The sequence below is a fragment of the Pseudomonas sp. Tof1 genome, from assembly GCF_055390395.1.
This window is the reverse complement of sequence record NZ_AP024344.1, coordinates 4,144,480-4,259,822: the sequence shown is the minus strand read 5'-3', so window position 1 is coordinate 4,259,822 and position 115,343 is coordinate 4,144,480. Positions and strand designations below refer to the sequence as shown.

The following is a 115,343-nucleotide window of genomic DNA, read 5'->3' as shown; positions in this document are numbered from 1 at the left end:
CCGGCAAGCATTTCGCCAATCTGCAGGGCCGTCAGGCTGTCCTCGCGTCCCACCGCCAGGGAGACATTCATCAGCGTGCGGCAGGTGCGCACGTTGTCGACCAGGGTCGAGGCCAGTGCCTGCGGCTGCGGCACCACCTGGCGATTGTCGTTGAATGCCCTGATCAGGCGAAGCTTCTCTTCGAGCGCGGCCTGCAACTCGACCAGCTTGCCCAGGTATTCGCGGCGCTTGTCGCTGCGTTGCCGGTTGGTGAAGTGCTTCGCGTCGCGGCCTTCGCTCATGGCCTCCAGGCGCCTGTTGAGGGTTTCGGCCTCGTGGAGCAGGGTACTGACCCGGTTCGACGCCTGGGTCGCTTGCCCATGCAGCACGCTGGCCCTGTCGAGCAGCTTGCGTTGCAGGCGTGCCTGCACGGTTTCCCGGCCGCTGCCACCACGCAGGCGCAAGCGCAGATCCAGTTGCCAGCGTCCCTGTCCATCACGCTCCAGAAACGGCCCCGAGGTGCCAGAGGCGTCAACCAGGCGGGCGCCGTCTTCGCACCACGCGACCTGATAGAGGGTGGTGTCGAGCAGCACATGCCAGCCCTTGTTGTCCGCGTTGTCGAGATGCACCAGCCCCTGGCTCGGGCCGCTTTTCGAGACGCTGCCGAGGCTGTCGAGTCGTGGTGGCGTGTCGAACACCTTGACGGCGAATTTCTCCAGCACCTGGCCAGAGGCCGCCGACAAGGTCCCGCGCGGGCTCGACCAGGACCCGTCGAACGGCCATTGCGGCAGCTCATCGACCGCCGCTGGCAGGGTGATGCGATCCAGCGAGACCTCTCCCTCGATCGGTGGCGGCTCGCGCTTTTGCGACAGCGGCGGCGGCCCGAACGGCTGCGACGGGTCCGCTGTCACCTCGTGCAACAGCACCACCGCCAGGTTGCTCAACAGATCGGCCCAGGCCTGGGCCCGGGATTGCTCCTCGTCACCCTGCAGCGCGGCAAGATCCTGGCGAACGCCACGGTAAAGCAGGATCAGCCAGCCGGCCTGGGTCAACGGGCCGCTGGCGAACATCAGCCACGAACTGAACAGTTGCCAGCCGCTGTCCTTCAGGCGTGCCCAGCGCTTTTCCGCGTTCGACAGCAACTGCAGGTCGGCCTGTTGGATCACGGCACCGATACAGGCCTGAAACAGGTGATGGACATAGTCCCCGGTGACTTCCTCGCTGTCCAGGGTGGCCGGTGCCGGAGGCGATGGCAACGGTGCGGTCTCGTCACCGGGCAAGAGCGACTCGATGTGCGGTTCACGGAAACCGCCTTGTGCATACACCGCCACCCGGCTGGCAGGGAGCCAGGCCAGCACGCTGTCCTGCAGGGCGCCGGCTTGCAGGATCGCCTCGAACAGCGCCTGCCGGCTGGCATACTCGCTCAGGGGCGGGTCGAACAGCGGTCGGTAGAGCAGGTGCGGCCCCTGGGTGATATCCCGCGGTTCGATCAGAAACATGCCCCCGACCTGGTCCGCACTGGCTTCGGGAGCAGTCTTGAACGCCAGGGGGCGGAGCACGATGGGGCGACCGTCCAGTTGCCGTTCATGGGCGTCGAAGCCCAGCATGGCCCTGACCGTCCGGTATCCCTGTTCGGTCAGCCCCTGTTCGCCCCGCAGCTTGAGTTCCAGGGCCACCAGCGGCAGTTGCGCATGGATCTGGCGAAAGAAACGCTGCTGGCGCAGCGAGGCATAGCGTGTGTCGTCCAGCAACCGATGCCGCAGGTGGGCCGGGTAGCGGGCGCCGATATCCACGTCGGTGACCAGCTCCACCAGATAGTCGGCGGTCATCCAGTCCGGCAGGGCGGCATGGTCGGCGAGCTCGATACGCATCTGCGTCGCACCGAAACGAAAGTCGTCGAGGTTTTCCAGGGCCAGTTCGGGCAGCGTCAGCCGGACCTCCTCGAACTCGCCCAGCACGTCCGGTGGTACCGGTTTTCGTCGATACTTCTCCAGCGTGAGCTGGATGTCCTGCATGCGGATCTGCGGCATCCGCGGGTGCCGTCGCGCCATGGTCTGCGCGAGCATTTGCCGGCTGTAGTCGGAGAGGGACGAGACGTCATCGAACAGGTTGTGCGAGGCTGATTTTTTCAGTGCCGTGACCAGTGTCGACAGCAGTTCGGCGTAGTCGCGCCGCTCCGTCGCCGATGCGTTCAGCAGCCACAGGGGCGCCGCTTCGCGTACCCGTCGTTGCAGAGGGGAGAGCGGCTCGGGTGCGGGTGTGGCGAACCAGTTCCCGGGGTCGAGCACCCGCTCGACACGCTTCGGCCAGGATTCGCCAGCCTCGTCCGCCAGGCCCCTCGGCAAGCGCTCCAGTACCCGCAACTGGTTCTCCAGCAGCGCCCCGGCCAGGTTGTCGAAGACATTGAGCTGCGAGGCGATCAGTTCGAGCCTGCCGGAATCCGGCAGTTGCCCGCGCAACAGCGGCCAGAGCTCATTGAGGTTTTGCAGGCGCCGCACGTCGTGACCCGGACGCAGCAGCAGGTACACGAAGGTCTGCGCGGGCTGCTGGCGGGCGAACACCACCGCGACCGGCGTGATGCCGGCTCGCTCCCGTGGCTCGCTGACATGCAGCAGATAGGCCTTCAGGGCATTGTTTCCCAGCAGGCTGTCACGCATGGCCTGCTCTTCAGTGACCAGCGCCTTGGGCAGCAACTGGCTGGCCTGGAACGCCAGGCTGTCGGGCAGTTGGCCGGCACCGTACATCGACACGAACAGCAGGTTCGACAGGGCCGCGCAGCGGCTGGGGACCTGCGGCGAGTGGCGGTCCCAGCCCGGTACCCAGGCATCCGATCCCGGCACCTTGCCCGCCCAGTCGGGCACCGGTTCATTCCAGAAGGCGACCAGGCGTGTCTTGAACACTTCGAGCAGGGCATCGCCGTAACGGTCGAGGGTCGCGCCCAGGCGCTTCAGGTCGACCGTGGTGATGGACGTGTCGACCTGCGAGCCTGGCGTACGGCTCACCAGTTTCGTATCGGGATCGTCATAAGCTGGGCTGCGGCCCTCGCTGAAGCGGCGCAACAGCACATCGGCCAACGTTCGGTATCGATAGGTGGATGCCGGGCCCAGTTCGCCCAGCCACAGGCTGTCGCCGGGGACCTGTTGCCCGTGGACGTCGAGCCCGGGCGCATGCAGGTCCAGCGCCGCCTGGACCAGCGACTGGATGACCGAGGACAGGGTCGGTCGGGCGGCGAACAGCGTGCGTGCCGTGTTGCGGTACTGTTGAAGCGAAGTCTCCAGCGAGGTCATGGGGCCACGATCCTTGATCAGGGAAAGCGGCCAGTTGATGACAACCCGGCAAGCCCGGGGCGGTAGCGGGGTACCGCGTCAGGCGAAGCGTCCCGGCATCGCCCGTTCCATCGCCACCCCGCGCGGTGTCGAGCGCAGGCGGCGCTCGCCCATCAGCGTGCGCAGCTCGATCCACAGCGTCAGGGGGATCGGGTGGCAGTCCTGCTCCCACTCCTTGTAGAGGGCGGTCGGTACCCTGACCAGTTCGGCGCAGGCCTGCGGGGTCAGGTCGTGCCGGCGGCGGAAGGCCTTCAGTTCTGTGCCGGCCGGAGGCCGCGGAGCAAGGCCGAGCACTTCGGGGAACCAGGCGGCCAGCAGGGCGCGGGCCCTGTCCTCCAGGCCGAGCTGGGACACGCCGACACCACGCTGCTGCAGTTGCACCATCAGTTGAAAGACCAGCGCCATGTCGGCGGCAACGGCGGGCGAGACTTTCCAGGCGACCAGCGACAGGTCGATGCCGCCCACCTCGCCAGGGTAGAACCAGCCCAGCAGGAATACGGCACAACGGGACGCTTCGAGGGTCAGGCCGTGGCCCACCGTGAACAGGCGGTCCAGTGCCTCCAGCTGTTCCCCGAAGTGCCTGCCGGCGGCTATCGTACCGACGGTCACGGGTGTTCTGCCCAACTGTTCTGCGCTCACTTCAAGCATCGAAACCTCTGCGATATCCGGCATTCCACGCGGGGTGGCTCCCTGTTTCCCGTTCTTGTGCAAGCGCTCTGGACGCTGTGGCGGCACCCACTATCGGCGTTGTCTGCTGACACAACAAGTAACAGTTCCAGCCCTTTTATGGTTAACTGTTCCCCTGATAAGACCGAACAGTGGATGTTCCAGTGAAAGACTTCACGGTGAGCAAGGACGATGACCTTTCCCTGACGCAGCAACTGGTCAATGGCATCTGCCAGTGGGTCGAGGCCCAGCGGATGCGGCCGGGCACGCGCCTGCCGTCGATCCGTCAACTGGCCCGGGAGAAGCAGGTCAGCCATTCGCGGGTCATCGAGGCCTATGACCGGCTGGTATCGATGGGAATCCTCGAATCGCGCCAGGGCAAGGGCTTTTTCCTGACCGAACAGGCCGCCACCGAGAGTGCCGGCGCGCCCGACGAGCAGACGATCAGCGATGCGCATTGGCAGCCGCTGACCCAGTTCTGCAGCAACCGGCTGAACCTGTGCTGCGGCTGGATGCCCGAAGACTGGCGCGAGCCACAGGCCATCGGCTTTGCCATTCGCCAGGTGACCCGGACCGACCTCGACAGCCTGTTCAGCTACGGTACGCCGCTGGGGCTGCCGCTGCTGCGCCAGCAGATCCACAAGCGCCTCGAACGCATGGACGTTCGGGTCGGCCACGAGCAGATCCTCACCACCCAGGGGGTTAGCCACGCCATGGACCTGCTGGTCAGGAGCCTGCTCAAGCCGGGGGACTGCGTGGTGGTCGAATCCCCCGGCTACCCGAATCTGTTCCATCTGCTGCAAGCCAGCGGCATCCGCCTGCTGAGCGTGCCGCGCGAGCAGGACGGGCCGGATATCCGCCAGCTCGAAGCCCTGCTGCAATGCCATCGGCCGCGGTGCCTGTTCATCAACAGCATGTACCACAACCCCACGGGCACCTCGCTGCGTCCGGCGATCGCCCATCGGCTGTTGCAACTGGCGGAAATCCACGACTTCCAGATCGTCGAGGACGATACCTACGCCGACCTGCACAACGGTTCCGGAACACGTCTGGCCAGCCTGGACTCGCAGCACCGGGTGATCTATGTCGCCAGTTTTTCCAAGACCCTCAGCGGCTCGTTGCGGGTCGGTTACCTGGTGTCCAGTGCGCAGCGGGTGCGGCACCTGGCCCAGCTCAAGTCGGTGACGAGCATGGGCACCTCGCGGTTTGTCGAGAGTGTGGTGGCCACGCTGCTGGGCAATGGCGCCTATCGCAAACTGGTGCAACGGCTGCGCGAGCGCCTGGACAAGGCAATGGCCCAGACCCTCAAGCGCCTGGAGGACCATGGCTGGGAAACCTTCGCCGAGCCGGTGGGCGGGATGTTCGTCTGGGCGCGCTGCCCGCCGTTCAGCTTTGCCCGGCTCAATACCCTTGCCGCCGCCTGTGACGTGATGCTGTCCAGCGGCGATGCCTACTACCTGGACGGCCAGCACAGCGACTGGATCCGGATCAATGTCGCCTACGCCGGCGATCCGCGCGCCCTGGCGTTTTTCCAGCGCCTGGCCGCCGAGCGCGATCGGCATCCAGGCGAGGTGATCAGGGCCGCAGGGAGCGGTAGGCTTCCTCGATGAGGTGCAGGCCCTGGCGGATCTGCGCGGGTGACAGGTAGCTGAAGCACAGGCGCACATGGCGCTGCGACTGCGGACCATTGTGCACACCGTGGGACAGGCGCACGTTGCCCAGCGCCCGGGCCTTGTCGATCAGGGCTGCCGGCTCGACATCGTCGGCAATCCTGACCCAGAACGAGAAACCGCCGGTGGGTACCAGGTAGTCCTGCACGCAGAACGTGCAGGACTTCAGCAGGTCGGCCATCAGGTCGCGCCGGGTCCGGTAGTGTTCACGCAGGTCTTCGATGTGCGCCTCGAACGCCTCGTTGCGCAGCAGGCTCAACACCAGGTTGCTGACCAGCGGGCTGACCCCGCCATCGAGCTTGAGTTGCGCCAGGCTGCGGATGACCTCGGGATCTGCCAGCACCCAGCCGACCCGCAATCCCGCCCCGGCGATCTTCGAGCAACTGTGCACGTTGATCACCCCCTGGCCGGCCGGCAGGACCTCCGGGCGCAGGGGCTGATACGGCAGTTCGGCGTAGACCAGGTCCTGGACCAGCGGGACCTGGTGACGGCTGAGCAACCGGGCCACGGCCTGCATGCGTTCGATGGAGAAGCAGCAGCCCGTCGGGTTGTGGAAGACCGGCGAGGTGTAATACAGCGCCACCTTGCCGCTGGCGGTCGTCAAGGCGTGGGCCAGCTCATCGAGGTTGACCCCATCACGGTCCATACCCAACTGGATGATCTTCGCCCCGGCCACCGAAAAGATCCGCAGGGCCCCCAGATAGCTGGGGTCTTCGGTCAGGACGATATCGCCCGGATCGATCAGCAGGTCGGCCAGCAGGGTCAGGGCCTGGGAGGCCCCAGCCGTCACCTGGACCTGCTCCATGGCCACCCCATGGCGCCGGGCAACGGCCTGGCGCAGTTCGGGAAGCCCCAGGGAGTCGGTGTACTGCAGCAGGTCGCCGAGGCCGACGCCGGTCTCCGGCAGTGGCGAGGCCGGCAGTGGGACACCGGCGAAGGTCTGCGGATCGGGCATGCCGATGGCGAAGTTGATGACCTCTTTGGTCGCTGAGTAATCGAACGCGCCGAAGTGGCTGGCGCGTTGACTGCGTGACGAATGCATGGCTTTCTCCTCGGCCTCAGGCGGTGGCGGCGGCGCGGAAACGCTGCTGGTAGGCGCGGACGTAGTGGTCGGGGATCTGCGCCTCGATCATCGGGAACGCCGCTTGCGGCAGCGGTAGCGCCGGCAACGACAGCTTGCCGGTTGCCGGCGTCCAGTCCGGGCCGAAGTACAGCGTTGCGTAGCGCTGGCTCCAGTCCGGGATGAAGGGCGCGAGCATGCCCAGCAGGGCCGATACCTGGCCGGCCTGCCAGCGGGGTGAGGCGAGGGTGATGTCGGCGTTGGCGAGGAACTCGTCGATTGCCCGCAGTGCCTCCCAGAAGGCCAGCCCGTCCATCGCGGCGGTGTAGCGCCCGAGCTGTTCGGCCAGGGACGGCGGCAGGGGTTCGTCGACCACCTCCCGGGCGTCATCGGCATGAGCCCGCAGGGACGCTTCCCAGACGTGCAGCTTGCGCGCAGTGGCCATCAGGCCCTCGAGTTCGAACTCGTTGTCCTGGTTGCCGAAGGGTTTGGCGATGCTCGCCAGGTACAGGCGCAGAATGTTCGGGTCGATCACCCTGGCCACTTCATCGGCCCAGATCACGTGATCGCGGCTGGTGGAGAACTTCGCACCTTCGAGGGTCGAGAAATCCTGGATGCTCTGGTTGTAGGGCGCAGGGAAGCCCCGGCCCAGCAGGCTCGCGGTGACGCCGACGGTGTAGTAGAAGCGGTTGTCCTGGCCCATGAAGAACACCACCCGGGTGTCCGGGCTGGCCATGACCTGCCGGTAGTCGGTGCCTTCGCGTGCGCACAGCCGACGGATGCCGGTGTCGAAGCACCACAGGCCTTCGAACCAGGTCAGCAGGGTTTGTCCGGCCACCTCCTCGCCGTCGCCGAGAACCACGCCACGCTCGAAGTGACGGGACATCGGCAGGGTACGCAGGGCCTCGCGCAGCCAGGTCAGTTCGAGGTCCTTGATGGTTTGCGGCCATTGGCTGTCGGCGATCGCCCGTTGCAGGGTCGGCGCCAGTTTCTCGATATCCAGGTGCGCCTGGCGGATCGGCTTCAGCGTCAGCGGCCCCGAGCAGGGCGCGTGCCGCGGCTGCTGCAGGCGCGCATGGGGTACGGCCAGGCCGCAGTGTTCGCACAGGTTGCTGTCGGTCGGAGCCGAACAGTCCGGGCAGGTACCGCTGGCCAGCGAGTCGGCGGCGAACTCCGCGCAGTGCTCGCAGTACAGTTGCACGCCGTCCTTGATGGTGATGAAACCGTTGTCCTTGAGCGCCCGATAGATGCCCAGGCTGTTCTCGATGTGATCGGCGCTGCTGGTGCGCACGAACTCGTCGGGTTCGATGCCCAGCGCGTTCAGGCAGGCGAGGATCTCGTGGTTGTGCATCCGGGCCACTTCATCGACCGGTCGTTGCAGCTTCTGCGCCTTGACCAGGGTGTAGGTGCCGTGTTCGTCGGAGCCGGTGATGTGGAAGGCGCGATGTCCGGCCAGGCGCTGGAAGCGCACGTAGATATCGGTCAGCAGATAGACGCCGGCGATGTGCCCCAGGTGCAGCTTGCCGTTGGGGCAGGGCGGAGCGGGACAGACGAAATAGGTTTTTTGTGTGTCGGTCATGTTAATCCCACCAGACGGCCAGGAATTTCAGCGGCTGTTGTGAATGTGTATTGCGAATGGAGTGCGCGATATGCGGCTTCATGTAGAAGAGCATGGAACCGGCCACCGGCATCTGCCGTTCCTGCTCCTGGAAGATGCCTTCACCTTCCATCAGCACCCACACCTCATGTTCGTGATGCGAGTGCAGGTCGACCGCGCCACCGGGCTCGACCTCGACGATCGACATGCCGAACGCCGGGCTCAGGGTGGCGGGCAGGTGATCCAGCAGGCGGCAGACCAGTACGCCGTACTCCGGGCGCATCATCTGCGGCTCAATCGGCTTTACATGCATGGTGGCCTCATCCAGTCACTCAGTCGCGGTAGAAGATGCCGTTGGACGGCTTGAGGTTGTCGAGATCGGAAACACGGCCCTCCGGCGGGTTGTAGGCGCGTTTCATGGCGTTGTATTCGTCACGGGTCGGGCCGCCCGTCGAGGCGCGCTGATACACCAGGTACAGGGTGCGGCGGGAGCGATCGCTCTTGTTCGGCAGCGAGTAGTGCGGGGCATAGTCATCGAAGATGAAGATGTCGCCGGCGCGCCAGGGGGTTTCTTCCCAACTGAACTGCTTGGCGACTTCCGGCAGGATCACGCCGCCTTCGTCCATGGGAAACACACCCTGTTTATGCTGGCCGGGGCTGAAGAACAGGCCGCCGTTGCTGGCATCGGCGTCGTCGATGGCGACCGCGACCACGGCATGGACCATCCGCTCCTTGAGCTTGTGCGGGATGTGGTAGATGTCCTGGTGCGGGCGGAAACCCCCGCTGTCCGGGTACTTGAAGATCAGCAGTTCCTTGAGGCGGCGGGTCTTTTCATCGAGCAGGTGTTCGACGGTGCGGGTGATGCGCTCGTCCTGCAGCAGCACCTGCTGCAGGCCTGGGTGGAACTCGATGAAGTTCTCGACCTTGGAGGTGATGCGCTCGCCCTTGTCGGTCTTCTCGAACCACATCATCCAGCGATCGTCGCTGATGTCCCAGCGGCTGACTTCGTTGGTGAATTCGCAAAGCCGCGCCACGTCCTCGGGCGGGAAAAACCCTTCCAGCCTGATATAGCCTTCTTCGTGCCACTGGTTTTTTTGAGCTTCAGACAACATCAACGCTACTCCTTTACGTGTGATTGACCAGTTTTCAAACCGCCAGCATCTTGCTGGCGCGGGTGCTCGCCATCAGGACCAGGTTGGCCAGCGCGGCCACCAGCAGGCACGCCAGGACCCAATCGACACCCCAACGGCTCATGATCGCGCCGCCGATCGAAGGGAACCCGAACAGCCCGATGAAGTAACCCAGGGTGAAGACCTGCGAGGTGACCGCCGGCGACAGCCCGTTGGCTTCCGCCTCGTTGACCGCCAGGCTGTTGAGCGTGGAGTAGCTCAGGCCATAGCCGATGGCGAAGACCACCGTTGCCAGCAGGTAGATCAGCGTGCTGCCGTCGTTGAGCAGGAACAGCCCGAGCGACACGCTGGTGAACAGGAACAGGCCGATCGCCAGGCGTTGCAACGGCAGGCGGCCGATCGAGCGGGCCACCGAGAAGCGCAGCAGCACGCTGGTGAGGGTGAAGGTGATGAAGAAGTTGTCCGCCTTGAGCTGGCGGATCTGCGCGTAGCTGGCCTGGTAGGTGGACAGGCCGGAGAAGATGCAGGCGCCCAGCACGATCATCGCGATCGGCAGGGCGGCCCGGCTGCCGAGCAGGGCCTTGAGGTCGACGATGCGCAGCGAGACCTGCCGGGTCGCGGCTTTCGGCAGGTCGGTCATGGCCCGGCCCGCCAGCACGACGCACACGGCCGACACCAGGCAGGCGATACCCAGCAGCACGTAGAACAGGCTGTAGCTGGCACTGGCCTTGACCACCAGATGGCCCAGCGGCGTGGTCAGGCCGAGCCCGGCCATCTGGGCCCCGGACATGATCGTGAAGTACTGCAGGCGGGCGGCAGGGCGCAGGTGATGGATGATCTGCAAGGGCGCCAGGATGTAGAACACCGACCAGCCCACGCCCAGCAACAGCCCGCCCGGATACGCCGCGCCCGGCAGCAGCGGCACGCAGGCGAAGGCGAGCATCGCCAGGGCCATGGCGGCGCAGGCGACGGTGATGCTGCCCATCACCCCGATGCGCTGCGCCGTCCAGCCGGCCAGGCAGCAGCACAGGATGGTGGTGATCATCCCGGTGGAGATCACCCGGCCGATCGTGGCGTTGTCGAACCCCAGCGATTGCAGGTATTCCGGCAGCAGGAAGCTCGAACCGTAGGCCCCGGCGATGATCACGCCCGCGATCAGGAACGGCAGGAAGGCGGCTGACGGCAGCCGGTCGGGCAATGGCTCGGTGGATTCGGGCATGGCGCGGTGCTCTGGCGGTGTGGGCGGCAACTCAGTACTGCACGAGGCTGAGGGCGTGTCGGGGCTCCAGGTGACGGGCTGGCGCTTCGGGCAGTGCATCGAGATGGCTGAACATCGGCGTGTCCGGTTCGGCCTGGAAGTATTCGTAACCGAGCAGGTCGTTGAGGATGCGGCTGTTGCGGTAGGCCACCATCGACAGGTTCACCGACTGCAGGCCGTGCTGGACGAGGCTGCGATTCTGCAAATAAACAGCCCCGGCATCGGCGTGGCGAATTGCACGCAGTAGTTGGCGTCGATCAGCGGCAGCCCGCCATCGCGCCGGGCCTTGGCCAGCAGCGCATCGACATAGGGTTGCGGGCAGGGTTGGAAGCCGGTGGCGAGAATGACCCGGTCGACCACGAGGGTGCGCTGGCTCCCGCTGCTCAGTGACCTGAGCCGCGCGCGCCAGCGCCGGCCATCCGGTTCGAGCCCATCGAGCACGGCGGCTTGCAGGATATCGATGGGAGGGCGTGGCTCCTGGCCGACACGGCGTTCGTAGAGCTGCTCGTACAGCCGGTTGCACAGGTCTGCCGAGATGCCGTCGCTGGTCAGCCGTTCCTGCTGCACCGCGTGGCTGCGCTGGGCCATGGGCAGGTTCTGGAAACGCTGGTTGTAGGCGGGGCAGAAGGCCTCGTTGACGAACGCGTTGTCGTCCATGGCGAACAGGTTCGAGCGCGACGTGACCCAGGTGAAACCACCCAGCGCTGGTGTGCCCAGCAGTTGCTCGACGGTTTCGGCGCCGCTCTGACCGCCGCCGACCACCAGCACGTGCTCGCCGGGGCGCAAGGCTTCGCGATGAAGGAAGTCCGCCACGTGATAGATGGAGTCACCCAGCCAGGGGCGGGCGCATTCGGGCACGCGCGGGCTGATCCCGACACCGATGGCGACGGCCCTGGCGTGGTAGCTCTGCTCGGCAGTGACGACCGTGTAGCCGTCATTGCATTCGACGACATCCAGCACTTCCTGGGCGAACCTCAGGTTGGAGAGCTGCCGGGCGACCCAGCCGTAGTAGTCGGCAAATTCCTTGCGGGAAGTGCAGGCACCGCCCTTGTTGATGAAGCTGTAGAGCCGGCGATGCTCGGCGAGGTAGTTGAGGAAGGAATAGCGGCTGGTCGGCGCGGCCAGGGTGACGCAGTCCTTGAGCGGGGAAACCTGCAGCTGGCCATTGGATACGAGCATCCCGGGGTGCCACGCAAAGGCGTCCCGCTTGTCCAGGAACAGGGTGTCCAGGCCGGTCGGTTCCGCCAATGCGGCGAGACTGAGGTTGAAGGGACCGATGCCGATACCGATGAGGTCGTATGTTTTCATTAATTGCTCGCCGCCCTGCGAATCAATGGTGAATGCATCCGGCCGTCCTGTCCTGACGGGCCTGCCGATTGGCCTGACGCTCCTGTACGTTGCGGTTGGCCGTGGGGTATCAGCCAATGCGAATGTAGGATATATCCGACATTTTGGCGTTGCAAGCGGCGCCGTGCACTTTTCATTCTGGGTGGATGAGAGGGGGTTAGAGCAGCTCGGCCAGGGGATAGCCGACCGCGTTCGCCAGGCGGTCCATCATGTCGATGGTGACGTTGTGCTTGCCTTGCTCGATGTCCGAGAGGGTGCTGCGCTGCACGCCGGAGCGGTTCATCACGTCCGCCTGAGTCAAGCCGGCGGCCCGGCGAGCCTGCTTGAATTTCTGGGCGAAGCGCAGGCGGGCTGGTGACGCGCCTTCGACCGAGCGGCGCAGGGGTTCATCCGTCATGGGAGTCTCGCGGGCAGGTATGTGAGTCAGGTCTGCCGGCGCGGGGCTTCGACCTGAGGCCTAGGCCGATCATGGTATCAATACTGGTGCCCATGCGGGGCGCGGATCGCCCTGGCGGGGGAAATCCAGGGACAGCCCTCGACCGCGCCGGCTTCAGCCAGGTGAAACCACTCCCGTCAGTCGGAGTTCCCCGCACCCCTGGCCATGCTGGAGAACACTCCATCCCGGTAGATCCAGGCATGTACCAGGGCCGCCGAGAGATGCCCGATCACGACGAAGTACAGCAACCAGGCCAGCCAGCCGTGGGCATCGCGCAGCCAGGCATAGGAAACAGGGTTGGCCGGGATGATCGCGGGCAGGTTGAACCCTTCGATCAGCACGATCGGGTAGCCACCGGCGGACAGCAGCGCCCAGCCCAGCAGCGGCAGCCCGAGCATCAGCGCATACAGCAGGGCATGCGAGGCGAGCGCCGCCCGCTGTTGCCAACGGGGCAGGCTGGCCGGCAGGGGCGGTGGCGGATGACGCCAGCGGTTGGCCAGGCGAATGACGGCCAGGACCAGGATGGCGATGCCGAGCGGCCGGTGCAGGTCGATCAGCCAGATCCGATAGGTCAGGGACGTGGTCATGCCCACACCAATGAACAGCATGGCGAGGACCATGCAGGCCATCAGCCAGTGCAGCCATCGCGCAAGGCGGTTGAAAGCGTGATTGTGCCCGGTCATGTTCACTTTACCTCCTGTTTGCCGATGGCTTCGCTGGCCTGGCCATGACCGATCTCGCCCAGCCGCAGGTTGAACGAGTGCGAATAGGCGCCTGAGCGGGCACTGAGCACGGGGTCATTCGAGGGCTCGATGCCCGCCGGCACGATCGACGGGTCATAGTTGACGTCGCGGCAGGCGCCCGTGGCCTGGTCGGTGACCTGGGTGACTTCCAGGGTGCCGGCCACGACTTGCCTGCGCTGCGCCGGCCAGGGCTGCGAGGGATCGTCGACCGGGTCGCCAGGCTCTGCCAGTTGCAGCACCAGGTCCCAGTAGAGCGGCTGCTGCGCCAGCTTCTGGCGCAGGTCGTCGAACAGGAAGTCATGGGCTGCCGAGGGTTTCTGCTCGTTGGGCAGCGGCTGGAAGGGCAGGCGTGAACGCATCGACCAGCGAACCGCCTGCCGTTGCCCCTGGGCGTCGACCAGCTCGAAGGCATTGATGCCGAAGAATTCCACCCCGGCAAAACTGCCGGGCGCCGGGGCCTTTGCTCGCCAGGCGAGGAATTTCTCCGCCTCCGGGTACTGTTTCAGAAACGCCGCCAGGCGCTGCGGGTTTGGCTGGCCGGTCGCCGGGTCGGCGGCGGTCGCCTTGAGCAGGGCGCTGAACCCTTCGGCGTCGCGTGTGGCGAAGTACGGCTGGTTGTTCAGCGCCATGCGCCATTGCTGCTGGTCGTCGGTGGTCAGCAGCAGCGCCATGCTGACCGTGCCGGTCGAATTGTCGGCGGCGTGCGGGTTGCCCGCACCGATCGAGAAGCGGCCGATGACGGGCACTGGCGATTGGCTGAACGCCCGCGCTGTCGACAGGGTGTGCGCTTCCCGGCTGCTGCTGAACGTCCCGGCAAAGCACATGCCCTTGCCATGGGCGCGGCGAAATCCGGGAGGAAAGGAGGGCGGTGTTCCGACCAGGCCCTTGCTGGTCGGGCGTGTGCCGATCCAGCCGGCGGTCCAGGCGAACGCGGCGGTCAGCGTCGCGGCAATTCCGATGATCGCGACGGACGCCAGCCAGGTGCGTTTCGAGTTGATCTGCAGTTTTGACATCGCTCGTTCCATTGCTCTGGGGGCGGATGTACCGGAGCCGGCCTGGATAAAGGGTTCGATCCAGGGCCGGTTCCAGCGTTCCAGGGAACGATGATATAGAGCTGTTACGTGATCGGGGCCTCGCAAGAGTTAACATTTTCGTGAAGGTTTTCATGAACATGCCAGGGGGCTCCGCGGTTTCGGGAGCCCCCTGGATGGCATTCGGCAGTTGCGTGCGCCGTGCCTCAGTAACGAATCATCACCGACTTGAGCTCGGTGTAGTCCTCGATGAAGGCATCGCCGAATTCGCGCCCGATGCCGGAAGCCTTGCTGCCGCCAAACGGCACCGCCGGGTCGAGCAGGGTGTGCATGTTCACCCACACCGTGCCGGCGTTGATGGCCGGTATCATGCGCATGGCCTTGCCCAGGTCCTGGGTCCAGAGGCTGGCGCTGAGGCCGTAGGGCGTGTTGTTCATCAGCTCCAGCAGCTCTTGCTCGGTGTCATAGGGGAGGAAGGTGGCGATCGGGCCGAAGGTTTCCTCGTTGAGCAGGGTGTCGTTGACGCTGTTGGCGAGGATCACGGTCGGCTCGACATAGCAGCCGGGCCGCTCGATCAGCTTGCCGCCGTGGATGATGTGGTTGTTCTCGGCCCGGGCCCTGGCGAAGAACCCTTCGAGCTTGAGCAGGTGCTGGCGGTTGGTGACCGGGCCGAACTCGGTGCGCTCATCCAGGGGCGAGCCGATGTTCAGCCGGCTCAGGCGCTGGGACAGCTTGTCCATGATCGGCTCGATCTGCGAGCGGTGGACGAAGAAACGCTCGGCGGCGGCGCAGATCTGTCCGGAATGCAGGAAACCGGCCTCGATGATGCCGTCGACCGCCTTGTCCAGGTCGACGTCGCGCAGGAAACCGGCGGAGTTCTTGCCGCCCAGTTCCAGGGTGGCGCGGGTCAGGTTGGCGCCCATGGCAGTCTGGCCCACCGCGATGCCGGTCGGTACCGAGCCGGTGAACGACACCTTGTCGGTGCCGGGGTGTTCGATCAGGCCCTTGCCGACCGGCCCGCCACCGCTCAGCACGTTCAGCGCGCCCGCCGGCAGGCCGGCTTCGATCGCCAGTTCGGCGATGCGCAGGATGGTCAGCGGGGTGAACTCGCTGGGCTTGATGATGATGCTGCAACCGGTCACCAGTGCCGAGGCGAGTTTCCAGATGGCGATCATGGTCGAGAAATTCCACGGCACGATGCCCACCACCACGCCGACCGGCTCACGCAGGGTGAAGGCGCTGTAGCGCTCGCCGGCGAAGGAGGGCAGCGACGGGGTGATGGTCTGGCCGCTGATCTTGCTGGCCCAGCCCGCGTAGTAGCGCAGGAAGTGGGCCGCCTGGTCCACTTCGAAGGCGCGCGCCACCTGGATGATCTTGCCCGACTGCAGGGTTTCGATCTGGGCCAGTTCCTCGCGGTGGCGCTCCAGCAGGTCGGCCAGTTTCAGCAGCACGTGGCCGCGCACCGCGGGGGCGGTCTGCGACCACTGCCGGAAACCGCGGCGGGCCGAGTCCACGGCGGCATCGATGTCGGCCTGGCCGGCATCGGCCACCCGGGCAATCACCTGGTCGGTGGCCGGGTTGATCACCTCCAGCGTGCGGCTGGAGTGGCTCGGGACGGCAGCACCGTCGATGAACAGGGCAGGGCTTCGACGCAGAAAGGCTTCGACTTGGGGCAGCAGCGCGATATCGCTCATGGGTTTTCCTGAGGGAGGCAGCGGAAAAGCCCGAGGGTATTCAAGGAGCGCCGGGTTGGCTTGACTGTGGCTGCCCGGCCGCTTGACTGTGGCTGCCGGGCGCCTGGGCAGCGGTGCAGGCCGCTCCCGGAAGGGGGATCAGAACGGTACGGCGACAGTGACCTGGCTGTAGACGTTGGTGCCGTTGCCACCGACCTGGTTGCCGCCGTTGCTGGCGTCCTTGTCCGGCTTGTACAGGCCCAGCAGCGGGGTGACGATCAGGTGTTCATTCACCGCCCATTCGGCATACAGGTCCAGCTCGCGGCCGTCCAGGTTCAGGGCATCCTGCTTGTGCAGGGTCTTGTAATCGAAGAACAGCACGCCGACGGTCACCGGCTCCACCGGCTTGACCTTGAGCGCCACATGCTGGATCGCCGTGTTGCTGTTGAACGGTCCGGCATAGTTGCCGGTCACCTCGCCCTGGAACCAGGTGCCGTAGCCCCGGCTGAGGCCGTTGAACATCGAGTCCCAGTTCCTGGAGTAGCGGCTGTAGCGGTAGGTCAGGTCCGGCGACCAGGGCAGGTCGGCGAAGGTGTAGCCGGCTTCGGTGTACCAGGCTTTTTCCGTACGGACATCCTTGTCCTGCCAGGCGTATTCGAAGCCGAAGTGCGCGTGTTCGATGCCGGCGTTGCCGGCGCCGCGCAGGCTGTAGATGTCCATGCCTTCGCGTTCCTTCTGGAAGGCGCTGGCATAACGATCGTCGACACTGATGCCATGGAGGTAGGTCAACCCCAGGGTGCCGGGAGCGGCGGTGTATTCCAGGGTGCCGGCCGCCATCTCGGTGTTGGCCTGGGCGCGGTTGTCGGACTTGAACCACATCACGCTGCCATGCACACCGTCCTTGCCGCCCAGGCGCAGGACGGCCGTCTGGTCGAACGCATGGCGCGCCGCCAGGTAGTAGGCGCCGCCGCGGTTGAGTTTGCCGTCGGCCGGGCCCTTGCCGAAGTTCAGGCCGTCATCGTTGATGATGAAACCGTCACCGAGGGTGATGATCTGGCGCCCGAACGACACATCCACGCCGTCCTTGCCGAGCACCGGGAACAGGTCGCCCGAGCGCCAGCCGGCGAAGGCCTCGTCGAATTTCGTCGTGCGCTCGGTGCCATCGCTCAGGCCGGCCGCGTCGCCGTCGCCCCAGGTCGCGGAGCTGACCAGGTTGGCCGTGCCATAGGCGCTGCCCAGGTTGCCCAGGGTCTGGTCAATGCTCAGGCCGTACTTGATGAACCCTTCACGCCAGCTGGAACCGCCGGTGGTACCGTCGTAGTTCTTGCGGCTGTTGAACATCCCGTAGACTGCCAGGAAGTTGCCGGTGACCTTGGTGTCGCCATCGGCATACAGCTCGAAGGCCCCGGCCGACGAGTTGACGAACAGCAGCGTCATACCCAGGCCGATGGCCTTGGACAGCGCCCGCGTTTTCAGTGTTTGCTCCATTATTGTTTTCCCCGGTCGTGTTGGACAGCTCAGTAGAACGAGTGCGCATTAGGACGACCGGGAACGGCAAAGTCTTTCACCTGCGTGCCAGATAATTGATCCTGTCAGCCAGGCGTCGAGCCCTGGCAGGCAGCAACAAAACCGCCGGCAGACAGGGGCAAGACGGTCGCGGTGGGCGGGGCGCACAGTGCCTGGGTACACGGCGCCGTTTGCTCAGGGACAGGCAGGGAGGAGTAATCGCCGACTCCTCGAACGGTTCGCGAAATCCATAAAATAACAATCCGCTTCGAGGATCTGCACCATGTCGATCAACGACAGACTCACCGAGCACCTCAAACGTGGCACGGTCGGTTTTCCCACCGCGCTAGCCAGCACCATCGGCCTGATCATGGCCAGCCCGGTCATTCTCACCGCGACCATGGGCTTCGGCATTGGCGGCAGTACCTTCGCGGTGGCGATCCTGATCGCCGTGGTGATGATGCTGGCCCAGGCGACCACCTTCGCCGAGGCCGCCTCGGTGCTGCCGACCACCGGTTCGGTCTACGACTACATCAACTGCGGCATGGGCCGTTTCTTCGCCATCACCGGGACCCTGTCGGCCTACCTGATCGTCCATGTCTTCGCCGGCACCGCGGAAACCATCCTGTCCGGGGTCATGGCGCTGGTGAATTTCGAGCACCTCAACACCCTGGCCGAGTCGGCCGGCGGCTCCTGGTTGCTGGGGGTGGGCTTCGTCATCGTCTTCGGTGTTCTCAATGCCTTCGGCGTCAGCGTGTTCGGCAAGGCCGAGATCATCCTGACCTTCGGCATGTGGACCACCCTGATGGTGTTCGGTGTGCTGGGCCTGATCGCCGCACCGGCGGTACAGCTCGACGGCTGGTTCGGCGCATCGCTGGTGGGCACCGACCCGGTCACGGTGCTGTCGCTGGTGGGCATGGCGATGTTCATGTTCGTCGGCTGCGAATTCGTCACGCCGCTGGCACCGGACCTGCGCAATTCGGCCAGGGTCATGCCCCGGGCGATGATCCTCGGCTTGCTCGGCGTCGCCACCTGCATGTTCATCTATGGCGCGGCCATGAAGCGCCAGGTGGAAAACGTGCTGCTCGATGCCACCGCCGGGGTGCACCTGCTGGATACGCCGATGGCGATTCCACGTTTCGCCGAGCAGGTGATGGGGCATGTCGGCCCGCTGTGGCTGGGGCTGGGCTTCCTGTTCGCCGGCGCGGCGACGATCAATACGCTGATGGCCGGGGTGCCACGGATTCTCTACGGCATGGCGGTCGACGGTGCCTTGCCCAAGGTCTTCACCTACCTGCACCCGCGCTTCAAGACGCCACTGCTGTGCATCCTGGTGGCGATGCTGATTCCCTGCCTGCACGCGCTGTACCTGGGCGGCAATACCGACAACATCATGCACCTGGTGCTGGCCGCGGTGTGTGCCTGGAGCTTCGCCTACCTGCTGGTGACGCTGTCGGTGGTGATCCTGCGCATCCGCCGTCCCGACCTGCCGCGGGCCTATCGTTCGCCGCTGTTCCCGCTGCCGCAGATCGTCTCCAGCGCCGGGATCCTGCTGGGCATGTGGTTCATCACGCCACCGGGCATGAACCCGGCGGACATCTACATCCCGTTCGGCGTGATGCTCGCGGGTACCGCGGCCTATGCGCTGTTCTGGACGCTGGTGGTACAGCGCGTCAACCCATTCAAGCCGGCGTCGGTCGAAGACGTGCTGGCCAAGGAGTTCGCCCATGAACCGGGGCACCCGCACAACGGCTACGCCGACCATGCTGCAAAAGCTGTCTGAGCTGTTCGGCGCCAATCGTGCGCCGACCGGCTACCGGCCGGGAGTCACCCTGGAGCACCTGCGCCGCAATCTGGCGGTGGCCGGTTTCGCGCAGAGCGGGCCGAGCTCGGCGCAGATCACGCTGGATGATGGCTTGCAACTGGAAGTGGTCGAGCGCACCGAGTCGCAGTTGTTCATGCACCTGGTCATGACCGAGTTCGTGCTCAGGGTACCCGCCTTGAGTGAGGGCACGGCCCGTTTCGAACTGCACCATGGCGGGGCGATTCGGCGCACGGCTGTTCGCTGCCGGCAGCGCTCCGGCGAGCGTTCGCTGCTGGTCGCACTCGAGGCCGGGTTGCAGCCGGGCAGTGCCCTGTACCAGGCGCTGATGCCGCTGGACTTCAAGCGCCTGCGCATCGACCTGGCGCAGGGGCAGTGGTGCGTACGCCTGGAACACATGGGCGGCAGCGAGGTGGTCAACCGGATGCCGGCCTTTCGTCGGTACATCGCCCTGAGCCGCGAGCAGCGCGCCAGCCTGTTCGCGGCCCTGGCCGGGTTGCAACGGTTGTTGCGAACGCTGTGAGAAAAAGACCGACCTGGCACCTTTAGTGCTTGTACAGGGGGCACTCACGTACTTGTTGCGCCTATATAGATAACATGTTAACTATTGCGCAACAAAAACAAGAAGCCACTGTGGAGAGCCCCATGAGCATCCATCAATCCGTGCCAGACGGTCTGGAAACCTGGAACCGCGACCTGCGTGCCGCCTGTGGTCATTTCGACACGGAGCTGGCCTGCCACCGTGCGCTGTTCATCGGCGAGGTGTCCGAGTTTTCCCGAGGGGGTCTGCCGCTGGCGACCTTGCGCACCAATGCCGGGCTGATCAGGCGTGATCGGCCCAATGCCGATCATGACAACGAGCAGGATTGCTTCCTGGTCAGCCAGCGTGGCGGCTATTGCCAGATCACCCAGTACGGCCAGAGCATCCGCCTGGCGCCCGGTGACCTGCTGCTGATGGATTCGGCAGGGGCGATCGAGATCAGCCCGTTCGGCCTGATCGAACATGTTTCGCTGTCGTTGTCCCGCCACGAGGTGTGCCGACAGCTCGGCGGCCAGTCGCGGACCTTCGGCAAGATCTCCTCGAGCAAGGCCTGCGGGCGGATGCTGCACGTGCTGGTCGACCAGTTGTGCAAGGACACCTCGGTGGGCGCCGGCGTGGCCGCTGAGGGCGAGGCCCTGCAGTCGGCCTTCGTGTCGTTGCTCGGTTCGGCGTTCGAGGAAGACCAGGACCCGGGGGAGGAGGCCACGCCACTGCAGGGCAGCAGCCTGCGCAGCTATGTGCAGAAGGTCATCGACGAGTCCCTGAGCCAGCCCGGCCTGAGTCCCGCAGGCCTGGCCAACCGCCTGAACATTTCGGTACGGCACCTGTACCGCCTGTTCGAGGAACAGGACGACAGCGTCTGCCGCTACATCCAGCGGGCGCGGCTCAAGCGCAGTGCCGATGACCTGACCAACCCGTTGCTGCGCAGTGAGTCGATCACCTCGATCGCCTACAAGTGGGGGGTCACCGATTCGGCGCACTTCAGCCGTTCGTTCAAGAAGCAGTTCGAGCTGTCGCCCAAGGATTTTCGTTCCAGCCATCTGCAGCAGGCGTTGGGCGCGGCGTGACTGGGCGGGCGTAAAAAAGGGGCCAGTTGGCCCTTTCCTGTTTCTGCAAGCGCCTGATCACACCTCCGGCAAGGTCGCCCCGCCATCGACCACCAGCGTCTGCCCGGTGATGTAGCCCGCCAGGTCCGAGGCCAGGAACAGCATGGCCGCGGCAATGTCCGCCGCCTGGCCCAGCCGCCCCAGCGGCACCCGGCTGGCGATCGCCGCGCTCTGTTGTGCATCGCCCAGGTTGTCCATGGCCGGCGTGGCGATCATGCCCGGTTCGACCCCGTTGACCCGGACATTGTCGGCAGCCAGTTCCAGCGCCGCATTACGGATGAAACCATTGACGCCGGCCTTGGACGCCGCGTAGTGGCTCAGCCCCGGATAGGCCACCCGCGGGCCGGTGACCGAGGAGGTGACCAGTACGCAGCCACGGCCCTGGCGCCGGAACAGCGGCAGCGCCGCCTGGGTCAGCCAGAACAGCGCCGAGAGGTTGACCGCCAGGGTGCGTTCGAGCATCGCCGGCGTGATTTCGGCGAACGGCGTCAGCGGGAAGTACCCGGCGTTGTGCACCAGGATGTCCAACTGCTCCAGTTTTGCGACCAGCTCGAACACTGCGCTGGCATTCGCCAGGTCAACGTACAAGGCTTCGACCCGACAGCCCCTGGCCTGCCACTCGTCGGCCAGTTCCCGGGCCTGAGGCAGGCGCAGGTCGGCGATCACCACGTGGGCGCCACGCAGGGCGAAGGCTTCGACGATCGCCCGGCCGATGCCCTGGGCCCCGCCGGTGACCAGCACATGGCGGCCGCTGAAATCCAGGTCTTCAGGCATGGGCGGGCTCCTTGTGGGCAAAAGCCAGGGTCGGCACGTCGACGATGCTCGACCCGCCGTCGGCGACCAGCGTCGCCCCGGTGATGATCGAGGCGTCGTCGGACGCGAGGAAACGGCAGACCCTGGCGATTTCCTCGGCACTGGCCGGGCGGCGCAGCGGTACGTCGGCGCAGACCCGGGCATAGGCCTGCTGCAGGGTTTCGCCGTGCCGGTCCATCAGCGGCTGCATTTCCTCATCGGCCATGGGCGTACGCACCCAGCCCGGGCATACGGCGTTCACCCGCACGCCGTGGGGCCCATAGTCCCTGGCCAGCGAGCGGTTGAGGCCGAGCAGGGCATGTTTGGCCGTGGTGTAGCCACACACCTCCGGGCCCGCCGCCAGGGAGGCGATCGAGCCGATCAGGACGATGTTGCCAGCCGTTTCCTGTAGCAGGGGCAGGCAGGCCCGGGCGCTGTAGAAGGCGCTGTCGAGGTTGCTGCGCAGCGCCGCCTGCCAGCCTTCCGGGGTGGTCTCGGTGGCGCTGCCCAGGCCGTGGCCGCCGGCACAGGCCAGCAGCACATCGAGGCGGGCATAGCGCTGGCGGATGCGGGCGATGAAGTCGTCCCAGGCATCCGGGCAGGCGGCATCGCCGACCAGCACCAGGCCACCGGTTTGCCTGGCGACCTGTTCCAGCGGTTCGCGCCGCCTGCCGATCAGCACCAGGTTGTCGCCCTGCGCGGCGTACAGCCGGGCACAGGCCGCGCCGATGCCGGTTCCGGCACCGGTGATGACGAGGGTCCGTGGTTCAGGCATCGGGGTACTCCGTGCGGTTCAGGACCTGGCAGTAGGAACTGACCGGGAAGTTCGACAGCTCGTCGAAGGAGGCGCCGGCATAACCGAAGATCTTGCCGTCGCTGCGGTGCTGTTGCAGGTCGATCAAGACCAGGCCGAGGGTCGGGACGATCTTTTCGCGCCAGACGAACAGGTAGAGTTGATCGGCGATCTTGTAGTAATGGCAGCGATCGGTATCGCACAGGCCCTTTTCCACGCCTTCCAGGCACTGCCAGGTGTAGAACCGGTCGTTGAGATAGATGTGTTCGTAGACTTCGCTCGGGCTGTAGCGGTAATGGTTGCGCAGGCCGCTCAGTTCGTTGGTCGGGGCGTGGGGGCAGTGGCCCTCCCGCCAGGGGCGGTCGAGGCTGCCATGCAGGAACTCGGCCTCGACCGTGGTCAGGTCCTTGCCGGCCAGGGCGCGGCTGTAGAGTCCTTCGCGCGTCTGCTCGGCGCTCGGCATGCGGCCGATCACGGCGGTGAAGGCGGCGTTGTCGGTGTCGAGCACCAGGCTGATCGACCAGGCCTGGCCGCTTTCGTGCTTGATGAAATCCACCAGGTACAGGCCGGGGCGTACGGAGGTTGCCCGATAGTTCGCGGTGCCGCTGGAGTGACCGTCGGCGGCGTTCCAGGACAGGGTTTCGCGCTCGAAGCGGTGCTCGATCTGCCAGCCATTGGCGAAGTGCAGGGTGAAGGCCCTGCCTTGCAGGTCGGCCAGATTCGGCAGGATGAAGGCTTGCGGGGCGAAGCCGTCGGCCAGGGCGCCAACGGTGATCCAGTCTTTATTGTTTGCGGTCATGATGAAGCTCCGGTTGCTTGGATGGACCTGCCGGATCATGCCGCTGGCGGCTTTGCCCGCCTATCAACCGGATGGTTGAGGTGGGCTAGAAAAAGAGGTGGACCACCAGTTCGGTGCGGCTGCTGGCACCGGTCTTGCGAAACAGGTTGATCAGGTGGGTCTTGATGGTCGCCAGGCTGACCTCCAGCTCCTGGGCCAGTTGCTTGTTGCTGGCGCCCTGGCGCAGCAGGTGGGCGATCTGGCGCTCCCTGGGGGTCAGGTCGAGCAGCGGGTCCTCGCAGGGCTGCAGGTTGGCGACCGCCAGTTGCAGCAGTGATTGCAGGGCCTGGAGTCGAGCCAGTTGTTCGGTGTCGAAGGGCCCCAGGTCGGCCGTACGCAGCAGCGAGATCGCGGCCTGGGGGTGGCCGGCGCGATGGGCGAGGATCTCCACCACGTCGACGATACCGTGGCGCCGCAGAAAGTCGGCATAGCGCTGGTTGTCGCGTCTGGGTTGGCGCGTCATGGCCAGCCCGATAGGCACCACGGCCAGCCCGCTGGACAGGCAGTTGCGCGGTTGCAGGGGATCGAACTGACGGTAGTGGTCGAGGTAGTCGCGGTGCATCTCGCCTGTCATGCCCAGCAGGCGGAAATCACGGGCCTGCAGGTCGCGGTCGACGCGGTAGAAGGCGGCGCGACTGGCCGGGACCAGTTGCGTGAAGGCGCCCAGGCAATGCTGGGCGACTTCCTGGAGGGGAATGCTGTGCATGCGCGCCCGGCCTCGTCGGTGGGCTGCCGGTGGGGCCGGCAGCCGGGTTGGTCAGGCGACTGCGAAGTAGTGCTTGACGAAGCTTTCGCTGACCACTTCCCAGAGCACCGGGGTGCCCTTGGTCACGAACCAGCTGTCACCGGCCTTGTAGCGGGTGCTCTGGCCGCTGTTCTCGTCGGTCAGGATCACTTCGCCGGTCACCACGGTGGCCTGTTCGGCGAACGGATAGACCATGCGGAACTTGCCCTGGGTGGTACCGAAGTAGGCGCTGCTGACCGGGTCGGTCGGGGCGCCGAAGGTCATCTTGCCGAAGGCGCGCACTTCGCCTTCGAGGATCTGCGAGCCGAGGTCGGCGACGGTGCCCCAGGCATCGAGCTCGGACAGTTGGACATCTTTCTTCACGGTGGTAAGGGTCATGGCAGTTGCTCCTGATGAGTGGAAATGAAAGGGAAGGGCGCCTTGGCCATCAGCGGCGCCCGTTCCAGTAGCCCGAGAGTTGGTGCCAGGACTTGCCGCCGGTCAGCAGCAGTGGACGAATCACGTCCTTGCCGATGATGGTCGGGCGCGGGATCGAGCTGACCAGGTCGTAGCGCGCCGAGCCTTCGCTCATGCCCTCGGCCAGCACCTTGCAGATGATGTGGCTCGGGGTCACGCCGAAACCGGAGTAGCCCTGGACGTAGAAGGCGTTGCGCCGGCCCGGCAATGTGCCGATCTGCGGGAACAGGTTCGGGCTGCAGGCCATCGGGCCGCCCCAGGCCAGGTCGATCTTCACGTCCTTGAGGTAGGGGAAGATCTTCAGCATCAGGTTGCGGTTCCAGGCCTTGAGGTCGCGCGGGATGTGCTCGACCAGCGGGGTGGCTGCGCCGAACAGCAGGCGGTTCTCGTTGGTGACGCGGTAGTAGTCGATCACCGGGCGAATGTCGCTGTAGGCGCCGCGGATCGGGCTGATGCGGTTGATCAGTTCCTCCGACAGCGGCTCGGTCATCATCTGGAAGGCGTAGGTGTTGATGGTCGAGCGATGCAGTTCCGGTTCCAGCTTGTTGAGGAAGCTGTCGCAGGCCCACAGCAGCTTGCTGGCCTTGACCGAGCCGCGTCCGGTGCGCACGGTGATCTGCTCGCCGTAGCGCACTTCCAGGGCCGGGCTGTTCTCGAAAATCCGCGCGCCATGGCCGACCAGCGCCTTGGCCTCGCCGAGCAGCAGGTTCAGCGAGTGCACGTGACCGCCGCCCATGTGCAGCAGGGCGCTGCTGTAGGCATCGGAGCCGATGATCTGCTTGACCTCGGAGCCCGCCAGGAAGCGGATCTCGTGCTGGCTGTTGATCGACTTGAAGTCCTTCTCCCAGGCGCGCAGGGTCTTTTCCTGGCGGGCATTGAAACCCATGTAGCCGTAGCCGTGGCAGAAGTCGGCATCGATATCGTACTTGGCGATGCGGTTCTTGATGATGTCGGCGCCCAGGTCGCTGATCTCGAAGATCCGCCGCAGGCCGTCTTCGCCCACGTCTTTCTTGATCTTTTCCAGGTCGTGACCGATCCCGGCCATGATCTGCCCACCGTTGCGCCCGGTGCCGCCAAAGCCCAGGTAGCGCGCTTCCAGCACGACGATGTTGGTGATGCCTTTTTCGGCGAGCTCCAGGGCCGTGTTGATGCCGGAGAAACCGCCGCCGATAACGACAACGTCGGCTTCCACATCCTGTTCCAGGGTCGGGAAACTGAGGTTGTATTTCTTGGTGGCCGTGTAGTAGGTGGGCGTTTCGATAGTGATCATGGCGCAGCCTGAAAAAGTGAAGGAAAGCTCAAGGCAGGGAGTCCGGGAGACTCTGTCGTCGATGACGTCCATTAAGAGCCCTGGCGCGGCGGATGTCTTGATTCTCTGTGCCGGTTTTTTTGATTCAGCGCGCCAGGGCGGGCAAGGCCGTCCCGGGACCGCCCCACGCTCAGGTGGAAATGGAGGGTCAACTCAAGACATGATGGCTGAAGGAGGGCGTTGGGCAAGTGCTGTGGCCGGGGCGTGTTTCGAAACACAGGCGGGGAAGGGGTGGGACGGACAATGGCGCGCACCTGAGGCGCTTCTTTGCGGGGTCAGGGGTGACCGGTGTTTCAACCGGCCACCCGGCACAGGGGCGATACGACCTTAACCCCCTGAACCGCCGCCCGCGCCGCCACCGGCACCACCGCCAGCCGCGCCACCGGATGCTCCGCCAGAGGCGCCCCGGAACCAGAACCGGTCCCGCCGCTGCCGCCGTTGCCCGCACCGCCGTCGCCTTCGCCACCGCTGGTGTTGCCGGAGCCCGGGTTGGTGCTGCTGCCACTGGCATTACCGCCGTTGCCGCTTTGCGAACTGCCCGGATAGGAGCCTGGCGGCAGGGCTGAACCTGACCCGGTCGAGCCCGGCGTCGATGAGGAGGCACCGTTGCCGGTGTTGCCCATGGTGCCGTTCGTTCCCGTGCCGGTGGTACCGGCGGCGAGGACTGCCGTGCTGAAGGCGCAGACCAGGCCGGCTGCTGTCAGAAGTCTTGCGATGGATGATTTCATCGGATTTTCCTCGTGCAAGAATGGATCGTGTTTCCGGCGTCCCGTGCCGTCATTCCTCTCGCGCAGGCGGCCTGGCCGACGGGGGTGGGGGCAATCGTGTCGTCCCTGATGTTTGGAAGAAGGCGAGGAAGGCTAAGTTTGAATAATCTGGGAAAAGGACGACGAATGGCGTGGGTAGGGAGCTGATATGAAAGTGGGCGTGATTTCCGATACCCATGGGCTGCTGCGTCCCGAGGCCATTGCCGCCTTGCAGGGCTGTGAGCGGATCATTCACGCCGGTGACATCGGCAAACCCGAGGTGCTCGAACGACTGTCCGCCATCGCTCCGCTGTTCGTCGTGCGGGGCAACAACGACCAGAACCTGCCCTGGGCCGGGCATCTGCCTGACGTTCTGCGCCTGGACCTGGACGGCTGGCTGACCCTGCTGGTTCATGACCTTGCCGATGTGCCGGCCCTGTTGGATGAGACGATCAGGGTCGTGATCACCGGCCACTCGCACAAGCCGCTGAGCCAATGGCGCGGCGAATGCCTGTACCTGAACCCGGGCAGTGCCGGGCCGCGACGTTTCAAGCTGCCAGTGACGCTGGCGCTGCTGGACGTGCAGGGGGCGTCGATCGAGTCTCGGTTGGTGTTGTTGCTGGAGTGAAGTCCCTCACGCGGCGCGGGCGTTTGCGTACTCTTCAACCAGCTTGTCCAGAAAGATAAACAGCGTCTGGTTCATCTCTTCCCAGTCGTTCGCCCGCAGGGCCGCCGGCTGCTGGACGAAGCGGCGATCGAGGAGGGTGGCCAGTTCGCGCTCGGAAGCGGCGATCAGCAGCTCGACGACCTCACGGGTGAATTCCATGTGGCACTGGAAGCCATAGACGAGCTTGCTGTATTCGACAATCTGGCGGGGGCAGCCTTCGCTGGTCGCGATGATCGTCGCGTCGGCGGTCAGGCCGGGCATGTCGTTGTGCCAATGGCCCACCTGCAGGACGTCGCCGAAGTGGGCGAACTTGGCGTTGGCCTTGCCCGCGTCGGTCAGGCGGATCGGGAATTTGCCGATTTCCTTTTCCGGGCTGTGCTCGAACCGGGCGCCCAGCGCCTCACCGATGAGCTGGGAGCCCAGGCAGATGCCGACGACCGCTTTACCCGAGTCGATCGCCTGGCCGATCAGGCGGCATTCGGCGGCCGCATCGAAGTGCGGGCATTGTTCGAGGGTGGTGGCCGGGTCCTGGGGGCCGCCGAGGATCACCAGCAGGTCGATCGCGTCCGCATTGGCCGGCAGTGCCTGGTTGGCGTACACGCGGGAGTAGCTGGCGGCATGGCCTCGTTCCCTGACCCAGGTTTCATAGGCACCCGGTGCCTCGAACGCTTCGTGAACGATGAAGTGGACTTTCATGGGAGGTTCTCTTGAGTGGCAGGAGCGCAAGCTGCCCGGCGCCGGGCAGCTTGCCAGTGGGCTCAGCGGGCGACTGCCAGCTCGTCCAGCAGGCCCTTGAGGTAGGCGCTGCCCTGCGGGTCCAGCGGTTGCAATGGCAGGCGCGGCGCACCGACGTCCAGGCCGAGCATGTTCAAACCGGCCTTGATGGTGGTCGGCAGGCCACGACGGGTGATGTACTCCAGCAGCTCGTACTGGCGGTAGAACAGGTCGCGGGCCTGTTGCAGATCGTGATGCTGCACCGCGTCCCACAGGGCCAGGTTCAGTTGTGGAATCAGGTTCGGCGCCGCAGTGCACCAGCCGGCCGCACCGGCCACCAGGGCTTCGAGCGTCAGCGGGTTGCAGCCGTTGTAGAACGCCACCTGGCCGCCGGTGGCCTGGTACAGGCGGTGCATGCGCTGGATGTCACCGGTGCTCTCCTTGACCATGGTGACGTTCTTCACCTCCTTCAGGATGCGCAGGATCAGTTCCACCGACAGGTCGGTGCCGCTGGTGCCCGGGTTGTTGTAGAGCATGATCGGGATATCGATCGCCGCACCGACCGCCTTGTAGTGGTCGACGATTTCCGTCTCGGTCAGCTTCCAATAGGAGGCGGGCAGCACCATCACCGCCGTGGCGCCGCAGGCCTGGGCCAACTGTGCCCGCTGCACGGTGCGTGCGGTGGTCAGGTCGGAAACGCTGACCACGCTGGGCACGCGCCCGGCGATTTTTTCCTGGCTGTAGCGCACCACCGATTCCCATTCGCTGTCGGCGAGGTAGGCGCCTTCGCCGGTGCTGCCCAGCGGCGCGATGGCGTGCACGCCGGACTGGATCAGGCGGTCGATGGAGTGGCCCAGGACCGCCAGGTCGATCGAACCGTCTGCTGCGAAGGGAGTGATGGTGTAGCCGATAACGCCGCGAATCTGAGGAGTGGACATGCAAGGCACCTCTTGACTGTTTTCTGGGAGTGAGTACCGCTTCGATCAGCTCAGGCAATCGCCATGGGCACGCAGGGCACGGCGCGCGTAGTAGCTGAAGGCGGCGCCGTGGCGCTTGGGCGTGGAGATCCAGTCGTGGGCTTCCTTGCCGAGCGCTTCGGGGATGGGGCGGATTTCGCCGGCACTCATGGCCAGCAACTGCATTTTCGCGGCGCGTTCGAACAGCAGGGCGAGAACGCAGGCTTCCTCGATCGAGCCGCCGGCGATCAGCAGGCCGTGGTGCGAGAGCAGGATGGCGCGCTTGTCGCCAATGGCCTTCGAGATGATCTCGCCTTCCTCGTTGCCCACCGGCACGCCTGGCCAGTCCTTGAGGAATGCGCAGTCGTCGAACAGCGGGCAGATGTCCATGTGCGACACCTGCAGCGGCACTTCCAGCATCGACAGCGTGGCGCTGTGCAGCGGGTGGGTGTGGATGATGCAGTTCACGTCGGGGCGGGCCCGGTACAGCCAGCTGTGGAAACGGTTGGCGGGGTTGGCCATGCCGCGGCCGTTGAGCACGTTCAGGTCCTCGTCGACCACCAGCAGGTTGGACGCCGAGATCTCGTCGAAGCCCAGGCCCAGCTGTTGCGTATAATAGGTGCCCGGTTCATCCGCGCGGGCGGTGATCTGGCCGGCCAGGCCCGAGTCATGCCCGCCGTCGAACAGGATGCGGCAGGTCAGGGCGAGTTTCTGCCGCGGGGTGTAGGTATTATCGATCAGCGCCGTCAGCATCTGCTTCTCGGCGAGCTTGACGAGCTGGTCCTTCGGGGTCTGCAGGGTCGTGGTCACGGTCGGTACCTGAGCGGGAAGTGGACGATGTTTGCCTGGTGGCCGCTGCAACGACACCAGGACACACGGATGATCTTAATGACACTTTGTGTCATAAACAATACTTGTGTCATTATTTTTGAAGGAACGGCGTTGGATGTCGGTGCAGCTGAGAATTTTGCGTAAGAAGATGGGCATGACCCTGGAGCAGCTGGCCGGGCATACCGGGCTGACCAAGAGCTACCTGTCGAAGGTGGAAAGGGGCATGAGTTCGCCTTCCATCGCGGTGGCGCTCAAGCTTGCCAAGGCGCTCAATGCCCCGGCCGAGGAACTGTTCAGTTCCGAAGCGGTGCCCGAGGAGGGCTACAGTCTGGTTCGTCGGCAGCAGCGGGACACCGCCGGGGATCCGCCGGCGCCGACCCATGTGCCCCTGGCGCGACACATCGGCCAGCGGGCGCTGCTGCCGTTCCTGGTCTATCCGCCACGTTCATTCGGGCACTCGGCGTTCAAGGAGCACCTGGGCGAGGAGTTCGTCTACGTGCACCGTGGCAGCGTCGAGGTCGACTTCGGCAGCGAACGGTTGATCCTGGAGGAGGGGGACGCCCTGCATTTCAATGCGCAGAAGTCCCACCGCATCCGCACGGTTTCATCGGAGCAGGCGGAGCTGCTGGTGGTGGTGCACAGCTCCGAGTGAGGAAGGGGCCCGCTCGACGGGTCACTTGCCGCGCCAGCCCTCGAGGAAGTTCAGCAGCAGTTCATTGACCTTCTCCGGCTGCTCTTCCTGGGGCAGGTGCCCGCACGCTTCGATGGGGTAGGCCTGCAGGTTGTCGGCCATCTCCGCCCAGACGCTGGCCATGTCGAAGAGCTTGCCGACCGCGTGGAAGTCGTTGCCCCACAGCGACATCACCGGGCAGGCGATCTTCACTTCGGCATCCTCAAGGTCCTGGGCGATATCCTCGGCGTTGGCCCGGTAGTCGGCCATCGCCCCGCGTACCGCGCCTGGAGCCTGGTAAGCCCGGACGTAGGTGTCGAAGGCTTCGCCGCTGATGGTCGACGGGTCGTAGGTCCAGTCCGAGAAGAAATGCCGCAGCCAGATGTGTTCGCGGCCGGCGATCAGGGCCTCCGGCAGGTCCGGCACCAGGTGGAACAGGAAGAACCAGTAGGCCTTGGCGATCGAGGCATTCAGGTCCCGCGCGACGATCCGGGTCGGCACGTTGTCCATCACCACCAGGCGGTCCACCAGCTCCGGGTAGTCCTTGGCGAAGCGGGTGGCCACGCGGGCGCCACGGTCGTGGCCCACCAGCGCGACCTTCTCGATACCCAGCTCGCGCATCAGTTCGCGGATGTCCCGGGCCATGTTGCGCTTGTCGTAGCCGGCGGCCGGCTTGTCGGTTTCGCCGTAGCCGCGCAGGTCCGGCGCGATGACCCGGAAGTGTTTCGACAGCACCGGGATCTGGTAGCGCCAGGCGAAGTTCGTTTCCGGGAACCCATGCAGCAGGATGACCGGGGCGCCTGCGCCTTCCTCGACCACGAATTGACGGATGCCGTTGGCCGTCACTGTGTAGCTTTTCATGTTGAAGCTCCTTTGGGCAGGGGTTATTTCAGCAAGGGAACGTCGGCTGCACGGGTGTAGGGGCCATACAGGGCCGGCACCCAGGTGAAGTGTTTGCCCGCCTGGGTGACATGGCCGATGCCCGGGAACGGCAGATGGGCCGCCGCCAGCCATTCACCGTCCGCCGCCAATTGGAAGAACTCGTCCTGGCGTGCCTTGACGGCCTTTTTCGGGTCGACGTCGAAGCGGATGGCGACCTCGGGATGGTCGAACTGCACGGCCGCGTTGTGGATCAGGTCACCGATGAAGCTGATCGCCGAACCGTTCGAGGCGAAGCGATAGACCGTGCTGCCCGGGGTATGGCCGATGGCGTAGGCCGCTTGCACTTCCGGGATCGGCGAGGCGGGTGGGGTGAAGGTCTTGAGTCGGCCGCTGTCCTGGTAGGGCGCGAGGGCGTGTTGGGCGATATCGAAGTATTCCCTGGCGTTTTCCGGTGCGTTGGCCTTTCGCTGTGGGTTCAGCCAGAAGTCGGCTTCGGCCTGGGCGACATAGACCGTGGCGTTGGGGAACAGCGCCTTGCCCTGTGCGTCGACCAGACCGCAGACGTGGTCCAGGTGCAGGTGCGTCAGGAAGATCGTGTCGACCTGGGCCGGCTGGTAGCCGGAAGCCTGGAGGTTCGGCACCAGTTGCCCGGCGGTCTGCGGCACGCAGTGGCCAGCCCCGCTGTCGACCAGTACCAGGTGCTTGCCGGTGTTGATCAGGTAGGCGTTGAAGGTGGTGGGCATCCGGTCCGGCCCGATGGCCTGGCGTTTGAGCAGGCCACGGATTTTCTCGGGCGACAGGCCCTTGAGCAGGCCCGGTGACAGGTCGTTGTAGCCGTCGAAGAGGGCGGTGACTTCGTAGTTGCCGACGGCCTGGCGGAAATAGCCGGGGACTTGCTGGTGAACCGGCTCGGGGGCCTCTGCCAGCGCCTGGTCGATGAAGGCCAGACTGGCCAGTGCGAGGAGGCTTGCGAGATTTTTCATGGTTGGACTCTTAACGTTCATTTCGGTGAGTGGGATTGGGGGCTTGCCGCTTGGCTGATTCAGCAGAGGCTGTGGCGGCCGCGGATGGCCGTGAGTTGCACCAGGGTGGCGACGATCGCCAGTGCCGCGCCCAGCACCGAGATGCCGAGCCAGCCGCTGCTCTGCCAGACCTGTGTCGCGACCGCCGCGCCGGCGGCACCGCCGAGGAACATCGAACCCATGAAGAGGGTGTTCAGGCGGGCGCGGGCTTGCGGCTGGAGCGTGTAGACGATGTGCTGGTTGGAGACCAGGACGCTCTGCACGGCGAAGTCGAGTAGGATGCAGCCGATCACGATGCCGGTGAGGGAGGTCCACAGGCCGAACAGCAGCCACGAGGCGAATGTCAGCAGGGTGCCGACGATGATCACCTTGTGCGGGCCGCGACGGTCGGCGATGCGCCCGGCCATCGGGGCGGCCAGGATGCCGATGGCACCGACGATGCCGAACAGGCCGGCGGCCTGGGCGTCGAGGTCGAAACCGGGTTGCTCCAGGCGCAGGGCCAGTACGGTCCAGAAGGTGGTGAAGGCGGCGAACAGCAGCGCCTGGGTGATCGCCGCCACACGCAGCTCACCGTGGGCGCGCCACAGGTGCAGCATCGAACCGATCAGGCGGGCATAGGACGTTTTGGCGCTGGGCAGGCTGCGGGGCAGGGCCACGGCCATGAGCGTGCCGGCAAACAGGGCCAGGGGTACGCCCAGCCAGAACATGGCGCGCCAGCCATAATGCGCCGCGACGAAACCGGACAGCGTCCGGCTGAGCAGGATACCGCACAGCACCCCGGACATGACCGTGCCGACCACGGCGCCGCGCCGCTCCGGCTGCGCCAGTTGAGCGGCGAAGGGCACGATCTGCTGCGCGACGGTGGAGGTCATGCCGAGCAGGAACGAGGCGATCAGCAGGACCGCCGCGGTGGGGGCCAGGGCGGCGGCGATCAGGGTCGCGGCCAGCAGCGCGAACTGGGTCATGATCAGGCGACGGCGTTCGATGAGGTCGCCCAGGGGCACCAGGGCGAACAGGCCGATGGCATAGCCCAGCTGCGTGGCGGTCGGTACCAGTGCCGTGAGGCTGCCGGGCAGCTCGTTCTCCAGGATGCCCAGCATCGGCTGGTTGTAGTAGATGTTCGCCACCGCCAGCCCGGCGGAGGCGGCCATGGCGAAGGTGAGCCCGGTATTGATCCCTGGTGGGGCGCTTGTCTGTTCTGCGAGTGCGGTTGTGCTGTTCATGATCTGCCCTTGCGCGATCACCCGTTCCACCTGCCTCAGAGAGTGAGGCCGTGAGGGCGTCGTGATGTGGGGGCAACTATGGCGATATAACCGGAAATGGTGTAGATGTTGAAATCGTTAAGGCAATCTAACGGAAATCGATGTAATGAAGCTTGAGGATGTCGAGGTCTTCGTCGAAGCGGTACAGGTTGGCAGCCTCGCCGGGGCGGCCCGCCGGTTGTCCCTGACGGCGATGGCCGCCTCCCGGAGCCTGAACAGCCTGGAGGCCGAGCTCGGCGTGCGGCTGGTGCACCGCACCACCCGCTCGCTGTCGCCCACCAGCGACGGCGAGACCTTCCTGCCGCACGCGCAGGCGCTGCTCGAAGGGCGGGCCAATGCCCTGGCCGATCTGCGTCCCCACGGCAATGCGCTGTCCGGGCACCTGCGTATCACCGCATCGGCCGCCTTCGCCCGCAAGGTGGTGGCGCCGATGCTGGCCTCGTTCATGGCCCAGCACCCGGCACTGCGGGTCGACCTGCTTTCCACCGACGAGCAGGTGGATATCGTTGCGCAGGGCATCGACGTGGCGATCCGCATCGCGCCCTTGCGGGACAACCGACTGGTGGCGCGGCGCCTGGCCGACAGCCCCCGGGTGCTCTGTGTCGCACCGGGTTATCTGGCAAGCCATGGGCGGCCCGCCTCGCTGGCAGAGCTGTCAGCCCATGACTGCCTGGTGATCTCGGGGACCTCGCACTGGTCGTTCGTGTGCGCAGAGAAGAGCGTCCGGCAGCGAGTGGCGGGGCGGTTTGCCGCCAGTTCCATCGATGCGCTGTACGAAGCCTGCGCAGGCGGGCTGGGCATTGCCAACCTGTCCAGCTGGTACGTCGAACCGGCCCTCGCCGCAGGTGCCGTCGAACGACTGGTGCTGGCGGATGCCGAACCCGAGCCCCTGGCCATCTGGGCGGTGTACCCCACGGCGCGGCTGGTGCCGCTCAAGGTACGGATGTTCATCGATGCGTTGGAGAGCCACATCCAGCAAAGGCCGAGCTGACCGGCCTGTCAGGCCGGCGGGAAATCCTCGTAGGACTTGGGCAGGTAGCCCCAGATTCGCAGCACATCGTTGCGCACTTCGAACTCGAAGCCGATGCGGGCGACGACCGTCGTGATCTCATCGGTGTGATCGATGATCGTCTGGGGCAGCAGCCGGCCCTGTGACGGGGCCATTTCCCATAGGCCGATATCGAACCATTCCACGCCGGCGAAGGGAAACGGCAGGTGGCAGAACCACTCGACGTCCCAGCCCGAGATATAGCCGGTGACGTACTTGGATCGATAGGACGGCGACCAGCCATCGCGTTCGCGGAAATACTCGATCAGCTCATCCCATTTGGTGTTGTTCGCCGCGCTGGCGAGGTTTCTGGTGGCGACGGCGGCACGGATTTTCTTGCGCATCGCGTCGTCATGGCCGGTGCCGGCCCGGGGAAATTCGTTCATGTGCCCTCACGATTGATGAATCTGGTTCGCTTGATAAATGACTAGATGCCCTAAATCGGACAAAAAATAATAAATAGAATGCTCCCATTTCCACTGGAGAGACATTCTGATGTCGGCATACGATTCAACCCGCCCCGTCGCTTGCGCAGCCAGAGGCACCCGGCTCAGCATTGCGATCCTGGCGTTCTCGGCGTTCCTGATCGTGACCACCGAGTTCCTGATCGTGGGGCTTTTGCCGGCGCTGGCGCGTGACCTGAACCTTTCGATTGCCTTGGCCGGCCAACTCGTCACGCTGTTCGCCTTCACCGTGATGATCTTCGGCCCACCGCTTACCGCCGCACTTTCGCATCTGGACAGAAAGAAGCTGTTCATCGCGATCCTCCTGCTCTTCGCCGCCGCCAACGCACTGGCCGCTGCTTCCACGAACTTCTGGGTGCTGGCGGTCGCGCGAATCGTTCCTGCGCTCATGCTCCCGGTCTTCTGGGAACGGCCAGCGAAACCGCAGGCAAACTCGCTGGCCCGCAGGCAGCCGGGCAGGCGATTTCCAGAGTCTACCTGGGTATTTCCGCGGCCATGCTGCTGGGAATTCCGCTGGGTACCGTGGCCGCCCACCTCATCGGTTGGAGAGGGGCCTTTTGGGTGCTGGCCGGCCTGTCGCTGATCATGGCGCTGGCAATCATGACCTGTATGCCAGGCGTTGAACGGGCACCCAAGGTCGACTGGCGTCAACAGGCCCGAATCTTCAGGGAGCCGTTCTTCCTCGCCAACGTGATGCTCTCGGTACTGGTGTTTACCGCGATGTTCGTGGCCTATACCTACCTGGCGGACCTCCTCGAACGGGTGGCCGGCGTCGATTCCGCGCATGTCGGTTGGTGGTTGATGGGCTTCGGTGCCATTGGCCTGGTCGGCAACTGGCTTGGCGGCAGGATCGTCGACCAATCGCCGATCAAGGCTTCTGCACTGTTCCTGGTGCTGCTCGCGATCGGCATGGGCGCAGTCGTGCCGCTGGCACAGCTGGGCATCGTGTTCTGCCTGGCCCTGGGCCTTTGGGGCGTGGCGAACACGGCGCTTTATCCGGTCAGCCAGGTCAGGGTCATGAGTTCGGTCAGTCATTCCCAGGCCCTGGCCGGTACCACCAATGTGTCTGCCGCCAATGCCGGTATTGGGCTGGGTGCGATTATTGGCGGGCTGACCATCACGCACGCGGGAGTCGAGTCTGTCGGTTATGTGGCGGCTGTCGTCGCGGTGAGTGCCCTGGCCCTGATACCGATGGTGTCCCGGCTGGCCCCATCCGAGTGAGGGGGCGGCGCGGTCCGGGGGACGACCTGCGTGCCATGGATGCAGAGGCGTGCGAGCAGGTAGTCCAGCAGTGCCCTCACTTTGGGCAAGCCCTCGCGGCTCTTCTGCCAGACCAGGTTCATCGGCATGCTGTCCAGGGCCAGGTCGGGCAGGACTTCCACCAGGGTGCCGGCCTCGAGGTGGTTCTGAATCAGCCAGGTGGGCAGTTGGCCAATGCCGTGTCCCGCCAGAATGGCCGCGACTTCGCCTTCGCCATCTCCCACGGCGATTCGGGCCTGGACAACCCGGCGCTCGATATCGCCCGGTAGTCGGCCCTTGAAATACCAGGGGCTGACCCTGCCGTCGGCCAGACCGTAACCGACGCAATGGTGGTCATCCAGGTCACGTTCGGTCCGGGGGGCCCCGTGAGTCTCGATGTAGGCAGGCGATGCGCAGAACATCATCCGCTGGGAGCCGAAATACTCATGGCCCAGTGCGGCCGGCCAGGTGTCCGGGCCACCGATGCGCACCAGAACATCGATACCTTCATGCACGGGGTCGACGAACCGGTCGGAGAAGGAGATATGCGGCTGCAGCAACGGGTGGGCACGGACGAACTCCAGGATCAACGGCAGCACGTGCAACCTGCCATAGGCGGCGGGGAGGTCTATCCGAATCTTTCCGTGAAGCTCATCACTCTCGGCCACCAGGGCGTGCTCGACTTCCTCCAGGTCGGCGAGAACCGAAGCGCAGGTCTTGTAGAACACCACCCCGGCCTCGGTCAGGGCCAGTCGCCGGGTGGTGCGATTGAACAGCCGCCGGCCCAGCCGGCCTTCCAGGCGTGCCACGCTTTTGCTGACGGCCGAACTGCTGAGGCTCAAACGCTCCGCCGCGGCCGTGAAGCTCCCAAGGTCCGCCACCGTGACGAAGACGTCGATACCCTTGAGTCGTTCAGACGAGAACATGGAAACTCCGCCATTGATGAGTGCCTGCCAATCCTACACCCTCTGGCGGCACGCTCCGTCAGGGAGTGCTTCGGCGAACAGCCGCGTGCGACGCTTCCCAAGTTCCGTAACGGCCGCGCGCAACCTGAGCGTCTTCACGCAGGCGCTCAGGTTGCTGCGGCCCGGCAGGCCGCTTCAGGCAGCCATCTTCGAGGCACTCAGGGTTTTCTTCAGCGATGCCTTGAGCAGCTGCATCTGCTCTCCCAGGCTCTCGAGCTTTTCCTTGCCGAGGAGCTTCTCGGCTTCTGGAAACATCTCGTTTTCCTCTTCCTCGATGTGGTGTTCCAGCAACTCCTTGACCACCTTGACGCGGCCGGCGAACTCGGGAGTGGTCGGGGAGGTATTCTTCAGGTCGGGCAGCACCAGCGAGTCCACCGTGCGGTGTTCCTCCTTGGCCTCATGGTACATTTGCTCCTGCTGCCTGCCGCCTGCTTCCTTGAAGGCGGGATAGAGAATTTCCTCTTCAAGCTGCGTATGAATGGTGACTTCCAGTTCCAGTTTCTGCAGCAGCTCGGTGCGTTTCTTTTGCGCCCGGTCGGTCGACTCGCTGAGTTGGGTGAGGAGGGTCTTGACCTTTTCGTGGTCGGCTTTGAGCAGCTCGATGGCGTTCATGGGGGTACCTCGCTATCACGTATGAAAGGGCGGCCGATCTGCGTCGGCGCGATGATCTCGGGAGAGTAGTGGCATTTGTCGTGCCAGCCCCGTGAATGATGAAACCTCCTGTTTTTCAGGCGGTTGCGCCGAGTGATGGCGAATGGCGGTCATGCAGGCTGCACGAACGGGTTGCGGCGATGATGCAGATAGCCCTGCCAACCGGCAGCGGCACCGGACACCTGGATCCGCCGGCCGATGATGGCAACCTGCTGGTGCTGGGCTACGGTTGAGTGCAGGATCGCGAGCTGATGAAAAACTTCGACAATAGCGAGTCGCTATAAGGTTCAGGGATGCCCGGTTACAGAGACAGCGGGAGGTGGCGTACGCTTCTGCATTTGGCCGTATGGGTGGCCTGCGGTGTGGCGCTGTCCATCTGGGTGGCCCAGATCGTGTGGCTGGCCGCGTCCGAAAGCCGTGTGGACGCCTATGCGCGCGCGATCCTGCTCCAGGCCGATTCGGTTGCGGACAATATCGTGACCGCGCTGGAGGCCATCAATCGGGATTCGAACCCGATCTGTCGCGAGGACGATCAGGCAAGCCTGAAACAGATCGCCTTCCATTACCGGTTCGTGAGGGACGCCGGCCGAATGATCGACCGTGACGTACAGTGTTCGGCGCTGTGGGGGCATCGGCAAAGTACCGGATCGAGGGCGATGGCAAGTTGGGCAAGACCGGTTCGATGCTCTGGCGGGCGGTCTTCGATGATGACGGCAGGCACATCAACGTGGATATCACCTCCCGGGGCTCGGCGTTCGTGGTGACTTCCCCGGTAGCGTTTTCCTCTTTCGAATCGCCACCCGAGGAATTGAGTGCGCGGGTGACCTCGGCGGACGGGCAACTGATCATGCGTTCCTTCGGCCAGCTCAAGCGTCTGGGCTATCTGGAGGGCAAGAACGTCAGGGTCTGCTCGGACCGGTTCAGCATCTGCGTGGAGGCGCAGGTGCAAAGCCATGTTCTGTCCTGCAAGCATGCCGGACTGCTCGGCCTTGTGATCCTTCTGGGGGCGGTGTTCGGTGGCCTGGCCTGGTATGCGCTCAACCACAGAATCACCCAATCCAGGTCATTGCCGGTGCGCTTGAAAAAGGCGATTCGACATTCGCGCATCGATCTTGTCTATCAGCCGATTGTCCAGGCCGGCAGCGGTCGGATCTGTGGCATGGAGGTGCTGTCCAGGTGGCACGACCCGGAGCTTGGCTGGGTGGCGCCCGACAGCTTTTTCAGCGTGGCGGCGGAGTTGGGGCTGGCCTTTGATCTCAATAAAATCGTCCTGCGAAAGTGCCTGGCCGAGCTGTCCACGGTGTTGCAGGCCAATCCACCGTTGTATGCCAGCATCAACCTGGCGGCCAGGGATCTGCTGGACCCCAGGACCCTGGTTTTCTTGAAGGCCGAGGCCGCGCGGGCGAACGTCCGACTGGCACAACTGGCGATCGAGGTGCTGGAGAGTTCCACGGCGAACATGGCGATGGTCGCGCAGAAAATCGATGAATTCCGCGCCCTGGCGGCCAGGTGTTTGTCGACGACTTCGGTGCCGGCTACTCGAGTTTGTCCTACCTCGCCAATCTGCGGGTCGACAAGATAAAAATCGACCGATCCTTTACCAGTGCGGTGGGCGATTGCTCGCCGGCGGCGTTCGCCCTGCTCAAGGTCAACGAGATCGCCGAGGCCATGGATGCCCAGGTGATCTTCGAGGGCGTTGAGACCGAACAGCAGCGGCAAGCGGTCCTGAACTTCTGCCCCCAGGCCTTTGCCCAGGGCTGGCTGTTCAGCAAGGCGCTGCCGATCGGCGAACTGCTGTCCAGGATCGATCTGGCCAGCCTGACACTCAAGCCCTGAACTCGAAGCGGGCTTCCCGTGACGGCGGCGAGTCGTCTGTCACCCTGGCTCGCAAACTCAGGGCGTCGATCAGACCACAGGCAATGGCCATCCCCACGAGCGAGGGCAAGCTCTGCGCTTGCATTCGCTTCATCACCCGACTCCGATACAGGTCGATGGTCTTGATGCTCACGTCCAGGTGTTCGGCGATCTCTCGGTTGCTCAACCCCTGGACGAGGGGAATGAAGACATCCCGTTCCCGCGGCGTGAGGCTGTCGATTCGCTCCTGAACCTGGGCCAGTTCCGTCGTGCCGGCGAGCGAACTGCCTGCGCGATGCAGTGCTGCCTGAACGCTGTCCAGCAACAGCTGATCGTTGTAGGGCTTTTCGATGAAGTCGCAGGCGCCGGCCTTGAAGGCGCGAACGACGATGGGCACATCGGCATGGGCGCTGACAAAAATCACCGGGATCTTGAGGCCGCGCTTGTGGAGCGTCTCCTGGACAGCCAGACCGCCCATGGCCGGCATGCGAACGTCGAGCAGCACGCAGGCCGGCCCGGCAGGATCGACGGCGTCAAGGAAGGCCTGGCCACTGGTGAACGGAACGGCCTCCAGGCCCACCGACTCCAGCAGCCAGACGGTTGAGTCGAGCATGCCCTGGTCATCGTCGATCACATACACCGTTGCCTTCATCAGCGTTCCTCTTTCCATCCGTTATTGACCGGCAGCCTGCAGCACAGCACCAGACCACCCGTGTTGCCGGCCCGTGCCTGCAAGCTCCCACCGAAGCCTTCGACGATGCTGCGGCTCATCGACAGGCCAAGCCCCAGCCCCTCAGGCTTGCTGGTGGTGAAGGGGGTGAAAATCTCATCGAGGCGCTCGGCGGGCACGCCGCCTCCCTGATCCGTTACCTCGATCTGCAGCCAATCACCCTGGCGCTCGGCGCCGAGCAGAATACGCGACGGTTGGCCGCCATGCTGCTCCCGATTGGCATCAATCGCGTTACGCAGCAGATTGAGCAGGACCTGTTCGAGCAGCACACGGTCGGCGTACACGCCTGGCAGGTCATCGGCCATGCGCAACTCTATGCTGACCTGATCCCGCAACGCTTCCCAGGCACACAGGCGTACCGCTTCGCTGGCCACCTGGGCCGGGACCAGTTCCTGCAGTCGGCGGGGCTCTTTGCGCAGGAAGGCGCGAAGCCGCCGAATCACCTGCGCGGCGTGAGTGGCCTGTTCACTGATGCGTTGCAGGCCTTGGCTGATCCGGTCGCGGGCCTTCGGGTCCTGGTCGAGACTTTGCAGGTAGCGCTGGCTGGCACTGGCGTAATTGACCACCGCTGCCAGGGGCTGATTGATTTCGTGGGCGATGCCGGAGGCCAGCTCGCCGAGGGTCATCAGGCGTGCGGTGTGAGCCAGTTCATCCTGATGCCGTCGCGACTGCTGTTCCCGCAGTTCGCGTTCCGTCATGTCGCGGGCCACGAGAGAGTAGTAGCGTTCTGCGGCAATGGCGCGATGGGCCAGCAGCACCAGGGAGACCGGAAAGGGGCCGCCTTCGCGCCACGGCTGAAGCCGTGCCTCTGTCTGCCACACCCCCTGTCGCTCAGCGCTCTCCCACCCTTCGGTGTCCAGCCTCTGGCGCGTCTGATCATCCAGCAGCGCGGCGAGGGGGGGCAGCGCCTGCAGGCCATCGAGTGCCAAGGCCCGACGTGCGGAGGCATTCAGGTAGCTGACGTGCCCCTGGCGATCGATGAACAGCACCAGGTCGGTATTGGCCTCAACGACTTCGGCCAGACGACGGCGGTTTTCCTGGGCCTCCACGCGAACGCTGACATCGCGCGAAATGCTGACGATCTCTGCCACCGCACCCGTGTAGGTCTCGCGGATGGCATGGCTGGCAATCTCGAACCAGCGGTAGCCCCCATCGGTGTGGCGTACCCGGCAGGTCATGGTGTGGTAGCCGTCCTGCACCAACGCCGCGGCGGTCACGGGTAGCACCTCCCGGCATTCACGCGGGTGCAGCAATGCTTGCACCGGCCTGTCACGCAGTTGCTCGGGCCACAGGCCGAGCAAGCGGTACGCGGCCGGCGAGGCATCGAGACACACCCCATCCGGACTATGGCGAGAGATCAGGTCAGTGGTGTTTTCCGTGATCAGGCGGTAGAGCCGACGCGCGCGGCTGGCCTCTCGAATGCTATGGCGCTCCTCACTGGCATCCCGGCAGCGCACCAGGACTTGCCCGTTCGCCTCATCGGGCACATAGGTCCAGAGGAAGGTTCGCTCATCCCGTACGACCTCCACGTCAATGATCGAACGGTTTTGTCGCAGACAGGCCTGGACCAGCGCGGGGTGATTGGCCGCCAGCACGTTCCCCAACTCGCCAGACTCGGCAATCAAGGCCTGCAGGGCAGGGTTCAGGCTCAGTGGCTGGGCGTCGGCACCTGCGAGCAGCGTGGGCTGTGGATCTTTTTCCAGCAGGGGGAATGATCTCATTTTTATCGGTTTCAGCTTGTTTTATAGTATTTGTACCATATTGCTATGGTAAATAATCCAATTACTATAGCGGTTCGCGTAAAAAGCGACGGTGGGAGTCTGAGGCCTTGCTCAGCTCCCGACCCCTGATCAGAGCTAACAATCAGCCACCCGGGGATCATGCGCACTGGCTGCGCCTGGCTCCCACACAGGATGACCGCATGTCGATCTTCTCCCAGGGCTTGCAGCCCACCCCTGTCAATCACGTCGCCTTGACCCCCTTGAGTTTCATTGAGCGAACCGCCGCCATCTACGGTGAATATCCGGCCGTGATCCACGGCGCTATCCGGCGTAACTGGAGCCAGACCTATGAGCGCTGTCGGCGGCTGGCAAGCGCCCTGGCGGGGCGCGGTGTCGGCCCTGGCGATACCGTGGCGGTGATGCTGCCGAACATTCCCGAGATGCTGGAAGCGCACTTTGGTGTGCCCATGACCGGGGCGGTGCTCAACACCCTCAATGTGCGCCTGGATGCCGAAGCGATTGCCTTCATGCTCCGGCACGGTGAGGCCAAGGTGCTGATCGGCGATCGTGAGTTTCACCGTGTGATCAGCGATGCACTGGGTAGGCTGGAGCACCCGCCGTTGGTGATCGACGTGGACGATCCGGAGTTTGGCGAGGGCCAGGCCGTCAGCGAGCTGGGGTATGAGGCGTTTCTGGCCGAGGGCGATCCGGAGTTTGCCTGGCAATGGCCGGATGATGAGTGGGCGGCGATTTCGCTGAACTACACCTCCGGCACCACCGGCAACCCCAAGGGCGTGGTCTATCATCACCGCGGTGCCTACCTCAATGCCATCGGCAACCAGATGACCTGGACCATGGGCCATCGCCCGGTTTACCTGTGGACCCTGCCGATGTTCCATTGCAACGGCTGGTGCTATCCCTGGACCATCACTGCCCTGGCGGGGACCCATGTGTTCCTGCGTCGGGTCGACCCGCAGAAGATCCTCATCCTGATCCGCGAGCACCGGGTGACCCACCTGTGTAGCGCACCGATCGTGTTGAACGCCCTGGTCAACATGCCCGACACCGCCAAGGCGGCGATCGAGCACAGGGTGCAGGCCATGGTCGCCGGGGCAGCGCCGCCGGCCAAGGTCATCGGTGCCATCGAGGAGATGGGCATTCAGGTCACCCATACCTACGGTTTGACCGAGGTGTATGGACCGGTGACGGTCTGCGCCTGGCACGACGAGTGGGACGCGCTGTCGTTGCAAGAACGTGCGCGGATCAAGTCACGCCAGGGGGTGCGCTACCCGACACTGGACGGCCTGATGGTCGCCGACGCGCAGACCCTTCAACCGGTGCCGCGTGACGGTAATACCCTGGGCGAGATCTTCATGCGGGGTAACACCGTCATGAAAGGCTACCTGAAAAACCCGGAGGCCACGGCCGAGGCCTTCCGGGGAGGCTGGTTTCACACCGGTGACCTGGCGGTCTGGCATCCCGATGGCTATGTTGAAATCAAGGACCGGCTCAAGGACATCATCATCTCCGGCGGCGAGAACATCTCGACCATCGAGGTCGAGGACACCCTGTACAGGCACCCGGCAGTCCTTGAGGCTGCCGTGGTGGCCCGTCCGGACGAGAAGTGGGGGGAGACGCCGTGCGCCTTCGTCGCCCTCAAGCCCGGGTACGGTGCGACACAAGCGTCGGACATCATCGCCTGGTGTCGCGAGCACCTGGCCGGCTTCAAGGTGCCCAAAACCGTGGTGTTTGGTGAGCTGCCCAAGACCTCGACCGGCAAGATCCAGAAATTTCTCCTGCGCGACTGGGCCAAGGCCCTTTGAACGGTGAACTCACAGATGACTGATTACACTGCACCGCTGCGTGACATGCGTTTTGTTCTTCATGAAGTGTTTCAGGGCCCGGCGATGTGGGCCCGTTTACCGGCGCTGGCCGAGCGTGTCGACACGGACACCGCCGATGCCATCCTCGAGGAGGCGGCGAAGATCACCGGGCAACTGATTGCACCGTTGAGCCGCAACGGAGATGAACAGGGTGTTCGCTTCGACGCTGGCGAGGTGACCACCCCGGACGGCTTCCAGGCGGCCTGGCAGACGTATCGCGAGGGCGGATGGGTGGGCCTGGGGGGCAACCCTGAATACGGCGGCATGGGCATGCCCAAGATGCTCTCGGTGCTGTTTGAGGAAATGATGTATGCCGCCGACAGCAGCTTCAGCCTGTACTCGGCGCTGAGTGCGGGGAGTTGCCTGGCCATCGATGCCCACGCCAGTGAGGTTCTCAAGCAAACCTTCCTTGCCCCGATCTACGAAGGCCGCTGGTCGGGCACCATGTGCCTGACCGAGCCGCATGCCGGGACCGATCTGGGGTTGATCAGGACGCGGGCTGAACCGCAGGCAAACGGCAGCTACCGGGTCACGGGCAGCAAGATTTTCATCACCGGCGGCGAGCAGGACCTGACCGAGAACATCATTCACCTGGTGCTGGCCAAGTTGCCCGATGCACCGGCGGGCCCCAAAGGTATCTCTCTGTTCCTGGTGCCCAAGTACCTGATCGGTGCCGATGGCGGCCTGGGCGAGCGTAATGGCGTCCACTGCGGGTCGATCGAGCACAAGATGGGCATCAAGGCATCGGCCACCTGCGTCATGAACTTCGACGGTGCGGTGGGTTACCTGGTGGGCGAGCCGAACAAGGGGCTGGCGGCGATGTTCACCATGATGAACTACGAGCGTTTGTCCATTGGCATCCAGGGCATCGGCTGCGCCGAGGCCTCGTACCAGAACGCTGCCCGCTACGCCAATGAGCGCCTGCAAAGTCGCTCTGCAATGGGCCCGCAGGCCAAGGACAAGATGGCCGACCCCATCATCCACCATGGTGATGTCCGCCGCATGTTGCTGACCATGCGGGCCCTGACAGAAGGCGGGCGCGCGTTTGCCACCTATGTCGGCCAGCAGCTCGATCTGGCCCGTTATGCCGAGGCTGCGGGGGAACGTGAGAACGCGCAGCGTCTGGTCTCGCTGCTGACGCCCGTGGCCAAGGCCTTCTTCACCGACAATGGGCTGGAGAGTTGTGTGCTGGGCCAGCAAGTGTATGGCGGCCACGGCTACATCCGCGAATGGGGCCAGGAGCAATTGGTGCGTGATGTACGCATCGCGCAGATCTACGAGGGCACCAATGGCATTCAGGCTCTGGATTTGCTGGGGCGCAAGGTGCTGGCCGATGGCGGTCAGGCTCTGGCTGTGTTCACCGACGAGATCCGCCTGTTCTGTGCCGACGCTCCACTGCATCGCGATGCGGTGCTCCAGGCCATTGAGCGGCTGAGTGACACCTCCCACTGGCTGATGCGCCATGCGGTGGATGACGCGAACCTGATCAGCGCCTCAGCGGTGGAGTACCTGCAGTTGTTCGGCCTGACAGCCTACGCCTACATGTGGGCACGAATGGCGGCCGCGGCTCAGCCAGCCATGGCAGACGATCCGGCGTTCTACGGAGCCAAGCTGGCCAGCGCCGAGTTCTTCTTCCAGCGTCTGTTGCCTCGTTCGTTGGCCTTGGAGGCCAGCATCAAGGCTGGCAGCCACAGCCTGTACCAGTTGCGGCCCGAGCAGTTCTGATCAGCACTCAGGATAGAGTGGCAGCAAAAATGCCCGACTCGCGCGGGGTGTGAGGCGGGCATTTTATGCCTGGCGGGGCCTGGCAGCGCAGGTTCGAGTCAGGCGCTAATCCTGAAAGCCGTGTTTTTAACATCGTCTGTTGCGATGCGGGTTGCGCGTGATAATACTGACCCGATGGACATCTTTTATGCCAAGGGAGTCTTGGTTCAGAGGCGCCTGAAGAGAACGTTCCAGCCGCCGATACCCTCAGGTCCAGGCCCTCCGAGCTGCTGCCTTTCGCATGCGTTTGGGTATCGGTCCTCTGTAGTCTTATGAAGAAAGGAGTGCCGTCATAGCTCTTTCGAAGTGTCTAAGGCAGGAACTGAATGTCCATCAAGCAGTGCCTCCACGACAGCTCGTGACAGCGTGATCGAGCGCGCCATTCCCATCAGCAGATCCCGTTCGAAACCATCCAGGCGAGGGCAGATTTCATCGGCGCTCAGCTCGGCAGTTCTGAGCAATTCCGATACTTGGGTCAGTGCATCCTGGGCGGTGACGCCTGGTTGAACAGAGAACAGTGGCGGCGAGGTTGCTGTACCGGCCTCTACTGCTTTGAAGGCGGTCGTGGCGAGTGTGTCGAGAGGAATTGGCTCTTGGGTACAAGGCGGCGCCGATTTTATCTGTGCCAGTGATTCCTGCATGATCTTGCGCAGGTAGGCGGCTTTTTCCTCAGGGCTGGAGGTGCTGCAGGGTGGCGGGTCGGGAGTAATTTTTTTGACCATGGTGAATCCTCTGTGTATTGGAGAAGTTCACCACTTTCGTGTCCAAGCGAAGGGTGGCGAACTGTACGCAGGTTGGACAACCGGGACACAGATAACCCGGCACACTCGAAAGTGTCCCGCGCACAGCCCGCCATAATGCGAGCACAAAAAAACCGCTATCGCGGTGCTGTACGCACTGTGAGATCCCGGGTGTCCAAGCCCGATCGCTGAATTGGCAGCGACCTCTGGACTCTAGCCACCAGGGCAGGCGTCGACAATATTCTCCCATGCCCATAGTGCGTAGGAAACAGGCTCATTTTCGGAAAGCAGCTTCGTACGTTTCCAGGTGTTGCTGAGTGATCACTCTGAGTCCTTGGGATGAGAATGGAAGAGTGCTGTGGCAGGCTTCTCGCTAATGGGCGTGTGGTGCAATGGCCCTACAAGTTCTCGATGGGACCAAAACCATGATTCGCAAGCTGGGCCATCGACTGTGCGATCGATGTGGGCACGACTCCTATAAAGAGGAGGCTGTAGAAAAGCGCCTCGCAAAAGGTGGCGCTGCGCGCCTGATCAACTCTTAGTTCGCTCAGTGCCTTAATTCTGAGCGTGAGGTGCGCGGCTGACCGGGGCCCAACTTGATTGCTACTTCAATCAATGCGAGCCTCGTATGCTGCCTGTACGGCTCTCAATCCTTGACGGTACCCACCAGCGAGTCGATCAACATCGCCGAAGCGGTATCGCCATTCTCCAGCATCAGTTGGCGCAGCGATTTACCAAACACCGGCACCGGTGTGTCGAAGGAGAAGCTGGCCTTGCCCTGGTAGCTGGCAACCACGCGAATCCGATCCTCGGACCAGCGGATCGTGTGGCCGCTTGCTCTCTCGCGATAGTCCTTGAGAAAGGCCGCCGCCAGCGGGGTTGTGCCGTTGAGGTCCGTGGCATCGAGGTCGGCACCGGCAGCCGCAAGGGCCTGCGCGAAGCTGAGATCGCGCTCGGCCATGCAGGCATGCAATGGCGTCTCACCCCCGTAAGCCTTGGCGTTTATGTCACTGCCGTTGAGCAGGGCCTGAAACAGCTCCTGTATCTGATCGCCGGTGTTGCGGCGCCTCAGCAGCTTCTCGGTCCGCCTGCAGAACAGTGACAGGGCCGTGTCGCCGTAGGCGTTGTGCGCCTTCAGGTCTTCCTTGCCAGCCAGTGTGATCATGTGTCTCAGGCTGCAGTTGAGAAAGTGCAGGGGCCCCAGGCAGCTCATCAACCGGGTGTTGCCCTCGCCATCGCGGCCCATCGGATCGGCACCTTCGGCCACCAGGTAGTCGTAGGCGCTTTCTGCGGCCGAGGTGATCAGTGGGCGGTCCTGATCGGTCAGCCGCTGATTGATATCGATGCCGGAGCTTTTCAGCAGATAGGCGAAGCCGTCCAGGTCCTTGAGGGCCATGCTTCCATCCGGGGTGAGATGGTCACCGCCTGAGGCCCTCCAGACACGCTCGGCCATGGGGGTTCTGTTCGGCGGATTGTCGTAGTCGCGCACCGTGGCTTCGCCGAATTGGTAGCGGGTCCAGACTCCCACCTGCTGGTCATCCTGATAATGGCCTTTTTCTTCCACGGTGCCGGCGGGCCAGTCGCGCATGAAGTAAATTTCCGAAGGGCCGTTTTTCTTGCCGGCGCTGTAGGTGACTTTGGTTCTCGGCACCCTTGTACCTTCGGCGTCTACCCAGGTCTCCAGCACACCGTTGAGCACGCCATTCTGGTACGTGGCGTGGTCCTTGAGGTCGCCTTTGTAGTCGTAATGTTCCACCCGGCCATCGAGCTTGCCGGAACCGTCGCTGGCGAAGGTCTCCAGCAAGGTCAGCTTCTGTTCCCCCTCGATCACCCGCCATTTGCGCTGCGCACCGACGCGCACCTCACTGCCCGCCAGGGAGGTGCTGTCACCGACCTGCAGGCCGGTGGCACAATCATAGGTTTGCACGGCGCTACGTCCGCCTTCCTCCGTCAACAACTCGTGCAGTTGCCGGGAGAAGGTGCCCGTTCACCAGGTCTTGCGTGTCCCGACGAACACGCCGGCTTTCAACTGGCCTTCGACCAACAGCGCGCCGCTCGGGTCGAACTGTTTCCATTCTCCCACGGCCCGGCCATTTTCCACCTTGAAGGACAGCAGCACCTGGTCACCGACCTTATGCGTCACGGTGCCATTGAGGGGCTGACCGGACTGGGGCTCGATGTACAGGGCATGGGGAGAGCCGAGCCTGCCGGCTTTGGCGGAGATTTCATCGAAGGTGTACTCGGCATTGCAGCCGGCCAGGGCCGAAGCCAGGGCACAGAGCGAGAAACGTTTTTTCATCACTGATCCTTGTAATAAAACCTGGGGGGCGACAGTTACGGGGGGCAGCGGCCTTGCTCAGGGAGGTGGCGGCCGCCCCCCATTGCCCTTGACCTCCTTCTCCAACGACTCCAGCCGATTGGCATCCGGATCCCCCTCGAAGATCGTGCGTGAGTTGTCCTTGCGCTGCTGGTGCCGCGCGATAATTGCCGAGGGTGAATTGCTGGTCAGGGAACGGCGCATTTCCAGGTCGGTGAGCAGGTTGGCGATTTCCTGCTGCAGGGCCTCGCGCTCGACGTCGATGGTCTTGGCGGCGAGGCCGCTGGCGGACACATTGGGCTCCTTCTGGCCGGCGAGCAGGGCGCGTTGCAGCAGCAGGGCTTTCTCCAGAATGCTGGTGACGGCAATTTCCGAGACCAGGCGCTGGGCCAGCAGCTCCTGGTCGGGCTCATCACGCAGGGCGGTGATGACGCCCCGGGTGATCGGCATCGAGTTGCTGCCTGCGTCGGCGAGATTTTCCGGCGTGGTGGTCTGGCTGCCGTCGATCAACGCCTTCAGCGCCTTGAGCTTGGCTTCGTACTCTTCCTGAATCAGCGGTGTCAGGCCCACGCCAGCGGTGGCGGTGCTCTTGGTGCAGTCTTCACACGTTTGCTGTTCGTCTTCCCCCAGCACGCGGTTGGCAAACCCGGCTGCTTCATCCGGTGATTTCCAGGTCTTGCACAGCAGGCCGCTGTTGCAGGCCTTGGGATCGATGCTGCTGTTGTCCGTGGCACCGCGGCCATTGAGCAGGTTGTAGCCGGCCTTGGTCACATCCTTGACCACCTTGATCGGTGCCTGTTGTTTGCCTCCGGCTTTTTCCCCTCCGACCCAGGGCACACCGGTGTTGCCGTTGTCCTTCTCGGCCTGGGCGGTGACCGCAACGGGGTCAGTGTTCTGGGCCATGGCCTCCTTGAGTGCCTGGCCCTCGGCGAGCGCACCCCAACGGTTCTGGTTGCCGGCGACCTTCATCATGCGCTCGGCCATCTCGCGGCAACTGGCCTTGGAGCGGTCGAAGTCCAGCCGTGCCTGCAGGATGCCGTTGGTGAGCAGGTTGTAGAGGCCCGGGTCCGCCCGCTGAATGATCAGCGCCGGCAGCGAGGCCACAGCCCCCGTGGCGCCCTGGATCAGGTCGCCCATGATGTTCTGGAAACCCTCGGTGAGGCCGTTGAGCTGGTTGTGCAGGGTGGTGTTCAAATCCATCTTCCCGCACATCAGGTCGGTGTTCCACCCCACGCCAACCTGGAGGCTTTGCATGTCGCCGGCCCGGCCCATGTTCACGGCGCTGCCACCGCCAATCCGGTACAGCACGTCGTCACCTATGGCACTGCCGCTGCTACCGAACTCCGTCGCAATGGCTGGCGGCGGAACGCTCCCCAGGGCCATGAGCAGAAGCAGCCAGCGACTGGGGCTGGGGCGGCGAAACGATGACATCCGAATCATGAGAGGCTCCATTACGAGAGAGGCGATCGCTCGGCGTTGCGAGGTCATTGGCCGCCGGTGCTGCCCAGGAAAGTCTGTCCTTCCTGCTTGCAGCAGCTGTAGGGGCGCCAGAGCGACCAGGCATAGGCGCCATCCGGGGCCTGCTGGTGAATGCCCGGTTCAGGGAAGGTGGCACAGGAGGCACTGGCCGTCGGCGTCAGTTGCTGCCACTTGCCCGTCAGCGCATCGGATTCGCGCAACTCGCCGGCGGGCCAGTAACCGGGCTTGGCGAGTGCCAGCAGAGGGCGATAGACATGCACCTGCCCAGGGCGGGTCACGATGTCGCCAGCGCGCTGAGCCATCACCGCTGACGCCTTGTAGTCATCCGGCTGGTGCAGGAAACCACTGCGCGGATAGACGTTGCCCCACAGGTTCATCGACAGCCGACTGCCGACTTCGCGCATGCCAGGGACCAGCGACTGGGGGAATACACTCTCAGGAATGCCGTGGCGCCAGCCAATCGGGTCCAGGGTGCTGAGAAAATGAGGCATGTAAGGTGTTCCGGCACCCTCGCAGGTGTAGCCCGAACCGCTGGCGAAGGCGTTGAAGGCGGCGATGCCGGGATGACCGATCACGTCGACGTTCTTGAATACCGAGAGGCTGTTTTCGCGGGAGCTGTTGGTGGTGCCACTGCCGCCCCCCTGGGCACCGGAGGTTGGGGCGCTCAAGGCCCTGACCTCTGTCCAGGGGTTGTCGCCCGTGCTGGAATAGCTGGAAACCACCGCATCCGGCACGTAGTGCCGCACCTTGGCGGAGGTTTTGACGCTGCAGCCGAAGTTAGTGCAACGCAGCCAGTAGCACACCCCCACGACCTGGTACTCCAGGCAATCGGGCGAGGACACCGTCGGGACGATGCTGGCGGTGTTCAAGGCAAAACTCAGGGTGCAGTAGGGCAGGGTCAGGAGGGCGGGCAACCAGCACCTGGCACCTCGATGAGAAACGCGTTGCATGACGTAGATCCGACTGGAAGAAAGGTGGATCTTCTGAAAAGCGCTGCACGTCTACCGCCTGAAAACAGGTTTATGGCTGACTGTATTTGGAGGGGAGCCTGGTGCCCCATGCGGGCCTGGGACACGGCAGGTGTGCAAGACTGGGCATATCGGACCCCGGCAGACTCGAAGGTCTGCCGCTCCATGTCATCCATTGGGATGACACGGCCAAGACGATCGGCGGCGTATGGCTCAAACACGCGGTCGGTGCTCGTCCAGCACCTACCGTCAATGGAATCAACCACCGTCAGTTGCGAAATGACTGTGCCAGAAACTCGGTGATCAGCGAGGCGATCTGTGACTGGATCAGCGCCCGTGGTCGAGCGTTATCGCCATCCCGGCAAATGATGCCATCGCCGGGTTCGTCTGCTTCGAGCAACGCCATTGCGCCAGGTTTGCACAACGACAGGAAACTGAAGTGGCTGGCGTCCCGGATCTCGACATAACGACGGGTCGCCGATGGCAATCGCTTGGCCAGGTCGGCGGACTCCAAGCGTGCAGGGAGATCTTCGGAGGGCGCACCCGCCGCGATCACCAGTGCCGGTACCGACCACGCCGCCAGGCTTTCATTGGTGATGCCCCGTGACAGGCCCAGGTCCAGGGTGACGATGGCGGTGACGCGTTTGTCCCTCAGATCACCTTCCAGTCGAGCTTTCGATACCGGGTCGCTGTCAGGGTTGATCTGTTTGTAGACGCTGCAACTGGACAGTTGCGGATGGGTGACGCATTCCTGGATAAACCGCTTGGAGTCGAACCGGGCGCCGGCAATCTCCAGCGCGGTCCAACCACCCAGTGAATGTCCCACCACCGCAATTTGACCTTTCGCCACCCCTCCATACTGACTCGGCTGAGCCATGACCGCATCGATGGCCCGTTGCAGGTCGATGGGCCGCTGCCACAGCTGTGCCGCAGCCTTCGGGTTTCGATCGCGGGTCGTGCTGCCGGGGTGGTTGACCGCGGCCACGATGTAACCCTGGTGAGCCAGGGTGCTGGCCAACCAGGACTGGTTCCCCCAGTTACCGCGAAAACCATGGGAAAGCACCACCAACGGGTGCGCGCCTGCGTCCGGAAGCGCATCGCGTACAGCCAGGTCACCGACGAATACCGCGGTATCAGCGATCAATTGCGGTGTGGCGGTGGTGGTACTCGGGTACCAGACGACCAGTTCCAGCGGGCGATCATTGTCCTCGTCCGGCAGCGTCCTGGTCTGAAAACCGATGGTCTGGTAGCTTGCGAAGGCCGGTATGTTCAGGCAGATCAGCAGCACGAGGCCGAGTACTTTTTTCATTGTTTTTTCTTCCTTGATGGGATCTGCGTCGATGGGATGCGGCCCGAGGCGCGAGCAACATATCAGTCTTCGTGACGGCTTACTCAAGCATTTCCCGTTTCCAGTGACCACTTCTGGCTGGTAGCAGCCGGGCGTGAGTGGCCGCTTTGGACCCGGAACAGACTGTCGTTCCTGCAGAGCGGGCGACAAACCTCATGTGCTCCGACTTGAACAGCGGGCGGTATCCCGTTAGTGCCTTGGCACCGGCTGCCCATGAAAACATCGGTACGACGGACTATCCGACGGCTGATAATCTCATGGGAGAGAACGATGAGTTGCAGGGAACCAGGCAGCAACGCCTATGCGCGGGGTATCGATGTGTCGCGCTGGCAGGGTGAGATCGATTGGGCGAGGGTGGCGGCGGCCGGCGTCACCCATGGGATCGCGAAAATGAGCGAGGGCGCTACCTACGCCGACCCCAGGTTCGTCGAGAATTTTCGCGGCATGCGCGCCAACGGCTTGCAGGCGGGGGCCTATCACTACTTCAGGGCCTTGAACTGCACCCCAGGCGAGCAACTGGCCAATATCCGCGATCGGCTCGCCGCGGTGGATTTCGAGGTGGGGCGGGACCTCTTCGCCATCGATGTCGAGGCCCGGTACAACGAACAGGCGACCCCGGAGCAGATGGCCGACGGCCTGTTCCAGCTGGTCACGCTGGTCAGGGAACTGCACGGTGGCGCTCATCCGGTCATCTACACCGCTGCCGGCTTCTGGGACCGCCAGGTGGCGTGGCAGTCCTACGATTTCAGCGAGTGCCCGCTGTGGGTCGCCCATTGGCAGGTCGACGAGCCTGTCCTGCCGCAAAGCTGGCGCTGTCGAGGCCTGGGCTGGCGTTGGTGGCAGCACAGCAGCAAGGGCCTGGTGGACGGTATCCAGGGCGAAGTGGACCTTGACTGGGTCACGGTCTGACGGACCGGTCCGGATTTTGGAGGTTTTCTTGGGCAGGCCGATAGCTCGGGTGTAAGGTAACGCAAAAATACCCGTCGAGGCCCCCATGTCCGATCAACCCCTGTCTGGCAGCGTGACCGATGGCGACCGTTTCCGTTTGTTGGTCGATGCCTTGACCGATCACGCGATCTACATGCTCGATCCGCAGGGGCATGTCAGTAGTTGGAACCAGGGCGCACAGCGTATCAAGGGCTACACGGCGGCGGAGGTCGTGGGCAAGCATTTCGCCATGTTCTATACCGCCGAGGACCGGGCCAACGGTGAACCGCAGCGGGCGCTGTCGGTTGCCGCGACCGAAGGGCGCTTCGAGAGGCAGGCCTGGCGGCTGCGCAAGGACGGCACGCGGTTCATGGCCCATGTGATACTGGACCCGATCCGCGCCGACAACGGCGAGATTCTCGGCTTTGCCAAGATCACCCGTGATATCACCGAGTCGGTCCAGGCGCAGAAGGAGCTGGATCTGGCCCGCGAAGCCCTGTTCCAGTCGCAGAAACTCCAGGCCATCGGCCAGCTCAGTGGCGGTATCGCCCATGACTTCAACAACCTGCTGACGGTGATCCGCGGCAACCTCGAACTGCTGAGCAAGCGGGTCGACGGTGATGTGCGGCTCTCCCGGCTGGTGGACAATGCCTTGCAGGGGACCGCGCGCGGCGTCTCGCTGACCCAGCGCATGCTGGCCTTCGCCCGGCGCCAGGAGTTGCGCACCGAGGCGGTTCGCCTGCCACTCCTGCTGGACAACCTCATCGAGCTGTTGCGCAGTTCGGCAGGCGGCCAGGTGACGGTCCTGACCCAGCTGGACGAGGCGCTGCCGCCGGTGCATGCCGATATCAACCAGTTGGAACTGGCCCTGCTCAACCTGGTGAGCAATGCCCGCGACGCCATGCCGACGGGTGGCAGCATCCGCATCGCCGCCGAAATTCACGGCAAGGTCGACAGGCTGCCTCACGATGAGTACGTGTGCCTGTCGGTCAGCGACGACGGCGAGGGCATGGACGAGCGCACCCTGGCCTATGCCGCCGACCCGTTCTTCACCACCAAGGGGGTGGGCAAGGGCACCGGTCTGGGGTTGTCGATGGTCCACGGTCTGGCCGAGCAACTGGGGGGGCGCCTGGTCCTCAAGAGCACCAGGGGTCAGGGCACCACCGCCGAACTCTGGCTGCCGGTGGACAAGGAGGCCGACCCGGGAGCCCGTCCATTGGCCGAGGGCCGGCAACAGCCGTTGTTCAAGCCGCTGACGGTGCTGCTGGTCGATGATGACAGCCTGGTGCTCAACAGCACCGTGCTGCTGCTCGAGGACCTGGGGCATCGGGTGCTCTGCGCGACTTCCGGCGCCCAGGCGCTGCTGTGTCTGGAGCAGCATTCGGGCATCGACCTGATGATCACCGACATGATCATGCCGGAAATGGACGGGGCCCAACTGGCCAAGGTGGTGCGCCAGTTGCAGCCGGAACTGCCGATCATTCTGGCCACCGGTTACTCCGGGCACCTGGATGACATGGCCGTCCAGCTGCCGCGGATTCTCAAGCCCTACAGCCAGTCGCAACTGGCGGAGATCCTGGCGCAGGTGTTGTCCCGCGGCACTCGCCCGGCGGCGGACTGACCGCAGGGCGGGTGACCGGTTGCGCCCGTCAATGCCCGGCGCTTTGCCCGCCATCCACATGCAGGATCTCGCCGGTGACGAATCCGGCCGACTCCAGGTAGACGATCGCCTGGGCAATGTCGCCGACTTCGCCCATGCGCCCGACCGGGTGCAGCCGGCCCAGCGCGGCATGGGTCTGCTCGCCGTGCATCGGCGTCTTGATGATGCCGGGGCTGACCGCGTTCACCCGGATCCCGCGCTTGGCGTATTCGATCGCCAGTGACTTGGTCGCCGAGTTGAGTCCGCCCTTGGTCAGCGAGGCCAGTACCGAGGGCACGCCGTCGACGGCGTGATCCACCAGGCTGGTGGTGACGTTGACGATATGACCACCGCCCTGTTTCTCCATCTGTGCGACCGCCAGTTGGGTGATGTAGAAGAAACCGTTGAGGTTCACCGACAGCACATTGGCGTAGTCGGCCGGGGTGTAGGCGGTGAAGGGCTTGGCGATGAAGATCCCGGCGTTGTTGATCAGGCTGTCGATGCGGCCGAAGCGCGCCAGACCTTCGCTGATCACCCGTTCGGCGGTGGCCGGCTCGCCGATGTCACCGGCGATGGTGAGGATGTCCGGATCGTCGGACGGCTGGATCGAGCGGGAGGTGGCGACCACCCGGTAGTCGAGGGCGCGGAAGGCCTTGACCACCTCGGCGCCGATCCCCTGGGATGCGCCGGTAATCACGACGACTTTGCTGGCATTGCTCATGATGAAACCTCTGTAGTCGGTAAAGGAGGGGGCAGTCGGTGGCGCGCGGTGGTCACGACGAGGTCCTGGCCAACTGCTCGCGGTAGGCGGTAGTGGTGATGCCGGCGTAGCCCCAGTTATCGGTGTCGACTTCCTCGATCACGATATGGGTCAGGTCCGGACGTTTGCCGAGCACCCGTTGCAGGGTTTCGGTGATTTCGGCGATGACCTGGGCCTTCTGCTCCCGGGTGACGCCGTCGCGGGTGATGCGCACGTTGACGAAAGGCATGACAACTCTCCAGTGACCGGCCGATCGGGATGACCGGCAGGCAGTGGGGTCAATCTATTGAGTTGCCTGGATGAGATAAATCGGCTTTCAAGAACATCATTAGTAATGTCATGTAATGAATGGCCAGAGCGCCCGCATCGACCGGGTGCTGGAATGAAAAACGCCCCGGACCGCAACGGCCGGGGCGTTTTTCGTTTACGCGGGCCTCGGCGAGGCCCGGCAGGGCAGCGATCAGGCGATAGCGTCCCAGGCGCGATCACCGCGCTCGTCCTTGATGCGGGTCGGCAGGCCCATCACGTCCAGCGCCTTGAGGAACGGCTCGGCTGGCAGTTCCTCGACGTTGGCCATGCGCTGCACGTCCCACTCGCCACGGGCGACCAGCAGGGCGGCGGCCACTGGCGGTACGCCGGCGGTGTAGGAAATGCCCTGGCTGTCGGTTTCGGCGTAGGCGTCCTCATGGTCGGCCACGTTGTAGATGAACAGCTCGCGTGGCTGGCCATCCCTGGTGCCCTTGACCAGGTCGCCGATGCAGGTCTTGCCGGTGTAGCCCGGTGCCAGCGAGGCAGGGTCGGGCAGCACGGCCTTGACCACTTTCAGCGGCACCACTTCCAGGCCTTCGGCGGTCTTGACCGGCTTCTCGGAGAGCAGGCCGAGGTTCTTCAGCACGGTGAACACGTTGATGTAGTGTTCGCCGAAGCTCATCCAGAAGCGCACGTTGGGCACGTCGAGGTTCTTCGACAGCGAGTGCACTTCATCGTGGCCGGTCAGGTACAGGTTCTGCGAGCCCACGACCGGCAGGTCGTCGGTGCGCTTGACTTCGAACATGGTGTTGCTGGTCCACTGGCTGTTCTGCCAGCTCCACACCTGTCCGGTGAATTCGCGGAAATTGATCTCGGGATCGAAATTGGTGGCGAAATATTTGCCATGGGAACCGGCGTTGACGTCGAGAATGTCGATCGAGTCAATGCGGTCGAAATACTGTTGCTGCGCCAGGGCCGCATAGGCATTGACCACACCCGGGTCGAAGCCTACGCCGAGAATGGCGGTGATGTTCTTCTGTTGGCATTCCTCGAGGTGCTTCCACTCGTAGTTGCCATACCATGGCGGGGTCTCGCAGACCTTGCCCGGTTCTTCGTGGATGGCGGTGTCGAGGTAGGCCACGCCGGTATCGATGCAGGCACGCAGTACCGACATGTTGAGGAACGCGGAGCCGACGTTGATGACGATCTGCGATTCGGTCTCGCGGATCAGCGCCTTGGTCGCTTCGACGTCCAGGGCGTTCAGTGCAAAAGCCTTGATGTCGGCGGGCTGCTTGAGGCTGCCCTTGGCTTTGACGCTGTCGATGATGGCCTGGCATTTGGAGATGTTGCGCGACGCGATAGCAATACGACCGAGTTCATCGTTGTGCTGCGCGCACTTGTGGGCCACCACCTTGGCGACACCTCCTGCACCAATGATAAGTACGTTCTTCTTCAATTTGCTCATTTCTCCTTGGGACGGCCAGCTTACGAGAGGCTGGACAGGTAATCGTCGTAGCTGAACTCACGAACCGTCTCGACGCTACCGTCGAGTTGTTTCACTACGATGGACGGCATTTTCAGGCCGTTGAACCAGTTTTTCTTGACCATTGTGTAGCCTGCCGCATCGATGAACGACAGTCGATCGCCGATGGCCAGCGGCCGATCGAAGGTGTATTCGCCGAAGATGTCACCCGCCAGGCAGGACTTGCCGCAGACCATGTAGGTGTGGCTGCCGTCGTTCGGCTCCATCTTGGCGTTGAGGCGGTAGATCAGCAGGTCGAGCATGTGCGCTTCGATCGAGCTGTCGACCACCGCCAGGTTCTTGCCGTTGTAGAGGGTGTCGAGCACGGTGACTTCCAGCGAGGCGCTCTGGGTGATCGCCGCTTCGCCCGGCTCCAGGTAGACCTGCACGCCGTACTTCTGCGAGAACGCCTTGAGCCGTGCGCAGAACGCATCCAGGGCGTAGCCTTCACCGGTGAAATGGATACCGCCGCCCAGGCTGACCCATTCGACCTTGTGCAGCAGGTGGCCGAAGCGTTCCTCGATGGTGCCCAGCATCTGGTCGAACAGGCCGAAGTCGCCGTTCTCGCAGTTGTTGTGGAACATGAAGCCGGAGATCTGCCCGATGACCTGCTCGATCTTCGCCGGGTCCCATTCGCCCAGGCGGCTGAACGGCCGGGCCGGGTCGGCCAGCAGGTAGTCGGAGCTGCTCACCTGCGGGTTGACCCGCAGACCGCGGGTCTTGCCCGCCGAGGCTTGGGCAAAGCGCTGCAACTGGCCGATGGAGTTGAAGATGATCTTGTCGCAGTTCTCCAGCATTTCGCCGATTTCGTCATCGGCCCAGGCCACGCTGTAGGCATGGGTTTCGCCGGCGAACTTCTGGCGGCCGAGCTTGAGCTCGTAGAGCGACGAGGACGTCGTGCCATCCATGTATTGCTGCATGAGGTCGAACACCGACCAGGTGGCGAAACACTTGAGCGCCAGGAGCGCCTTGGCCCCGGACTGTTCGCGCACGTAGGCGATCTTCTGCAGGTTGACCAGCAGTTTCTGCTTGTCGATGAGGTAGTACGGCGTCTTGATCATTTCGAGGCCTCCGGCAGGGCTAGCCAAAAAAAGGACGCGCATTGTGCCCTTAGTTGGTTCATATCGAAAGGTTATTGGGTGTATTTCGCCCATTGAGTGACTCGCACGGCTCTGCGGGCAGCCTGGACGCAGCGTGACGCAGGCCTGCCGCACCCTGGTTTTCGTCGGTGCGCACGGCCCTTGACGGACAGGACGCCGGGCTGCGGCCCGAGGCATCCGTGTTCCGGGTGCATGAAAAGCGAAAAGCCCGCCTGGTTCAGGAGCGGGCTTTCGGCAGATGGGTCAAATCCCTTTGACTGCGATCATTGTGTCTGGGGATTGTGACGATATCATGATTGACGGATGGCGCCGTGGCAGCTCGCCAGGCGGCGGGTCGGGTGGTTCAGGACTCGGGGCGTTCCTGAGGGTCGCTCCTTCGCTGCGGCGCAGTGCCGACGTGCACCAGGTTGGCCTCGGCGAAGAAGCCCTGCACGGTACGGTGCTTGGCCTGGTACTCGCAGTGCACCAGGGTGCTGTCCGGCAACTGGCCGGCCTGGGCGGGTTGCTTGACCACCATCCGGATCCCTCCCGAACGCAGTCTTACGTGTTGGCCCGGCTCGAACTTGCTCATGGTTGTCGCTCCAGTAAGGACCCGCCTGCACGAGTGCGCAGAGCGGCGGCAGGGTAAACGCAAGGGTGACTGTCAGGCCTGCATGGGCACCGGGGTACCGACCATCCATTTGGCCAGCCCATGCCGGCCACTGACCCCCAGCTTGGCGGCGGCGCGCTTGAGATAGGTTTCGATGGAGCTGTTCTTGACGCACAGCTTTTCGGCCATCTCCGGCACGGTGCCGCCGTTGAGCAGGCCCAGGCAGACCTCCTGCTCGCGGACCGACAGGGTGATGTCGCACAGCGCCAGGCGTTCCTTGAAGTCACGCTGCAGAGACGTCAGTTCGTTTTCCGCGGCCGGGTTGGGCAGCCAGGTCCCGAGCTTCTGGAGCGACTGGCGGGTGATCTGGGCATGGCGCTCGATCAGCGGCAGGAGCGTTTCCGAGAGGCTCTTGAGGAACGACAGTTCCGTCAGGGAAAAGGTCTTCTGGTGCAGCGGGCGATACAGCGAGATCAGGCTGCGGCGGTTGCTCTTGAGCGACACCAGGCAGCACTGGTGGTACTCGGCATGGCTGCGCGGTCTGCCGGCCACGGCAGGCCTGGCGTTCACCTGGATCAGCAAGGGGTGATCCATCTCGAGGATGTCCTTGCTCAGCGGGTGTTCGCTCGGGTGCCTGACGTTGCTCGGCGGCGGAATGTCTTCCGGCTCGCCGGCCCCGCCCATCAGGCGGATGTCGACGACACGGCCCTGGCGGTCGTCGACGGTCCATTCGCTCAACTCCACCGCATTGACCGGCACCAGTTGCGTGACCAGGCGATAGAGACCCTCGGCGAAGTGTTGCTGACCTACATTGAGGACCAGTTCGCCCAGTTCGTGATAGAAGCGGGCACTTTCCAAATTCAGGATACTGCTGGTTCGGTTCATTCCTGTTTACCTGTTCAGGTGCAGCACCCTGGCAACCTTCCAAAGACCGTTGCCATACGGTGCAAGCCCTACGTTCCTACGACTTCACGAAGCGATTCAGCAATTGGAGTGAATTTGAATCCATATGGGAATCGAGTGTCTGTAGCGGAATTCTGGGACAGAAAAGACGCGGAATCGACGCCAAAAACCTGGCTCTTTATATGATGAATATATTCAAAAGGGTGGAAACGCTCCCTGGGAAGACCTTTTGGGAATATCAATGTATTGATTTGAAAGAATATTTCTGGCCGGAAGGACTGGACTAAGAGATGACATTTTTGTTACAGGGTTATTGTTGTAAGTCATCGCTTACATGAAGAACTGTTATTTTTCCTTCTCTATGTATGGATATGCCTACAACCTCTGCGCAAGGAAAATGGTCCGAACCCCTGCCATCCATGACGTTCGCGTACGAAGTTGAACGCTGTTGAATGTTGCCGCGCCGGACGGCGGCGGCATGGCGGGGATCCGGGCTGGATCGTGGGTTGCTGGAGCCGGGGGTCAGGCGATCTCGCCGAGCACGTGCCGGCGTTTGTCGCAGGTCTTGCGTACCGCCTGTTCGAAGCGCTCGAGCACCTGGCCAATATCGGCCTCGGTGATGTTCAGCGGCGGCAGCAAGCGCAGCACCGCACCGTGGCGGCCACCGGTTTCGATCACCAGACCGTTCTCGAAGCAGTTGAGCTTGATCTCCCGTGCGCGCTGGCCATCACCCGGGCCCGCACGCCCGCCGACGCCGGGGCGGGTGATTTCGACGCCGAGCATCAGGCCACGCCCGCGCACGTCACCAATGAAGTCATGGCGCTGGGCAATCTGTTTCAGGCCATTCTCGAGTATCTGGCCCATCGCCGAGGCGTTGGCCTCCAGTCGGTTTTCGCGGATATGGCGCATGGTCGCGGCGCCGGCGACCATCGCCAATTGGTTGCCGCGGAAGGTTCCGGCGTGGGTGCCCGGGCCCCAGGTGTCGAGGTGGTCGGCATAGACGATAACCGACAGTGGGTAGCCGCCACCGATGGCCTTGGACAACACCAGGATATCCGGGACGATGCCCGCCTGTTCCAGGGCGAAGGTGGTGCCGGTTCGGCCGAGACCGGTCTGGACTTCATCGATGATCAGCAGGATTTCCTGTTCGAGGGTGATTGCCCGCAGTTCCCGCAGCCAGTTGGCCGACGCCGGGATGCAGCCACCTTCGCCCTGGACGACTTCCACGATCACCGCCGCCGGCTTGGTCACGCCGCCCTCGGGGTCGCAGAGCACATTGCGGATGTAGTCGATGGACAACTGCTCGGTGTGTTCGCCGCTGGTGCCGAAAGGGCAACGGAAGCGGTAGGGGAAGGGCAGGAAGTGGGTGTCCTGGGCGATGATACCGTGGTTGCTCTTGGGGCGCAGATTGCCCATGGCCGACAAGGCACCGGCGGTCATGCCATGGTAGCCACCCTGGAACGCCATCAGGGCCGAACGCCGGGTGTAGTGGCGGGCGAGCTTGATGGCGGCTTCGACGGCATCCGAGCCGGTGGGGCCGCAGAACAGGATCTTGCTGGTGTTGCGCATGGTGTCGGGCAGCAGTGAAAACAGTTCCTGGACAAAGGCGTACTTGGCCGGCGTCGCCAGATCCAGGCCTTGCTGCAGGTGATCGCCGGCGAGGAACTCCATGATTGCGGCCTTGACCGGCGGCGGGTTGTGGCCCAGGGCCAGGGTTCCGGCGTTGGACAGGCAATCGAGGTATTCCTTGCCATGGGCGTCCCTGATCCGCATGCCCTTGCCGCTGACGAACAGTTGCTGGAATGTCGCTGCATAAGTGCGCGCATTCGACTCGACTTTCCTGAGGTAGCTGAGTTCTTCCATTACTTGATCACCCTATGACGGTTGGTGAAACAACAGGTTGCCAACAGATAGCGCTGCTCGCGCATAACAAATCCCGAATGAAGGTTCAGTCGAGTGATGTAACGCTCATGTATTCCTGCAACTGTCGAGCGACAGCCGGGTCGCCGCCGGTATCGATAAGGCCGGTTTGATTCAAGCCGGCCGGGCTTCGATGAACAGATGGCGATTCATGATCTTGCGATGCTGTAGCGGGGCATGCAAATGTTTCATCGGGAAGTTGTCCGGTATTGGATGGCAGTCGCCCGGTTATTTCATGCCAGCTGACGGAAGGGATTACGACTGGCTGTCCGGTTTGCCCCTGGGGAGGCTCTCGGGTATAGACGGGAAAGACTTGGCAAGTCATCAGCGAAGTGGAACTTTTCAGGCCTGGAAAAGTCCCGCAAGGCTGATTGGGAGAAAAGAATCGTTCAGCAGAAATTCATTTGAAAAGTTGTAGCGAAAGGGTTCTTTCAGACTCTAGGGGCAGCATCGATACAGCGACTTCGAGCGTTCTGCGGGTACTGCGCAAGGCGCCCGCGGGATGGCCCGCCGGGTGGCCTGCGTGAGTCACCCGGCAGTGCGTTCGCTAGCGTGCATCCAGCGGATCAGCGAATGGCGCCCGCTTATTCCCATCTTGATGGCGGCCCGTTTGAGGTAGCTTTCCACCGTATTGACCCCCAGGCCCAGGTGTTTTGCCAGCTCTGGCCCGGTCAGGCCGGCGAGCAGGCCGACGCAGATTTCGGTTTCCCGCGATGACAGTTTCAAGCCGGACTGGGACAGGCGCAGGTCGAAGCGCTGGCGCAGGCTTTCGATACCACGGTGGTACTGGCCATCCAGATCAAAGACCGGTTCCTCGCGGCGACGGGCGGGTTGGCGAATGGTGCTGATATGTTTTTCCACCAGGGGCAGCAGCAAGTGGGAGAAGTTATGCAGGGAGGAGCGTTCCTGTGCTGAAAAGTGCTGCGAAGGATTGCAGCGATACAGCGAGATAACGTAGCGGTAGTCTTTCTTGTTGCTGCTCAAGTGCAGTTCAGCGGAATTGTCTGAAGAGAAATCATGCTCCTGGGGGATGCTCTGTCGGCAAGTAGCGAAGCTGGCCAGGCGTTGTGTCGAGTTGTATCCGGCGAGCAAGTCGTCAGTCAATGAGATCGGCGGGGAGGTGTCTGCAGAGGTCCAGTTTGTGTCACGATTTTTATTGTCGAAAGATATTTTCAAGAGGTTGTCTGAAAGATTGCCGACCGGCTCTGCAGGGAACTGGGTAATATGCGTGGCGTCCACTGGGAGGTGGGTCAGAATCAGATCGTGAAGCAGGCGCGGAAAGTGGCTGCTGCCGGTACTTGCAATAACTTTTCCAATGTGTGGGAACAACTTCTGTGCGTTCATCGACTTTACCCGTGTGTCGCCATTTTTCTGTTTAAGGCACAAAAACTCATTACCGATAGAGGGGTCATGAACAGCGAATGCCCCTTGCCACGGCACGATGAATTGTTCACGCCGCCAGTGATTTCAGGCTGTCGTCCGGCACCCCGTGGTCCGGGTCCGTCGTCCTCATGAAGGTGTTACCAGCGTCAGCCGTGGCTTGTGCTTGCGAGCTGGCGTGGTGTGCTCGGTGGACATGACGAAGGTTCTTTGAATCCAGCGATCGCGCCCATCGAGTTGCGCGGAGAAGGCGCTGCGGGCGTGGGCGGTTTTGCGGTTATCGATCACCAGCAGGTCACCGGCCTGGAGGGCCACCGGCTGTGCCACTTCCCAGGCCACGCGGCGCAGGTGCTGCATCTTGTCTTGCGCCAGGCCGCTGGCGGCGACCATGAAGTGCGGGTCGAAACGGAAGGAGGGCCATTGCGGATTGCCGTACAGCACGGTCTGCTTCCTGTTTATATCGATTCGACAGTTCTTTTCTTTCACGCCGTAATCAGAAAGGAAGTTATATTTTTCGGTTTGAAAGAATTCGATATCCGCAGCACTCAGGCGATCGAGAATGTTATCGACCGAACTGATATAGGTGATGGCTTGTGCAGCAGGATCCTGACGCAGGCAGAGGAGAATCAGATAGTCCGGCGACTGGTCGTGGAAGGCATTCTCGGTGTGCAGGTCGAGTTCGGTGTCATAGCTGTCGGAAGTTGCTTGTGCGGAGAACTTCTTTTGCGGGAAAAAATTGTTTACGAGAGCTCCGTCAGACTCTTGAATATAGCCTATTGGCTCCCCTAGTATGCTTGTTGCTGATAGAATTGTTTGTTCGCTGATGTTGCACTTCTTATCTAGCGCGGAACGATCCGTTGGAGTTGGGGGGATGTCGCCGATGGGCTGATTTTTCAGGACTATATAACCGCTTTTGTTACTGTTCAGGCGGAAATCCAGCAGCGTGGATTGGGTTTCCGGGCTCAGCTTTTCAGCCAGGGTAGTAGCGGGCAGTAGAAGGGTGGAATTGCGCATGTCGAGTGTTCTTCTGTGTGGAGTTCGTGGGTCGTTTCAGGCTGGTAAAAGGGATCGCGGCAGGCATCTCTTTGTGCGCAATTTGTATTTTTGGGATTGGTCTGTGCGCCGATTCTTATAGTTAGTTGGCTCTCTTATGAATGTTCGAAATTATCCAGCAGTTCTTTATCTTGAAAAAACAGAAAATAGGGATGGGTAAGGATGAGTATTTATCATGATCCGTACGGTGAAGTTCTCAACCGCTTGCCGCCGCTGTACGCCTTGCGCGCTTTTGAACTGGCGGCTCGTTTCAGTTCCTTTACCACCGCGGCGGATCATCTGTGTATTACCCAGAGTGCCGTGAGTCGGCACGTTCGAACTTTGGAGGAACACTTCGGTTGTTCTTTGTTCGAGCGCAAGGGACCGAAGATCTTTCTGACTGACGCGGGTCGACTATTGGCCCAGGAACTGAAAATAGGTTTCAGGATCATCGAACATGCCTGTCTCTCCACCGCGCGCAAGGAACAGGCGCTGCGACTCAAGGCGCCTTCCACATTGACCATGCGCTGGCTGTTGAATGTGCTGGACGGATTCAATGAATTGCATCCCGACGATCAGGTGCAATTGACCAGCGAATGGATGGATGTCGATTTCGTCGACTTCGACTCAGAGCCTTTCGACTGTGCGGTGTTATTGGGCTCGGGTGTGTTTCCGGGAGACTGGAACTACATCAAGCTGTTTGACGAGTGGCTGGTCCCCGTCTGTTCTCCGCAACTGATCGAGCGCCTGGAACTACAGGGCGGTCATATTTTCTCCGCCGGACTGATTCATCCTTCCCGGGACCGTCGCGACTGGCAGCGCTGGCTGGAAAGTACCGGGCTGATCGGGGCCGTGTCCTGGCAGAAGGGCAAGATCTTCGACACCCTGGAACTGGGCATTTCCGCCGCTATCCAGGGGCATGGCATTTCCATCGGTGACCTGGCGCTGGTCGGCGACGAATTGCTCAAGGGCGCCCTGATGCTGCCATCGAAAAAAGCCGTGCGTACCGGCGACAGCTACTATCTGGTCTGGCCCGACCGGGCTCGTGACAACAAGATGCTGGGGATGCTGAAAAACCATCTTTGCGAAAACGTCCCCAAGATCGATCGGGTGGACATGGAATTTCTGGACTGAAAGAGGGCGGCAGCGTGAGCGGGGCCGCCCCCGGATTCAGCGTCGCGCATCGGACAGTGCCAGGTTGTTGGCCGGCTGTGCCCAGGGCCCACCCAGTGCGGTGTACAGGTTGACCTGGGCCACCAGTTGCGCCAACCGGTCGTTGATCAGTCCCTGCTGGGCGGTGAACAGCGAACGCTGGGCGTCGAGGAATACCAGACTGCTGTCGACTCCGGTGCGATAGCGGCGTTGGGCCAGGTCGTAGTAGGTCTGCGTCGCCTCCACCAGGTCGCGTTGGGCACTGAGCTGTTCGTGGTAGGTCTGGCGAGCCGCCAGTCCATCGGCGACTTCCTGGAAGGCGGTCTGGATCGATTTCTCGTACTGCGCCACCAGCATGTCTTTCTGCAACTTGGCGTAATCCAGGCTGGCCCGCAGGGCGCCGGCGTTGAAGATCGGCAGGTTGATCTGCGGTTGGAAGGTCCAGCCGCCGGAGCCGGCCTCGAACAGTCCGGACAGTTCCTTGCTCGAAGTGCCGGTGCTGGCGGTCAGCGTGACGCTGGGGAAGAACGCCGCCCGGGCCGCACCGATATTGGCGTTGGCCGCCTTGAGCTTGTATTCCGCCTGGAGGATATCCGGGCGCCGCTGCAACAGATCCGATGGCAGGCCCGCCGGGACCTGCGCGACCAGGTCATTGGCCAGCGGCAGGCCGGGCAGGGTATCGGGCACCGGTCCGCCGACCAGCAGGGTCAGGTTGTTCAGGTCCTGGGCCACCAGGCGCTGGTAGCGGGCCACGCTGGCGCGGGCGCTTTCGACGCTGGTCTGGGCCTGGAGCGTATCGAGGGTCGACATCTTGCCGGCGTCGCGGTTGTGTCGGGTCAGGCTCAGGCTTTCCTCGTCGGCCTGCAGGGTCTTGCGGCTCAGCGCCAGCAGTTCCTGGTCGGCGCGCCAGGTCAGGTAGGCGTTGGCAACATTCGCCACCAGGCTGAGGTGGGTGCTGCGGCGGGCCTCCTCGGTGGCAAGGTAGTTGGCCATCGCCTGGTCGGTGAGGCTGCGTACCCGGCCGAACAGGTCCAGTTCATAGGCGCTGATGCCCAGGTTCGCCGAATAGGTCGAGGTGATCGCCGACTTGTTGGTGCCGGTCAGGCTGCCGGGTACGCGCTGGCGGGTACCGCTGCCATTGGCGGACACCGCCGGGAACAGGTCGGCCCGCTGGATCCGGTACTGTGCCTGGAAGGCTTCCACGTTCAGCGCGGCCACGCGCAGGTCGCGGTTGTTGTCCAGGGCCTGGGCGATCAGCTGGCGCATCGACGGGTCCTGGAACACCTGTTGCCAGTCGGCGCCCGCCGCGACCTGGGCGTCGGCCGCGGATGGCGCTGCGTAGGCCGGCCCCGACGGAAACTGGGCGGCGCTGGGCGAAGCGGGTTGCCGATACTCCGGTATCAGCGAGCAGCCGCCGAGCAGCAGTGCCATGAGCAGCAGGGGGATCGGCGACTTGTTCATTTTCACGCTCGGGCCATCCATCGTGCGAGTCCGTGTCGGCCGCTGACACCCAGTTTGCTGGCGGCACGCTTGAGGTAGGTTTCGATCGAACTGTTCTTCACGCAAAGCTGTTCGGCCAGGCGCGGAATGGTGCCGCCGCTGAGCAGCCCGAGACAGACCTCCTTTTCCCTGGCCGAGAGCACGACCTGCTCCAGCGCCAGACGCTCGTCGAAGGCCTGCTCCAGTGGCTTGTGTTCCAGCTCGACGTCAGCCGCGGGCGGGGTATTCATCACGGCTCTCGCGGCCGTCTGCCGGCTGATCCAGGCGTGCCGTTCGGTCAGCGGCAGCAGGGTATCGGAGAGGTTCTTGAGGAACGACAGTTCGCTCAGGGAAAACACCGGCCGCACCTGCGGGCGGCAGAACGAGATGACCCAGCGCCGATTGGCGGTGCGCGAGACCAGGTTGCACTGGTGGTTGTTGTCCCGGGTGCCTCGGCTACCGGCATTCATCTGGATCAGCAGCGAGTCGTCCATCCCGGTCATCCTTTCCAGCAGCGGACTGTTGTCGTGATGGTGCAGTACGGCGGCGGGCGCAGGGTCCTGTTGGAGGGCGGCGCAACCCAGAGGCTTGATATCGAGCACGCTGGCCTGGCGCTCGTCGAGTGTCCACTCGCTGAGTTCGACCAGGTCCACCGGCACCAGCTTGTCCACCAGCCGCAGCATGTTGGCGGCGAAGTGATCGTTGCCGGTACTGGAAATCAGCTCCCCCAGTTCACAGTAGAAGTGGGAGTTTTCAAGGTTCGTCATGCTACTGCCAAGACTCATATCGTCATCATCCTTGAGCCGGACCCGGGCGGGAGTGCTCTGGCATCCGTGTTTGCAAGCAAGCCTCTTCTCCCTGAAGAGGATTACGGACCGGATTTAATCTTATACATCAGTCTGGCGTCTGTAATGGAAAACCGGGACACAAAATGACATGGAAAAACCCTGGGCTGCGCGGGCATTGCTGGAGATGAAAGCCCCGGCGTCAGGGCCGCCACTGTTTGAGTATGAAAAATAACTCTTTGATTTTTAAAAACTATTTTGATCGGTTTGGTTGCTGCGCCGAATTGTCTTACCCAGGTTTGTAGCTGATTTCCTACAGCGAATTGGGCTGATGTACTCGGGGGATTCGAGCAAGCCGTGGCCGGCGAATCCGTCCACACTGGCCCGGATGAGTACGCCAGCGATCAGCGCCTGCTCATCGTGTCGTCTTCGCCGACAGCGCGTGGTGATCGAGGGATCACCGCCTGGATTTTCCCTGCCAATACAACGAGAAGGATCTATGGAAAGGTTTTTTTCACCGGCCGCCGCCGAGGCTGCCCGTCCGGCTTCCGTGCCTTACCCGCTCACCGCCGCTCAACAGGATATCTGGCTGGACCAGTCGAGTCGGGGTGATTCGCCGTTGTACAACATTGGCGGTTATGTCGAGTTGCGTGGCGCGGTGGATCCGTCGCTGCTGCGAAGCGCGATCGAGTTCCTGGTACAGCGTCACGATGCCCTGCGCACGGTGCTGCAGCCAGGCACCGACGGCCTGCCGCAGCAGCGGTTTGTCGAGCGGCTGGAGGTACGGGTCCCCCTGTATTGCTTCGCCGACCATGCCGAGCCGCTGGCCGCCGCGCTGGAACGGGTCGAGCAAGAGATGGCCCAGGTCTATCCGCTGGATGGTTCACCGCTGTTCCGGTTTTTCCTGATGCGCCTGAGTGACGACCACTACCTGCTGGGCACCCAGGCGCACCACCTGATTCTCGACGGCTGGGGTTTTGGCCAGATGCTCGCGGACCTGGGGCGGATCTACAGCGCCCTGGTGCGGGGCGAGGAGGTCGCCGACGCGGCGGCCTCCTATGTCGACTTCATCGAGGAGGACCGGCTCTACCAGGCCTCGCCGCGTTACCTGCGCGATCGCGACTATTGGCTCGACAAGTACCGCACGCTCCCCGAGCCCATGCTGCTGCCCCGTCATCGCGAGCGTCCGCTCGCGGGTACGCCACCCGGCGACAGCGTGGTGCAGGCATTCCCCACGGCGTTGCACGAGCGCATGCAGAACCTGGCGAAGGTCTGCCAGGCCTCGACCTTTCATGTCTGGCTGGCTGCGCTGTACCTGTGCTTTACCCGCAGCCACCAGCGCGACGAGTGGGTGGTCGGGTTGCCGATCCTCAATCGCAGCCATGCCCGCTTCAAGGCGACCGTGGGGCTGTTCGCCCAGGTCAGCCCGACGCGGCTGGCATTCCCTGACGACACGCCGTTCGGCGAACTGGTGCGGGGTATCGGCCAGGTGCTGCGACAGGACCTGCGTCACCAGCGCTTTCCCCTGAGCGAACTCAATCGCGGCCTGGGCCTGCTGCGTGAGGACCGCGCGCAACTGTTCGAGGTGTCGGTGTCCTATGAACAGGATGACCATGACTACCGTTATGGGCAGGTGCCGGCACACACGGTCAAGGTTTCCAACCGTCACGAATCGATGCCGCTGGCGATTCACCTGCGCAGCAATCGCTTCAACGACCGGGTCTGGATGCATTGCGTCTACGACGCGGCGTACTTCGAGGCGGGGGAGGTCGAGGCGCTGGCCGCGCGGGTCATCCATGTGCTCGAACAGGGCCTGGCGAATGCCAGGCTGCCGTTGGCCGCCTTCTCCCTGCTCGCGCCACAGGAAGCCGGGCGGCTGGCGCAGTGGAACGACAGCGTGGCCGACTACCGCCACGACGTGACCCTTCACCGGCGTATCGAGGAACAGGCCGCCGCCCGCCCCGAGGCCGTGGCGGCGGTGCACCAGGGCCGTTCGCTGAGCTATGCCGAGCTGAACCGGCGCGCCAACGCCCTGGCCGCCCACCTGCAGGAGCTGGGTGTGCGCCCTGACGACCGGGTGGCGATCGTCGCCCGGCGCGGGCTGGAGACGCTGGTGGCGCTGCTGGCCATCCTCAAGTCCGGGGCGGCCTATGTCCCGGTCGACCCGAGCCATCCCGACGAGCGTCTGCGCTACCTGCTCGATGACAGCGCGCCGGTGGCGGTACTGGCCCAGCGCGAACTGCTGGCGCGCCTGTCGCCTTCATCGGTGCCCCTGATCGAACTGGACAGCCAGCGCTGGCACGCCGGCAGCGATGCCAATCCGCAGGTTACCGGGCTCGGTGCGCAGCACCTGGCCTATGTTATCTATACCTCCGGCTCCACCGGCCTGCCCAAGGGGGTGATGGTCGAGCACCGGACGCTGTCCAACCTGGTGGACTGGCACAACCGTGCCTTCGATCTCGGTCGGCACAGCCACGTCTCCAGCCTGGCCGGGTTCGGCTTCGACGCCATGGCCTGGGAGATCTGGCCGACGCTTTGCGCCGGGGCGACCCTGCACCTGGCGCCGGTATCCGCAGGGGCCGAGGACCTCGACGCGCTACTGGCCTGGTGGTGCGCGCAGCCGCTGGATATCAGTTTCCTGCCCACGCCGGTGGCTGAATACGCCTTCAGCCGCGAGCTGGACCACCCGACCCTGCGCACCCTGCTGATCGGTGGCGATCGCCTGCGCCAGTTCAGCCAGGCCCGACGCTTCGCCGTGGTCAACAATTATGGCCCGACCGAGACCACGGTGGTCGCCACCTCCGGCGCCCTGTCGCCCGGCCGGGTACTGCCGATCGGCCGGCCGGTGGCCAACACGCGGATCTATCTGCTCGATGAGCAGCGGCGCCTGCTGCCGATTGGCGCTACCGGCGAGTTGTACATCGGCGGAGCCGGGGTGGCGCGGGGCTACCTGAACCGTGCCGAACTGACCGCCGAGCGTTTTCTGGACGACCCCTACAGCGACGAGCCGGGAGCGCGCATGTACCGCACCGGCGACCTGGCGCGCTGGCACCAGGACGGCAGCCTGGAATACCTGGGGCGCAACGATGACCAGGTGAAGATCCGCGGTGTGCGGGTCGAGCTGGGCGAGATCGAGGCCGCGGTGACCAGCCATCCGGCGGTGCGCGAAGCGGTGGTGCAACTGCGCGACGGGCGCCTGCTGGCCTGGTTCATCGCCGATCGGGCGCTGCCTGCGCAGACCCTGCACGGCCATTTGCAGGGCCAACTGCCGGGGCACCTGCTGCCGAGCGCCTACGTGCAACTGCACGCCTGGCCACTGACGGCCAACGGCAAGCTTGACCGCCGGGCCCTGCCGGCCCCGGACAGCGAGGCGCTGGTCAGCCGCGAGTACCAGGCGCCCGAGGGGGCGGTCGAAGGCACCCTGGCGCTGATCTGGGCCGAGTTGCTGCAGGTCGAGCGGGTCGGGCGCCAGGATCATTTCTTCGAACTGGGAGGCAACTCGCTGCTGGCCGTGGCACTGGTCGAGCGCATGCGCCAGGCCGGCCTGCAGGCCGATGTCCAGGTGCTGTTCGGCCAGCCGACCCTGGCGGCGCTGGCTGCCTCGGTGACGGCGCGCCAGGCCGTCGAGGTCCCCGCCAACCGGGTCGCAGCCGATTGCCAGTCCCTTACCCCGTCGATGCTGGCCCTGGTAGAACTGCAGCAGGAGGTCATCGACCGGATCGTCGCCGGCGTCCCCGGCCACGCCGCCAACGTGCAGGAAATCTATCCGCTGGCGCCGCTGCAGGAAGGGCTGCTCTATCACCACATGACTGCCACCGCGGGCGATCCCTACCAGCAATACGCGTTGTTCGCCTTCGATGATCGCCAGCGCCTGGAGGCCTTTGCCCAGGCGCTGCAGGCGGTGATCGCGCGGCATGACATCCTGCGCACCAGCCTGGCCTGGGAAGGCCTCGAACAACCGATGCAGGTGGTCTGGCGCGAGGCCCGGCTGGCGGTTGAAATGCCGCAGCTGGCAGCCGAGGGGGGGGACGTCGGTGCGCAGTTGCTGGCGCGTTTCGACCCGGTACAGCGTCCGCTGGACATCCGCCAGGCACCGCTGATGGCGCTGGCCTGCGCCGAAGATGCCGCGAATGGCCGCTGGGTGGGCCTGCTGCGTTTCCATCACCTGATCAACGATGCGACGTCCACCGCCGTGCTGTTGGCGGAAATCAATGCGCACATGCGCGGCCATGAGCACCAGCTCGCACCCTCGGTGCCGTACCGCAACTATGTCGCGCAAGTCCGTCAGGACGAGCGGCAAGCCGGGCACGAGGCGTTTTTCCGTGAACTGCTGGGTGATGTCGAGGAGCCGACGCTGGCGTTCGGGATGCAGCGGCGCCAGGGCGACAGCCAGGACCATGAACGCCTGGAGCAGGCGCTGGACGGCGAGCTGGCCCGGCGTCTGCGCGGTGTGGCCCGGCAACTGGGGGTGAGCGCCGCGAGCCTCTACCATCTGGCCTGGGCACAGGTGCTGGGCGGGTTGTCGGGCCGTGACGATGTGGTGTTCGGTACCGTACTGCTGGGCCGTTTGCAGGCCGGGGCGGGGGCCGACCGGGCCCTGGGCATGTTCATCAATACCTTGCCCTTGCGGATAAATCTGGGCGGCAAGAGCGTGGTCGATGCCCTGCGGCATACCCACCAGCGGCTGACCGAGCTGCTGGCCCACGAGCATGCGCCGCTGGCCCTGGCCCAGCGTTGCAGCGCGGTTCCCGCCACCACGCCGCTGTTCAACAGCCTGCTCAACTACCGGCATACCGCCGCGGCACCGGTGGGCGCGGTGCACACCGGCGTCGAGCTGCTGGACAGTGCGCAGATCGTCAGTCACCTGGTGATGCTGTCGATCGACGATCTCGGCGAGGACTATCGCCTGGCGGCCACAGCCCCGCGGTCGCTGGGTGCGCAACGGGTGCTGGACTACCTGGAGACGGCCCTGGAGGGGCTGGTGGAAACCCTCGCCCGGGCACCGGGCACGGCCCTCGACCGCTTGCCGATCCTGCCGCTGGCGGAGCGTCGGTACCTGCTGGACGAGCTCAATGCGACACAGGCCGACCACCCGCTGGAGCAATGCATTCAGGCCCTGTTCGAGCAGCAGGTGCGCCGGACCCCGGACGCGGTGGCGCTGGTGGCCGGCGAGCGGCACCTGACCTATCGCGAACTCAATGAACGGGCCAACCAGTTGGCCTGCCATCTGCGCGAGCAGGGCGTGCGACCGGATACGCGGGTGGCGATCTGCGTCGAGCGTGGACCGGAGCTGGTCATCGGCTTGTGGGCGATCGTCAAGGCCGGTGGTGTCTATCTGCCGCTGGATCCGGGCTATCCGCTGGAGCGTCTGGTCTACATGTTGCAGGACAGCTCGGCGGTGGCGGTGCTGGTGCACCAGGCGACGCGCGACCTGTTGGGGTCGGTGACCCTCCCGCTGGTCGATTTCGACCGCAACACCTGGCACGACCGCCCGGTGAGCGATCCGGTGATCGCCGACCTCGGCCCGTCTAACCTGGCCTATGTGATCTATACCTCCGGTTCCACCGGCACGCCCAAGGGCGTTGCGCTCGAACACCGTGGCCTGTGCAACCTGATGCACTGGAGTTCGAAGCTGTGCCCGGACATGGGCAACAGTGGCCTGCTGCAGAAGGCGCCGTTCAGTTTCGACGGTTCGATCTGGGAGTTCTTCTGGCCGCTGACCGTCGGCATGCGCCTGGTGCTGGCGCGGCCCGACGGGCATCGCGATCCGGACTACCTGGTGCGCCTGGTGCGCGAGCAGCGGATCCGTGTGATCAAGTTCGTACCGGCGATGCTGCAGCAGTTCCTCGAGCAGGGCGAGGTCAGCCGGTGCACCAGCCTGACGGACGTCTTCTGTGGCGGTGGTGAACTGACGGCGGCGTTGGCCCAGGCGGTGCAGGCGAAGTTGCCGCAGGTGCGCCTGCACAACGTCTATGGCCCGACCGAGGCCACGGTCGACAGCACCGCCTGGACCCTGGAGCCGGGCGCGCCGGTACCGGCGCTGCAACTGCCGATCGGCCGGCCGATCTGCAACACCCGGGTGTACGTGCTCGATGCCCATGATCGGCCGGTACCACTTGGGGTGAGCGGGCAACTGCATATCGGCGGTGTCGGTGTCGCCCGCGGCTACCTCGGCCTGGCGAAGCTGACGGCCGAACGCTTCATCGACAGTCCGTTCGTGGCGGGTGATCGCCTGTACCGGACGGGCGACCTGGTGCGTTACCGCGCCGATGGCAATCTCGAGTTCCTCGGTCGGGACGACTTCCAGGTGAAGCTGCATGGCTTGCGCCTGGAACTGGGCGAGATCGAGGCGGCGCTGCTGTCGCATGAGGCGCTGCGCGAAGTGGCGGTGCTGATGCGTGACGAGCGGCTGGTGGCCTACTTCACGGCACGGGTGGCCGGCCAGGTGCCGACGATCGAGGCGCTGCGTGGCTACCTGCTGGGGCTGCTGCCGGACTACATGGTGCCTTCGGCCTACGTGCAGCTCGACGTGCTGCCGTTGAGTCCCAACGGCAAGCTCGATCGGCGGGCCTTGCCGGCGCCGGGCCAGGATGCGGTGATCAGTCGCGACTACGAGGCGCCTCGTGGTCCGGTGGAGATCGTCCTGGCCGAGATCTGGGCCGAGGTGCTGAAGATCGAGCGGGTAGGGCGCAACGACCACTTCTTCGAGCTGGGCGGGCACTCGCTGCTGGCGGTCAGTCTGGTGGCGCGGATGCGCCAGGCGGGACTGAATGCCGATGCGCGGGAGGTGTTCAGCCAGCCGACCCTGGCGGCACTGGCGGCCAAGTCCGTCGGCCGCGTGCAGCAGGTACAGGTGCCGGCGACCACCATTCCGACCCTGAACCGCAAGCGCCGCCTGTAGCGGTGACGCTGCGCTGACTTGCTGCGCGGTGGCAGCAAGACCGCTATCGCCAGCCAGCCGGCTCCCACGGGGTTCGCCTCATGCGCTCATTCCGGGCATGACGCGGTCCCTGTCGGAGCCGGCTTGCCGTGGGCGGCATTCCGACGATCCGCCTTGGGCGACCCTTCACTCCCTCCTCTCAAAAAGTTCCGCAAAGCCCCCTCCAGCCCGGGACAGATGTCGGGGGTGTCCCCGCTTGCCGTGTCAGCCACTGCCATGCGGATGATTTAGTTTCTCAAATACCGAAACAGTGATGGCTAATTGACGCCATTTTTCCTTCAACCTCCTGTCCGAGCCGGCCAGAAATGCCGCTCCGCCAGTACAAGGGCGCGCCGTACCGCTGACACGTTGCCTTTGAAAATGGACTTTCTCGTCAACCGTTTCCGAATTTAAAGCAGGTCTCACTATGCAGTTCAGTGAATTGATGGCAGTTATTTCCACCCATGCGATCCGTCTTCAAAGGGAAGATGACGATCTGGTGATCCTGGGTAACGACGATGCGCTGGACGATGCGCTGTGGGACCAGTTGAGCCGTTACAAGGCCCAGTTGCTGGAGCTGGTGGCCCGACATGATGGCGACTGGCTGAGCCCGGCCTTTCGCATCACCCCGGACATGCTGCCGCTGGTGAGCCTGGAGCAGGAGGCCATCGACCGCATCGTCGCCACGGTTCCCGGCGGCGCGGCGAACCTGCAGGACATTTACCCGCTGGCGCCCCTGCAGAGCGGCATGCTCTACCACCATCTGTCCGCCCCCAGGGCGATCCCTACGTGCTGCAGGCGCAGTTCGCCTTCGACAGCCGCGAGCGCCTGGAGCGTTTCGCCGAGGCCCTGCAATGGGTGATCGGCCGGCACGATATCCTGCGCACCTCGATCGCCTGGGAAAGCCTGGACGAGCCGCTGCAGGTGGTCTGGCGCGAGGCGCCGCTGGTCTGCGAGCAATACCGGCCGCAGACCCCGGACGGCGATGTGCTGGCCCGTCTGCGCGAGGCCCACGATGCCCGCGACTACCGCCTCGACCTGCGCCAGGCGCCATTGCTGAGGCTGGTGTTCGCTGAGGATGAGGCCAACCGGCGGGTGGTCGCGCTGTTGCTGTTCCATCACATGGTCATGGACCACACCGGGCTGGACGTGGTGCGCCAGGAGATCGCCGCCTGCCTGCGCGGGGAGGCCGGGCAGGTGCCGCCGGCGGTCGCGTTCCGCGATTATCTGGCCCGCGCGCGGATGAGCCTCGACGAAGCCGCGCACGAAAGCTTTTTCCGCCACATGCTGGGCGACATCGACGAGCCGACCTTGCCCTTCGGGCTGCGCGAAGTCGCGGATGATGGCATCGGCACCGAGGAGGGCCGGTTGACCCTGGAGCCCGGCCTGAGCCTGCGCCTGCGCAACCAGGCGCGGCAGCTCGGAGTCAGTGCGGCGAGCCTGATGCACCTGGCCTGGGCGCGGGTGCTGGGCAGCCTGTCCGGTCGCGAGGCGGTGGTTTTCGGGACCGTGCTGCTCGGCCGGATGGATGCCGGCGAGGGCGCCGAACGGGCCCTGGGCATGTTCATCAACACCCTGCCGCTGCGGATCGACGTGGACGGGCAGGGCGTGCGAGCCGGGGTGCTCGCCACCCATGAGCGCCTGACCGCGCTGCTCGACCACGAGCAGGCGTCCCTGGCCCTGGCCCAGCGTTGCAGCGGCGTGAGCGCGCCGACGCCGCTGTTCAGCGCCATGCTCAACTATCGCCACAGCGCCGCGGGCGATGCCGCCGAGGTGATCGACGTCGCCGAGGGCGTGCAGGTGCTGGGCGCCCGGGAGCGCAGCAACTATCCGTTGAGCCTGAGTGTCGACGACCTCGGCGAAGACTTCCGCCTGACCGTTCATGTCGTGGCAGCGGCGGGCGCGCAGCGGCTCTGCGAAATGATGCGCAACGCGCTGCAGGCCCTGCAGCAGGCCCTGGAGCAGGCTCCGGATACGGCGCTGAACAGCCTGGCGATCCTGCCGGCGGCAGAGCGCGAGCAGGTGCTGGTGGCGTTCAACGGCAGCGCGGTCGACTTCCCGCGCGGGCACACCGTGCATGGCCTGTTCGAGGCCCAGGTCGAGCGCTTGCCCGAGGCGGTGGCCATGGTGCAGGGCGACACTTCACTGAGCTACGGCGAGCTCAATCGCCAGGCCAACCAACTGGCTCACCATCTGCGTACGCTGGGTGTGCAACCGGATGACCGCGTTGCCATCAGCCTGCAGCGCGGCCCGCAACTGCTGGTCGGGCTGCTGGCGATCCTCAAGGCCGGGGCCGGTTATGTGCCGGTCGACCCGAGCCTGCCGCTAGAGCGCCGTCGTTACCTGCTCGAAGACAGCGCACCGGTTGCCTTGCTGACCCGCAGTGACGGGCGCGGGCAACTGCCGGCACTGTCGATTCCGGTCGTGGAGCTGGACCGGGTCACCTGGCAGGAACAGTCCGTCGACAACCCGGCGCCGGGCGCGTTGACCCCCGCGCACCTGGCCTATGTGATCTACACCTCCGGTTCCACCGGTCTGCCGAAAGGGGTGATGGTCGAGCACCGTACCGTGGAGAACCTGGTGCACTGGCACCGCACGGCCTTCGACCTGCAGCCCGGTGGCCATGCCTCCAGTGTCGCCGGTTTCGGTTTCGACGCCATGGCCTGGGAAGTCTGGTCGACGCTGTGCGTCGGCGCGACCCTGCACCTGCCGCCGGAGGATATCGGACACCAGGAGATCGACCGGTTGCTGGCCTGGTGGCAGGCCCAGCCACTGGACGTGTGCTTCCTGGCGACGCCGATTGCCGAGCATGTCTTCGCCCAACGACTTGAGCACCCGACCCTGCGCACCCTGCTGATCGGTGGCGACCGCCTGCGTCAGTTCAGCCAGGCGCAGCGCTTCGCGGTGATCAACAACTACGGTCCGACCGAAGCCACGGTGGTGGCGACCTCCGGCCTGATGGAAGCCGGGCAGGTGCTGCATATCGGCAGGCCGATCGCCAATGCCCAGGTCTACCTGCTGGACGAGCGACAACAACCGGTACCGATTGGCGTGGCCGGTGAGTTGTACATCGGCGGTGTCGGGGTGGCGCGGGGTTATCTCAACCGTCCGGATCTGACCGCCGAACGTTTCATCCGCGATCCCTTCAGCGCCGATCCGCAGGCGCGCCTCTACCGTACCGGCGACCAGGCCCGCTGGCTGGCCGATGGCAATCTCGACTACCTCGGACGTAACGACGACCAACTGAAGATCCGCGGGGTGCGCATCGAGCCGGGTGAAATCGAGGCGGCGCTGAACAGCCATGAGGTCATCGGCGAATCCGTGGTGCTGGTCCGCGATGGTCGTCTGGTGGCCTGGTTCACCGCCAGCGAAGCCCTGGCGATCGAAGCCCTGAACATCTACCTGCAGGGCCGCCTGCCGGACTACATGATCCCCTCGGCCTATGTGCAGCTCGACGCGCTGCCGCTGACCGCCAACGGCAAGCTCGATCGCCGGGCGTTGCCGGCACCGGACCAGCAGGCGCTGCTGAACCGGGCGTTCGAGGCCCCGCAAGGGGAGGTCGAAACCGCCCTGGCGCGGATCTGGGCCGAAGTGCTCAAGGTCGAGCGGGTCGGACGCCACGACCATTTCTTCGAATTGGGCGGCCACTCGCTGTCGGCGGTGATCCTGATCGAACGCATGCGCCAGGTGGGCTTGAGCACCGACGTGCGGGTGCTGTTCAGCCAGCCGACCCTCGCGGCGCTGGCCGCGGCCATCGGCAGCGGCCGCGAAGTCGAGGTGCCGGAAAATCGCATTCCCGCCGCTTGCCGGCACATTACCCCGGACCTGTTGCCACTGATCGAGCTGGACCAGGCGAGCATCGACCGTATCGTCGCGACGGTGCCCGGTGGTGCGGCCAATGTGCAGGATATCTACCCGCTGGCGCCGTTGCAGGAAGGCATCCTCTATCACCACATGAGCGCCGAACAGGGCGATCCGTACCTGTTGCAGGCGCAGTTGGCCTTTGACGGCCTGGAGCGTCTGCAGACCTTCGCCGCCGCCTTGCAGCAGGTGGTCCGGCGCCACGATATCCTGCGCACCAGCGTGCTCTGGGAGGGCCTGGAGCGGCCGGTGCAGGTGGTCTGGCGCGAGGTCGAACTGCCGGTCCGGGAGGAGCGTTTCGACGCGGCCGGTGGCGAGGTGCTCGAGCAACTGCTGCAACGCTTCGACGCCCGTGCCTATCGCCTGGACATCCGCCAGGCGCCGCTGATGCAACTGGCCTATGCGCAGGACCCGGCGCGGCAGCGGATCGTCGCGGTGCTGATGTTCCACCACCTGGCCATGGACCATACCGCGCTGGCGGTGGTGGTGCAGGAAATCCGCAGCCTGCTATTGGAGCAGGGCGAGCGCCTGGGCGCGGCGGTGCCGTATCGCAACTACGTGGCCCAGGCCCTGCTGGGGGCCAGCGAACAGGAGCACGAAGCGTTCTTCCGCGACATGCTCGGCGATATCGACGAGCCGACCCTGCCATTCGGCCTGCAGGACGTGCAGGGCGACGGGCGCGAGATCGAGTCGGCCCTGCTGCCGCTCGACGCCGAACTGAACCGCCGGCTGCGCGAGCAGGCACGCCTGCTCGGGGTCAGCGTGGCGAGCCTGATGCACCTGGCCTGGGCCCGGGTGCTGGCGGCCACTTCCGGCAAGGACAGCGTGGTGTTCGGCACTGTGCTGATGGGCCGCCTGCAGGGCGGCGAGGGCGCCGATCGCGCCCTGGGCATGTTCATCAACACCCTGCCGCTGCGGGTCGAGGTCGGCGACACGTCGGTGCGTGCCGGGGTCAAGGCGACCCATGCCCGGCTGACCGCCTTGCTCGCCCACGAACACGCCTCGCTGGCCCTGGCCCAGCGCTGCAGCGCGGTGGAGGCGTCGCTGCCGCTGTTCAGCGCCCTGCTCAACTACCGTCATAGCGCCGCCGATGAGCGCCCGGCAGCCGGCCAGGGGCTCTGGGACGGCATCCAGTCCCTGGGGGGCGAGGAGCGCAGCAACTACCCGTTGACCCTGAGTGTCGATGACATCGGCAGCGGCTTCGAGCTGCGCGTGCTGGCGGCGCTGTCCGTGGGGGCGCAGCGCATGGCCGACTACATGTGCGCTGCGCTGGAACACCTGGTGCTGGCACTGGAACAGGCTCCGGAACAGGCCCTCGGCCAACTGTCGGTCCTGCCGGCGGCGGAGCGGCAGCAGGTCCTGTTCGACTTCAATGCCCGCCAACGCGACTACCCGAGCGAGCAGACCCTGCACCGGCTGTTCGAGATTCGTGCCGCGGCCCACCCGGATGCGCCGGCGGTGGTCCATGGCGAGCAGGTGCTCGGCTATGGCGAACTCAACCGCCGTGCCAACCGCCTGGCCCATCATCTGCTGGGGCTCGGCGTACGACCGGGCGAGCACCTGGCGATCCTGCTGGAGCGCTCGGCGGACCTGCTGGTCAGCCAACTGGCGATCAGCAAATGCGCCGCGGCCTACGTGCCGCTGGATATCAACGCACCGCTCGAGCGCCAGCGTTTCATGCTCGAGGACAGCCAGGCGTCGTGGCTGCTGACCACCCACGACCAGCCGGACGAGCACGGCGTACGACGTATCGAGCTGGACCGGCTGGCCGTCGAGGCGCTGGCGACCGATGACCCGGATCTGCCGCAGTCGGCCGAGGCGCTGGCCTACATCATGTACACATCCGGCTCCACCGGTACCCCCAAGGGCGTACTGGTGCCGCACCGGGCGGTCGCGCGATTGGTACTGAACAACGGTTATGCCGAGTTCAACGAGCGGGACCGGGTGGCCTTCGCCGCCAACCCGGCGTTCGACGCCAGCACCCTGGAAGTCTGGGCGCCGCTGCTCAATGGCGGCTGCGTGGTGGTGGTCGAGCAGGATGTGCTGCTGTCCCGCGACGCCCTGGCGAACCTGCTGCGCGAGCAGGCGGTCAGCGTGCTGTGGATGACCGCCGGGCTGTTCCACCAGTATGCCGATGGCCTGATGGAAAGTTTCCGGGCGCTGCGCTACCTGATCGTCGGGGGCGACGTGCTCGACCCGGCGGTGATCGAACGGGTGCTGCGTGACGGCGCGCCACAACACCTGCTCAACGGCTACGGTCCGACCGAAGCGACCACGTTCTCCACCACCTACGAGATCACCACGGTCGAGGGTGGCAGCATTCCGATCGGCCGGCCCATCGGCAACAGCCGGGCCTATGTGCTCGATGCCCGGCAGCAGCCGGTGCCGGTGGGTGCGGTGGGTGAGCTGTACGTGGCTGGCGCAGGGGTTGCCAGGGGCTATCTGAACCAGCCTGAGCTGAGCGCCGAAAAATTCATGGCCGATCCATTCGCCGGCGGTTCGATGTACCGGACCGGTGACCTGGTGCGCTGGCGTGCCGACGGCAATCTGGAGTATCTGGGGCGCAACGACAACCAGGTGAAGATCCGCGGCTTCCGTATCGAGCTGGGCGAGATCGAGACCCGCCTGGGACGCCATCCGCAGGTCCGCGACGTGGCCGTGCTGGTGCGTGAGGTGGCCCCCGGTGACAAGCGCCTGGTGGCCTGGTTCAGCGCCGAGGGGGCGGCTCAAACGCCCGATCCCGAAGCGCTGCGCGATTACCTGCAGGAGCAGTTGCCGGATTACATGGTGCCCTCGGCCTATGTGCAGCTCGAGGCGCTGCTGCTGACCGCCAATGGCAAGCTCGACCGCAAGGCGCTGCCGGCGCCGGACCAGAGCGCCTTGCTCAGCCGTGGCTACGAGGCGCCGCAGGGGGCGGTGGAAACCACCCTGGCGCAGATCTGGGCCGAGCTGCTGCAGGTCGGGCAGGTGGGGCGGCACGATCACTTCTTTGAACTGGGCGGGCACTCGCTGCTGGCGGTGACGCTGATCGAACGCATGCGCCAGGCCGGCCTCAACGCCGACGTGCGTGCGCTGTTCAGTCAGCCGACCCTGGCCGGCCTCGCCGCGGCGATTGGCCATGGCCGCGAGCTGCAGGTACCGGAAAATCGTATTGCCGCCGATTGCCAGCGCATCACGCCCGAGCTGCTGCCGCTGGTCGAACTGGACCAGGCGGCCATCGACCGGATCGTGGCCAGCGTGCCGGGCGGCGCGGCCAACGTGCAGGATATCTACCCGCTGACGCCGTTGCAGGAAGGCATCCTCTATCACCATCTCAGTGCCGGGCAGGGCGACCCCTACGTGTTGCAGTCGCGGCTGGCCTTCGACAGCCCGCAACGCCTACAGGCCTTCGCCGGCGCCTTGCAGCAGGTCATCGACCGCCACGACATCCTGCGTACCGGTTTCCTCTGGGAAGGCCTGGAGCAGCCGGTGCAGGTGGTCTGGCGCCGGGCCGAACTGGCGGTCCAGGCGTTGTCGCTGGAGCCGGCCGACGGCGATGTGCTGGAGCAGTTGCACAGCCGTTTCGATTCGCGCCACTACCGTCTGGACCTGAGCCGGGCACCGCTGATCCGCCTGGTGCATGCTTACGATGCACGGCGCCAGCGCACCGTCGCGGCGTTGCTGTTCCATCACCTGGTGCTGGACCACACCGCGCTCAAGGTGGTGCTCCAGGAAATGCGGGCCGGCCTGCTCGGCCAGGAGGCCGTGCTGAGCGAACCGGTGCCGTATCGCAACCATGTGGCCCAGGCGCGCCTGGGTGTCAGCGAGGCGGAGCACGAGGCATTCTTCCGCGAGATGCTGGGTAGCATCGACGAACCGACCTTGCCCTTCGGCCTGCAGGACGTGCAGAACGATGGCCGTGATATCGAGGAGGTCGCCCGGCCGTTGCCGGAGGGGCTGAGCCGTCGCCTGCGCGCTCGTGCCCGGGCGCTCGGGGTCACGGCGGCGAGCCTGTTCCACCTGGCCTGGGGCCAGGTGCTGGCGGCCACTTCCGGTCGCGAGCAGGTGGTGTTCGGCACGGTACTGCTGGGCCGGATGCAGGGGGGGCAGGGCGCCGACCGGGCGCTGGGGATGTTCATCAATACCCTGCCATTGCGGGTGGACATCGACGCCACCCGGCCAGGGCCGCGGTCATGGCCACCCACACCCGGCTCACCGGGCTGATGGGACATGAACACGCCTCGCTGGCGCTGGCCCAGCGTTGCAGTGCCGTGGCTGCGCCGGCGCCGTTGTTCAGTGCCATGCTCAACTACCGCCAGAGCCGCGACGAGGAGCAGGCCGCCTGGCCGGGGATCGAGACCCTGGCCAGCGATGGCCGGACCAACTATGCGCTGAGCCTGAGTGTCAACGACCTGGGCGAAGGCTTCCGGCTGATCGCCCTGACCCTGGCCTCGGTGGGCGCGCAACGCATCTGCGAGCTGATGGAGACGGCCCTGGAGTCGCTGGTCGAGGCCCTGGAACAACAGCCCGGTACGGCGGTGAACCGCCTGCCGGTGCTGCCGGCCGGGGAGCGCGAGCAACTGGTGTCCGGGCTCAATGCCAGCGCGGTCGACCACGCTCTCGACCCGTCGATCCATGGCTTGTTCGAGGCCCGTGTCGAGCGCGCGCCAGAGGCGCTGGCCCTGGTGGCGGACGGTCAGTCACTGAGCTATCGGGAACTGAACCGACGCGCCAACCGTCTGGCCCATTACCTGCGCGAGCAGGGGGTGGGGCCGGATGAGCGGGTGGCGATCTGCGTCGAGCGCGGCGTGGAGATGCTGGTCGGGTTGCTGGCGATCCTCAAGGCCGGCGGTGCCTATGTGCCGCTGGACCCGGGCTATCCGCAGGAGCGGATCGCCTACATGCTCAAGGACAGCGCGCCGCGGGTGGTGCTGGCGCAGGACGTCACCCTCGCGCGCCTGGGCAGCGTTGCGGTACCGCTGATCAACCTCGACCGGAATGTCTGGGCTGATCGCGCCGAGGCCAACCTGGCGCCGGTGCAGGCCTCGGACCTGGCCTACGTGATCTACACCTCCGGTTCCACCGGTACCCCCAAGGGGGTGGCTGTGGAACATCGTGGTCTGTGCAACCTCGTGCAGTGGAGTTCCCGACTGCATGGCAAGGATGCGCAGGGCGCGCTGCTGCACAAGACGCCCTTCAGCTTCGACGCCTCGGTATGGGAGCTGTTCTGGCCGCTCAGCGCCGGCCTGCGCCTGGTACTGGCACGCCCCGAGGGGCATCGCGACCCGGCCTACCTGGCGCAGTTGGTGCGTGAGCAACAGGTCAGCGTGATCCAGTTCGTTCCGGCGATGCTGCAGCAGTTCCTTGACGTGGAAGCGGCCGGCCAGTGCCACAGCCTGACCGACGTGTTCTGTGGCGGCGGCGAGCTGACCTCGGCGCTGGCCCAGGCGGTGCGCGCACGCCTGCCCTGGGTGCGCTTGCACAACGTCTACGGGCCGACCGAGGCCACGGTGGACAGTACCGTGTGGACCTTGGAGCCGGACGCAGCGGTCCCGGATTCACAACTGCCGATCGGCCGGCCGATCGACAACACCCGCCTGTATGTCCTGGACGCCCGGGATCAGCCGGTACCGCTGGGGGTCAGCGGCCAACTGCACATCGGCGGCGTCGGGGTGGCCCGCGGCTACATCGGCCTGGCCGAACTCAGTGCCGAGCGCTTCATCGACAGCCCGTTCGTGGCCGGCGAGCGCCTGTATCGCACCGGCGACCTGGTGCGCTACCGCCTCGACGGCAACCTCGAATTCCTCGGCCGCAACGACGACCAGGTCAAGCTGCGCGGCCTACGTATCGAACTGGGCGAGGTGCAGGCGCGGCTGGCCGAGCACCCGGCGTTGACAGCTGCGGTGGCGATGGTCCGCGAGGACCTGCCGGGCGACCCGCGTCTGGTCGCCTACTACACCGCGAGCGAGGCGCAGGCGGTCGACGACCTGCGGGCCCACCTGCTGGGCTACCTGCCGGAATACATGCTGCCGACGCTGTTCGTGCACCTGCCGGCGCTGCCCCTGAGCCCCAACGGCAAGCCGGATCGCAAGGCGTTGCCGGCACCGGACCAGGGCGCGCTGTCCAGCCGCGAATACGTGGCCCCGGTGGGCGAGGTCGAGACCCGCCTGGCCCAGATCTGGGCCGACCTGCTCAAGGTCGAGCGGGTGGGACGCCACGATCACTTCTTCGAACTGGGCGGCCATTCGCTGCTGGCGGTGACGCTGATCGAGCGCATGCGCCAGGCCGGCCTGAGTGCCGACATTCGCGTGCTGTTCAGCCAGCCGAGCCTGGCGGCGCTGGCCGCGGCGGTGGGCAGCGGGCGGGCGGTGACGGTACCGGAAAACCGCATTCCAGCCGATTGCCGGCAGATCACGCCGGACCTGCTGCCGTTGATCGAACTGGACCAGGCGAGCATCGACCGCATCGTCGCCAGCGTGCCCGGTGGCGCGGCCAACGTGCAGGACATCTACCCGCTGGCACCGCTGCAGGAAGGCATTCTCTATCACCACCTGAGTGCGGAGCAGGGCGACCCGTACCTGCTGCAATCGCAGATGGCCTTCGACGATCCGCAGCGCCTGCAGGCCTTTGCCGCCGCCCTGCAACAGGTCATCGATCGCCACGATATCCTGCGTACCGGCATGCTCTGGGAGGGCCTGGACCAGCCGGTGCAGGTGGTCTGGCGCAAGGCCGGGCTGGTGGTCGAGGAGGTGGCCCTGGAGCCGGCGGCCGGCGATGCGCTGGAGCAGTTGCAGGCGCGTTTCGACGCCCGCCACTATCGCCTGGACCTGAACCAGGCGCCGCTGATCCGCCTGGTGCACGGCTACGATGCGGTGCATCAACGCACGGTGGCGGTGCTGCTGTTCCATCACCTGGTGCTGGACCATACCGCCCTTGAGGTGGTCAGCGAGGAAATGCAGGCCGGCCTGCTGGGGCGGGTCGAGCCGCTGGGCGCGGCGGTGCCTTATCGCAACTACGTGGCCCAGGCGCGCCTGGGTGTCAGTGAGGAGGAGCACGAAGCCTTCTTCCGCGAGCAACTGGGCGATATCGACGAGCCGACCCTGCCATTCGGCCTGCTGGATGTGCAGGGCGATGGCCGGGCCATCGAGGAGACCAGCCAGCGGCTGCCGGTCGACCTGAATCTGCGCCTGCGGGCCCAGGCCCGGCTGCTGGGGGTGAGCGCCGCGAGCCTGTTCCACCTGGCCTGGGCCCGGGTACTGGCGGCCACCAGTGGCCGCTCGTCGGTGGTGTTCGGTACCGTTCTGCTCGGTCGCATGCAGGGCGGTGCCGGCAGCGACCGCGCCCTGGGGATGTTCATCAATACCTTGCCGCTGCGGGTCGATATCGATGCCGCGTCGGTACGCGACGCAGTCAAGGCGACCCATGACCGGCTCACCGCGCTGCTCGGTCACGAGCACGCCTCGCTGGCCCTGGCCCAGCGTTGCAGTGGGGTGGCGGCGCCGCTGCCGCTGTTCAGTGCCATGCTCAACTATCGCCACGGCAGCGCGGGCGAGCCGGATGCCGAAACCCGCCAGGCCTGGCAGGGCATCGAGGTGCTGACCAGCGAGGAACGCACCAACTTCCCGCTGAGCCTGAACGTCGACGATCTGGGCGATGCCTTCCGCCTGGTCGCCCAGGTGGCCGAAGTGGGCGCGCAGCGGATCTGCGACTACATGCAGGTGGCGCTGGAGGCGCTGGTGCAGGCCCTGGAGTTCGAGCCGCAGTTGGCCGTCGAGCGCCTGCCGGTGCTGGGCGCGGCCGAGCGTGCGCAACTGCTCGACGGGCTAAATGCCACCGCGGTCGACTACGATCTCGAACAGACCCTGCACGGGTTGTTCGAGGCCCGGGTCGTACAGGCAGCCCAGGCTCCGGCCGTGCAGGCCGGCGAGCAGTGGCTGAGCTACGACCAATTGAACCGCCGCGCCAACCAGCTGGCCCATCACCTGCGCGAGCAGGGCGTGGGGCCGGATGCGCGGGTGGCGATCTGCGTCGAACGCGGCCTGGACATGGTCATCGGCCTGCTGGCGATCCTCAAGGCCGGTGGTGCCTACGTGCCACTGGATCCGGCCTATCCGCAGGAACGGATCGCCTACATGCTGGCCGACAGCACGCCGCTCGTCGTGTTGGTACAGGGCCGTACCCGCGGCTTGCTGGGCGAGCTGGCCGTGCCGGTGATCGACCTGGAGAACAACGTCTGGGCCCATCAGCCGGACAGCAATCCGCAGGTTCCACGACTCAGCCCACGGCACAGTGCCTACGTGATCTACACCTCCGGTTCCACCGGCCAGCCCAAGGGTGTGATCAACGAACACGCGGCGGTGGTCAACCGTCTGCTGTGGATGCAGGACAAGTATGGCCTGACCCCTGACGACGCGGTGCTGCAGAAGACCCCGTTCAGCTTCGACGTGTCGGTGTGGGAGTTCTTCTGGACGCTGTTCACCGGCGCACGGCTGGTGATGGCCCGTCCGGAAGGGCACAAGGACCCGGTCTACCTCAGTGAGGTGATCGCGGCCGAGCGCATCACCACCCTGCATTTCGTACCGTCGATGCTCGACGTCTTCCTCGCCCATGGCGACAGCGCCCTGTGCGGTGGTGTCAAGCGGGTGATCTGCAGCGGCGAGGCGCTGCCGGGCAGTGTGGTGCGCCGGTTCAAGGCGCAGTTGCCGCACGCCGGGTTGCACAATCTCTACGGCCCGACCGAGGCCGCGGTGGACGTGACGGCCTGGGAGTGCAGCGAACCGCTCGCACAGACCCCGGACAACACGCCGATCGGCAAGCCGATCGCCAACACCCGGATGTACCTGCTGGATGCGCAACTGCAGCCGGTGCCCATGGGCGTTGTGGGCGAGTTGTACATCGGTGGCGTACAGGTGGCGCGCGGTTACCTGAACCGTCCCGAGCTGACCGCCGAGCGCTTCCTGAAGGATCCGTTCAGCCCGGCCGCCGAAGCCCGCATGTACCGCACCGGTGACATCGGCCGCTACCTGGCGGACGGCAATATTGAATACCTGGGGCGTAACGACGACCAGGTGAAGATCCGCGGCCTGCGTATCGAGCTGGGCGAGATCCAGGCGCGCCTGAGCGCCTTCCCGGCGATTCAGGAGGCAGTGGTGGTGGCCCGTGAGGACGTCGCGGGCGACAAGCGCCTGGTGGCCTACTACACGGCGGCCGATGTCCAGGACATCGATGCGCTGCGGGCCCATCTGCTGGAGCAACTGCCGGACTACATGGTTCCGGCGCTGTTCGTGCACCTGGCGGCGCTGCCGCTGAGCCCCAACGGCAAGCTCGATCGCAAGGCGCTGCCGGCGCCGGACCAGGCGGCCCTGGTCGTGCGCGAATACCAGGCGCCGCAAGGCGAGGTGGAAGTCGCCCTGGCGCGCATCTGGGCCGAAGTGCTCCGGGTCGGGCAGGTCGGGCGCCACGACAACTTCTTCGAACTGGGAGGGCATTCGCTGCTGGCGGTCAAGCTGATCGAGCGCATGCGCCAGCAGGGCCTGGCGGCCGATGTGCGGGTGCTGTTCGGCCAGCCGACCCTGGCGGCCCTGGCGGCGGCCGTGGGTGGTCAGGTCGAGGTGCAGGTGCCGGCCAACCGCATCGCCGTCGATTGCCCGCGCATCACACCGGACCTGCTGCCCCTGGCCGATCTCGACCAGGCGTCCATCGACCGTCTGGTGGAAAGCATCCCCGGCGGCGTGGCCAATGTGCAGGATATCTACGGCCTGGCGCCGTTGCAGGCGGGCATTCTCTATCACCACCTGGCGACGAGTGTCGGCGACCCCTATGTCATGCAGGCCCAGTTCGAGTTCGCCGGGCTGAAGCCGTTGCACGCCTTCGTCCACGCGCTCGACGCGGTGATCGAGCGCAACGACATCCTGCGTACCAGCGTGCATTGGCAAGGCCTGGGCGAACCGGTGCAGGTGGTCTGGCGCCGGGCGCCTCTGGCGCTCGAACGGATCGACAGCGATCCGCACGGCGGCGATGCCCTGGGGCAACTGCAGCAGCGCTTCGATCCACGCCACTACCGACTGGACCTCAACCAGGCGCCGCTGCTGCGCCTGGCCTATGCCCATGACGAGCAGGCCGACCGCTGGTTCGGCATCCTGCTGTTCCACCACATCCTGCTGGATCACACCGCTCTGGACGTGCTGGTGCACGAGATGAGCGCCAGCCTGCAAGGGCGGATGGCGCAACTGGCAGCCCCGGTGCCTTACCGCAACCAGGTGGCGCAGACCCGCCTGGGCACCAGCGAGGCCCAGCACGAGGCGTTCTTCCGCGGGATGCTCGGCGATATCGACGAGCCGACCCTGGCCTTCGGCCTGCAGGAAGTCGCTGGCGATGGCCGCGATATCGAGGAACTGCCAGTGCTTCTGGACACGGCCCTGAGCCGACGCCTGCGCGGGCAGGCCCGCCAGCTCGGCGTGAGTGCCGCCAGCCTGCTGCACCTGGCCTGGGCCCGGGTGCTGGGGCAGGTGTCGGGGCGCGAGGAGGTGGTGTTCGGCACCGTGCTGCTGGGGCGGATGCAGGGCGGCGAAGGGGCCGACCGTGCGCTGGGGATGTTCATCAACACCTTGCCGTTGCGGGTCAGTGTGGGCTCCGTCGGCGTCCGCGAAGCCCTGCGCGCCACTCACGGGCGGCTGTCGCAACTGCTCGGCCACGAGCACGCCTCGCTGGCCCTGGCCCAGCGTTGCAGCGGCGTGCCGGCTTCGCTGCCGCTGTTCAGCAGCCTGTTCAACTACCGTCATAGCGCCGCGGGCGAGACTTCGGCGCAGCAGGCGGCGACCTGGGACGGCATCCGCCTGCTGCAGGCGCGCGAGCGCAGCAACTATCCGCTGGTGCTCAACGTCGATGACCTGGGCGAGGACTTCTCGTTCAAGATCCAGGCTCCGGCCGAACTCGGTCTGGAACGGATCGGCGGCTACCTGCGCACGACCCTGCAGCATCTGGTCGATGCCCTGGAGCACGCGCCGACGACGCCGCTGCAGACGCTGCCGATGCTGCCGCCGCAGGAGCGCGAGCACCTGCTGCACGGCTTCAACGCCACCGAACGCCGCTATCCCGTCGAGCAGACCCTGCACAGCCTGTTCGAGGCACGGGCCGAGGCCCGTCCGCACGCGACGGCGCTCATCCATGGCGAGCAGGTGCTCGACTATGGCGAACTCAACCGCCGTGCCAACCGCCTGGCCCATCATCTGATCGGCCTGGGCGTGAGGCCCGGCCATCATCTGGCGATCCTGCTGGAGCGCTCGGCGGACCTGCTGGTCAGCCAACTGGCGATCAGCAAGTGTGCGGCGGTCTATGTGCCGCTGGACATCAACGCACCGGCCGAGCGCCAGGCCTTCATGATCGAGGACAGCCAGGCGCTGCTGTTGCTGACCCGCAGCAGCGAGACGCTCGGCTATCCGGTCCGGCGTGTCGATCTCGACCAGCTCGATGTCGACGGCCAGCCGGACCATGACCCACGCTTGCGGCAGTCGAGCGAGTCGGCGGCCTACATCATGTACACCTCCGGCTCCACCGGTACGCCCAAGGGGGTCCTGGTGCCCCATCGGGCGGTCAGCCGGCTGGTGCTCAACAGCGGCTATGCCGAGTTCAACGAGCAGGACCGGGTGGCTTTCGCCTCCAACCCGGCGTTCGACGCCAGTACCCTGGAAGTCTGGGCGCCACTGCTCAACGGCGGCTGTGCGGTGGTGGTCGAACAGGACGTGCTGCTGTCCCGCGAGGCCCTGGCGAGCCTGCTGCGCGAGCAGCGGATCAGCGTGCTGTGGATGACCGCCGGCCTGTTCCACCAGCATGCCGATGGCCTGCTGGCGGCCTTGCGCGGCCTGCGCTACCTGATCGTCGGCGGCGATGTGCTCGACCCCGCGGTGGTCGAGCGGGTGCTGCGCGACGGTGCGCCACAGCATCTGCTCAACGGTTACGGCCCGACCGAAGCCACCACCTTCTCGACCACCTTCGAAATCACTGCGGTCGAGGGCGGCAGCATTCCGATCGGCCGGCCCATCGGCAACACACGCGCCTATGTGCTCGACGCCCGCCAGCAGCCGGTGCCGGTCGGCGTGGTCGGTGAGTTGTACATCGGTGGCCTCGGGGTTGCCCTGGGCTACCTGAACCAGCCGCAACTGAGCGCCGAGAAGTTCCTCGTCGATCCGTTCAGCCCCAGTTCCCAGGGCCTGATGTACCGCAGCGGCGACCTGGTGCGCTGGCGTGCCGACGGCAACCTGGAGTATCTGGGCCGTAACGACAACCAGGTCAAGCTGCGTGGTTTCCGCATCGAGCTGGGCGAGATCGAGACCCGCCTGGGCCGCCATCCGCAGGTGCGCGATGTGGCGGTGCTGGTGCGTGAACTCGCGCCGGGCGACAAGCGCCTGGTGGCCTGGTTCACCGCTGCCGTGGCCGGCGCGGCGCCGGATGTCGAAGCGCTGCGCAATCACCTGCAGGCCCAATTGCCGGACTACATGGTGCCTTCGGCCTATGTGCAGCTCGACGCCTTGCCGCTGACCGCCAACGGCAAGCTCGACCGCCGGGCGTTGCCGGCACCGGACCAGGCCGCGCTGTCGAGTCGGGCGTTCGAAGCCCCGCAAGGGGAGGTGGAAACCGCCCTGGCGCGGATCTGGGCCGAGGTGCTCAAGGTCGAACGGGTGGGGCGCCACGATCACTTCTTCGAACTGGGCGGCCACTCGCTGCTGGCGGTGACGCTGATCGAGCGCATGCGCCAGGCCGGCCTCAATGCCGACGTGCGGGTGCTGTTCAGCCAGCCGACCCTGGCGGCCCTGGCCGCCGCCATCGGCAGCGGTCGCGAGATCGAGGTACCGCGCAACCTGATCGAGGTCGGTTGCCAGCACATCACTCCGCAACTGCTGCCCCTGGTGGAACTGGACCAGGCGAGCATCGATCGTCTCGTCGCCACGGTACCCGGCGGGGCGGCCAACGTGCAGGACATCTACCCGCTGGCGCCGTTGCAGGAAGGCATTCTCTATCACCACATGAGCGCCGGACAGGGCGATCCGTACCTGCTGCAATCGCAGATGGCCTTCGACAGCCGGGTGCATCTGCAGGCGGTGATCGAGGCCTTGCAGCAGGTGGTCGACCGCCACGACATCCTGCGTACCAGCGTGCACTGGGACGGCCTGGAGCGGCCGTTGCAACTGGTGCGCCGGCAGGCCGAACTGCCGGTGCAGGAGCTGCTGCTCGACCCGGCGGCCGGGGACGTGCTGGAGCAGTTGCAGCAGCGCTTCGAGACCCGCCGCTACCGCCTGGATATCCGTCAGGCGCCGCTGCTGCAACTGGTGTATGCCAACGATCCGCTGAACCGGCGCATCGTCGCGATCCTGATGTTCCACCACCTGGCACTGGACCATACCGCCATGGCGGTGGTGGTCGAGGAAATGCATGCGCTGTTGCAGCGCGGCGGCGAGGGCCTGGCCGCGCCGGTGCCGTATCGCAACTATGTGGCCCAGGCGCGCCTGGGGGTCAGCGAACAGGAGCACGAGGCGTTCTTCCGCGACATGCTGGGCGATATCGACGAGCCGACCCTGCCGTTCGGCCTGCAGGACGTGCAGGGCGATGGCCGGGATATCGAGGAAGCACCGCTGATGCTGGCCGAGGCCCTGAGCCGCCGGCTGCGTGAGCAGGCCCGCCTGCTCGGGGTCAGTGCGGCGAGCCTGATGCACCTGGCCTGGGCGCGGGTGCTGGGTGTCACCGCCGGCAAGGACCGGGTGGTGTTCGGCACGGTGCTGATGGGGCGCATGCAGGGCGGCGAGGGGGCCGACCGGGCCCTGGGGATGTTCATCAATACCCTGCCGCTGCGGGTCGAGGTGGACGGTACGGCGGTACGTGAAGGGGTCAAGGCCACCCACGAGCGCCTGACCGCACTGCTGGGCCATGAGCATGCCTCGCTGGCCCTGGCCCAGCGCTGCAGCGCGGTGGAGCCTGCGCTGCCGCTGTTCAGTGCTCTGCTCAACTACCGCCATAGCGCCCACGACGCGTTGCCGGCGGAGGCCGGGGATGTCTGGCAGGGTATTCACCTGCTGGGCGGCGAGGAGCGCACCAACTATCCGCTGACCCTGAGTGTCGATGACCTCGGTCTCGACTTCCGGCTGCGGGTGCTGGCGGCGACTTCGGTCGGCGCGCGGCGCGTGGCCGGGTACATGCAGCGGGCCCTGGAGCAGTTGGCCGAGGCACTGGAACAGGGGGGCGCGCTTGCCCTGAACCGTCTGGCGATCCTGCCGGCGGCAGAGCGCCGGCAACTGCTGGTGGGCTTCAATGCCAGTGCCGCCGGTTTCCCGCAGGGCCAGACCGTCCATGGTCTGTTCGAGGCCGAGGCCGAGCGTCGGCCAGAGGCGCTGGCGGTGGTGCAGGGCGACGCGACGCTCAGCTACCGCGAGCTCAATCGCCAGGCCAACCGGTTGGCCCACCATCTGCGCACGCTGGGCGTGCAGCCGGATGATCGGGTGGCGATCTCGGTCCGTCGTGGCCCGCAGATGCTGGTGGGCCTGTTGGCGATTCTCAAGGCCGGGGCCGGTTATGTGCCGGTCGATCCGGCCCTGCCGGATGAGCGCCAGCGTTACCTGCTCGAAGACAGCGCACCGGCGGTGCTGCTGACCCAGAGCGAGTGGCGTGGACGGTTGCCGGGCCTGCAGGTGCCGGTGCTGGAACTGGACCGGGTCACCTGGCAGGAGCAGTCGGTCGACAACCCGGCACCGGGCGCGTTGACCCCCGCGCACCTGGCCTATGTGATCTACACCTCCGGTTCCACCGGTCTGCCGAAAGGGGTGATGGTCGAGCACCGTACCGTGGAGAACCTGGTGCACTGGCATCGCACGGCCTTCGACCTGCAGCCCGGCGGCCATGCCTCCAGCGTCGCCGGTTTCGGTTTCGACGCCATGGCCTGGGAAGTCTGGTCGACGCTGTGCGTCGGCGCGACCCTGCACCTGCCACCGGCGCAGATCGATCACCAGGACATCGATCGCCTGCTCGGCTGGTGGTTGCAGCAACCGTTGCAGGTGAGTTTCCTGTCCACCCCGGTGGCCGAACATGCCTTCAGCCGGCAACTCGAACATCCGACCCTGCGTACCCTGCTGATCGGTGGCGACCGCCTGCGCCAGTTCAGCCAGGCGCAGCGCTTCGCGGTGATCAACAACTACGGCCCGACCGAAGCCACGGTGGTGGCGACCTCCGGCCTGATGGAAGCCGGGCAGGTGCTGCATATCGGCAAGCCGATCGCCAATACCCGGGTCTACCTGCTGGACGAACAGCTGCAACCGGTGCCGGTCGGCGTGGCGGGCGAGTTGTATATCGGCGGGGCCGGCGTGGCGCGGGGTTATCTCAACCGTCCTGATCTGACCGCCGAACGTTTCATCCGCGATCCGTTCAGTGCCGATCCGCAGGCGCGCCTCTACCGTACCGGCGACCAGGCGCGGTGGCTGGCCGATGGCAATCTCGATTACCTCGGCCGTAACGACGACCAGCTGAAAATCCGCGGCGTGCGCATCGAACCGGGCGAGATCGAGGCGGCCTTGAGCGGTCATGCGTCGGTCAGGGACGCCGTGGTGCTGGTCCGTGACGGACGTCTGGTGGCCTGGTTCAGCGCCGACGAAAGCCTGTCGATCGAAACGCTGAGCGATTACCTGCACGATCACCTGCCGGACTACATGGTGCCGTCGGCCTATGTGCAGCTCGATGCGCTGCCGCTGACCGCCAACGGCAAGCTCGACCGCCGGGCACTGCCGGCGCCGGACCAGGCGGCCCTGTTGAGCCGCGCGTTCGAGGCCCCGCAAGGGGCCGTCGAGATCGCCCTGGCGCAGATCTGGGCCGAGGTGCTCAAGGTCGAGCGGGTGGGTCGCCACGACCACTTCTTCGAGCTGGGCGGCCATTCGCTGCTGGCGGTGACGCTGATCGAGCGCATGCGCCAGGTCGGTCTCGACAGCGATGTGCGGGTGCTGTTCAACCAGCCGACCCTGGCGGCGCTGGCCGCAGCCATCGGCAGCGGTCGCGAAGTCGAGGTACCGGAAAACCGCATTCCCGCCGCTTGCCGGCAGATCACCCCGGACCTGCTGTCGCTGATCGAGCTGGACCAGTCGAGCATCGATCGTCTCGTCGCCGCCATCCCCGGTGGCGCGGCCAACGTGCAGGACATCTACCCGCTGGCACCGCTGCAGGAAGGCATCCTCTATCACCACATGAGTGCCGGGCAGGGCGACCCGTACCTGCTGCAGTCGCAGATGGCCTTTGACAGCCTGGCGGACCTGCAGGCCTTTACCGGCGCCCTGCAGCAGGTGATCGACCGCCACGACATTCTGCGCACCAGCGTGCACTGGGAAGGGCTGGAACGGCCGCTGCAGGTGGTGCGCCGTCAGGCGCCGCTGCGGATCCGGGAGGTCGCGCTGCAGGCCGCTGATGGCGATGTCCTGGCGCAGTTGCACCGGCGCTTCGATGCCCGGCACTACCGCCTGGATATCCGCCAGGCACCCCTGGTGGAACTGGTGCATGCCCACGACCCGGTCGGCCAGCGGATCGTCGCGATCCTGCTGTTCCATCACCTGGCCGTCGACCACACTGCGATGGAAGTGGTGGGCCACGAAATGCGTGCCTTCATCGAAGGCCGTGCCGATGCACTCGGCGCGCCGGTGCCGTACCGCAACTACGTGGCCCAGGCGCGCCTGGGCGTCAGCGAACAGGAGCACGAAGCGTTCTTCCGCGAGATGCTTGGCGATATCGACGAACCGACCTTGCCATTCGGCCTGCAGGACGTGCAGGGCGACGGGCACGACATCGAGGAAGCCTGGCAGCGCCTGCCACTGGAGCTTGCCATTCGGCTGCGCCAGCAGGCACGGCTGCTCGGGGTCAGCGCCGCGAGCCTGTTCCATCTGGCCTGGGCCCGGGTGCTGGCGGCCGCTTCCGGCCGGCAGACGGTGGTGTTCGGCACGGTGCTGCTGGGGCGCATGCAGGGCGGCGACGGTGCCGACCGGGCGTTGGGCATGTTCATCAACAGCCTGCCGTTGCGGGTCGATATCGACGACACGCCGGCGCGCGCCGGGGTCAAGGCGATCCACGGCCGCCTGACCTCGCTGCTCGGCCACGAGCACGCCTCGCTGGCCCTGGCCCAGCGCTGCAGTGGCGTGGCCGCGTCGCTGCCGCTGTTCAGCGCGATGCTCAACTATCGCCACAGTGATGCCGGTCTCTTCGACAAGGCCACCCCAGGTGCCTGGAGGGGCATCGAGACCCTGGCCAGCGAGGAGCGCACCAATTATCCGCTGAGCCTGAACGTCGACGACCTGGGTGAAGGCTTCAGCATGACCGCGATGACGCCGGCCCGCATCGGTGCGCAGCGCGTCTGTGACTTCATGCTGGCGGCCCTGGAAGGGCTGGTCGAGGCGCTGGAGCAGGCGCCGCGGCGGGCGCTCAACCGCCTGCCGGTGCTGACTGACCGCGAGCGTCGGCAGGTGCTGGAGGCGTTCAATGCCACTGAGGTCGCCTACGACCTCGAGCGGACCCTCCATGGCCTGTTCGAGGCCCAGGCCGAACGTGCGCCGCAGGCGCAGGCGGTGGCCGCCGGCGAGCAGCGCCTGGGCTACGGCGAACTGAATCGCCGCGCCAACCAGTTGGCCCACTACCTGCGCGAGCGGGGTGTGGGGCCGGACAGCCGGGTGGCGATCTGCGTCGAACGCGGCCTGGACATGGTCGTCGGCCTGCTGGCGATCCTCAAGGCCGGTGGCGCCTACGTGCCGCTGGACCCGGCCTATCCGGCCGAGCGGATCGCCTACATGCTCGCTGACAGCGCGCCGCTGGCGGTGCTGGTGCAGGGCCGCACCCGCGACCTGCTGGGTGAGGTGACGGCACCGGTGATCGATCTGGACTGCAACACCTGGCAGGACCGCTCGGCGGACAATCCACGGGTACCCGGCCTGACCCCACGGCACAGCGCCTACGTGATCTACACCTCCGGTTCCACCGGCCAGCCCAAGGGCGTGATCAACGAACACGCGGCGGTGGTCAACCGCCTGCTGTGGATGCAGGACGAATACGGCCTGACCCCGGATGACGCGGTGCTGCAGAAAACTCCGTTCAGCTTCGACGTGTCGGTCTGGGAGTTCTTCTGGCCGCTGTTCACCGGTGCACGGCTGGTGATGGCGCGTCCGGAAGGGCACAAGGACCCGATCTACCTGGGCGAGGTGATCAAGGCCGAACAGATCACCACCTTGCACTTCGTACCGTCGATGCTCGACCTCTTCCTGGCCCATGGCGATGTCAGCCGTTGTGCCAGCGTCCAGCGGGTGATGTGCAGCGGTGAGGCCTTGCCGGGCAGCGTGGTGCGCCGGTTCAAGGCGCAGTTGCCGCATGCCGGGTTGCACAACCTCTACGGCCCGACCGAGGCCGCGGTGGACGTGACGGCCTGGAACTGTGCCGGCCCGATCGAGCAGACCCCGGACAACACGCCGATCGGCAAACCGATCGCCAACACCCGGATGTACCTGCTCGACGCTCAGATGCAGCCGGTACCGCTGGGTGTGGTCGGTGAGCTGTACATCGGCGGGGTGCAGGTGGCGCGGGGCTATCTGAACCGTCCCGAGCTGACCGCCGAGCGTTTCCTCGACGATCCGTTCAGCACGACGCCGGAGGCCCGGATGTACCGCACCGGTGATATCGCCCGCTACCTGGCGGACGGCAACATCGAGTACCTGGGGCGTAACGACGACCAGGTGAAGATCCGCGGCCTGCGTATCGAACTGGGCGAGATCCAGGCGCGCCTGACCGCCTTCCCGGCGGTGCAGGAGGCGGTGGTGGTGGCCCGTGAGGACGTCGCGGGCGACAAGCGCCTGGTGGCCTACTACACGGCGGCCGAGGTCCAGGACATCGATGCGCTGCGGGCCCATCTGCTGGAGCAACTGCCGGACTACATGGTCCCGGCGCTGTTCGTGCACTTGGCAGCGTTGCCGCTGAGCCCCAACGGCAAGCTCGATCGCAAGGCGCTGCCGGCGCCGGACCAGGCGGCCCTGGTCGTGCGCGAGTACGAGGCACCGCTGGGTGAAACCGAAATACTGATGGCCCGGCTCTGGGCGGAACTGCTGAATGTCGAGCGTGTAGGGCGCCACGACAACTTCTTCGAGCTGGGTGGGCACTCACTGCTGGCCGTCAGCCTGATCGGCCGTCTGCACCAGGAAGGCATGGAAGCCGACATGAGGGCGCTGTTCGAACAACCGACGTTGGCCGGATACGCCGCAATTACCGAACAAATGGAGATCGCCTTGTGAACGTGACGGAACTGCTGGCCATATTGAAGGCAAAAGGCATCCAACTGGCTGTCAGGAACGATCAACTGATCGTACAGGGTAACAAGCAGGCACTGACCGAGCCTGAACTGCTGGCGCGCCTGCGCGAGTACAAACCGGTGCTGATCGGCATGATCCGCGACGGTTCCTATTCGCCGGCGGCGAGCGGCCAGGTGACGGTGCCGGCCAACGCCATCGAGGCCGGGACCACCCGCATCACCCCGGCGATGCTGCCCCTGGCCAATCTGGACCAGGAGCAGATCGACCGGATCGTCGCCCAGGTACCGGGCGGGGTCGCCAACGTGCAGGATATCTACCCGCTGGCACCGTTGCAGGAGGGCATCCTGTTCCACCACGCCAGTGCGACGCAGGGGGATCCCTATGTCATGCAGTCACAGTTCGCCTTCGCCGACCTGGAGCGGCTGACGGCTTTCGCCCAGGCCTTGCAGAAGGTCATCGACCGCCACGACATCCTGCGCACCGCAGTGCTCTGGGAGGGCCTGGAAAGTCCGGTACAGGTGGTCTGGCGCAAGGCCGAACTGGTGGTGGAAGAGGTGCTGCTCGAACCGCACGAGGGTGAGGCGCTGCAACGGTTGCACGAGCGTTTCGACGCTCGCCACTATCGCCTCGATGTGAGCCGGGCACCGCTGATCCGCCTGGTGTACGCGCGCGATGAAGCCGCGCAGCGGCTGGTGGCGATGTTGCTGTTCCACCACATGGCCCTGGACCATAGCGCACTGGACGTAGTGCGCCATGAGATGGGCGCGTTCCTGCGCGGGCAGGGTGGGCAACTGGGCCAGCCGGTGCCGTTTCGCAACTATGTAGCCCAGGCCCGCCTGGGAATCAGCCAGGCGGAGCATGAAAGCTTCTTCCGCGAGATGCTGGCGGAGATCGACGAGCCGACCTTGCCCTACGGCCTGCAGGACGTGCAGGGCGACGGCACGGCCATCGACGAATTCAATCTGGCGCTGGAGCCGCAACTGAACCTTCGGCTGCGGGCCCTGGCCCGGCAGCAGGGGGCGAGTGTCGCCAGCCTGTTCCACCTGGCCTGGGGCCAGGTGCTGGCGGCGTTGTCGGGCAGGCGCAGCGTGGTCTTTGGCACGGTGCTGATGGGCCGCATGCAGGGCGGTGGCGATGGCGACCGGGCGCTGGGGATCTTCATCAACACGCTGCCGGTGCGGGTCGATATCGGCGGCCTGACGGTCCAGGCCGGGGTCCGTGCGACCCAGGCCCGGCTCACCGCGCTGATGCGCCACGAACACGCACCGCTGGCGCTGGCCCAGCGCTGCAGTGGGGTCGAGGTGCCAACGCCGCTGTTCAGCAGCCTGCTCAACTACCGGCACAACGGCCTGGCGGTCGCCGCCAGCGCCAGCGACGCGGCCTCGGCCTGGCATGGCATCACCCCGCTGAGTTCCGAGGAGCGCACCAACTACCCGCTGACCCTGAGCGTCGACGATCAGGGCGAGGACTTCCGCCTGGCCCTGCTGGCCAGCTCGCAGATCGACGGGCAGCGGGTCTGTGACTACATGCGCACGGCCCTGGAGCAACTGGCGCAGGCCCTCGAACAGAGTCCGCAGGCGTTGCTGGAGCACCTGTCGATCCTGCCGATGGATGAGCGCGAGCTGTTGCTGAAGGGCTTCAACGCCAGCCAGGCCGACTACCGGCAAGGGTTGACCCTGCACCAGCGCATCGCCGCCCGGGCTGCCGAACAGCCGCAGGCGGTGGCTGCGGTGTGCCAGGGACAATCATTGAGTTATGCCGAGTTGAACCGGCAGGCCGAGGTCCTGGCCCACCACCTGGGTGAACTCGGCGTTCGCCCCGACCAGCGGGTGGCGATCGTTGCCCGGCGCGGGCTCGATACCCTGGTCGGGTTGCTGGCGATTCTCAAGGCCGGGGCCGGCTATGTGCCGATCGATCCGGCCCACCCGGCCGAGCGCCTGCGTTACCTGCTCGACGACAGCGCACCGGTGGCGGTGCTGACCCAGGACGACCTGCTGGCCCGCCTGCCGGAACTGGCGGTGTCGGTGATCAACCTCGACAAACCGTTCTGGCAGGAGCACACCGTCGCCAGCGGGCAACTGCCGACCCCTGATCCCCGGCACCTGGCCTATGTGATCTACACCTCCGGTTCCACCGGGCTGCCCAAGGGGGTGATGGTCGAGCACCACACCGTGTCCAACCTGGTGGACTGGCATTGCGCGGCCTTCGATCTGTGCCCGGGACGGCACACCTCCAGCGTCGCCGGTTTCGGCTTCGACGCCATGGCCTGGGAAGTCTGGCCGGCCCTGTGCGCCGGGGCGACCCTGCACCTGCCGCCGCCGGCCGAGGGCGGCGAGGATGTCGACGGCCTGCTCGACTGGTGGTGCGCGCAGCCGCTGGACGTCAGCTTCCTGCCGACGCCGATCGCCGAACACGCCTTTGCCCGCAACCTCGAACACCCGACCCTGCGTACACTGCTGATCGGCGGTGACCGCCTGCGCCAGTTCAGCCGCAACCAGACCTTCGAGGTGATCAACAACTATGGTCCGACCGAGGCCACGGTGGTCGCCACCTCGGGGCGGGTCGAGGCCGGGCAGCTCCTGCATATCGGCAAGCCGATGAGCAATGCGCGCGTCTACCTGCTCGACGAACGCCAACGCCCGGTGCCGCTGGGGGTGGCCGGTGAGCTGTATGTCGGCGGTGCCGGCGTCGCCCGCGGTTACCTCAACCGCCCGGAACTGACCGCCGAGCGTTTTCTCCATGATCCGTTCAGCGATGATCCCCGGGCGCGCATGTACCGCACCGGCGACCTGGCCCGCTGGCAGCTCGACGGCACCCTCGAGTACCTGGGACGCAACGACGACCAGGTGAAGATCCGCGGCATGCGCATCGAGCTGGGCGAGATCGAGAGCCGGCTCAACCAGCTTCCCGGTATCCAGGAAGCGGTGGTGCTGGCCCGCGAGGACCAGCCGGGGCAAGCGCGGCTGGTGGCCTATTTCACCGAGCAGGCGCAGGTCGATGCGTTGGAAACCGCCGAGCTGCGGGCCTGGCTGCAGGCCCACCTGCCGGACTACATGGTGCCGGCCGCCTATGTGAAGCTGGCCGCGCTGCCGCTCACGGCCAACGGCAAGCTCGATCGCCGGGCGCTGCCCAGGCCCGAGCTGGATGCCCTGTTCACCCGCGAGTACGAAGCGCCCGAGGGCGAGCTGGAAATCACCCTGGCGCAGATCTGGAGCGAGGTGCTGCAGGTCGAGCGGGTCGGTCGCCGCGATCATTTCTTCGAACTGGGCGGGCACTCGCTGCTGGCGATGCGCATGGTGGCGCAGGTCCGCCAGCGCCTCGGCGTGGAATTGGCGCTGGCGCAACTGTTCGCCAATGCCGAGCTGGCGGCAGTAGCCGAAGCCCTCGGCCAGGCGGCCCGCAGTACCCTGCCGGACATTCTCGCGGTGGCGCGGGACCAGGCGCTGCCACTGTCGTTCGCCCAGCAGCGGCTGTGGTTCCTGGCGCAGATGGGCGCCGCGAGCAGCGCCTACAACATTCCGGTCGGCCTGGGCCTGCACGGCCCGCTGGACAGCCAGGCGCTGCAACGGGCGCTGGCGCGTATCGTCGAGCGTCACGAGACCCTGCGCAGTCGTTTCGTCCTGCACGGTGACGAGCCACGGGTGGAGATTGCTCCGGTCGGCCAGGGGCTGCGGTTCGCCATCGAGGACCTGCGCGCGACCCCCGATGCCCAGACCTGGGTCCAGGCGCGTCTGCGCGAGGAAGCCGGCGAACCGTTCGACCTGCAACAGGGGCCGCTGATCCGTGGCCGTCTGCTGTGCCTGGCCGACCGGCACCATGTGCTGCTGCTGACCCTGCACCATATCGTCTCCGATGGCTGGTCGATGGGCGTGCTGACCCGCGAGCTGATGGCGCTCTACGAGGCCTTCCGCCACGCCCGGCCTGACCCGCTGCCACCGTTGGCGGTGCAGTACGGCGACTTCGCCGTGTGGCAACGGCGTTGGCTCGATGGCGAGCTGTTGCAGCAGCAGGGCAGCTACTGGCAACAGGCCCTGGCCGGCGCGCCAGCCCTGCTGATGGTGCCCACCGACCGGCCGCGTCCGGCCCGCCAGGACTACGCCGGCGCCACGATCGGTTTCACTCTGGATGAACGCCTGAGCGCCGCGGTCAGGGCCCTCGGCCAGCGTCATGGCACCACCCCCTACATGACCCTGCTGGCCGCCTGGGCCCTGCTGCTGGGGCGCCTCAGCGGGCAGCATGATCTGGTGATCGGCTCGCCGGTGGCCAACCGCCAGCGGGCCGAGGTGGAAGGCCTGGTGGGGCTGTTCGTCAACACCCTGGCGATCCGCCTCGATGTCTCCCCGCAGCAGACCGTCGAGGCGCTGCTGGCCCAGGTGCGCGAACGGACCCTGCAGGCCCAGGCTCACCAGGACCTGCCGTTCGAGCAGGTGGTGGAGCTGACCCGGCCGGAGCGCAGCCTGGCCCACAGCCCACTGTTCCAGAGCATGTTCTCCTGGCAGAACCACGATGAGGCGGCGCTGCAACTGGGCGACCTGCAACTGGAGGCGCTGGCCGGCAGCGGGCAGTTCGCCAAGTTCGACCTGGCCCTCGACCTCGGTGACGGCGGCGCGCAACTGGTGGGCTCGCTGACCTATGCCACGGCCCTGTTCGACGCGGCCACCATCGAGCGTTATCTCGGTTATCTGCGTGGTGTGCTGCAGGCGATGGTCGACAACGACCAGGCCAGCCTCGGCCAGGCCAATCTGCTGGACGAAGCGCAGCGCGTGCAGTTGCTGCAGGACTTCAATGCCAGCCAGGTCGAGTACCCCCGTGGGCATACCCTGCACGGGTTGTTTGAACGTCAGGTCGAGCGCACGCCGGATGCCGTGGCGGTGCGGATGGACGGGCAGGCGCTGAGCTACCGTGAGCTCAACCGTCAGGCCAACCAGCTGGCCCATCATCTGCGGGCACTGGGTGTGCAGGCGGATGAGCGGGTGGCGATCTGCGTGACCCGCGGGCCACGGATGCTGGTGGGCCTGTTGGCGATCCTCAAGGCCGGTGGCGCCTATGTGCCGGTCGATCCGGCCCATCCGGCCGAGCGGATCCGCTATCTGCTGGAGGACAGCGCACCCCTGGCCGTGCTGGTCCAGGGCAACACCCGCGAGCTGGCGGGCCGGTTGCAGGTGCCGCTGGTCGATCTCGACCAGCCGACCTGGCACGACCTGCCCGTCAGCGATCCGCACGTGGCGGGGCTCGCTGCCCGGCACCTGGCCTATGTGATCTACACCTCCGGCTCCACCGGCCTGCCCAAGGGCGTGATGGTCGAGCACGGCACCGTGGAGAACCTGGTGCACTGGCACTGTGCGGCCTTCGATCTGCGTGCTGGCAGCCATACCGCCAGCGTTGCCGGCGTCGGTTTCGATGCCATGGTCTGGGAAGTCTGGCCGGCGCTGTGCGTGGGCGCGACCCTGCACCTGCCGCCGGCGAGCCTGGGCGGCGGCGAGCTGGATGGCCTGCTCGACTGGTGGCGGGCGCAGCCGTTGCAGGTGGCGTTCCTGCCGACGCCGGTGGCCGAGTATGCCTTTGGCCAGGGCCGTGGCCATCCGACCCTGCGCACCCTGCTGATCGGCGGCGACCGCCTGCGGCACTTCGCCGAGGACCCGGGCTTCGCGGTGATCAACAACTACGGCCCGACCGAAGCCACGGTGGTGGCGACCTCCGGGCAGGTCGAGCCGAATGGGCTGCTGCATATCGGTCGGCCGATCGCCAACGCGCGCCTCTATCTGCTGGACGAACAACTGCGTCCGGTGCCGGTGGGGGTGGCCGGCGAGCTGTATGTCGGGGGGGCCGGGGTGGCGCGCGGTTATCTGCACCGCCCGGAACTGACCGCCGAGCGTTTTCTCGACGACCCGTTCAGCACGCTGCCGCAGGCCCGCATGTATCGCACCGGCGACCTGGCGCGCTGGCGGGCCGACGGTACCGTCGAGTACCTGGGCCGCAACGACGACCAGGTGAAGATCCGTGGTGTACGGATCGAGCTGGGCGAGATCGAGGCCAGCCTCAACCGCCTGCCGGGCGTCCGTGAAGCGGTGGTGCTGGCCCGTGAGGATGAGCCCGGCCAGGTGCGCCTGGTGGCCTATCTGACCGAGGCGGCATCGGGCGGCTTGCCCGAGCCTGGCGAACTGCGCGCGCAGTTGGCGACGCAACTACCGGAGTACATGGTGCCGGTGGCCTATGTCCGGCTCGACGCGCTGCCGCTGACCGCCAATGGCAAGCTCGATCGCCGGGCGCTGCCGGCGCCGGCGCTGACGGCCCTGTCGCAGCGCGAATACCAGGCGCCCGAGGGCGAGCTGGAAAACACCCTGGCGCGGATCTGGGGCGAATTGCTGCAGGTCGAGCGGGTCGGTCGGCGGGACCATTTCTTCGAGCTGGGCGGCCACTCGTTGCTGGCGATGCGCATGGTTTCCCAGGTGCGCCTGCAATTGCAGCGCGAGCTGCCGTTGGGCGAGTTGTTCGCCAATCCCGAACTGGCGGCCGTGGCACGGTTTCTCCAGAGCGATGCACCGGTCAGCCTGCCGGCCATCGTCGCGGTTCCCCGTGACGGCGCGCTACCGCTGTCGTTCGCCCAGCAGCGGCTGTGGTTCCTGGCCCAGATGGACGGTGCCAACAGCGCCTATAACATTCCCGTCGCCCTGCGCCTGCGTGGGCAGTTGCAGGCCCAGGCCCTGCAACAGGCGCTGGCGACCCTCGTCGCGCGCCACGAAACCCTGCGCAGCCGTTTCGTCGAATGCGATGAAACACCCCAGGTGCTGATCGCCCCGGTTGAGGCCGGTCTGCTCCTGCAGGTAGAGGACCTGCGCCAGCATCCGCAGGCCGCCACCGCCCTGGAAGACCTGCTGAGCGATGAAGCCCGTGCTCCGTTCGACCTTGCGCGCGGGCCGTTGATTCGTGGCCGGCTGGTGATCATCGGCGAGGAGCATCATGTACTGCTGCTGACCCTGCACCACATCATCGCCGATGGCTGGTCGATGGACGTGCTGACCCGCGAGCTGGTCGCGCTGTACGCCGCCTTCAGCCGCGGCGAGGATGACCCGCTGCCGCCCCTGGCCTTGCAGTATGGCGACTTCGCCGTCTGGCAGCGGCAGTGGTTGAGCGGCGAAGTGCTGGCGCGGCAGAACGCCTACTGGCAGCAGGCCCTGAGTGGTGCGCCAGCCCTGTTGATGCTGCCCACGGACCGACCGCGTCCGGCGCGTCAGGACTATGCCGGGGGCCAGGTCGAGATCCATCTCGACGCGTCGTTGAGCGCGGGGCTCAGGGCGCTCGGCCAGCGCCATGGGCTGACGCTGTACATGACCCTGATGGCCGGCTGGGGCGCGCTGCTCGCTCGCCTGGCCGGACAGGACGAGGTGGTGATCGGTTCGCCGGTCGCCAACCGCCAGGGCGCGGAGATCGAGGGCCTGATCGGGCTGTTCGTCAATACCCTGGCGATTCGTCTCGATGTGGCCGGCGCCGGAAATGTCGCCGCGCTGTTGGCACAGGTTCGCCAGCGCATTCTTGAGGCCCAGGCGCACCAGGACCTGCCGTTCGAGCAGGTGGTGGAACTGATCCGGCCGGCGCGCAGCCTGGCCCACAGCCCGCTGTTCCAGACCCTGCTGACCTGGCAGGCGGGCGAGCGTGCCGAAGCGGTGCCCGGTGGCCTGCAGTTGGAAGGGATCGCTGCCCCGGGGCATTTCGCCAAGTTCGATCTGTCCCTGAACCTGGGCGAGACCCAGGGCTGCATCAGCGGTGGCCTGGTGTACGCCACGGCGTTGTTCGACGAGTCGACGATGCAGCGTTATGCCGGCTACTTCGAACGCCTGCTGCGGGCCATGGTCGCCGACGACCAGGCCCGGTTGGCGCGGATCGACCTGCTGGACATGACCGAGCGCGAGCACTTGCTGGGGGATTTCAATGCCACCGACACCGGCTACAACCTGGCGCAGACCCTTCATGGCCTGTTCCAGGACCAGGTCGAGTGGGCGCCGGAAGCCGTGGCGCTGCAGGCGGACGAGGAGCGCCTGACCTACCGGGCGCTGAACCAGCGCGCCAACCAGTTGGCCCACCACCTGCGCGAGCAGGGTGTGGAGCCGGATGCACGCGTGGCGATCTGCGTCGAACGCGGCCTGGAGATGGTCGTCGGCCTGTTGGCGATCCTCAAGGCCGGCGGCGCCTATGTACCGCTGGATCCGGCCTATCCGCAGGAGCGCATCGCCTACATGCTCGCTGACAGCGCACCGGCGGTGGTGCTGGTGCAGGGCCGCACCCGCGACCTGTTGGCTGAGGTGGCGGTACCGGTGATCGACCTGGACTGCAACACCTGGCACAACCGCTCGGTGAACAACCCGTGGGTGGGTGGACTGACCCCAAGGCATAGCGCCTACGTGATCTACACCTCCGGCTCCACCGGCCAGCCCAAGGGCGTGATCAACGAACACGCGGCGGTGGTCAACCGCCTGCTGTGGATGCAGGACGAATACGGCCTGACCCCGGATGACGCGGTGCTGCAGAAAACTCCGTTCAGCTTCGACGTGTCGGTCTGGGAGTTCTTCTGGCCGCTGTTCACCGGCGCGCGGCTGGTGATGGCGCGTCCGCAAGGGCACAAGGACCCGCTGTACCTGAGCGAGGTGATCCAGGCCGAGCAGATCACCACCTTGCATTTCGTGCCGTCGATGCTCGATGTGTTCCTGGCCCACGGTGATGCCGAACGCTGCGCCAGCGTGAAACGGGTCATGTGCAGCGGTGAAGCCTTGCCTGGCAGTGTGGTGCGTCGGTTCAAGGCGCAGTTGCCGGGTGCCGAACTGCACAACCTCTACGGTCCGACCGAGGCCGCGGTGGACGTGACGGCCTGGAACTGTGCCGGCCCGATCGAGCAGACTCCGGACAATACGCCGATCGGCAAGCCGATCGCCAACACCCGGATGTACCTGCTCGACCCACAGATGCAGCCGGTACCGCTGGGTGTGGTCGGTGAGTTGTACATCGGCGGGGTGCAGGTGGCACGCGGTTACCTCAATCGCCCCGAACTGACTGCGGAACGTTTCCTCGACGATCCGTTCAGCACGACGCCGGAGGCCCGGATGTACCGCACGGGCGATGTCGGCCGCTACCTGGCGGACGGCAACATCGAGTACCTGGGGCGTAACGACGACCAGGTGAAGATCCGCGGCCTGCGTATCGAGCTGGGCGAGATCCAGGCGCGCCTGACCGCCTTCCCGGCGATTCAGGAGGCAGTGGTGGTGGCCCGTGAGGACGTCGCGGGCGACAAGCGCCTGGTGGCCTACTACACGGCGGCCGAGGTTCAGGACATCGATGCGCTGCGGGCCCATCTGCTGGAGCAACTGCCGGACTACATGGTCCCGGCGCTGTTCGTGCACCTGGCGGCGTTGCCGCTGAGCCCCAACGGCAAGCTCGATCGCAAGGCGCTGCCGGCGCCGGACCAGGCGGCCCTGGTCGTGCGCGAGTACGAGGCACCGCTGGGTGAAACCGAAATACTGATGGCCCGGCTCTGGGCAGAACTGCTGAAGGTCGAGCGTGTAGGGCGCCACGACAACTTCTTCGAGCTGGGCGGTCACTCGCTGCTGGCGGTCAGCCTGATCGGACGCATGCGCCGGCTTGGCCTGACGGCCGATGTGCGGGTGCTGTTCGGCCAGCCGACCCTGGCCGCCTTTGCCGCCAGCCTCGGCGCGGGGCGCGAGATCGAGATCCCGGCCAACCGCATTCGGGCCGGTGCCCGGCGGATCACGCCGGCTGACCTGGCGCTGGTGACACTGGAGCAGGAGGCCATCGACCGGATCGTCGCCAGCGTGCCGGGTGGCAGCGCCAACGTGCAGGACATCTACCCGCTGGCGCCGTTGCAGGCGGGGATTCTCTACCACCACCTGGCTGCCAGCGAAGGCGACCCGTACCTGCTGCAGGCGCAATTCGCCTTTGCCAGCCGGGAGCGCCTGGACGCCTTCAGCCAGGCCCTGGGGCAGGTGATCGAACGCAATGACATCCTGCGCAGCGCGGTCCTCTGGGACGGACTGCCGGAACCGTTGCAGGTGGTGCTGCGCGAGGCTCCGCTGGTGTGCGAGGCGGTGTCGCTGGATCCGGCCGATGGGGAGGTGTCCAGCCAGTTGCTGGCGCGCTTCGATACCCGCCACTATCGCCTGGACATCACCCGAGCGCCGTTGCTGCGCCTGGTGCACTGCGCCGATCCGGCCAATGGCCGGATCATCGGGCTGCTGCTGTTCCATCACCTGGTCATGGACCATGTCGCGCTGGAGGTGCTGCAGCAGGAACTGCAAGCCTGCCTGCTCGGCCATGGCGAACGGCTGGGCGCCGCGGTGCCTTACCGCAACTACGTGGCCCAGGCCCGTCTGGGCATGAGCGAGCAGGAGCACGAGACGTTCTTCCGCGAGCAACTGGGGGACATCGATGAGCCGACCCTGCCGTTCGGCCTGCGGGACGTTCAGAGCAATGGCGGTGGCGTCGAGGAGCGCCAGCGGCCGGTCGATCCGGCGTTGAGCCGACGCCTGCGCCAGCAGGCCCGGCAACTGGGCGTCAGCGCCGCGAGCCTGGTGCACCTGGCCTGGGCGCGGTTGCTCGGGGCGGCGGCGGCCCGTGAGCAGGTGGTGTTCGGCACCGTGCTGCTCGGGCGCCTGCAGGGCGGCGAGGGCGCCGAGCGGGCCCTGGGGGTCTTCATCAATACCTTGCCGTTGCGCGTCGACATCGACGCCCGGTCGGTACGCGAGGCCCTGCAGGCCACCCATGGACGCCTGGCCCGGCTGCTGGCCCATGAACATGCGCCGCTGGCGCTGATGCAGCGTTGCAGCGGCGTGGCCGCTGGCACGCCGCTGTTCAGTGCCTTGCTCAACTACCGGCACGGAGCCTCGGCAACGGCGGCAGACGATGAGGTTCGGGGCGCCTGGCAGGGCATCGAGTTGCTCAAGGCCGAGGAACGTACCAACTACCTGTTGACCCTCAGCGTCGACGACCTGGGCGAGGACTTCGCCCTGACCGCGCTGGCACCGGCACAGATCGGTGCGCAGCGGGTCTGCGACCTGATGCACGCGGTGCTGGAGAACCTGGCGCAGGCCCTGGAGCAGCAACCGACCTTGCCGATCGAGCAACTGTCGGTGCTGCCGGGCGATCAGCGTCGGCAGTTGCTGGACGGATTCAACGCGACCACGCGCGAGTATCCGCACCTGCAGACCGTGCACCGGCTGTTCGAGGCGCAGGCCCTGGCCCGTCCCGAGGCCCAGGCGCTGGTGCACGGGACACAGAGCCTCAGCTACCGCGCCTTGAACGCCCGGGCCAACCGCTTGGCCCATCACCTGCTGGCCCTCGGCGTGGCGCCGGGTGACACGGTGGCGATCCTGCTGGAACGCTCGGCGGACCTGCTGGCCAGCCAGTTGGCGATCAGCAAGTGCGCGGCGGTGTACGTGCCGCTGGACATCAATGCCCCGGTCGAACGCCAGCGCTTCATGCTTGAAGACAGCCGGGCGGTGCTGCTGTTGACGCGTGGTGATGAGCTGGCCGACCTGGCATTGCCCCGGGTCGAGCTGGACAGCCTGGCCCTCGACTGGCGGCCGGAGCACAACCCGGATCTGCCGCAGTCGTCCGAGACGGTGGCCTACCTCATGTACACCTCCGGCTCCACCGGTACCCCCAAGGGCGTGCTGGTGCCGCACCGGGCGATCACGCGTTTGGTGATCAACAACGGCTACGCCGATTTCAACGAGCACGACCGGGTGGCCTTCGCTTCCAACCCGGCGTTCGACGCCAGTACCCTGGAGGTCTGGGCACCGTTGCTCAACGGCGGTTGCGTGGTGGTGGTCGACCAGGGCGACCTGCTGTCGCGTGATGTGCTGGGGGCGTTGTTGCAGGAGCAGGCCGTCAGCGTGTTGTGGATGACCGCCGGCCTGTTCCAGCAGTACGCCGACGGCTTGATGGAGGCTTTGCGTGGCCTGCGCTACCTGATCGTCGGTGGCGACGTGCTCGACCCGGCCGTGATCGAGCGGGTGCTCAGGCACGGGGCACCCCGGCATCTGCTCAATGGCTACGGCCCGACCGAGGCCACGACCTTCTCCACCACCTTCGAGATCACCACGGTGGGCGAGGGCAGCATCCCCATCGGCCGGCCGATCGGCAACGCCCGCGCCTATGTGCTGGATGCCCGGCGGCAGCCGGTGCCGGTAGGCGTGGTCGGTGAGTTGTATGTCGGTGGCGCGGGCGTGGCGAAGGGCTACCTGAACCAGCCGGAACTGACGGCGGAGAAATTCCTCGCCGACCCGTTCAACCCGCTGCCGGACAGCCTGATGTATTGCACCGGCGACCTGGTGCGCTGGCGCGCCGATGGCAACCTGGAGTACCTGGGGCGCAACGACGGCCAGGTGAAGATCCGTGGCTTCCGCATCGAGCTGGGCGAGATCGAGACCCGCCTGGGCCGGCATCCGCAGGTTCGCGAGGTGGTCGTGCAGGTACATGAGCTGGCGCCGGGCGACAAGCGCCTGGTGGCCTACTTCACGGCGATCGGCGAAGGCGTGGCGCCGCAGGTCGAGGAACTGCGCAACCATCTGCTCGGGCAATTGCCGGACTACATGGTGCCGTCGGCCTATGTGCGGTTGCCTCTGCTGCCCCTGACCGCCAACGGCAAGCTCGATCGCAAGGCGCTGCCGGTGCCGCTCATCGAGGACTTCGCCAGCCGTGCCCATGTCGCTCCGGCGAACCCGCTCGAGCAGACCCTGGCGCAGCTCTGGGCCGACGTGCTCAAGGTCGAGCGGATCGGCCGCCACGACAACTTCTTCGAGCTGGGAGGCCATTCGCTGTTGGCGATCCGCCTGGTCAACCTGCTGGAACAGGCGGGCCTGCCAGTGTCGCTGGCGGAGTTGTTCCAGCATGCCAGCGTCGAATCGCTCGCCACCTTGCTCAGCCAGCGCGGCGCCGCGCCGCAAGGGCGCGACGAGGTGATCACCGTGCGGGCCGGCGGCAGTCAGCCGGGGCTGTTCCTGGTGCATGAGTTCAGTGGTGCGGATGCCTATTTCCCGGTGCTGGGCCAGCACCTGCCCGGCGATTTCCCGATCTACGGCCTGCCGGGCATCGCCCTGGGCCAGCCGCAGTTGCGGACCATGGAGTGCCTGGCGGCACGGCTGGTGGAACTGATCCGCGAGGTGCAGCCGCAGGGGCCGTATCGCCTGGCCGGCTGGTCGTTCGGGGGGTACTGGCCTACGAGATCGCCATCCAGTTGCTGGGCCAGGACCAGCCGGTGCAGTTCCTCGGCCTGTTGGACAGCTACGTGCCGCGCCTGACCGACCAGGGCAAGGCGCGCTGGGCCGGTGAGGCGGCGCACAAGCGCCACCTGCTGCTGCAATGCTCGGCCTGGCTTACCGTCGAAGGGCCGGCGGGCAGCGATGGCCTGGCGCAGGTGCGGCAGTTGGAGCAGGACCTGGACCGCTTCGACTTCGACGGCCTGCTGGAGCACTGCCGCGAACGGCAGTTGCTGCCGGCCAGTCTCGGTTCGGTATCGTCGCAGGCGTTGTGGCCGTTCATCGATCGCGAGGTGGCCCACGGGCATGCCTTGGCCCATTACCGCCTGCACCCGATCGGCATGCCGGTGCACCTGTTCCGGGCCGGCGAGCGTCCCAGCGAGCTGGCGCGGCGCAGCGAGTCGCTGGGCTGGGCAGAGGCCCTGGGGCGTGGCGAACTGCGCTGCATCGAGGTACCGGGCGATCACTTGAGCATGATGCAGGCGCCGCATGTCCAGGTCCTCGGCCAAGCGCTCGGCGACGCCCTGGAGCGTGCGCAGGTGGCGCCGGGCAGCGTGCACCAGCCGCTGTTGACGATCCAGCAGGGCCGCGCCGGCCGCACGCCGATCTTCTGCGTGCCCGGTGCCGGGGACAGTGTCACCGGGTTTATCGGGCTCACCGATGCCCTCGGGCCGGACTGGCCGGTGATCGGCCTGCAGCCCCGCGGGCTGGATGGCGAGTCGGTGCCGCACAGTTGTGTCGAGAGTGCCGCGCAGTTGTATCTGCAGGCGCTGGAGCAGGCCTGCCCGGAGGGGCCGTTGCATCTGGTCGGCCATTCCTTCGGTGGCTGGGTCGCCTTCGAAATGGCCACCCGGCTGCAGGCGGCCGGGCGCGAGGTGGCCTCGCTGACGTTGATCGACAGCGAGTCGCCCGGCGGCAACAGCGTGATCGGCAAGCCCTATACCACCACTGCGGCCCTGCAGCGGCTGGTCGAGGCGATGCAGTTGGCCTCGGGCAAGTCCCTGGGCATCGATGCGCAGGCCTTCGCCGAACAGGACGACAACACCCAACTGGCGCAACTGCATGCCGGCATGGTCCGGGTCGGTCTGCTTTCGGCACGGGCGGCGCCGCAGGCCATGCATGGCCCGGCGCGGACCTTCGCCAGCGCACTGCGTACCGTCTATCGGCCGCAGCGGGGTTTTGTCGGTCGGGCCAGCCTGGTGCTGGCGGACGATCCGACCCTGGACGCGGCCGGCAACCAGCGCGAGCAACAGGCGATGGTCGCCGGCTGGAGCGCCCAGGTCGACGAACTGACGGTCTGGTATGGGCCGGGCAACCATTTCAGCCTGCTCAAGGCGCCCGCCGTGAGCCAGCTGGCGGCCTGGTGGCTGGGCCGATTGTCGGCTGCCGTGGAGGAGGGGGTGTCGTGAGACGCCCCGTCCCCGGGTTCGATTTCAGGTATTTCTCAAGGTATTGATGGTCACTTATGAAAAAAACGAAGTTTCGCAAGACGGGTATCGGGCTGGCGCTGGTGCTGGTCGCAGGCCTGGTGTTCTATGCGGTGCAGGCGCCGGCAGAGCCGCCGCAGTACCTGATCGCCACGGTCGAGCGCAGCGATATCGAGAACACGGTGCTGGCGACCGGGGTGCTCGAAGGCATCCGCCAGGTCGATGTCGGCGCCCAGGTTTCCGGGCAGTTGAAATCCCTCAAGGTCAAGGTCGGCGACAAGGTCAGGCGCGGCCAGTGGTTGGCCGAGATCGACCCGCAGGTGCTGCAGAACACCCTGCGCCAGGCCCAGGTCGATGAGGAAAACCTGCAGGCGCAACGGCGCGCGACCCAGGCCCAGCTCAAGCAGACCAAGGCGGTCTACGAGCGTTACCTGGGGCTGCAGAGCGATGCGGCGATCTCCCGCCAGGATTTCGAGACCGCCGAATCCAACTATGAGGTGCAGCGCGCCAACCTGGGTGCCCTCGAGGCGCAGATCAAGAGTGCACAGGTGCAGATCGACACGGCCAAGATCAACCTGGCCTATACCCGCATCGTCGCGCCGATCGATGGCGACGTGGTGGGCATCGTCACCCAGGAAGGCCAGACCGTGATCGCCAACCAGCTGGCACCGGTACTGCTCAAGCTGGCTGACCTGGACACCATGACCGTCAAGGCCCAGGTCTCGGAAGCCGACGTGATCCATATCAGCCCCGGCCAGGAGGTGTACTTCACCATCCTCGGCGAGGCGGACAAGCGCTACTACGCCAAGCTGCGTGGCACCGAGCCGGCACCGCAGAACTTCGTGGAGACCCAGACCGCCGGCACGCCCAAGCAGAACACCGCGGTGTTCTACAACGCGCTGTTCGATGTGCCCAACCCCGACCATCGCCTGCGGATTTCCATGACCGCCCAGGTGCGTATCGTCCTCGACACCGCCAAGTCGGTGCTCACGGTGCCGGTCGCGGCCCTCGGCCCGCGCGACGCCGATGGCCGTTTCCCGGTTCGGGTGGTCGACGCCAAGGGCGTGGCCCATGAGCGCAAGGTGCGCACCGGGATCAACAACAACGTCAAGGTGCAGATCAGCGAAGGTCTGGCCGAAGGCGACAAGGTGGTGATCGGCGAACCGACGCCGGCGGTGGCGGGAGCCGGCCAATGACGCAGCCACTGCTGGAACTGCGCGGCATCAGCCGCAGCTTCATGGCCGGGGAACGTGAGTTCACCGCGCTGAAGAACATCGACCTGAGCATTCATGCCGGGGAAATGGTGGCGATTACCGGCGCCTCGGGTTCGGGCAAGTCGACCCTGATGAACATCCTCGGTTGCCTCGACTACGCCACCGCCGGCAGCTACAGGATCAACGGTCGCGAGACCCGCGACCTGGGCAGCGAAGAACTGGCCGAACTGCGCCGCGACTATTTCGGTTTCATCTTCCAGCGCTACCACCTGCTGCCGCACCTGAGCGCCATGCACAACGTCGAGATGCCGGCGATCTATGCCGGTACCGGCGAGTCCCGGCGCCATGGCCGGGCCCGCGAACTGCTCGGCCGCCTCGGCCTGGCCGCACACCTGGAGAATCGGCCGAGCCAGCTCTCCGGTGGCCAGCAGCAGCGGGTGAGTATCGCCCGGGCACTGATGAACGGCGGCGAGGTGATTCTTGCCGACGAACCCACCGGTGCGCTGGACACCCACAGCGGCAAGGAGGTGATGCAGATTCTCCAGGAACTGCATGCCGCCGGGCATACGGTAATCATCGTCACCCATGACCCCAAGGTGGCCGCCAACGCCGAGCGGATCATCGAGGTGCGCGATGGCGAGATCATCAGCGACCGGGCCAACGAGCGCCCCACCGACGAGACGGCGGGCACGCACAAGGCCACCCTGGCGTCCAAGAGCACAGGGCGCCTGGTGGCCGGCTTCGGGCTGTTCAAGGAGGCCTTCAACATGGCCTGGGTGGCGCTGATCTCGCACCGCATGCGCACGCTGCTGACCATGCTCGGCATCGTCATCGGCATCACCTCGGTGGTGTCGATCTCGGCCATCGGCGAGGGGGCCAAGCGTTATGTGCTCAAGGACATCCAGGCGATCGGCAGCAACACCATCGACATCTACCCGGGGACCAGTTTCGGCGACAGCCGGGCCAGCCGGATCGAGACCCTGGTGCCGGCCGATGTGCTCGCGCTGAGCCAGCTCTACTACGTCGACAGCGCCACGCCCATGGTCGGACGCAACATGCTCCTGCGCTACCAGAACGTCGATCTCGATGCCCAGGTCAACGGAGTCAGTGATCGCTACTTCCAGGTTCGTGGATTGAAGCTGGCGCAGGGCATTGCCTTCAGCGAAAGCGACGCCCGGCGCCAGGCCCA

General features: G+C 65.5%; 70 protein-coding genes and 2 pseudogenes (2 of these 72 only partly in view). 23 read left to right on the top strand and 49 right to left on the bottom strand.

All coding sequences use genetic code 11. The features are described from left to right. Both ACZ5KU_RS19150 and ACZ5KU_RS19145 read right to left on the bottom strand, forming a co-directional pair. Positions 1-3,266: the 5' portion of a dermonecrotic toxin domain-containing protein gene (locus tag ACZ5KU_RS19150; RefSeq protein WP_416769428.1), read on the bottom strand. The gene continues 1,510 nt to the left of window position 1, outside the view; only the first 3,266 of its 4,776 coding nucleotides appear in the window; its start codon is at positions 3,264-3,266; the stop codon falls past the left edge of the window. Between the two features lie 78 nt (positions 3,267-3,344). Further along, positions 3,345-3,953: a DUF7673 family protein gene (locus ACZ5KU_RS19145; protein WP_152973063.1), complete on the bottom strand. Its 609-nt coding sequence runs from the start codon at positions 3,951-3,953 to the stop codon at positions 3,345-3,347. Positions 3,954-4,135: 182 nt separating this feature from the next. On the opposite strand from ACZ5KU_RS19145, the gene ACZ5KU_RS19140 reads away from it, so the two are divergent. Continuing rightward, a complete protein-coding gene (locus ACZ5KU_RS19140; RefSeq protein WP_464736029.1) occupies positions 4,136-5,581 on the top strand; it encodes an aminotransferase-like domain-containing protein in 1,446 nt (481 codons plus the stop codon). On the opposite strand, the gene ACZ5KU_RS19135 is transcribed toward ACZ5KU_RS19140, so the two are convergent. The 12 genes from ACZ5KU_RS19135 to ACZ5KU_RS19080 form a co-directional block, all read right to left on the bottom strand. After that, a complete protein-coding gene (locus ACZ5KU_RS19135; protein ID WP_054063657.1) occupies positions 5,547-6,683 on the bottom strand; it encodes an aminotransferase-like domain-containing protein in 1,137 nt (378 codons plus the stop codon). The two genes, ACZ5KU_RS19140 and ACZ5KU_RS19135, sit on opposite strands and share 35 nt — an antisense overlap. Positions 6,684-6,699: 16 nt before the next feature. Continuing rightward, the gene (locus tag ACZ5KU_RS19130) at positions 6,700-8,280 is read right to left on the bottom strand and encodes a class I tRNA ligase family protein (RefSeq protein WP_081005906.1); all 1,581 of its coding nucleotides are present in this window, start codon (positions 8,278-8,280) and stop codon (positions 6,700-6,702) included. Position 8,281: 1 nt separating this feature from the next. Beyond that, complete coding sequence (locus ACZ5KU_RS19125; protein ID WP_054057528.1) at positions 8,282-8,611, bottom strand: cupin domain-containing protein; 330 nt, start codon at positions 8,609-8,611, stop codon at positions 8,282-8,284. A gap of 19 nt (positions 8,612-8,630) precedes the next feature. Next, positions 8,631-9,410 carry a phytanoyl-CoA dioxygenase family protein gene (locus ACZ5KU_RS19120; RefSeq protein WP_054057527.1) on the bottom strand — a complete coding sequence of 260 codons (780 nt, stop codon included), beginning with the start codon at positions 9,408-9,410 and terminating at the stop codon, positions 8,631-8,633. A gap of 34 nt (positions 9,411-9,444) precedes the next feature. Beyond that, positions 9,445-10,647, bottom strand: a complete 1,203-nt coding sequence (locus tag ACZ5KU_RS19115) for an MFS transporter (RefSeq protein WP_416769424.1) — start codon at positions 10,645-10,647, stop codon at positions 9,445-9,447. 31 nt (positions 10,648-10,678) lie between these two features. Beyond that, positions 10,679-10,891 (bottom strand): hypothetical protein, encoded by a 213-nt coding sequence (locus ACZ5KU_RS19110; RefSeq protein ID WP_464736028.1) that lies wholly within the window; start codon positions 10,889-10,891, stop codon positions 10,679-10,681. Then, positions 10,849-11,994 (bottom strand): lysine N(6)-hydroxylase/L-ornithine N(5)-oxygenase family protein, encoded by a 1,146-nt coding sequence (locus ACZ5KU_RS19105; RefSeq protein WP_464736027.1) that lies wholly within the window; start codon positions 11,992-11,994, stop codon positions 10,849-10,851. Before ACZ5KU_RS19105 ends, ACZ5KU_RS19110 begins: the two co-directional genes overlap by 43 nt. A gap of 196 nt (positions 11,995-12,190) precedes the next feature. After that, positions 12,191-12,430, bottom strand: coding sequence for a helix-turn-helix domain-containing protein (locus ACZ5KU_RS19100; RefSeq protein ID WP_054057524.1), 240 nt, complete (start codon positions 12,428-12,430; stop codon positions 12,191-12,193). A 176-nt stretch (positions 12,431-12,606) separates the two neighbouring features. Beyond that, on the bottom strand, positions 12,607-13,152 hold the full coding sequence (locus ACZ5KU_RS19095; protein WP_054063660.1) for a cytochrome b: 546 nt from the start codon (positions 13,150-13,152) through the stop codon (positions 12,607-12,609). 2 nt (positions 13,153-13,154) lie between these two features. After that, positions 13,155-14,225, bottom strand: a complete 1,071-nt coding sequence (locus tag ACZ5KU_RS19090) for a catalase family peroxidase (protein ID WP_464736026.1) — start codon at positions 14,223-14,225, stop codon at positions 13,155-13,157. Positions 14,226-14,449: 224 nt separating this feature from the next. Next, positions 14,450-15,937, bottom strand: a complete 1,488-nt coding sequence (locus ACZ5KU_RS19085) for an aldehyde dehydrogenase family protein (protein ID WP_464736025.1) — start codon at positions 15,935-15,937, stop codon at positions 14,450-14,452. Between the two features lie 138 nt (positions 15,938-16,075). Then, complete coding sequence (locus ACZ5KU_RS19080) at positions 16,076-17,404, bottom strand: alginate export family protein (protein ID WP_464736024.1); 1,329 nt, start codon at positions 17,402-17,404, stop codon at positions 16,076-16,078. A 301-nt stretch (positions 17,405-17,705) separates the two neighbouring features. Here ACZ5KU_RS19080 and ACZ5KU_RS19075 point away from each other — a divergent pair, with 301 nt between their 5' ends. The 3 genes from ACZ5KU_RS19075 to feaR all read left to right on the top strand — a co-directional run bounded on the left by ACZ5KU_RS19075 (position 17,706) and on the right by feaR (position 20,852). After that, the gene (locus ACZ5KU_RS19075; RefSeq protein ID WP_054057519.1) at positions 17,706-19,205 is read left to right on the top strand and encodes an APC family permease; all 1,500 of its coding nucleotides are present in this window, start codon (positions 17,706-17,708) and stop codon (positions 19,203-19,205) included. Next, positions 19,186-19,767: a DUF3156 family protein gene (locus tag ACZ5KU_RS19070; RefSeq protein ID WP_464737422.1), complete on the top strand. Its 582-nt coding sequence runs from the start codon at positions 19,186-19,188 to the stop codon at positions 19,765-19,767. The genes ACZ5KU_RS19075 and ACZ5KU_RS19070 overlap by 20 nt, the downstream gene beginning before the upstream one ends. Before the next feature lie 122 nt (positions 19,768-19,889). Then, positions 19,890-20,852: a transcriptional regulator FeaR gene (feaR, locus tag ACZ5KU_RS19065; protein WP_464736023.1), complete on the top strand. Its 963-nt coding sequence runs from the start codon at positions 19,890-19,892 to the stop codon at positions 20,850-20,852. 57 nt (positions 20,853-20,909) lie between these two features. On the opposite strand, the gene ACZ5KU_RS19060 is transcribed toward feaR, so the two are convergent. The 7 genes from ACZ5KU_RS19060 to ACZ5KU_RS19030 form a co-directional block, all read right to left on the bottom strand. Next, positions 20,910-21,665, bottom strand: a complete 756-nt coding sequence (locus tag ACZ5KU_RS19060; protein ID WP_054057540.1) for an SDR family oxidoreductase — start codon at positions 21,663-21,665, stop codon at positions 20,910-20,912. Continuing rightward, positions 21,658-22,458 carry an SDR family NAD(P)-dependent oxidoreductase gene (locus ACZ5KU_RS19055; RefSeq protein WP_054063664.1) on the bottom strand — a complete coding sequence of 267 codons (801 nt, stop codon included), beginning with the start codon at positions 22,456-22,458 and terminating at the stop codon, positions 21,658-21,660. Before ACZ5KU_RS19055 ends, ACZ5KU_RS19060 begins: the two co-directional genes overlap by 8 nt. Further along, complete coding sequence (locus ACZ5KU_RS19050) at positions 22,451-23,275, bottom strand: molybdenum cofactor biosynthesis F family protein (RefSeq protein ID WP_464736022.1); 825 nt, start codon at positions 23,273-23,275, stop codon at positions 22,451-22,453. Before ACZ5KU_RS19050 ends, ACZ5KU_RS19055 begins: the two co-directional genes overlap by 8 nt. Before the next feature lie 85 nt (positions 23,276-23,360). Next, on the bottom strand, positions 23,361-24,020 hold the full coding sequence (locus ACZ5KU_RS19045) for a helix-turn-helix transcriptional regulator (protein ID WP_464736021.1): 660 nt from the start codon (positions 24,018-24,020) through the stop codon (positions 23,361-23,363). Between the two features lie 51 nt (positions 24,021-24,071). Then, positions 24,072-24,437, bottom strand: a complete 366-nt coding sequence (locus ACZ5KU_RS19040) for a cupin domain-containing protein (RefSeq protein ID WP_054060869.1) — start codon at positions 24,435-24,437, stop codon at positions 24,072-24,074. Between the two features lie 49 nt (positions 24,438-24,486). Then, positions 24,487-25,785, bottom strand: a complete 1,299-nt coding sequence (locus ACZ5KU_RS19035) for an NAD(P)/FAD-dependent oxidoreductase (RefSeq protein WP_054060868.1) — start codon at positions 25,783-25,785, stop codon at positions 24,487-24,489. Between the two features lie 332 nt (positions 25,786-26,117). Further along, positions 26,118-26,552, bottom strand: coding sequence for a hypothetical protein (locus tag ACZ5KU_RS19030; protein WP_464736020.1), 435 nt, complete (start codon positions 26,550-26,552; stop codon positions 26,118-26,120). A 187-nt stretch (positions 26,553-26,739) separates the two neighbouring features. Between ACZ5KU_RS19030 and ACZ5KU_RS19025 the strand changes: the two genes are divergently transcribed. Beyond that, on the top strand, positions 26,740-27,198 hold the full coding sequence (locus ACZ5KU_RS19025) for a metallophosphoesterase family protein (RefSeq protein WP_464736019.1): 459 nt from the start codon (positions 26,740-26,742) through the stop codon (positions 27,196-27,198). A gap of 6 nt (positions 27,199-27,204) precedes the next feature. On the opposite strand, the gene ACZ5KU_RS19020 is transcribed toward ACZ5KU_RS19025, so the two are convergent. The 3 genes from ACZ5KU_RS19020 to ACZ5KU_RS19010 all read right to left on the bottom strand — a co-directional run bounded on the left by ACZ5KU_RS19020 (position 27,205) and on the right by ACZ5KU_RS19010 (position 29,717). Further along, positions 27,205-27,933 (bottom strand): type 1 glutamine amidotransferase, encoded by a 729-nt coding sequence (locus ACZ5KU_RS19020; protein WP_464736018.1) that lies wholly within the window; start codon positions 27,931-27,933, stop codon positions 27,205-27,207. 62 nt (positions 27,934-27,995) lie between these two features. Then, a complete protein-coding gene (locus tag ACZ5KU_RS19015) occupies positions 27,996-28,889 on the bottom strand; it encodes a dihydrodipicolinate synthase family protein (RefSeq protein ID WP_419735740.1) in 894 nt (297 codons plus the stop codon). A 45-nt stretch (positions 28,890-28,934) separates the two neighbouring features. Beyond that, positions 28,935-29,717 carry an aldolase gene (locus ACZ5KU_RS19010; protein WP_054063671.1) on the bottom strand — a complete coding sequence of 261 codons (783 nt, stop codon included), beginning with the start codon at positions 29,715-29,717 and terminating at the stop codon, positions 28,935-28,937. Between the two features lie 136 nt (positions 29,718-29,853). On the opposite strand from ACZ5KU_RS19010, the gene ACZ5KU_RS19005 reads away from it, so the two are divergent. Beyond that, positions 29,854-30,390, top strand: a complete 537-nt coding sequence (locus ACZ5KU_RS19005; RefSeq protein WP_054060862.1) for a helix-turn-helix domain-containing protein — start codon at positions 29,854-29,856, stop codon at positions 30,388-30,390. 21 nt (positions 30,391-30,411) lie between these two features. On the opposite strand, the gene ACZ5KU_RS19000 is transcribed toward ACZ5KU_RS19005, so the two are convergent. From ACZ5KU_RS19000 to ACZ5KU_RS18990, 3 genes are read right to left on the bottom strand one after another with little or no spacing between them, the layout of a single operon-like run. After that, positions 30,412-31,269 carry an alpha/beta fold hydrolase gene (locus ACZ5KU_RS19000; protein WP_054060861.1) on the bottom strand — a complete coding sequence of 286 codons (858 nt, stop codon included), beginning with the start codon at positions 31,267-31,269 and terminating at the stop codon, positions 30,412-30,414. A 23-nt stretch (positions 31,270-31,292) separates the two neighbouring features. Next, positions 31,293-32,273, bottom strand: coding sequence for an MBL fold metallo-hydrolase (locus ACZ5KU_RS18995; RefSeq protein ID WP_054063673.1), 981 nt, complete (start codon positions 32,271-32,273; stop codon positions 31,293-31,295). Between the two features lie 59 nt (positions 32,274-32,332). Further along, positions 32,333-33,535 carry an MFS transporter gene (locus ACZ5KU_RS18990; RefSeq protein ID WP_464736017.1) on the bottom strand — a complete coding sequence of 401 codons (1,203 nt, stop codon included), beginning with the start codon at positions 33,533-33,535 and terminating at the stop codon, positions 32,333-32,335. A 145-nt stretch (positions 33,536-33,680) separates the two neighbouring features. Between ACZ5KU_RS18990 and ACZ5KU_RS18985 the strand changes: the two genes are divergently transcribed. Continuing rightward, positions 33,681-34,565, top strand: a complete 885-nt coding sequence (locus tag ACZ5KU_RS18985; RefSeq protein ID WP_416769395.1) for a LysR family transcriptional regulator — start codon at positions 33,681-33,683, stop codon at positions 34,563-34,565. An 8-nt stretch (positions 34,566-34,573) separates the two neighbouring features. Here ACZ5KU_RS18985 and ACZ5KU_RS18980 read toward each other — a convergent pair whose 3' ends face one another. Then, on the bottom strand, positions 34,574-35,008 hold the full coding sequence (locus ACZ5KU_RS18980) for a DUF6678 family protein (RefSeq protein ID WP_054058130.1): 435 nt from the start codon (positions 35,006-35,008) through the stop codon (positions 34,574-34,576). A 109-nt stretch (positions 35,009-35,117) separates the two neighbouring features. Between ACZ5KU_RS18980 and ACZ5KU_RS18975 the strand changes: the two are divergent. Beyond that, positions 35,118-36,307 (top strand): annotated as a pseudogene (locus ACZ5KU_RS18975) (MFS transporter). Here ACZ5KU_RS18975 and ACZ5KU_RS18970 read toward each other — a convergent pair. Together ACZ5KU_RS18970 and ACZ5KU_RS18965 are read right to left on the bottom strand one after the other, a co-directional pair. After that, positions 36,232-37,251, bottom strand: coding sequence for a LysR substrate-binding domain-containing protein (locus tag ACZ5KU_RS18970; protein ID WP_464736016.1), 1,020 nt, complete (start codon positions 37,249-37,251; stop codon positions 36,232-36,234). The pseudogene ACZ5KU_RS18975 and the gene ACZ5KU_RS18970 sit on opposite strands and share 76 nt — an antisense overlap. 174 nt (positions 37,252-37,425) lie before the next feature. After that, positions 37,426-37,902, bottom strand: a complete 477-nt coding sequence (locus tag ACZ5KU_RS18965) for a hemerythrin domain-containing protein (RefSeq protein WP_273822334.1) — start codon at positions 37,900-37,902, stop codon at positions 37,426-37,428. Positions 37,903-38,234: 332 nt separating this feature from the next. On the opposite strand from ACZ5KU_RS18965, the gene ACZ5KU_RS18960 reads away from it, so the two are divergent. Together ACZ5KU_RS18960 and ACZ5KU_RS18955 are read left to right on the top strand one after the other, a co-directional pair. After that, a complete protein-coding gene (locus ACZ5KU_RS18960; protein WP_464736015.1) occupies positions 38,235-38,705 on the top strand; it encodes a CSS-motif domain-containing protein in 471 nt (156 codons plus the stop codon). Beyond that, a pseudogene (locus tag ACZ5KU_RS18955) lies at positions 38,624-39,777 on the top strand (EAL domain-containing protein). The gene ACZ5KU_RS18960 and the pseudogene ACZ5KU_RS18955 overlap by 82 nt, the downstream one beginning before the upstream one ends. Here ACZ5KU_RS18955 and ACZ5KU_RS18950 read toward each other — a convergent pair. Continuing rightward, the gene (locus ACZ5KU_RS18950) at positions 39,767-40,447 is read right to left on the bottom strand and encodes a response regulator transcription factor (RefSeq protein ID WP_054058126.1); all 681 of its coding nucleotides are present in this window, start codon (positions 40,445-40,447) and stop codon (positions 39,767-39,769) included. The pseudogene ACZ5KU_RS18955 and the gene ACZ5KU_RS18950 sit on opposite strands and share 11 nt — an antisense overlap. Further along, positions 40,447-42,246, bottom strand: a complete 1,800-nt coding sequence (locus ACZ5KU_RS18945) for an ATP-binding protein (protein ID WP_464736014.1) — start codon at positions 42,244-42,246, stop codon at positions 40,447-40,449. Before ACZ5KU_RS18945 ends, ACZ5KU_RS18950 begins: the two co-directional genes overlap by 1 nt. 200 nt (positions 42,247-42,446) lie before the next feature. Here ACZ5KU_RS18945 and ACZ5KU_RS18940 point away from each other — a divergent pair, with 200 nt between their 5' ends. Then, a complete protein-coding gene (locus tag ACZ5KU_RS18940; RefSeq protein ID WP_464736013.1) occupies positions 42,447-44,069 on the top strand; it encodes an acyl-CoA synthetase in 1,623 nt (540 codons plus the stop codon). Between the two features lie 15 nt (positions 44,070-44,084). Further along, positions 44,085-45,854 (top strand): acyl-CoA dehydrogenase C-terminal domain-containing protein, encoded by a 1,770-nt coding sequence (locus ACZ5KU_RS18935; RefSeq protein WP_054063678.1) that lies wholly within the window; start codon positions 44,085-44,087, stop codon positions 45,852-45,854. A 329-nt stretch (positions 45,855-46,183) separates the two neighbouring features. Here ACZ5KU_RS18935 and ACZ5KU_RS18930 read toward each other — a convergent pair whose 3' ends face one another. The 6 genes from ACZ5KU_RS18930 to ACZ5KU_RS18905 all read right to left on the bottom strand — a co-directional run bounded on the left by ACZ5KU_RS18930 (position 46,184) and on the right by ACZ5KU_RS18905 (position 52,706). Then, positions 46,184-46,615 carry a DUF6124 family protein gene (locus ACZ5KU_RS18930; RefSeq protein WP_464736012.1) on the bottom strand — a complete coding sequence of 144 codons (432 nt, stop codon included), beginning with the start codon at positions 46,613-46,615 and terminating at the stop codon, positions 46,184-46,186. A 664-nt stretch (positions 46,616-47,279) separates the two neighbouring features. Next, positions 47,280-48,560 (bottom strand): hypothetical protein, encoded by a 1,281-nt coding sequence (locus tag ACZ5KU_RS18925; protein WP_464736011.1) that lies wholly within the window; start codon positions 48,558-48,560, stop codon positions 47,280-47,282. A gap of 60 nt (positions 48,561-48,620) precedes the next feature. Beyond that, positions 48,621-48,932, bottom strand: a complete 312-nt coding sequence (locus ACZ5KU_RS18920) for a hypothetical protein (RefSeq protein ID WP_464736010.1) — start codon at positions 48,930-48,932, stop codon at positions 48,621-48,623. Between the two features lie 57 nt (positions 48,933-48,989). Next, complete coding sequence (locus tag ACZ5KU_RS18915; protein ID WP_464736009.1) at positions 48,990-50,390, bottom strand: integrating conjugative element protein; 1,401 nt, start codon at positions 50,388-50,390, stop codon at positions 48,990-48,992. A gap of 44 nt (positions 50,391-50,434) precedes the next feature. Beyond that, entirely contained in the window at positions 50,435-51,379 is a 945-nt protein-coding gene (locus tag ACZ5KU_RS18910) for a TIGR03756 family integrating conjugative element protein (RefSeq protein ID WP_081005941.1), read from the bottom strand. A gap of 286 nt (positions 51,380-51,665) precedes the next feature. Further along, positions 51,666-52,706 (bottom strand): alpha/beta hydrolase family protein, encoded by a 1,041-nt coding sequence (locus ACZ5KU_RS18905; protein ID WP_464736008.1) that lies wholly within the window; start codon positions 52,704-52,706, stop codon positions 51,666-51,668. A gap of 309 nt (positions 52,707-53,015) precedes the next feature. On the opposite strand from ACZ5KU_RS18905, the gene ACZ5KU_RS18900 reads away from it, so the two are divergent. Together ACZ5KU_RS18900 and ACZ5KU_RS18895 are read left to right on the top strand one after the other, a co-directional pair. Beyond that, positions 53,016-53,654 (top strand): glycoside hydrolase family 25 protein, encoded by a 639-nt coding sequence (locus ACZ5KU_RS18900; RefSeq protein WP_054064285.1) that lies wholly within the window; start codon positions 53,016-53,018, stop codon positions 53,652-53,654. Between the two features lie 85 nt (positions 53,655-53,739). Next, positions 53,740-55,293 carry an ATP-binding protein gene (locus tag ACZ5KU_RS18895; RefSeq protein ID WP_464736007.1) on the top strand — a complete coding sequence of 518 codons (1,554 nt, stop codon included), beginning with the start codon at positions 53,740-53,742 and terminating at the stop codon, positions 55,291-55,293. A gap of 28 nt (positions 55,294-55,321) precedes the next feature. On the opposite strand, the gene ACZ5KU_RS18890 is transcribed toward ACZ5KU_RS18895, so the two are convergent. The 9 genes from ACZ5KU_RS18890 to ACZ5KU_RS18850 all read right to left on the bottom strand — a co-directional run bounded on the left by ACZ5KU_RS18890 (position 55,322) and on the right by ACZ5KU_RS18850 (position 64,748). Next, positions 55,322-56,032, bottom strand: a complete 711-nt coding sequence (locus tag ACZ5KU_RS18890; protein ID WP_054058113.1) for an SDR family NAD(P)-dependent oxidoreductase — start codon at positions 56,030-56,032, stop codon at positions 55,322-55,324. A gap of 52 nt (positions 56,033-56,084) precedes the next feature. Continuing rightward, complete coding sequence (locus ACZ5KU_RS18885; RefSeq protein ID WP_054058112.1) at positions 56,085-56,300, bottom strand: tautomerase family protein; 216 nt, start codon at positions 56,298-56,300, stop codon at positions 56,085-56,087. A 231-nt stretch (positions 56,301-56,531) separates the two neighbouring features. Continuing rightward, entirely contained in the window at positions 56,532-57,776 is a 1,245-nt protein-coding gene (locus ACZ5KU_RS18880; RefSeq protein ID WP_054058132.1) for a saccharopine dehydrogenase family protein, read from the bottom strand. Between the two features lie 29 nt (positions 57,777-57,805). Next, entirely contained in the window at positions 57,806-58,903 is a 1,098-nt protein-coding gene (locus tag ACZ5KU_RS18875) for a carboxynorspermidine decarboxylase (RefSeq protein WP_054058111.1), read from the bottom strand. 382 nt (positions 58,904-59,285) lie between these two features. Next, on the bottom strand, positions 59,286-59,513 hold the full coding sequence (locus ACZ5KU_RS18870; RefSeq protein ID WP_054058110.1) for a YodC family protein: 228 nt from the start codon (positions 59,511-59,513) through the stop codon (positions 59,286-59,288). Positions 59,514-59,585: 72 nt separating this feature from the next. Further along, on the bottom strand, positions 59,586-60,416 hold the full coding sequence (locus tag ACZ5KU_RS18865) for a helix-turn-helix domain-containing protein (RefSeq protein ID WP_054058109.1): 831 nt from the start codon (positions 60,414-60,416) through the stop codon (positions 59,586-59,588). A gap of 540 nt (positions 60,417-60,956) precedes the next feature. Beyond that, on the bottom strand, positions 60,957-62,297 hold the full coding sequence (locus ACZ5KU_RS18860) for a diaminobutyrate--2-oxoglutarate transaminase family protein (protein WP_464736006.1): 1,341 nt from the start codon (positions 62,295-62,297) through the stop codon (positions 60,957-60,959). Positions 62,298-62,882: 585 nt separating this feature from the next. Then, entirely contained in the window at positions 62,883-63,698 is an 816-nt protein-coding gene (locus ACZ5KU_RS18855; RefSeq protein ID WP_464736005.1) for a helix-turn-helix transcriptional regulator, read from the bottom strand. A gap of 165 nt (positions 63,699-63,863) precedes the next feature. After that, the gene (locus ACZ5KU_RS18850; protein ID WP_464736004.1) at positions 63,864-64,748 is read right to left on the bottom strand and encodes a TauD/TfdA family dioxygenase; all 885 of its coding nucleotides are present in this window, start codon (positions 64,746-64,748) and stop codon (positions 63,864-63,866) included. 201 nt (positions 64,749-64,949) lie between these two features. On the opposite strand from ACZ5KU_RS18850, the gene ACZ5KU_RS18845 reads away from it, so the two are divergent. Continuing rightward, positions 64,950-65,900: a LysR substrate-binding domain-containing protein gene (locus tag ACZ5KU_RS18845; protein WP_054058105.1), complete on the top strand. Its 951-nt coding sequence runs from the start codon at positions 64,950-64,952 to the stop codon at positions 65,898-65,900. Between the two features lie 36 nt (positions 65,901-65,936). Here ACZ5KU_RS18845 and ACZ5KU_RS18840 read toward each other — a convergent pair whose 3' ends face one another. Together ACZ5KU_RS18840 and ACZ5KU_RS18835 are read right to left on the bottom strand one after the other, a co-directional pair. Continuing rightward, a complete protein-coding gene (locus ACZ5KU_RS18840) occupies positions 65,937-67,379 on the bottom strand; it encodes an efflux transporter outer membrane subunit (RefSeq protein ID WP_464737421.1) in 1,443 nt (480 codons plus the stop codon). A gap of 2 nt (positions 67,380-67,381) precedes the next feature. Further along, positions 67,382-68,182 carry a helix-turn-helix transcriptional regulator gene (locus ACZ5KU_RS18835; protein ID WP_464736003.1) on the bottom strand — a complete coding sequence of 267 codons (801 nt, stop codon included), beginning with the start codon at positions 68,180-68,182 and terminating at the stop codon, positions 67,382-67,384. A gap of 499 nt (positions 68,183-68,681) precedes the next feature. On the opposite strand from ACZ5KU_RS18835, the gene ACZ5KU_RS18830 reads away from it, so the two are divergent. From ACZ5KU_RS18830 to ACZ5KU_RS18795, 8 genes are all read left to right on the top strand, one after another. Beyond that, positions 68,682-75,083, top strand: coding sequence for an amino acid adenylation domain-containing protein (locus ACZ5KU_RS18830; protein WP_464736002.1), 6,402 nt, complete (start codon positions 68,682-68,684; stop codon positions 75,081-75,083). Between the two features lie 445 nt (positions 75,084-75,528). Beyond that, a complete protein-coding gene (locus tag ACZ5KU_RS18825; RefSeq protein WP_464736001.1) occupies positions 75,529-75,963 on the top strand; it encodes a hypothetical protein in 435 nt (144 codons plus the stop codon). After that, positions 75,891-83,165, top strand: coding sequence for an amino acid adenylation domain-containing protein (locus ACZ5KU_RS18820; protein WP_464736000.1), 7,275 nt, complete (start codon positions 75,891-75,893; stop codon positions 83,163-83,165). Before ACZ5KU_RS18825 ends, ACZ5KU_RS18820 begins: the two co-directional genes overlap by 73 nt. Beyond that, positions 83,135-98,230, top strand: coding sequence for an amino acid adenylation domain-containing protein (locus tag ACZ5KU_RS18815; RefSeq protein ID WP_464735999.1), 15,096 nt, complete (start codon positions 83,135-83,137; stop codon positions 98,228-98,230). Before ACZ5KU_RS18820 ends, ACZ5KU_RS18815 begins: the two co-directional genes overlap by 31 nt. Next, the gene (locus ACZ5KU_RS18810) at positions 98,227-111,555 is read left to right on the top strand and encodes an amino acid adenylation domain-containing protein (RefSeq protein WP_464735998.1); all 13,329 of its coding nucleotides are present in this window, start codon (positions 98,227-98,229) and stop codon (positions 111,553-111,555) included. Before ACZ5KU_RS18815 ends, ACZ5KU_RS18810 begins: the two co-directional genes overlap by 4 nt. After that, positions 111,513-112,922, top strand: a complete 1,410-nt coding sequence (locus ACZ5KU_RS18805; protein ID WP_464735997.1) for a thioesterase domain-containing protein — start codon at positions 111,513-111,515, stop codon at positions 112,920-112,922. The genes ACZ5KU_RS18810 and ACZ5KU_RS18805 overlap by 43 nt, the downstream gene beginning before the upstream one ends. A 56-nt stretch (positions 112,923-112,978) precedes the next feature. Further along, complete coding sequence (gene macA / locus ACZ5KU_RS18800; RefSeq protein ID WP_054064278.1) at positions 112,979-114,136, top strand: macrolide transporter subunit MacA; 1,158 nt, start codon at positions 112,979-112,981, stop codon at positions 114,134-114,136. Then, a protein-coding gene (locus tag ACZ5KU_RS18795; RefSeq protein WP_054064277.1) for a MacB family efflux pump subunit crosses the window boundary here: on the top strand, positions 114,133-115,343 show its 5' portion. It continues 748 nt past the right edge of the window; the window shows 1,211 of its 1,959 coding nt (coding positions 1-1,211); it begins with the start codon at positions 114,133-114,135; the stop codon falls past the right edge of the window. Before macA ends, ACZ5KU_RS18795 begins: the two co-directional genes overlap by 4 nt.

Bases quoted from the DNA above. Each gene is read 5' to 3' on its own strand.
- ACZ5KU_RS18930 (WP_464736012.1), bottom strand. From the start codon at position 46,615: ATGGTCAAAAAAATTACTCCCGACCCGCCACCCTGCAGCACCTCCAGC.
- ACZ5KU_RS19005 (WP_054060862.1), top strand. From the start codon at position 29,854: ATGTCGGTGCAGCTGAGAATTTTGCGTAAGAAGATGGGCATGACCCTG.
- ACZ5KU_RS18935 (WP_054063678.1), top strand. From the start codon at position 44,085: ATGACTGATTACACTGCACCGCTGCGTGACATGCGTTTTGTTCTTCAT.
- ACZ5KU_RS19135 (WP_054063657.1), bottom strand. From the start codon at position 6,683: ATGCATTCGTCACGCAGTCAACGCGCCAGCCACTTCGGCGCGTTCGAT.
- ACZ5KU_RS18835 (WP_464736003.1), bottom strand. From the start codon at position 68,182: ATGAGTCTTGGCAGTAGCATGACGAACCTTGAAAACTCCCACTTCTAC.
- ACZ5KU_RS19095 (WP_054063660.1), bottom strand. From the start codon at position 13,152: ATGACCGGGCACAATCACGCTTTCAACCGCCTTGCGCGATGGCTGCAC.
- ACZ5KU_RS18980 (WP_054058130.1), bottom strand. From the start codon at position 35,008: ATGAACGAATTTCCCCGGGCCGGCACCGGCCATGACGACGCGATGCGC.
- ACZ5KU_RS19040 (WP_054060869.1), bottom strand. From the start codon at position 24,437: ATGACCCTTACCACCGTGAAGAAAGATGTCCAACTGTCCGAGCTCGAT.
- ACZ5KU_RS18985 (WP_416769395.1), top strand. From the start codon at position 33,681: ATGAAGCTTGAGGATGTCGAGGTCTTCGTCGAAGCGGTACAGGTTGGC.
- ACZ5KU_RS19090 (WP_464736026.1), bottom strand. From the start codon at position 14,225: ATGTCAAAACTGCAGATCAACTCGAAACGCACCTGGCTGGCGTCCGTC.
- ACZ5KU_RS18970 (WP_464736016.1), bottom strand. From the start codon at position 37,251: ATGTTCTCGTCTGAACGACTCAAGGGTATCGACGTCTTCGTCACGGTG.
- ACZ5KU_RS18940 (WP_464736013.1), top strand. From the start codon at position 42,447: ATGTCGATCTTCTCCCAGGGCTTGCAGCCCACCCCTGTCAATCACGTC.
- macA (WP_054064278.1), top strand. From the start codon at position 112,979: ATGAAAAAAACGAAGTTTCGCAAGACGGGTATCGGGCTGGCGCTGGTG.
- ACZ5KU_RS19115 (WP_416769424.1), bottom strand. From the start codon at position 10,647: ATGCCCGAATCCACCGAGCCATTGCCCGACCGGCTGCCGTCAGCCGCC.
- ACZ5KU_RS19035 (WP_054060868.1), bottom strand. From the start codon at position 25,785: ATGATCACTATCGAAACGCCCACCTACTACACGGCCACCAAGAAATAC.
- ACZ5KU_RS19020 (WP_464736018.1), bottom strand. From the start codon at position 27,933: ATGAAAGTCCACTTCATCGTTCACGAAGCGTTCGAGGCACCGGGTGCC.
- ACZ5KU_RS18905 (WP_464736008.1), bottom strand. From the start codon at position 52,706: ATGAAAAAAGTACTCGGCCTCGTGCTGCTGATCTGCCTGAACATACCG.
- ACZ5KU_RS18845 (WP_054058105.1), top strand. From the start codon at position 64,950: ATGAGTATTTATCATGATCCGTACGGTGAAGTTCTCAACCGCTTGCCG.
- ACZ5KU_RS19070 (WP_464737422.1), top strand. From the start codon at position 19,186: ATGCTGCAAAAGCTGTCTGAGCTGTTCGGCGCCAATCGTGCGCCGACC.
- ACZ5KU_RS19105 (WP_464736027.1), bottom strand. From the start codon at position 11,994: ATGAAAACATACGACCTCATCGGTATCGGCATCGGTCCCTTCAACCTC.
- ACZ5KU_RS19125 (WP_054057528.1), bottom strand. From the start codon at position 8,611: ATGCATGTAAAGCCGATTGAGCCGCAGATGATGCGCCCGGAGTACGGC.
- ACZ5KU_RS19060 (WP_054057540.1), bottom strand. From the start codon at position 21,665: ATGCCTGAAGACCTGGATTTCAGCGGCCGCCATGTGCTGGTCACCGGC.
- ACZ5KU_RS18910 (WP_081005941.1), bottom strand. From the start codon at position 51,379: ATGCAACGCGTTTCTCATCGAGGTGCCAGGTGCTGGTTGCCCGCCCTC.
- ACZ5KU_RS19055 (WP_054063664.1), bottom strand. From the start codon at position 22,458: ATGCCTGAACCACGGACCCTCGTCATCACCGGTGCCGGAACCGGCATC.
- ACZ5KU_RS18855 (WP_464736005.1), bottom strand. From the start codon at position 63,698: ATGAACGCACAGAAGTTGTTCCCACACATTGGAAAAGTTATTGCAAGT.
- ACZ5KU_RS18900 (WP_054064285.1), top strand. From the start codon at position 53,016: ATGAGTTGCAGGGAACCAGGCAGCAACGCCTATGCGCGGGGTATCGAT.
- ACZ5KU_RS19030 (WP_464736020.1), bottom strand. From the start codon at position 26,552: ATGAAATCATCCATCGCAAGACTTCTGACAGCAGCCGGCCTGGTCTGC.
- ACZ5KU_RS18895 (WP_464736007.1), top strand. From the start codon at position 53,740: ATGTCCGATCAACCCCTGTCTGGCAGCGTGACCGATGGCGACCGTTTC.
- ACZ5KU_RS19045 (WP_464736021.1), bottom strand. From the start codon at position 24,020: ATGCACAGCATTCCCCTCCAGGAAGTCGCCCAGCATTGCCTGGGCGCC.
- ACZ5KU_RS18850 (WP_464736004.1), bottom strand. From the start codon at position 64,748: ATGCGCAATTCCACCCTTCTACTGCCCGCTACTACCCTGGCTGAAAAG.
- ACZ5KU_RS18965 (WP_273822334.1), bottom strand. From the start codon at position 37,902: ATGAACGCCATCGAGCTGCTCAAAGCCGACCACGAAAAGGTCAAGACC.
- ACZ5KU_RS19145 (WP_152973063.1), bottom strand. From the start codon at position 3,953: ATGCTTGAAGTGAGCGCAGAACAGTTGGGCAGAACACCCGTGACCGTC.
- ACZ5KU_RS18860 (WP_464736006.1), bottom strand. From the start codon at position 62,297: ATGGAAGAACTCAGCTACCTCAGGAAAGTCGAGTCGAATGCGCGCACT.
- ACZ5KU_RS19050 (WP_464736022.1), bottom strand. From the start codon at position 23,275: ATGACCGCAAACAATAAAGACTGGATCACCGTTGGCGCCCTGGCCGAC.
- ACZ5KU_RS19130 (WP_081005906.1), bottom strand. From the start codon at position 8,280: ATGACCGACACACAAAAAACCTATTTCGTCTGTCCCGCTCCGCCCTGC.
- ACZ5KU_RS19015 (WP_419735740.1), bottom strand. From the start codon at position 28,889: ATGTCCACTCCTCAGATTCGCGGCGTTATCGGCTACACCATCACTCCC.
- ACZ5KU_RS18825 (WP_464736001.1), top strand. From the start codon at position 75,529: ATGCAGTTCAGTGAATTGATGGCAGTTATTTCCACCCATGCGATCCGT.
- ACZ5KU_RS18950 (WP_054058126.1), bottom strand. From the start codon at position 40,447: ATGAAGGCAACGGTGTATGTGATCGACGATGACCAGGGCATGCTCGAC.
- ACZ5KU_RS19025 (WP_464736019.1), top strand. From the start codon at position 26,740: ATGAAAGTGGGCGTGATTTCCGATACCCATGGGCTGCTGCGTCCCGAG.
- ACZ5KU_RS19075 (WP_054057519.1), top strand. From the start codon at position 17,706: ATGTCGATCAACGACAGACTCACCGAGCACCTCAAACGTGGCACGGTC.
- ACZ5KU_RS19100 (WP_054057524.1), bottom strand. From the start codon at position 12,430: ATGACGGATGAACCCCTGCGCCGCTCGGTCGAAGGCGCGTCACCAGCC.
- ACZ5KU_RS18890 (WP_054058113.1), bottom strand. From the start codon at position 56,032: ATGAGCAATGCCAGCAAAGTCGTCGTGATTACCGGCGCATCCCAGGGG.
- ACZ5KU_RS18960 (WP_464736015.1), top strand. From the start codon at position 38,235: ATGCCCGGTTACAGAGACAGCGGGAGGTGGCGTACGCTTCTGCATTTG.
- ACZ5KU_RS18885 (WP_054058112.1), bottom strand. From the start codon at position 56,300: ATGCCTTTCGTCAACGTGCGCATCACCCGCGACGGCGTCACCCGGGAG.
- ACZ5KU_RS19120 (WP_054057527.1), bottom strand. From the start codon at position 9,410: ATGTTGTCTGAAGCTCAAAAAAACCAGTGGCACGAAGAAGGCTATATC.
- ACZ5KU_RS19000 (WP_054060861.1), bottom strand. From the start codon at position 31,269: ATGAAAAGCTACACAGTGACGGCCAACGGCATCCGTCAATTCGTGGTC.
- ACZ5KU_RS18830 (WP_464736002.1), top strand. From the start codon at position 68,682: ATGGAAAGGTTTTTTTCACCGGCCGCCGCCGAGGCTGCCCGTCCGGCT.
- ACZ5KU_RS18865 (WP_054058109.1), bottom strand. From the start codon at position 60,416: ATGAACCGAACCAGCAGTATCCTGAATTTGGAAAGTGCCCGCTTCTAT.
- ACZ5KU_RS18915 (WP_464736009.1), bottom strand. From the start codon at position 50,390: ATGATTCGGATGTCATCGTTTCGCCGCCCCAGCCCCAGTCGCTGGCTG.
- ACZ5KU_RS18870 (WP_054058110.1), bottom strand. From the start codon at position 59,513: ATGAGCAAGTTCGAGCCGGGCCAACACGTAAGACTGCGTTCGGGAGGG.
- ACZ5KU_RS18815 (WP_464735999.1), top strand. From the start codon at position 83,135: ATGGCCACCCACACCCGGCTCACCGGGCTGATGGGACATGAACACGCC.
- feaR (WP_464736023.1), top strand. From the start codon at position 19,890: ATGAGCATCCATCAATCCGTGCCAGACGGTCTGGAAACCTGGAACCGC.
- ACZ5KU_RS18990 (WP_464736017.1), bottom strand. From the start codon at position 33,535: ATGAACAGCACAACCGCACTCGCAGAACAGACAAGCGCCCCACCAGGG.
- ACZ5KU_RS19080 (WP_464736024.1), bottom strand. From the start codon at position 17,404: ATGGAGCAAACACTGAAAACGCGGGCGCTGTCCAAGGCCATCGGCCTG.
- ACZ5KU_RS18945 (WP_464736014.1), bottom strand. From the start codon at position 42,246: ATGAGATCATTCCCCCTGCTGGAAAAAGATCCACAGCCCACGCTGCTC.
- ACZ5KU_RS19085 (WP_464736025.1), bottom strand. From the start codon at position 15,937: ATGAGCGATATCGCGCTGCTGCCCCAAGTCGAAGCCTTTCTGCGTCGA.
- ACZ5KU_RS18875 (WP_054058111.1), bottom strand. From the start codon at position 58,903: ATGATCAAGACGCCGTACTACCTCATCGACAAGCAGAAACTGCTGGTC.
- ACZ5KU_RS18840 (WP_464737421.1), bottom strand. From the start codon at position 67,379: ATGAACAAGTCGCCGATCCCCCTGCTGCTCATGGCACTGCTGCTCGGC.
- ACZ5KU_RS18995 (WP_054063673.1), bottom strand. From the start codon at position 32,273: ATGAAAAATCTCGCAAGCCTCCTCGCACTGGCCAGTCTGGCCTTCATC.
- ACZ5KU_RS18920 (WP_464736010.1), bottom strand. From the start codon at position 48,932: ATGAAAAAACGTTTCTCGCTCTGTGCCCTGGCTTCGGCCCTGGCCGGC.